This window comes from Desulfoscipio geothermicus DSM 3669 (assembly GCF_900115975.1).
GTDB classification, from domain to species: Bacteria; Bacillota; Desulfotomaculia; order Desulfotomaculales; family Desulfallaceae; genus Desulfoscipio; species Desulfoscipio geothermicus.
In genome coordinates this window covers 1-115,343 of record NZ_FOYM01000008.1, presented here as the reverse complement: position 1 = coordinate 115,343, position 115,343 = coordinate 1, and the positions used below count along the sequence as shown (strand labels likewise).

124 protein-coding genes, 1 other RNA gene, 1 pseudogene, 1 riboswitch and 1 other annotated feature (1 of these 128 running past the window's edge) are annotated in these 115,343 nt (G+C 53.3%); of the genes and pseudogenes, 122 read left to right on the top strand and 4 right to left on the bottom strand.

Annotated features, from left to right (window positions below; genetic code table 11):
• From BM299_RS06685 to acsA, 5 genes are all read left to right on the top strand, one after another.
• Positions 1-664: the 3' end of a RelA/SpoT family protein gene (locus BM299_RS06685; RefSeq protein ID WP_092482690.1), read on the top strand. The gene continues 1,532 nt to the left of window position 1, outside the view; the window shows 664 of its 2,196 coding nt (coding positions 1,533-2,196); its start codon lies beyond the left edge, outside the window; the stop codon is at positions 662-664.
• Between the two features lie 4 nt (positions 665-668).
• Positions 669-1,118 carry a D-aminoacyl-tRNA deacylase gene (gene dtd, locus BM299_RS06680; protein ID WP_092482689.1) on the top strand — a complete coding sequence of 150 codons (450 nt, stop codon included), beginning with the start codon at positions 669-671 and terminating at the stop codon, positions 1,116-1,118.
• Between the two features lie 13 nt (positions 1,119-1,131).
• Positions 1,132-1,746 carry an MBL fold metallo-hydrolase gene (locus BM299_RS06675; protein WP_092482688.1) on the top strand — a complete coding sequence of 205 codons (615 nt, stop codon included), beginning with the start codon at positions 1,132-1,134 and terminating at the stop codon, positions 1,744-1,746.
• A gap of 21 nt (positions 1,747-1,767) precedes the next feature.
• Positions 1,768-2,385: an MBL fold metallo-hydrolase gene (locus BM299_RS06670; RefSeq protein WP_207545138.1), complete on the top strand. Its 618-nt coding sequence runs from the start codon at positions 1,768-1,770 to the stop codon at positions 2,383-2,385.
• Positions 2,386-2,617: 232 nt separating this feature from the next.
• Complete coding sequence (gene acsA / locus BM299_RS06660) at positions 2,618-4,303, top strand: acetate--CoA ligase (RefSeq protein ID WP_092482686.1); 1,686 nt, start codon at positions 2,618-2,620, stop codon at positions 4,301-4,303.
• A gap of 174 nt (positions 4,304-4,477) precedes the next feature.
• Here acsA and BM299_RS06655 read toward each other — a convergent pair whose 3' ends face one another.
• Positions 4,478-4,693 (bottom strand): DUF896 domain-containing protein, encoded by a 216-nt coding sequence (locus BM299_RS06655; RefSeq protein ID WP_092482685.1) that lies wholly within the window; start codon positions 4,691-4,693, stop codon positions 4,478-4,480.
• Between the two features lie 224 nt (positions 4,694-4,917).
• Here BM299_RS06655 and hisS point away from each other — a divergent pair, with 224 nt between their 5' ends.
• The 29 genes from hisS (at position 4,918) to BM299_RS06515 (ending at position 32,154) form a co-directional block, all read left to right on the top strand.
• Positions 4,918-6,186, top strand: a complete 1,269-nt coding sequence (hisS, locus tag BM299_RS06650; RefSeq protein WP_092482684.1) for a histidine--tRNA ligase — start codon at positions 4,918-4,920, stop codon at positions 6,184-6,186.
• Between the two features lie 78 nt (positions 6,187-6,264).
• Positions 6,265-8,064, top strand: coding sequence for an aspartate--tRNA ligase (gene aspS / locus BM299_RS06645; RefSeq protein WP_092482683.1), 1,800 nt, complete (start codon positions 6,265-6,267; stop codon positions 8,062-8,064).
• Positions 8,065-8,176: 112 nt separating this feature from the next.
• A non-coding RNA gene (ssrS, locus tag BM299_RS06640) (6S RNA) lies at positions 8,177-8,359 on the top strand.
• 92 nt (positions 8,360-8,451) lie between these two features.
• Positions 8,452-9,189, top strand: coding sequence for a tRNA threonylcarbamoyladenosine dehydratase (locus tag BM299_RS06635; protein WP_092482682.1), 738 nt, complete (start codon positions 8,452-8,454; stop codon positions 9,187-9,189).
• A 140-nt stretch (positions 9,190-9,329) separates the two neighbouring features.
• Positions 9,330-9,659, top strand: coding sequence for a thioredoxin (trxA, locus tag BM299_RS06630; protein WP_092482681.1), 330 nt, complete (start codon positions 9,330-9,332; stop codon positions 9,657-9,659).
• 104 nt (positions 9,660-9,763) lie between these two features.
• Positions 9,764-11,074, top strand: a complete 1,311-nt coding sequence (locus BM299_RS06625; RefSeq protein WP_165608212.1) for a replication-associated recombination protein A — start codon at positions 9,764-9,766, stop codon at positions 11,072-11,074.
• A gap of 90 nt (positions 11,075-11,164) precedes the next feature.
• On the top strand, positions 11,165-11,611 hold the full coding sequence (locus BM299_RS06620; RefSeq protein WP_092482680.1) for an RrF2 family transcriptional regulator: 447 nt from the start codon (positions 11,165-11,167) through the stop codon (positions 11,609-11,611).
• A 40-nt stretch (positions 11,612-11,651) separates the two neighbouring features.
• On the top strand, positions 11,652-12,875 hold the full coding sequence (gene nifS / locus BM299_RS06615) for a cysteine desulfurase NifS (protein WP_092482679.1): 1,224 nt from the start codon (positions 11,652-11,654) through the stop codon (positions 12,873-12,875).
• 104 nt (positions 12,876-12,979) lie between these two features.
• Complete coding sequence (nifU, locus tag BM299_RS06610) at positions 12,980-13,351, top strand: Fe-S cluster assembly scaffold protein NifU (RefSeq protein WP_092482678.1); 372 nt, start codon at positions 12,980-12,982, stop codon at positions 13,349-13,351.
• Between the two features lie 47 nt (positions 13,352-13,398).
• Positions 13,399-14,472: a tRNA 2-thiouridine(34) synthase MnmA gene (mnmA, locus tag BM299_RS06605; RefSeq protein WP_092482708.1), complete on the top strand. Its 1,074-nt coding sequence runs from the start codon at positions 13,399-13,401 to the stop codon at positions 14,470-14,472.
• Positions 14,473-14,655: 183 nt separating this feature from the next.
• Positions 14,656-15,063 carry a pyridoxamine 5'-phosphate oxidase family protein gene (locus tag BM299_RS06600; protein WP_092482677.1) on the top strand — a complete coding sequence of 136 codons (408 nt, stop codon included), beginning with the start codon at positions 14,656-14,658 and terminating at the stop codon, positions 15,061-15,063.
• A gap of 158 nt (positions 15,064-15,221) precedes the next feature.
• Entirely contained in the window at positions 15,222-15,554 is a 333-nt protein-coding gene (locus BM299_RS20425; protein WP_092482676.1) for a 4Fe-4S binding protein, read from the top strand.
• An 80-nt stretch (positions 15,555-15,634) separates the two neighbouring features.
• On the top strand, positions 15,635-15,808 hold the full coding sequence (locus BM299_RS19250) for a YrzR-like zinc ribbon domain (protein WP_165608210.1): 174 nt from the start codon (positions 15,635-15,637) through the stop codon (positions 15,806-15,808).
• A 15-nt stretch (positions 15,809-15,823) separates the two neighbouring features.
• Positions 15,824-16,021 carry a hypothetical protein gene (locus BM299_RS06590; RefSeq protein ID WP_092482675.1) on the top strand — a complete coding sequence of 66 codons (198 nt, stop codon included), beginning with the start codon at positions 15,824-15,826 and terminating at the stop codon, positions 16,019-16,021.
• A gap of 98 nt (positions 16,022-16,119) precedes the next feature.
• Positions 16,120-17,163, top strand: a complete 1,044-nt coding sequence (locus BM299_RS06585; protein WP_092482674.1) for an AI-2E family transporter — start codon at positions 16,120-16,122, stop codon at positions 17,161-17,163.
• 58 nt (positions 17,164-17,221) lie between these two features.
• Positions 17,222-17,452: a binding site (T-box leader), on the top strand.
• 197 nt (positions 17,453-17,649) lie between these two features.
• On the top strand, positions 17,650-20,286 hold the full coding sequence (gene alaS, locus BM299_RS06580) for an alanine--tRNA ligase (RefSeq protein ID WP_092482707.1): 2,637 nt from the start codon (positions 17,650-17,652) through the stop codon (positions 20,284-20,286).
• A 115-nt stretch (positions 20,287-20,401) separates the two neighbouring features.
• The gene (locus BM299_RS06575; RefSeq protein ID WP_092482673.1) at positions 20,402-20,656 is read left to right on the top strand and encodes an IreB family regulatory phosphoprotein; all 255 of its coding nucleotides are present in this window, start codon (positions 20,402-20,404) and stop codon (positions 20,654-20,656) included.
• Between the two features lie 40 nt (positions 20,657-20,696).
• Positions 20,697-21,644 carry an aldo/keto reductase gene (locus BM299_RS06570; protein ID WP_092482672.1) on the top strand — a complete coding sequence of 316 codons (948 nt, stop codon included), beginning with the start codon at positions 20,697-20,699 and terminating at the stop codon, positions 21,642-21,644.
• A 1-nt stretch (position 21,645) separates the two neighbouring features.
• A complete protein-coding gene (gene ruvX, locus BM299_RS06565) occupies positions 21,646-22,074 on the top strand; it encodes a Holliday junction resolvase RuvX (RefSeq protein WP_092482671.1) in 429 nt (142 codons plus the stop codon).
• A 169-nt stretch (positions 22,075-22,243) separates the two neighbouring features.
• Positions 22,244-22,519, top strand: coding sequence for a DUF1292 domain-containing protein (locus tag BM299_RS06560; protein ID WP_342741320.1), 276 nt, complete (start codon positions 22,244-22,246; stop codon positions 22,517-22,519).
• An 83-nt stretch (positions 22,520-22,602) separates the two neighbouring features.
• Positions 22,603-24,330 carry a VanW family protein gene (locus BM299_RS06555; RefSeq protein ID WP_092482669.1) on the top strand — a complete coding sequence of 576 codons (1,728 nt, stop codon included), beginning with the start codon at positions 22,603-22,605 and terminating at the stop codon, positions 24,328-24,330.
• A complete protein-coding gene (gene mltG / locus BM299_RS06550; protein ID WP_245779676.1) occupies positions 24,330-25,388 on the top strand; it encodes an endolytic transglycosylase MltG in 1,059 nt (352 codons plus the stop codon). The genes BM299_RS06555 and mltG overlap by 1 nt, the downstream gene beginning before the upstream one ends.
• Positions 25,389-25,412: 24 nt before the next feature.
• The gene (locus BM299_RS06545) at positions 25,413-26,633 is read left to right on the top strand and encodes a peptidase U32 family protein (protein WP_092482668.1); all 1,221 of its coding nucleotides are present in this window, start codon (positions 25,413-25,415) and stop codon (positions 26,631-26,633) included.
• 62 nt (positions 26,634-26,695) lie between these two features.
• Positions 26,696-28,402 carry a peptidoglycan D,D-transpeptidase FtsI family protein gene (locus tag BM299_RS06540; RefSeq protein WP_165608209.1) on the top strand — a complete coding sequence of 569 codons (1,707 nt, stop codon included), beginning with the start codon at positions 26,696-26,698 and terminating at the stop codon, positions 28,400-28,402.
• Positions 28,403-28,571: 169 nt separating this feature from the next.
• Entirely contained in the window at positions 28,572-29,816 is a 1,245-nt protein-coding gene (kamA, locus tag BM299_RS06535; RefSeq protein WP_092482666.1) for a lysine 2,3-aminomutase, read from the top strand.
• A gap of 58 nt (positions 29,817-29,874) precedes the next feature.
• The gene (ablB, locus tag BM299_RS06530) at positions 29,875-30,729 is read left to right on the top strand and encodes a putative beta-lysine N-acetyltransferase (RefSeq protein ID WP_092482665.1); all 855 of its coding nucleotides are present in this window, start codon (positions 29,875-29,877) and stop codon (positions 30,727-30,729) included.
• Positions 30,730-30,913: 184 nt separating this feature from the next.
• Positions 30,914-31,681 (top strand): helix-turn-helix domain-containing protein, encoded by a 768-nt coding sequence (locus tag BM299_RS06525; protein ID WP_092482664.1) that lies wholly within the window; start codon positions 30,914-30,916, stop codon positions 31,679-31,681.
• Between the two features lie 71 nt (positions 31,682-31,752).
• Positions 31,753-31,923: a 4Fe-4S binding protein gene (locus tag BM299_RS06520; RefSeq protein WP_092482663.1), complete on the top strand. Its 171-nt coding sequence runs from the start codon at positions 31,753-31,755 to the stop codon at positions 31,921-31,923.
• Positions 31,924-31,953: 30 nt separating this feature from the next.
• Positions 31,954-32,154, top strand: a complete 201-nt coding sequence (locus BM299_RS06515; protein ID WP_092482662.1) for an FmdB family zinc ribbon protein — start codon at positions 31,954-31,956, stop codon at positions 32,152-32,154.
• Positions 32,155-32,290: 136 nt separating this feature from the next.
• Here the strand turns inward: BM299_RS06515 and BM299_RS06510 are convergent, their stop codons facing one another.
• Positions 32,291-32,521 (bottom strand): glutaredoxin domain-containing protein, encoded by a 231-nt coding sequence (locus BM299_RS06510; protein ID WP_165608208.1) that lies wholly within the window; start codon positions 32,519-32,521, stop codon positions 32,291-32,293.
• Between the two features lie 249 nt (positions 32,522-32,770).
• On the opposite strand from BM299_RS06510, the gene mobA reads away from it, so the two are divergent.
• From mobA to pilO, 30 genes are all read left to right on the top strand, one after another.
• The gene (gene mobA / locus BM299_RS06505) at positions 32,771-33,370 is read left to right on the top strand and encodes a molybdenum cofactor guanylyltransferase (protein ID WP_165608207.1); all 600 of its coding nucleotides are present in this window, start codon (positions 32,771-32,773) and stop codon (positions 33,368-33,370) included.
• 26 nt (positions 33,371-33,396) lie between these two features.
• Entirely contained in the window at positions 33,397-33,927 is a 531-nt protein-coding gene (locus tag BM299_RS06500; RefSeq protein WP_092482659.1) for a YqeG family HAD IIIA-type phosphatase, read from the top strand.
• The gene (locus BM299_RS06495) at positions 33,917-34,822 is read left to right on the top strand and encodes a shikimate dehydrogenase (RefSeq protein WP_245779675.1); all 906 of its coding nucleotides are present in this window, start codon (positions 33,917-33,919) and stop codon (positions 34,820-34,822) included. The genes BM299_RS06500 and BM299_RS06495 overlap by 11 nt, the downstream gene beginning before the upstream one ends.
• Before the next feature lie 76 nt (positions 34,823-34,898).
• Positions 34,899-36,059: a chorismate synthase gene (gene aroC, locus BM299_RS06490; RefSeq protein ID WP_092482657.1), complete on the top strand. Its 1,161-nt coding sequence runs from the start codon at positions 34,899-34,901 to the stop codon at positions 36,057-36,059.
• On the top strand, positions 36,059-36,580 hold the full coding sequence (locus BM299_RS06485) for a shikimate kinase (RefSeq protein ID WP_092482656.1): 522 nt from the start codon (positions 36,059-36,061) through the stop codon (positions 36,578-36,580). Before aroC ends, BM299_RS06485 begins: the two co-directional genes overlap by 1 nt.
• On the top strand, positions 36,577-37,674 hold the full coding sequence (aroB, locus tag BM299_RS06480) for a 3-dehydroquinate synthase (protein WP_092482655.1): 1,098 nt from the start codon (positions 36,577-36,579) through the stop codon (positions 37,672-37,674). The genes BM299_RS06485 and aroB overlap by 4 nt, the downstream gene beginning before the upstream one ends.
• 41 nt (positions 37,675-37,715) lie before the next feature.
• The gene (locus BM299_RS06475) at positions 37,716-39,398 is read left to right on the top strand and encodes a GspE/PulE family protein (protein ID WP_092482654.1); all 1,683 of its coding nucleotides are present in this window, start codon (positions 37,716-37,718) and stop codon (positions 39,396-39,398) included.
• Between the two features lie 27 nt (positions 39,399-39,425).
• Positions 39,426-40,532: a type IV pilus twitching motility protein PilT gene (locus BM299_RS06470; RefSeq protein WP_281246362.1), complete on the top strand. Its 1,107-nt coding sequence runs from the start codon at positions 39,426-39,428 to the stop codon at positions 40,530-40,532.
• 119 nt (positions 40,533-40,651) lie between these two features.
• Complete coding sequence (locus BM299_RS06465) at positions 40,652-41,863, top strand: type II secretion system F family protein (protein WP_092482653.1); 1,212 nt, start codon at positions 40,652-40,654, stop codon at positions 41,861-41,863.
• Positions 41,864-41,895: 32 nt separating this feature from the next.
• On the top strand, positions 41,896-42,351 hold the full coding sequence (locus tag BM299_RS19925) for a prepilin-type N-terminal cleavage/methylation domain-containing protein (RefSeq protein WP_425429474.1): 456 nt from the start codon (positions 41,896-41,898) through the stop codon (positions 42,349-42,351).
• Between the two features lie 113 nt (positions 42,352-42,464).
• On the top strand, positions 42,465-42,929 hold the full coding sequence (locus BM299_RS06455) for a type II secretion system protein (protein ID WP_092482651.1): 465 nt from the start codon (positions 42,465-42,467) through the stop codon (positions 42,927-42,929).
• 172 nt (positions 42,930-43,101) lie between these two features.
• The gene (locus BM299_RS06450; protein ID WP_092482650.1) at positions 43,102-43,566 is read left to right on the top strand and encodes a prepilin-type N-terminal cleavage/methylation domain-containing protein; all 465 of its coding nucleotides are present in this window, start codon (positions 43,102-43,104) and stop codon (positions 43,564-43,566) included.
• A 5-nt stretch (positions 43,567-43,571) separates the two neighbouring features.
• The gene (locus BM299_RS06445) at positions 43,572-44,096 is read left to right on the top strand and encodes a PilW family protein (RefSeq protein ID WP_092482649.1); all 525 of its coding nucleotides are present in this window, start codon (positions 43,572-43,574) and stop codon (positions 44,094-44,096) included.
• Positions 44,097-44,105: 9 nt separating this feature from the next.
• Positions 44,106-45,383: a hypothetical protein gene (locus BM299_RS06440; RefSeq protein ID WP_092482648.1), complete on the top strand. Its 1,278-nt coding sequence runs from the start codon at positions 44,106-44,108 to the stop codon at positions 45,381-45,383.
• A gap of 74 nt (positions 45,384-45,457) precedes the next feature.
• Positions 45,458-46,534: a type IV pilus assembly protein PilM gene (gene pilM / locus BM299_RS06435; RefSeq protein ID WP_092482647.1), complete on the top strand. Its 1,077-nt coding sequence runs from the start codon at positions 45,458-45,460 to the stop codon at positions 46,532-46,534.
• Complete coding sequence (locus tag BM299_RS06430) at positions 46,535-47,296, top strand: PilN domain-containing protein (RefSeq protein WP_092482646.1); 762 nt, start codon at positions 46,535-46,537, stop codon at positions 47,294-47,296.
• Positions 47,271-48,218: a type IV pilus inner membrane component PilO gene (locus BM299_RS06425; protein ID WP_092482645.1), complete on the top strand. Its 948-nt coding sequence runs from the start codon at positions 47,271-47,273 to the stop codon at positions 48,216-48,218. The genes BM299_RS06430 and BM299_RS06425 overlap by 26 nt, the downstream gene beginning before the upstream one ends.
• Before the next feature lie 86 nt (positions 48,219-48,304).
• On the top strand, positions 48,305-48,721 hold the full coding sequence (locus BM299_RS06420; protein WP_165608206.1) for a copper amine oxidase N-terminal domain-containing protein: 417 nt from the start codon (positions 48,305-48,307) through the stop codon (positions 48,719-48,721).
• 27 nt (positions 48,722-48,748) lie between these two features.
• Positions 48,749-49,879 carry an HD-GYP domain-containing protein gene (locus tag BM299_RS06415; protein WP_092482643.1) on the top strand — a complete coding sequence of 377 codons (1,131 nt, stop codon included), beginning with the start codon at positions 48,749-48,751 and terminating at the stop codon, positions 49,877-49,879.
• Between the two features lie 75 nt (positions 49,880-49,954).
• Positions 49,955-51,349, top strand: a complete 1,395-nt coding sequence (locus BM299_RS06410; RefSeq protein ID WP_092482642.1) for a TldD/PmbA family protein — start codon at positions 49,955-49,957, stop codon at positions 51,347-51,349.
• 418 nt (positions 51,350-51,767) lie between these two features.
• On the top strand, positions 51,768-52,889 hold the full coding sequence (locus BM299_RS06400) for a type IV pilus modification PilV family protein (protein ID WP_092482640.1): 1,122 nt from the start codon (positions 51,768-51,770) through the stop codon (positions 52,887-52,889).
• Between the two features lie 20 nt (positions 52,890-52,909).
• Positions 52,910-53,482 (top strand): type II secretion system protein, encoded by a 573-nt coding sequence (locus BM299_RS06395; protein ID WP_092482639.1) that lies wholly within the window; start codon positions 52,910-52,912, stop codon positions 53,480-53,482.
• Between the two features lie 11 nt (positions 53,483-53,493).
• Complete coding sequence (locus BM299_RS06390) at positions 53,494-54,093, top strand: pilus assembly PilX N-terminal domain-containing protein (RefSeq protein WP_092482638.1); 600 nt, start codon at positions 53,494-53,496, stop codon at positions 54,091-54,093.
• A 194-nt stretch (positions 54,094-54,287) separates the two neighbouring features.
• Positions 54,288-54,376, top strand: a riboswitch (cyclic di-GMP riboswitch).
• 96 nt (positions 54,377-54,472) lie between these two features.
• Positions 54,473-55,234: a prepilin peptidase gene (locus BM299_RS06385; RefSeq protein WP_207545137.1), complete on the top strand. Its 762-nt coding sequence runs from the start codon at positions 54,473-54,475 to the stop codon at positions 55,232-55,234.
• Between the two features lie 36 nt (positions 55,235-55,270).
• Positions 55,271-55,777 (top strand): competence type IV pilus major pilin ComGC, encoded by a 507-nt coding sequence (locus BM299_RS06380; protein ID WP_245779674.1) that lies wholly within the window; start codon positions 55,271-55,273, stop codon positions 55,775-55,777.
• A gap of 6 nt (positions 55,778-55,783) precedes the next feature.
• Entirely contained in the window at positions 55,784-57,466 is a 1,683-nt protein-coding gene (locus tag BM299_RS06375; protein ID WP_092482702.1) for an ATPase, T2SS/T4P/T4SS family, read from the top strand.
• Between the two features lie 22 nt (positions 57,467-57,488).
• A complete protein-coding gene (locus BM299_RS06370; RefSeq protein WP_092482637.1) occupies positions 57,489-58,709 on the top strand; it encodes a type II secretion system F family protein in 1,221 nt (406 codons plus the stop codon).
• 153 nt (positions 58,710-58,862) lie between these two features.
• Positions 58,863-59,876, top strand: a complete 1,014-nt coding sequence (gene pilM / locus BM299_RS06365) for a type IV pilus biogenesis protein PilM (RefSeq protein WP_092482636.1) — start codon at positions 58,863-58,865, stop codon at positions 59,874-59,876.
• A gap of 101 nt (positions 59,877-59,977) precedes the next feature.
• Complete coding sequence (locus tag BM299_RS06360) at positions 59,978-60,649, top strand: PilN domain-containing protein (RefSeq protein ID WP_092482635.1); 672 nt, start codon at positions 59,978-59,980, stop codon at positions 60,647-60,649.
• A complete protein-coding gene (pilO, locus tag BM299_RS06355) occupies positions 60,591-61,403 on the top strand; it encodes a type 4a pilus biogenesis protein PilO (protein WP_092482634.1) in 813 nt (270 codons plus the stop codon). Before BM299_RS06360 ends, pilO begins: the two co-directional genes overlap by 59 nt.
• Positions 61,404-61,465: 62 nt before the next feature.
• Here the strand turns inward: pilO and BM299_RS06350 are convergent, their stop codons facing one another.
• Complete coding sequence (locus tag BM299_RS06350; protein WP_092482633.1) at positions 61,466-61,729, bottom strand: DUF3243 domain-containing protein; 264 nt, start codon at positions 61,727-61,729, stop codon at positions 61,466-61,468.
• 264 nt (positions 61,730-61,993) lie between these two features.
• Here BM299_RS06350 and BM299_RS06345 point away from each other — a divergent pair, with 264 nt between their 5' ends.
• The 48 genes from BM299_RS06345 (at position 61,994) to BM299_RS06105 (ending at position 106,532) form a co-directional block, all read left to right on the top strand.
• Entirely contained in the window at positions 61,994-62,209 is a 216-nt protein-coding gene (locus BM299_RS06345; RefSeq protein WP_092482632.1) for a hypothetical protein, read from the top strand.
• A gap of 199 nt (positions 62,210-62,408) precedes the next feature.
• Positions 62,409-63,761 (top strand): TldD/PmbA family protein, encoded by a 1,353-nt coding sequence (locus tag BM299_RS06340; RefSeq protein ID WP_092482631.1) that lies wholly within the window; start codon positions 62,409-62,411, stop codon positions 63,759-63,761.
• A gap of 164 nt (positions 63,762-63,925) precedes the next feature.
• Positions 63,926-64,474 carry a Uma2 family endonuclease gene (locus tag BM299_RS06335; RefSeq protein WP_092482630.1) on the top strand — a complete coding sequence of 183 codons (549 nt, stop codon included), beginning with the start codon at positions 63,926-63,928 and terminating at the stop codon, positions 64,472-64,474.
• 137 nt (positions 64,475-64,611) lie between these two features.
• Positions 64,612-65,055: a type II 3-dehydroquinate dehydratase gene (gene aroQ / locus BM299_RS06330; RefSeq protein WP_092482629.1), complete on the top strand. Its 444-nt coding sequence runs from the start codon at positions 64,612-64,614 to the stop codon at positions 65,053-65,055.
• A 65-nt stretch (positions 65,056-65,120) separates the two neighbouring features.
• Positions 65,121-66,191, top strand: a complete 1,071-nt coding sequence (locus tag BM299_RS06325; protein WP_092482628.1) for a M24 family metallopeptidase — start codon at positions 65,121-65,123, stop codon at positions 66,189-66,191.
• Between the two features lie 158 nt (positions 66,192-66,349).
• Positions 66,350-66,907, top strand: a complete 558-nt coding sequence (gene efp / locus BM299_RS06320) for an elongation factor P (protein WP_092482627.1) — start codon at positions 66,350-66,352, stop codon at positions 66,905-66,907.
• 156 nt (positions 66,908-67,063) lie between these two features.
• A complete protein-coding gene (locus tag BM299_RS06315) occupies positions 67,064-67,510 on the top strand; it encodes a CD1247 N-terminal domain-containing protein (protein ID WP_092482626.1) in 447 nt (148 codons plus the stop codon).
• Between the two features lie 269 nt (positions 67,511-67,779).
• Positions 67,780-69,468 carry an FAD-dependent oxidoreductase gene (locus BM299_RS06310; RefSeq protein ID WP_092482625.1) on the top strand — a complete coding sequence of 563 codons (1,689 nt, stop codon included), beginning with the start codon at positions 67,780-67,782 and terminating at the stop codon, positions 69,466-69,468.
• A gap of 311 nt (positions 69,469-69,779) precedes the next feature.
• Positions 69,780-70,742: a stage III sporulation protein AA gene (gene spoIIIAA, locus BM299_RS06305; protein WP_092482701.1), complete on the top strand. Its 963-nt coding sequence runs from the start codon at positions 69,780-69,782 to the stop codon at positions 70,740-70,742.
• Positions 70,730-71,248: a stage III sporulation protein SpoIIIAB gene (gene spoIIIAB / locus BM299_RS06300; RefSeq protein ID WP_092482624.1), complete on the top strand. Its 519-nt coding sequence runs from the start codon at positions 70,730-70,732 to the stop codon at positions 71,246-71,248. Before spoIIIAA ends, spoIIIAB begins: the two co-directional genes overlap by 13 nt.
• Before the next feature lie 17 nt (positions 71,249-71,265).
• Positions 71,266-71,469, top strand: coding sequence for a stage III sporulation protein AC (gene spoIIIAC / locus BM299_RS06295; protein ID WP_092482623.1), 204 nt, complete (start codon positions 71,266-71,268; stop codon positions 71,467-71,469).
• An 11-nt stretch (positions 71,470-71,480) separates the two neighbouring features.
• Complete coding sequence (spoIIIAD, locus tag BM299_RS06290) at positions 71,481-71,867, top strand: stage III sporulation protein AD (RefSeq protein WP_092482622.1); 387 nt, start codon at positions 71,481-71,483, stop codon at positions 71,865-71,867.
• 24 nt (positions 71,868-71,891) lie between these two features.
• Positions 71,892-73,055 (top strand): stage III sporulation protein AE, encoded by a 1,164-nt coding sequence (gene spoIIIAE / locus BM299_RS06285; RefSeq protein WP_092482621.1) that lies wholly within the window; start codon positions 71,892-71,894, stop codon positions 73,053-73,055.
• Between the two features lie 15 nt (positions 73,056-73,070).
• Positions 73,071-73,706 (top strand): stage III sporulation protein AF, encoded by a 636-nt coding sequence (locus BM299_RS06280; RefSeq protein WP_092482620.1) that lies wholly within the window; start codon positions 73,071-73,073, stop codon positions 73,704-73,706.
• A gap of 21 nt (positions 73,707-73,727) precedes the next feature.
• On the top strand, positions 73,728-74,339 hold the full coding sequence (gene spoIIIAG, locus BM299_RS06275; protein ID WP_092482619.1) for a stage III sporulation protein AG: 612 nt from the start codon (positions 73,728-73,730) through the stop codon (positions 74,337-74,339).
• A gap of 1 nt (position 74,340) precedes the next feature.
• Complete coding sequence (locus BM299_RS06270; RefSeq protein WP_092482618.1) at positions 74,341-74,952, top strand: SpoIIIAH-like family protein; 612 nt, start codon at positions 74,341-74,343, stop codon at positions 74,950-74,952.
• A gap of 366 nt (positions 74,953-75,318) precedes the next feature.
• Complete coding sequence (gene accB / locus BM299_RS06265; protein ID WP_092482617.1) at positions 75,319-77,178, top strand: acetyl-CoA carboxylase biotin carboxyl carrier protein; 1,860 nt, start codon at positions 75,319-75,321, stop codon at positions 77,176-77,178.
• Between the two features lie 11 nt (positions 77,179-77,189).
• Complete coding sequence (accC, locus tag BM299_RS06260) at positions 77,190-78,539, top strand: acetyl-CoA carboxylase biotin carboxylase subunit (RefSeq protein WP_092482616.1); 1,350 nt, start codon at positions 77,190-77,192, stop codon at positions 78,537-78,539.
• Positions 78,540-78,620: 81 nt separating this feature from the next.
• Positions 78,621-79,001 (top strand): Asp23/Gls24 family envelope stress response protein, encoded by a 381-nt coding sequence (locus BM299_RS06255; RefSeq protein ID WP_207545139.1) that lies wholly within the window; start codon positions 78,621-78,623, stop codon positions 78,999-79,001.
• A 17-nt stretch (positions 79,002-79,018) separates the two neighbouring features.
• Positions 79,019-79,552 carry an alkaline shock response membrane anchor protein AmaP gene (gene amaP, locus BM299_RS06250; protein ID WP_092482614.1) on the top strand — a complete coding sequence of 178 codons (534 nt, stop codon included), beginning with the start codon at positions 79,019-79,021 and terminating at the stop codon, positions 79,550-79,552.
• Positions 79,553-79,566: 14 nt separating this feature from the next.
• Positions 79,567-79,785: a DUF2273 domain-containing protein gene (locus tag BM299_RS06245; RefSeq protein ID WP_092482613.1), complete on the top strand. Its 219-nt coding sequence runs from the start codon at positions 79,567-79,569 to the stop codon at positions 79,783-79,785.
• Between the two features lie 8 nt (positions 79,786-79,793).
• Positions 79,794-80,210: a transcription antitermination factor NusB gene (nusB, locus tag BM299_RS06240; protein WP_092482612.1), complete on the top strand. Its 417-nt coding sequence runs from the start codon at positions 79,794-79,796 to the stop codon at positions 80,208-80,210.
• A gap of 214 nt (positions 80,211-80,424) precedes the next feature.
• Positions 80,425-81,285, top strand: coding sequence for a sulfide/dihydroorotate dehydrogenase-like FAD/NAD-binding protein (locus BM299_RS06235; protein ID WP_092482611.1), 861 nt, complete (start codon positions 80,425-80,427; stop codon positions 81,283-81,285).
• Complete coding sequence (gene gltA, locus BM299_RS06230) at positions 81,285-82,697, top strand: NADPH-dependent glutamate synthase (RefSeq protein ID WP_092482610.1); 1,413 nt, start codon at positions 81,285-81,287, stop codon at positions 82,695-82,697. The genes BM299_RS06235 and gltA overlap by 1 nt, the downstream gene beginning before the upstream one ends.
• Before the next feature lie 113 nt (positions 82,698-82,810).
• A complete protein-coding gene (locus BM299_RS06225; protein ID WP_092482609.1) occupies positions 82,811-83,695 on the top strand; it encodes a bifunctional 5,10-methylenetetrahydrofolate dehydrogenase/5,10-methenyltetrahydrofolate cyclohydrolase in 885 nt (294 codons plus the stop codon).
• 250 nt (positions 83,696-83,945) lie between these two features.
• Positions 83,946-85,154 (top strand): exodeoxyribonuclease VII large subunit, encoded by a 1,209-nt coding sequence (gene xseA, locus BM299_RS06220; protein ID WP_092482608.1) that lies wholly within the window; start codon positions 83,946-83,948, stop codon positions 85,152-85,154.
• Positions 85,155-85,266: 112 nt separating this feature from the next.
• Positions 85,267-85,479 (top strand): exodeoxyribonuclease VII small subunit, encoded by a 213-nt coding sequence (xseB, locus tag BM299_RS06215; protein ID WP_425429473.1) that lies wholly within the window; start codon positions 85,267-85,269, stop codon positions 85,477-85,479.
• A 1-nt stretch (position 85,480) separates the two neighbouring features.
• Positions 85,481-86,371 carry a polyprenyl synthetase family protein gene (locus tag BM299_RS06210; RefSeq protein WP_092482606.1) on the top strand — a complete coding sequence of 297 codons (891 nt, stop codon included), beginning with the start codon at positions 85,481-85,483 and terminating at the stop codon, positions 86,369-86,371.
• 842 nt (positions 86,372-87,213) lie between these two features.
• Positions 87,214-87,780, top strand: a complete 567-nt coding sequence (locus BM299_RS06205; protein WP_092482605.1) for a hypothetical protein — start codon at positions 87,214-87,216, stop codon at positions 87,778-87,780.
• A 48-nt stretch (positions 87,781-87,828) separates the two neighbouring features.
• Positions 87,829-89,748: a 1-deoxy-D-xylulose-5-phosphate synthase gene (gene dxs, locus BM299_RS06200; protein WP_092482604.1), complete on the top strand. Its 1,920-nt coding sequence runs from the start codon at positions 87,829-87,831 to the stop codon at positions 89,746-89,748.
• A complete protein-coding gene (locus BM299_RS06195; protein ID WP_245779673.1) occupies positions 89,726-90,562 on the top strand; it encodes a TlyA family RNA methyltransferase in 837 nt (278 codons plus the stop codon). Before dxs ends, BM299_RS06195 begins: the two co-directional genes overlap by 23 nt.
• Before the next feature lie 12 nt (positions 90,563-90,574).
• The gene (locus BM299_RS06190) at positions 90,575-91,441 is read left to right on the top strand and encodes an NAD(+)/NADH kinase (RefSeq protein WP_092482603.1); all 867 of its coding nucleotides are present in this window, start codon (positions 90,575-90,577) and stop codon (positions 91,439-91,441) included.
• Complete coding sequence (gene mnmM, locus BM299_RS06185; RefSeq protein WP_092482602.1) at positions 91,434-92,051, top strand: tRNA 5-(aminomethyl)-2-thiouridylate-methyltransferase MnmM; 618 nt, start codon at positions 91,434-91,436, stop codon at positions 92,049-92,051. Before BM299_RS06190 ends, mnmM begins: the two co-directional genes overlap by 8 nt.
• Positions 92,032-92,487: an arginine repressor gene (gene argR, locus BM299_RS06180; protein ID WP_092482601.1), complete on the top strand. Its 456-nt coding sequence runs from the start codon at positions 92,032-92,034 to the stop codon at positions 92,485-92,487. Before mnmM ends, argR begins: the two co-directional genes overlap by 20 nt.
• Positions 92,488-92,494: 7 nt before the next feature.
• Positions 92,495-94,177, top strand: coding sequence for a DNA repair protein RecN (recN, locus tag BM299_RS06175; protein ID WP_092482600.1), 1,683 nt, complete (start codon positions 92,495-92,497; stop codon positions 94,175-94,177).
• Between the two features lie 312 nt (positions 94,178-94,489).
• A complete protein-coding gene (spoIVB, locus tag BM299_RS06165) occupies positions 94,490-95,827 on the top strand; it encodes a SpoIVB peptidase (RefSeq protein WP_092482598.1) in 1,338 nt (445 codons plus the stop codon).
• Positions 95,828-95,958: 131 nt separating this feature from the next.
• Positions 95,959-96,726 (top strand): sporulation transcription factor Spo0A, encoded by a 768-nt coding sequence (gene spo0A, locus BM299_RS06160; protein ID WP_092482597.1) that lies wholly within the window; start codon positions 95,959-95,961, stop codon positions 96,724-96,726.
• Between the two features lie 196 nt (positions 96,727-96,922).
• A complete protein-coding gene (gene steA, locus BM299_RS06155; RefSeq protein WP_092482596.1) occupies positions 96,923-98,044 on the top strand; it encodes a putative cytokinetic ring protein SteA in 1,122 nt (373 codons plus the stop codon).
• A gap of 11 nt (positions 98,045-98,055) precedes the next feature.
• Positions 98,056-98,937, top strand: a complete 882-nt coding sequence (locus BM299_RS06150) for a copper transporter (RefSeq protein WP_092482595.1) — start codon at positions 98,056-98,058, stop codon at positions 98,935-98,937.
• 1 nt (position 98,938) lies between these two features.
• Complete coding sequence (locus BM299_RS06145) at positions 98,939-99,616, top strand: glycosyltransferase family 2 protein (RefSeq protein WP_092482594.1); 678 nt, start codon at positions 98,939-98,941, stop codon at positions 99,614-99,616.
• 224 nt (positions 99,617-99,840) lie between these two features.
• Entirely contained in the window at positions 99,841-100,695 is an 855-nt protein-coding gene (locus BM299_RS06140) for an MraY family glycosyltransferase (protein WP_092482593.1), read from the top strand.
• Positions 100,696-100,742: 47 nt separating this feature from the next.
• Positions 100,743-101,426 carry a P-loop NTPase family protein gene (locus BM299_RS06135; RefSeq protein ID WP_092482592.1) on the top strand — a complete coding sequence of 228 codons (684 nt, stop codon included), beginning with the start codon at positions 100,743-100,745 and terminating at the stop codon, positions 101,424-101,426.
• Between the two features lie 51 nt (positions 101,427-101,477).
• Entirely contained in the window at positions 101,478-101,705 is a 228-nt protein-coding gene (locus BM299_RS06130; protein ID WP_207545135.1) for a 4Fe-4S binding protein, read from the top strand.
• Positions 101,698-102,762 (top strand): 3-methyl-2-oxobutanoate dehydrogenase subunit VorB, encoded by a 1,065-nt coding sequence (locus tag BM299_RS06125; protein WP_092482591.1) that lies wholly within the window; start codon positions 101,698-101,700, stop codon positions 102,760-102,762. Before BM299_RS06130 ends, BM299_RS06125 begins: the two co-directional genes overlap by 8 nt.
• Positions 102,762-103,511 carry a thiamine pyrophosphate-dependent enzyme gene (locus tag BM299_RS06120; RefSeq protein WP_207545134.1) on the top strand — a complete coding sequence of 250 codons (750 nt, stop codon included), beginning with the start codon at positions 102,762-102,764 and terminating at the stop codon, positions 103,509-103,511. Before BM299_RS06125 ends, BM299_RS06120 begins: the two co-directional genes overlap by 1 nt.
• Positions 103,511-104,071, top strand: a complete 561-nt coding sequence (locus BM299_RS06115; protein ID WP_092482589.1) for a 2-oxoacid:ferredoxin oxidoreductase subunit gamma family protein — start codon at positions 103,511-103,513, stop codon at positions 104,069-104,071. Before BM299_RS06120 ends, BM299_RS06115 begins: the two co-directional genes overlap by 1 nt.
• A gap of 191 nt (positions 104,072-104,262) precedes the next feature.
• Positions 104,263-105,399 carry a M20/M25/M40 family metallo-hydrolase gene (locus tag BM299_RS06110; RefSeq protein WP_092482588.1) on the top strand — a complete coding sequence of 379 codons (1,137 nt, stop codon included), beginning with the start codon at positions 104,263-104,265 and terminating at the stop codon, positions 105,397-105,399.
• A gap of 41 nt (positions 105,400-105,440) precedes the next feature.
• Complete coding sequence (locus tag BM299_RS06105; RefSeq protein ID WP_092482587.1) at positions 105,441-106,532, top strand: DUF3866 family protein; 1,092 nt, start codon at positions 105,441-105,443, stop codon at positions 106,530-106,532.
• Positions 106,533-106,627: 95 nt separating this feature from the next.
• Here BM299_RS06105 and BM299_RS19245 read toward each other — a convergent pair whose 3' ends face one another.
• On the bottom strand, positions 106,628-106,771 hold the full coding sequence (locus BM299_RS19245; protein WP_165608205.1) for a hypothetical protein: 144 nt from the start codon (positions 106,769-106,771) through the stop codon (positions 106,628-106,630).
• A gap of 74 nt (positions 106,772-106,845) precedes the next feature.
• Between BM299_RS19245 and BM299_RS06100 the strand changes: the two genes are divergently transcribed.
• From BM299_RS06100 to BM299_RS06055, 10 genes and pseudogenes are all read left to right on the top strand, one after another.
• Positions 106,846-107,514, top strand: a complete 669-nt coding sequence (locus tag BM299_RS06100; RefSeq protein ID WP_245779672.1) for a hypothetical protein — start codon at positions 106,846-106,848, stop codon at positions 107,512-107,514.
• 67 nt (positions 107,515-107,581) lie between these two features.
• Complete coding sequence (gene spoIIM / locus BM299_RS06095; RefSeq protein WP_092482586.1) at positions 107,582-108,214, top strand: stage II sporulation protein M; 633 nt, start codon at positions 107,582-107,584, stop codon at positions 108,212-108,214.
• Positions 108,215-108,235: 21 nt separating this feature from the next.
• Complete coding sequence (locus tag BM299_RS06090) at positions 108,236-108,433, top strand: hypothetical protein (RefSeq protein ID WP_092482585.1); 198 nt, start codon at positions 108,236-108,238, stop codon at positions 108,431-108,433.
• A 243-nt stretch (positions 108,434-108,676) separates the two neighbouring features.
• A complete protein-coding gene (gene xerD, locus BM299_RS06085) occupies positions 108,677-109,564 on the top strand; it encodes a site-specific tyrosine recombinase XerD (RefSeq protein ID WP_092482584.1) in 888 nt (295 codons plus the stop codon).
• Positions 109,565-109,624: 60 nt separating this feature from the next.
• A complete protein-coding gene (locus BM299_RS06080; protein ID WP_092482697.1) occupies positions 109,625-110,800 on the top strand; it encodes a phosphopentomutase in 1,176 nt (391 codons plus the stop codon).
• Positions 110,801-110,815: 15 nt separating this feature from the next.
• On the top strand, positions 110,816-112,132 hold the full coding sequence (locus BM299_RS06075; protein ID WP_092482583.1) for a pyrimidine-nucleoside phosphorylase: 1,317 nt from the start codon (positions 110,816-110,818) through the stop codon (positions 112,130-112,132).
• Positions 112,133-112,261: 129 nt separating this feature from the next.
• The gene (locus tag BM299_RS06070; RefSeq protein ID WP_092482582.1) at positions 112,262-113,446 is read left to right on the top strand and encodes a D-alanyl-D-alanine carboxypeptidase family protein; all 1,185 of its coding nucleotides are present in this window, start codon (positions 112,262-112,264) and stop codon (positions 113,444-113,446) included.
• Positions 113,447-114,194: 748 nt separating this feature from the next.
• Positions 114,195-114,596 carry a helix-turn-helix transcriptional regulator gene (locus tag BM299_RS06065; RefSeq protein ID WP_092482581.1) on the top strand — a complete coding sequence of 134 codons (402 nt, stop codon included), beginning with the start codon at positions 114,195-114,197 and terminating at the stop codon, positions 114,594-114,596.
• A 5-nt stretch (positions 114,597-114,601) separates the two neighbouring features.
• Positions 114,602-114,835: a hypothetical protein gene (locus BM299_RS19660; RefSeq protein ID WP_092482580.1), complete on the top strand. Its 234-nt coding sequence runs from the start codon at positions 114,602-114,604 to the stop codon at positions 114,833-114,835.
• Positions 114,836-115,138: 303 nt separating this feature from the next.
• A pseudogene (locus tag BM299_RS06055) lies at positions 115,139-115,343 on the top strand (IS4 family transposase); the annotation flags it as partial.

The following is a 115,343-nucleotide window of genomic DNA, read 5'->3' as shown; positions in this document are numbered from 1 at the left end:
CGGTCAGAAAATGAACCTGGCCGACCTGGATGATGTATATGCCGCTGTGGGCGACGGCACTTTTTCTGCCGCCGGCCTGGTGAACAAAATTCGGGAAAAAGCCATTCGGGAAGATAAAAAAGCGGCGACCAGCGAAAAAATCAAAGAATTGCTGCAGCAGGACCCCCGCCCGTTGCCTTCCTGGGGTAAGCCCACCCAGGGCATCCGGGTGCGGGGTATCGACAACCTGCTGATTAGGCTGGCCCATTGCTGTAACCCGGTGCCGGGGGATGAAATTGTGGGTTATGTTACCCGCGGCCGGGGGGTTTCCATTCACCGGGAAGATTGCCCTAACGTCGAATCCCTGTTGAACGACCCGGATCGTCTGGTGGAGGTGACGTGGGATAAGGATTTCCACTCACCCTTCCAGGTGCGCCTGGAGATAATTGGAGCTGACCGCGCCGGGTTGCTCGGCGACATTATGAATGTATTGATGGAAATGAAAATAAGCGCCAACTGGGTCAATGCCCGGGGACGCAAGGACAATACCGGCGTGGTGGAAATGATTCTGGAAATGAAAAATATGGAGCAATTTGATTATGTCATCAACCGGTTTAGCCGTATCAAAGGTGTATACAGTATAAACCGTACCGGTAAACCAATTACACAAGCAAGCGGGGGATGATGTTTTGCGGGCGGTTGTGCAAAGGGTGTCGGGCGGCGCCGTCAGCGCACCCGGTGAAGAAAGGCGTACTATCGGGCCGGGTTTGGTGGTGCTTTTGGGGGTAGGCAGGGAAGATGACGCTGCGGATGTCCGCTATCTGGCGGATAAAGTGGTCAACCTGCGTATTTTTGAAGATGCGGACGGTAAAATGAACCAATCGGTGGCCGATACCGGCGGCCAATTACTGGTGGTTTCCCAGTTCACCCTGTACGGCGACTGCCGGAAAGGCCGGCGTCCCGGCTTCAGCGACGCGGCGCCGCCGGAACAGGCCGTCAAACTTTACGAGGATTTTGTACGTGAAGTCAGGACCCGGGGATTGGAAGTCGTCACCGGTTATTTTCAAGCCCACATGCTGGTGGAAATCATGAATGACGGTCCGGTCACCATGCTGCTGGACAGCAGGAAACAGTTTTAAGGAGGGAAAACTATTGATATTCACGGGACTGGAAGTGGGCCCGCTGGGCACCAACTGCTACATTATCGGTTGCGCGGAAACCGGGTTCGGGGCGGTAATCGACCCCGGCGATGAAGACGCCCGTATTTTGGAACAGTTGCAACACCTGAAATTAAAATGCCAGTACATAATCCTCACCCACGGCCACGTGGACCATATCGGCGCGGTGGGTGAAGTTCATGCAGCCACCGGCGCCGCCGTTTGTATTCATCAGGCCGACGCGGAAAGACTGGTCAACCCGGCCCGGTATTCTTTGCTACCGGTTGATTCTGTAAAACCCAAAACCGCAGACCGACTGCTCAAGGACGGGGATAAAATCCAAGTGGGCAAGACAACGCTGGAAGTCATCCATACGCCCGGCCACACCCCCGGCGGTGTTTGCTTGAAAACGGAAGATATTTTGTTTACGGGGGACACCCTGTTTGCCGGTTCGGTGGGCCGCTCGGACTTGCCGGGCGGCAGCCACAACCAGTTGATAAACTCCATTAAAACCAAATTACTTGCTTTCCCCGACGCTACAAAGGTTTACCCGGGGCACGGCCCGGCATCAACCATCGGCGCGGAGAAAAAATTCAACCCGTTTTTGTAAGTCTATTTGGGAGGTGTAAACTTGATATTCGAGGGATTTGAAGTGGGCCCCATGGCTGCCAATTGCTATATTATCGGCTGTGAAAAAACCGCAGTGGGAGCGGTGGTGGACCCCGGCGCGGAAGGCGGGCGTATTCTCAAACAATTGGAAAGATTAAAACTGAAATGCAAGCATATAATCCTCACCCACGGGCACGTCGACCATATCAGTGCACTAAAAGAAGTGCGGGAAGCCACCGGCGCCGAGGTGATGATCCACAAAGACGACGCCGGCATGCTCACCAGCCCGGCGCAAAACCTGTCTCTGTTCATGGGTTCGATGCTGAAATTCAAGGAAGCTGATCGTTTACTGGAGGACGGGGAGAAAATAAAAGTAGGCAACGTAACATTGGAAGTCATCCATACCCCCGGGCACACCCCGGGAGGCATCTGCCTGAAGGTTGGTAACGACCTGATATCGGGGGATACCCTGTTTGCCGGTTCGGTGGGCCGTTCCGATTTTCCCGGGGGCGACCATAACGTGCTGATCAATTCTATTAAAACAAAACTACTTGCGTTTCCGGACGAAACAAAGGTCTATCCCGGCCATGGCCCGGCATCCACAATCGGCCAGGAGAAAAAAATCAATCCTTTTCTTTAATAGTATTGCGCCTCAAGACCTCAGGGCCGCAGGAGTATATTGGACGGGGACAAAAAGGGGACAGGCTCCTTTTTCGCATTTTGAAAAAGGTGCCTGTCCCCTTTTTGTCCCCTTTTACGGTCTGTTCCCTTTTCTGCTTATTTTTTTGTGCGCCCGGTTTTTTTAAAATTTTAAATTGCAGGAAAATTATAGTCATTTATAGTAATCTAGAATAAGGGAGGGGTGATATGAAATGGGTAACCAAAAGATAATCGGCGCTCTACCGGGCGAGCATAATTTGCAGGATTATGACAAGGCCTGTCGTGAGTTCAGCTTCGAAATGCTGGCCCGGGAATTTTACGGAAATGCGGGCAAAATCAATATTGTGCACCGGGTTATTGACCACAATATCGAACGTGGCCGGGGCGACCGGATGGCGCTTTATTATGACGCGGACGACCGGCAGGCGAGTTATACTTTCAATGAATTAAACGAACAGGTGAACCGCTTTGCTAACGTTCTGGATAAGTATGGTTTGCAAAAAGGGGACCGGTTGGCAATCTTCTTGCCCCGCAGCCCGGAATTGTATATCAGTTTTTTGGGGGCGGCTAAAAAAGGGGTTATCGTGGTGCCCATGTTTGAAGCATTCATGAAGGATGCCGTCAGGGAGCGGCTATTGAGCAGCGGCGCGCAAGCGCTGGTTACTAATGCCGAACTGCTGTCCCGGGTGCCGCGCCAGGAACTGCCCGACCTGCGGGCAGTATTAATAACGCAGGGTGCGGGGGATGCGCAGACCCTGGACTGGTACAGCGAGGTGGCCGGTGCCTCGCCCCGGACGGAATTTTGTTGGGTGAACAGGGAAGACCCGCTGTTTATTCTTTATGCCGCCGGAGCGGATGGACGTCCCAAGGGACTGGTGCATGTGCACGACATGATGCTGGGCTTGTGGGCAACGGCCGCTTGGGTACACGACCTTAAGGAAGATGACGTCTACTGGTGCACAGCCGACCCGGGTTGGATCACGGGTATCGCATACGGCTTTTGGGCCCCTTGGCTGCACGGGGTGCCGGTGCTGGTGAAAGGAGGGCGTTTCGATGCTGAGCAATGGTGCAGGGCCCTGGAAAAATACCGGGTCAGCGTCTGGTACAGCGCGCCCACCGCTTTTCGCATGATCATAGCTGCCGGCAAGGAGGTTTACGGCCGGTACGACCTTGGCAGGTTGCGGCATATTCTCAGCGTGGGCGAGCCGCTGACCGATGATGTAATGCAGTGGAGCCTGGAAACGCTTGGCGTGCCCATATACGATACCTGGTGGATGAGCGAAACGGGGATGAATATGATCTGCAACTTGCGTTGCCTCAACATCAAAATGGGCTCCATCGGCCGGCCCGTGCCCGGCATCCAGGCAGCCGTGGTAGATGACGAGGGCAACGAGCTGCCGCCCTACCGTATCGGCAACCTGGCCGTCCGTGCGGGGTGGCCCGCCATGGCCCGGGACGTCTGGGGGAACCGGGAAAAATACGAGGAGTATTTCCGGCTTAAACCCTGGTTCATATCCGGTGATGCCGCTTACATGGACGAGGACGGCTATTTTTACTTCCAGGGCCGGGTGGACGGAGTTATCAACACCGCCGGTGAGCGGGTCGGACCATGGGAAGTGGAAGAAAAACTACGGGAACATCCGGCTGTGCAAGACGCCGGGGTGGCCGGCAAGCCGGATAAAATCAGGGGGGAAATTATCAAGGCTTATGTGGTGCTGCAGCCCGGTTACGAATGGTCGCATGCTCTGGGCGAGGAACTGCGTAATTTCGTGAAAACAGGACTGGCGGCCCATGCCGCGCCCCGGGAGTTTGCGGTTAAGGAAAGCATCCCCAAAACTCCGGACGGTAAAGTGGACCGCAAGGTGCTCCGGGGTTGGGTCCTGGAACTGGGAAAATAAAATTGTCTCGTTGACATAAAGCAGCCCAAAAAGGGGACTGGAAAAAAAGGGGACTGGCTCCTTTTTCGCATTTTGAAAAAGGTGCCTGTCCCCTTTTTTTTCCTTGGCTCCTAAAAGGGGGACAGGCGCCGATTCACAAAACGAATCGGAGCCAGTCCCCTTTTTTATTCTTGTTTAATGGTGCGGTTTACAATCATGGCACCCGCAGTCGGTGTTATGCTTGCGGGTGTATCCGGCGCCATCCATAGCGTCAACCACCTGCTGCCGGATGCCGTCCAGGTACTGCCGGCGCAGCTTTTGCTGCTCGGCCTTTTCCTCATCGGTCAAACCTTCGTAACGCTGCTTGCGGGCCAGGTAATTGATTCTCTCCACCAGTGTTCTGGTTATCACATTTAACACCACCTTCACTACATTATAGCATTCATTGTTACAGAACACAAAAGCAGGAAACACCGGACCCGCAAATGTTGCCGCGGTTAACGGTAGTTGACAAAAACCACGATATTACATAAAATTGGGTTCAGGTATGCAAAAGCAGGCTGAAAGTCTGCCCTCCCGTTTCCGTTCTGCCGGTGCGGGAGTTTTCTGTTGTTTTAAAAGGAGGAAACTATAGTATGCTGACTACGCGGCCGCGGGGGACCGCCGATATTCTCCCGGGTCAGGTTGAAAAATGGCAGTATATAGAAGAAAAAATTGTCCGGATTTGCAGGGAATACGGCTACCGGGAAATCCGCACCCCGGTTTTTGAACACACTGAACTGTTTGTACGCGGAGTGGGCGAAGACACTGACATAGTGGAAAAGGAAATGTATACTTTCCGCGACAGGGGTGACCGGAGCATAACCTTACGTCCCGAAGGCACGGCATCCGCCGTGCGGGCCTACCTGGAAAACAAGCTTTATGCCGGGCCGCAGCCGGTCAAACTTTACTATATCGGTCCCATGTTCAGGTATGACCGGCCCCAGGCCGGCCGCTTACGGCAGTTCCACCAATTCGGGGTGGAAGTTTTCGGCTCTTATCACCCGGCGATTGATGCCGAGGTCATGGCTATGGCCATGGACTTTTACGGGCGGCTTGGTTTAAACGATCTGGAGCTGCATATCAACAGCGTTGGTTGCCCTAACTGCCGACCCGTGGTTCGTAAACGACTACAGGAATTTTTCCAGCCCGTATTGGCGGACCTGTGCCCCAATTGCCGGGGCAGGTTCGAGCGCAATCCTTTGCGGATACTGGACTGTAAATCCGATCGCTGCGCCGAATTGTCCCGGGAGGCGCCCACCACGGTAGACTGCCTCTGTCCGGATTGCGGGGAACACTTTGCGCAAGTGCAGCAGTTTTTACAGGATCTGGGCATTCCCTATGTTTTAAATAACCGTCTGGTGCGCGGCCTGGATTATTACACCCGGACAGCATTTGAAATAATGGCCCCCGATATCGGCGCGCAAAGCTCGGTGGGCGGTGGCGGGCGATATGACGGGCTGATAGAGGCATGCGGGGGACCGCCGACCCCCGGTATCGGGTATGCGCTGGGTCTGGAAAGGATTATCCTGGCTCTGGAAAACCGCGGGCTGGCGCCGGATGTTACCTCCGGCCCCGAGGTTTTTGTGGTTGTGCTCGGTGAACGGGCGGCCAGGGAAGGGTTTGCCCTGCTGGCCAAATTACGGCGTGCGGGAATAGCTGCCGACATGGATTACCAGGGGCGCAGTCTCAAAGCGCAGATGAAGTATGCCGGTAAGCTGGGGGTACGGTATACCGTGATTATCGGCGAGGAAGAGCTGCAGCGCAACATTGTTGTGCTGCGCGATATGGAATCGGGCAACCAGCGGGAAATCCCCGGCGCCCGGATCCTGCAGAATCTTGCTGAACCGGCCGCTGATCGATAGCCGGCCGGTATCGCGCCGAACCCGCGAGCGACGTTGTTTTTGGATTGCAGTAAGACGTACGGGAGGTATTACATAAAAATGTTTGAATCTATGCACGGATTAAGCCGTACTCACTATTGCGGTGAATTATCCGCCGGGGAAAACGGCCAAACGGTAACCCTCACGGGCTGGGTGGATACCCGCCGGGATCATGGCGGCCTGATATTTGTTGACCTGCGCGACCGTACCGGAATTGTGCAGGTAGTGTTCAGCCCTGACATTAATAAAGAATCCTTTGCCAAGGCCGAGGGAGTGCGCAGCGAATACGTGCTGGCAGTTGTCGGCAGGGTGTCGGTGCGACCCGAGGAATCTGTAAACCCCAATATTTCCACCGGTGAAATAGAAGTGCTGGTGGACGAACTGCGCATTTTAAATAAAGCCAAAACTCCGCCGTTTTATATTGAAGACGGGGTGGATGTGGATGAAAACCTGCGCCTGCGCTACCGGTACCTGGACCTGCGCCGCCCGGAGATGCAGCGCGCCATGATGATGCGCAATCGGGCCGCCAAGTCGGTACGTGATTTTCTGGATGAACACGGCTTTTGGGAAATAGAGACGCCCATGCTCACCCGCAGCACCCCCGAAGGGGCCCGGGATTACCTGGTGCCCAGCCGCTTGAACCCGGGGCGATTTTATGCCCTGCCCCAGTCCCCGCAATTATTCAAGCAAATTTTGATGGTGGCGGGCATGGACCGGTACTACCAGATTGTGCGGTGCTTTAGGGATGAGGATTTGCGGGCCGATCGGCAGCCTGAATTTACCCAGGTCGACCTGGAAATGTCCTTTGTTGACGTCGAGGATGTCCTGTCGCTGATGGAAAAAATGATTGCCCGGCTATGCCGGGACACTATAGGTATTGAAGTGACCACGCCTTTTCCGCGCCTGACCTATCGCGAAGCTATGGACCGTTACGGTTCGGACAAGCCCGACACCCGGTTCGGCATGGAACTGGTGGATATCACTGATGTGGCCGCCGGCTGCGGCTTTAAAGTTTTTACCTCAGCAGTGGAAAACGGCGGGCAGGTCAGGGGGATCAACGCCCGGGGCTGCGGCAGTTACAGCCGTAAAGATATCGATGAACTGACCAAATTTGCCGCCATTTACCGGGCCCGCGGGCTGGCTTACTTCATCGTCACCGCGGAAGGCGTAAAATCGCCCATTGCAAAATTCTTCAACGAGCAGGAAATCACGAGCATATTGGAACGGTTTAAAGCTGAAGAAGGGGATTTGCTGCTTTTTGTGGCTGACCAGCCCGACGTGGTGGCGGCATCGCTGGGAGCGCTGCGCCTGCATCTGGCGGAAAGGCTGAACTTAATCCCCGCCGATCAGTTTAATTTCCTGTGGGTCACGGATTTCCCCCTGTTGGAATACGACGGGGAAGAGCAGCGCTGGGTGGCCATGCACCACCCGTTTACCTCACCACGGGAAGAAGATTTGCCGTTCTTGCAGAGCGACCCGGGCAAAGTACGGGCGCGGGCTTACGATATGGTTTTGAACGGCATAGAAATCGGGGGCGGCAGCATCAGGATTCACCGCCGCGATGTGCAGGAAATGATGTTTGACGCCATTGGCCTCACCAAGGAAGAAGCCCGTGAAAAGTTTGGTTTTATGCTGGAAGCCTTTGAATACGGCACCCCGCCCCATGGCGGCATAGCCTTTGGCTTTGACCGTCTGGTTATGCTGCTTCTCGGCAGGAAGACCATTCGTGACGTAATTCCCTTCCCCAAAACGCAGAGTGCCGCCGATCTGATGACCATGGCTCCGGGTCCGGTGGATGAGCGCCAGTTAAAGGAATTATATATTAAAACCACTGTCAAAAAAACAACTGAGAAAAAATAAAAATAATGCATAAGTGTCTAAAAATAGCGAATAAATAATGTAAGAGACAACTAAGTATACCTACTTGCCACAATAGCGGGTGTTGTGTTAACATTAAGTTAACATTTAAAAAATCACCCTGCGGTGTGCGTGATCGCCTTGAAGTTTTGAGCCAACACCAATTTAAAGGGAGCCTGGCCTCTGGATGTAGATTGTATGACTTCCTGGGGAGTAAACGAGAAGCATTCAGGAGGGCACCCACCTGTTGAGAACAGGTTCAGAAAACTTTGGGGATTAACGGCACCTCGGGGGTTGTAAAAGATTTGATTTGAAAGTTTCCAGCGAGGCAAGTTGATTTAATTGCCTTTTTGGAAACTTTTCTGTTATTTACGCATGGAGTGTTGAGAAATGTCTCATAGGTTTGACCGCACGGAAATGCTTATAGGCCGCGCGGGATTGGAGAAACTGGCGGCCAGTAAAGTGGCAATTTTTGGCCTGGGCGGTGTGGGTTCCTTTGCTGCGGAGGCGTTATGCAGAGCCGGGGTGGGATATTTTTTGCTGGTCGATCATGATGTGGTGGACGTTACCAATATCAACCGGCAATTGCACGCGCTGACCGGCACAGTGGGAGAACCGAAAACCGGTTTGATGGCGGACCGGCTGCATCAAATAAATCCCGCTGTGACTGTGCAAGTCAGGCAGCAAAAATTTACGCCGGACAGAGCAGCGGAAATGCTGGACGGCCGGCAATTGAATTTTGTGGTTGATGCCATTGATGATGTGGAGAATAAGGCAGCCCTTATCGTTGCCTGTGTGCGGCGTCATTTGCCGGTAATATCCGCCATGGGTGCGGGGAATAAACTTGATCCCACTTCATTTAAGGTTGACAGTATCTGGAATACTGCGGTTTGTCCCCTGGCCAGGGTAATGCGGAAAAAGTTGCGCGATGCAGGCATTAGTGCGGAAGTACCCGTGGTATATTCCACGGCCCGCCCCATGCGCCCTGCGATGGGCAATACGCCGGCCGGCGGGCGGGGCGCACCGGGTAGTATTTCTTACGTGCCGCCGGTGGCCGGGTTGATCATGGCCGGCTTTGTAACGGACAGATTGTTGGGTTTAGGTGTTTTTTCTAAAAAGATGAATTGACTTTTATTTGCTATGTAGATATTATAGGTTATGGAGCATGCGGTATGCGTACATAAACTTCAAATTTACAAATAATATTTGTGTGTTTGTGAGGGTAATTCTAATAGATATAGAGTTATAAATTGAAAGGAGAGATGTTCGTGGCCAGTGAAAGGATTGTTGCCTTGGGGGGAGCAAATTTTAAGGAGTTTATTGACAATGCTACGATGCCCGTACTGGTGGATTTCTGGGCTGAGTGGTGCGGTCCCTGTAAGATGATCGCCCCCGTAATTGAAGAAGTGGCGGCGGAATATGAAGGCAAGGTGCAGGTGGCCAAGTTTAATGTGGACGAAGATAAAACCGTGCCTTCCAATTACAGTATTGTAAGCATTCCCACATTGATAGTTTTCAAGGACGGCAATGAAGTGGAAAGGATTATTGGATTTAAAACCAAAAAGGAATTGCAGGCCGTACTTGACAAGCATGTTTAGGATTTACCGCGGGACTTAATTTTAATATTCATGAAATGACAGCCAGGAACATTGTTCCTGGCTTTTTAAATAATAATGGGGCGGGTGAAATTAGCGTGGAAGATATGTTTCAGCAGGCGGCGCGTAAAAATATGCAACGCACGGCCCCGCTGGCCGTGCGCATGCGGCCCCGCACGCTGGAAGAATTTGAAGAACAGGTCAACCTGGTGGGGCCGGGGCGGCCGCTGAAGCAACTAATAAAAAACGACGGGCTGCAGTCCTTGATTTTCTTTGGTCCGCCGGGTACCGGCAAAACCACCCTGGCTCACATTATCGCCGGCATGACCAGTGCTCATTTTGAAAAAATAAACGCGGTAATGGCCGGGGTGGCGGATATCCGCAAGGTGGTGGACCAGGCCCGGGACCGGTTGGCCATGTACGGGCGGCGCACCGTGCTGTTTATAGACGAAATACATCGCTTCAACAAGTCCCAGCAGGATGCCCTGCTGCCCTACGTCGAGGACGGTACCGTCATTCTTATCGGGTCAACCACGGAAAATCCCATGTTTTCGGTAAACCGGCCGCTGCTTTCCCGTTCTTTGCTTTACCGGCTTGAGCCCCTGTCCGACCAGGCGCTGGCCAGGATAGTGCGCCGGGCGCTGGCGGACGAAGAGCGGGGCCTGGGGCGCTACCGGGTGGACCTGCGGGATGACGCTATACAAATAATAGTCGGCTTTGCCAACGGCGACGCCAGGGCGGCATTAAACGTTCTGGAGATGGCCGTGCTTACCACGCCGCCCGGTGAAGACGGCCGGCGCGCCATAACGCCGGAGGTGGTGCAGGGGGTATGCCAGAACCGGGTTATTCAGTTTGACAGGCTGGACGAGCATTATGATGTTATTTCCGCTTTTATCAAAAGCATACGCGGCTCTGACCCCCAGGCCACCCTGTACTGGCTGGCCCGGCTTCTGTACGCCGGCGACGACCCGGCTTTCATTGCCCGCCGGATAATGATCCATGCCGCGGAAGACGTCGGTCTGGCCGACCCCCAGGCCCTGGTGGTGGCGACGGCGGCGGCCCAGGCGGTGGAGCGGATCGGTATGCCCGAAGCGCGGATCATCCTGGCTGAAGCCGCGCTTTACATTGCCCTGGCGCCAAAAAGCAACGCCTCTTATCGCGGGATAGAAGCCGCGCTGGATGCGGTACGCCGGGAAAAGGCCGGGCCGGTGCCCATCCACCTGCGGGACACCAGTTATAGCGGGGCCAAGAAACTTGGGCACGGCAAGGGGTATCTATACCCGCACAATTACGACGACCACTGGGTCCGGCAGCAGTACCTGCCCGATAACCTGAAAGACGCAGAATTTTACCGGCCCTCGGAACAGGGGCGGGAGCAGGCTTTATGGGAGCGGTTGCAGGGATTGAAAAAGAAATAATCTATATTGACAAAATCCGATCGGAATGCTAAGATATCTTTGGGTTAATTCCTAGTTAAATACTGCGAATTGAATTTAGGGGGTGGGAAATTGCGCCTGTCCACGCGAGGGCATTACGGGCTGAAGGCCATGTTTGACCTGGCCCAGCATTACGGTTCTGAACCCATCCCGCTGAAAACGGTGGCCGAGCGGCAAAATATATCGGACAACTACCTGGAACAATTAATCGCCATTTTACGCAAAGCCGGCCTGGTAAAAAGCGTGCGTGGAGCCCAGGGTGGGTATATACTGGCCCGGGATCCGAGCAGCATAACAGTGGGTGATATCATCAGGGCCATGGAGGGCCCCATCGCGCCGGTGGATTGTGTCAGCGAGGTTGAACCTGCGGAATGCGATAATGCCGATTTCTGCATTACCCGGACAGTTTGGGCTCGGGTGAGGGACAGGTTGGCAGAGGTAATGGATTCCATCAGCCTGGCCGATATGTTGCGCGATGCCGAAAGCCTTTCAATGAGTAAAACTTTGCTGAATAAGTAAATTACCTAATAAATATGCCCCAAAAGGAGGATATTCAGCTGTGCGCAGAGTCTACTTCGACCATAGTGCCACGACGCCGGTGCGTCCGGAAGTTGCAGAAGAAATGCAAAAATACCTGACCGAATACTTTGGCAACCCCACCAGCCTGCATTACTTCGGGCGCCAGGTGCGCAAAGCGGTGGAGGAGGCCCGGGAAAAAGTGGCCAATGCCATCGGCGCCAGGCCCGAGGAAGTTGTTTTTACCAGCGGCGGAACCGAGTCGGATAACATGGCCATTCACGGCATAGCCATGATCAATAAAAACCGTGGCAATCACATTATTACTTCCGCCGTTGAACACCATGCCGTATTAAATACCGTTAAGGCGCTGGGCAAACAGGGCTTTACCGTCACCATCCTGCCGGTGGATAAATACGGCATGGTCAGTCTGGATGACTTGGCCAACGCCATTACGGATAAAACCATATTAATCAGCATCATGCACGCCAGTAACGAAGTGGGCACCATTCAGCCCATCAAGGATATGGCGGCCATGGCCCGGGAAAAAGGTATCTTTTTCCATACCGATGCTGTTCAGAGCATGGGTAAAATCCCTGTAAACGTGGACGAGTTGGGCGTAGACCTTTTAACCGTCAGCGGGCACAAGATTTACGGCCCCAAGGGGGTGGGCGCCCTGTATATTCGCAAGGGCACCCGCTGGAGACAAACCCTTTTTCACGGTGGCGCCCAGGAAAGGTTGCGCCGGGCCGGTACGGAAAATGTACCCGGCATCATCGGGCTGGGCAAAGCCTGCGAGCTGGCGGCACGGGACCTGGAGAAAGAGGCCGCTCACCTGGCCGGGCTGCGGGATAAATTGATCAAGGAAGTCATGGACAAAATTCCCCATGTGCAGTTGACGGGACACCCGACTATGCGCCTGCCCAACCACGCCAGTTTTTGCTTCGAATTCATCGAGGGCGAATCCATGCTGCTCAGCATGGATATGAAAGGCGTGGCGGCGTCCAGCGGGTCGGCCTGTACCTCGGGGTCGCTTGAGCCTTCGCATGTATTGTTGGCCATGGGGATCCCCCACGAGTTGGCCCACGGTTCCATTCGCATTACTTTGGGTCGTGACAACACCGAAGAAGACATTGATTACTTCATGGAAATCATGCCGCCCATTGTGGAGCGCTTGCGGGCCATGTCGCCGCTGGACCAGGAAACTGAATTCGCCGTGGAAAGCAGCTGCGCGGCCTGTAAGGTAAGCAGTTCTTGCCATAGGTAGCAGTCGCCGGTGATCTTTTGCCGGTCGTCAAAGAATCTGACCGGCGGTAATTATGAATAGCAGCGCTGCCTTGTGTAAAAAATACTTCGGGGAGGATGCGGGGTATGTATACCGAAAAAGTAATGGATCACTTTGAAAATCCGCGTAACGTGGGCGAAATTCCCGACGCCGACGGGGTAGGCCAGGTAGGCAATCCCACCTGCGGGGATATTATGAAGATATATTTAAAAATTGATGACGGTATAATTAAAGATATTAAATTTAAAACATTCGGCTGCGGGGCGGCCATTGCCACCAGCAGCATGGTTACGGAAATGGCCAAGGGCAAAACCATCGCTGAAGCCCTGCAGTTGAGCAACAAGGCGGTGGCCGAGGCGCTGGGCGGCCTGCCGCCCAAGAAAATGCACTGTTCCAACCTGGCGGCGGACGCTCTGCACGCGGCCATTCAGGATTACCAGAACAAACAAAATAAATAATCGGGTGGTATATCGTGGCAAACGATAATAAACTGGTTGTAGTGGCCATGAGCGGCGGCGTGGACAGTTCTGTCACCGCCGCCCTTTTACTTGAACAAGGGTATGACGTCATCGGGGTGACCATGCAAATCTGGGACCCCCGGGTAACCGAAGTGGCCGGGGATTACGTGGGATGTTGTTCTCTGTCCGCGGTGGACGATGCCCGGGCGGTGGCCAATAAACTGGATATCCCTTATTACGTGCTGAATTTTTACGATCTGTTCCGGGAAACGGTGGTAGATGATTTCTGCCGGGAATACATTCGCGGACGAACCCCCAATCCGTGTGTGGTATGCAACCGCGTCGTCAAATTCGAGGCGCTGCTCAGGAAAGCGTTGGGGCTGGGCGCCTACTACGTGGCCACGGGGCATTACGCGCGCATCGGCTACGAAGAGGAAAACGGCCGCTATACGGTAAGAAAAGCAGTTGACCCGCGCAAAGATCAAACTTATTTTTTGTATACCCTTACCCAGGGGCAGCTGGCGCACACCCTGATGCCTCTGGGGGAATACACCAAGGACGAAGTGCGGCGTATGGCTGCGGACCGCGGGCTGAAAACGGCCGAAAAACCAGAGAGCCAGGAAATATGTTTTGTGCCCGACAACAATTACCGCAATTTCCTGAGGGAAAATGTGGCTGATGAGATCAAGCCCGGCCCGTTCCTTGACCTGGAAGGCAACGAGGTGGGCCGGCACGAGGGGATTGCCTTTTACACTATCGGCCAGCGCCGGGGTCTGGGCCTGGCCCTGGGGGAAAGAGTATACGTGGTGGACATTGATCCCGAGCGCAACGCGGTCATAGTGGGCCCGGAAGAGGCCCTGAGCAGAACCGGCCTGGTGGCCGGGGACCTGAATTTAATTTTGGTGGATCACTTGACCGGCCCGGAGAGAGTCCAGGCCCAGATCAGGTACAACAGCCGGCCCGCACCGGCCACTATTACCCCGCTGCCCGGCGGTCGGGTGCGGGTGGACTTTGACGCGCCCCAGCGGGCCATAACGCCGGGTCAGGCCGTTGTCTTTTACCGGGACGATTACCTGCTGGGCGGCGGCACCATTGAAGGGTTCGCAACGAAAGAAGAGTGAACCGCCTCCCGGACAGGCCCGGGGCCGGGGGCTTCATCCCAGAAGTTTTTCATGCCATTAGGGTGTCCTACTCGATTATCCGGAAAAAATTTTTTCCGGTTCTTTTTTTTTTGAAGGATTTATAAGAATAGGTTGCGAATACCATATCTGAACATATGTTAAAAAAATTAAGGGGGTTATCAAATGCCAAAGCTTGCTGGTGATGTTAAGGAAACTTTTAGTAAAACAGCTATTTATGCTGTAGCAACCGCATCTAAAGATGGGGTGCCCAATGTGGTACCAATTCATTTTGTTAAAATTTACGACGAATCAAATGATATTATCTTGCTGGTAGATAATTTCATGAACAAAACGTTAAAAAACCTTGAAGACAACTCACGTATTGCCATAAGTGTTTGGGATCTTGACAAGAAACTGGCTTTCCAGATCAAGGGAGAAGCTACTATTGTAAAATCAGGTAAACCTTTTGATGATGCTTCAGACTGGGTCAAAAAGACCATGCCCGATTTAAAGCCTAAGTCTGCTATTCTTCTGAAAGTTACCAACGTATATAATTGTCAACCCGGTCCCGATCTTGGTAAAGAACTTTAAATGGCTGGAATATACAAAAGGGCTTAGTGATTAACACTTAGGCCCTTTCTTTTATTACTTCTTCATTTATTACAACGCCCCTTGATTGCTGAACTTGACAATGTAATCTTTAAATGTTATTGTAGTTATAGACATATGTTCAAAATGAGAAAGCATACATTAATAATCAAATATGTAACCAATGCGGGATGTGTTTTGAAGTATGTCCCAACGGTGCTATTATGGAAGTCAGCCAGCCTGAAGCTGTTTACAAAGTTGCTGTGGAGCCGGCTCAAAAAAGCATAAATAAAGGTATGAGCCTGGATCCCAAGCCTTCCTGGTTGACCAATACCCTTGCTGGTTTGTTCCCTATTGTTTTGGAAACGTTTTGTTTATTGATACAAAACAAGATTTCTAAAACTGGAGCAGCCCGAAACAATTTTTCATGTAAAAGGTCTTATAAAGGTACGGGCAGACAGCGGCGCGGGCGAAAAAAGAGTAGGTGCATGTGAGACAATAACATGATTATTGCATGTTAACAAAGGAAACTGGGCATAATCTTGACAGGAGATTTATTTGGGGAGGCGATAGGTTGCACTGCCCGGTATGCGGAGGCAAAGCCACCGGAAAGGTGGGCGTGGATCAATATTATTGTTGGGACTGTTGTGTTGAATACCGGTTGAACAAGGAAGGGGTCAGCATTTACGAGGTGGCCGAAGACGGCAGCCTGGTAGCCTTAGACCCCCATAACGAATTTCTCCTGTAATAGGAGGTGACATATTTGCAGCGAGGATTCTGGCGCGGGTTGATCACCGGCAGCATTGTGGGCACCGTTATGGCCATGATCAAGACCCCACAGCGCAAGACGGGTAACTTATTTGACATGAGCAAAGTCAGGCGGCGGTACCCCCGCCGGGCTACCAGTCGCATGATCAAAGATGTGTCGAAAACCGTGAACGATTTAATGAAAAGGAAGTAAAAGATTTCAGGAAGGAGTGGGGTGAAAATCCTCACTTTTTTCATTAAGGCACGCGCTAAGGGAACTGAATTAAGCGCGCCTTTCTTGGTGGTGAAATTTTGTCCTGGTGGCGTAAGAAAAAAAATTACCGCATCATGTTAACGATTGTACTGGCGGCTATGATGCTTTATTTTATTTACCTGATTCGAGGTATTTTTTTATCATTGTTGCTGGCGGTGGTGCTGGCCTACCTGCTGCACCCGCTGGTGCGCATGCTGGAAAGCCGGGGTTCATCTCGTACGGCGTCCATATTAATTGTATATGCCGTTGTGTTTATCCTGGCAGCGGGGCTGCTGCTTTATGGCATGCCCCATATAATCGCCCAGTTGAACACAATCCGGGATGTGATCCCCGAATACGCCGTCCAGGTGCAGGAATTCACCGACTCTCTCCAGCTTGAATATGCCCGGGCCGGTATTCCGGGCGCTATCCGCCAGATTATTGACGAGCGCATCACCTGGCTGGAGCAAATACTGGTACAGATGGCCGAACGGGTGGTGCAGAATATCCTGGGGCTGGCCGGGTATTTATTTAACATTATTCTGGCACCCATATTTGCCTATTACCTGCTCAAGGATATAGAAATTTTCACCGATCGCACGGTAATGTTCATTCCGGCCCGCTGGCGCGGCGATGTGCTGGAACTGGGCCGGCAGGTTAGCCGGGTAATTGACAGCTTTGTCCGTGGGTATCTGTTGGTCAGCGTGATTACGGGGCTTCTCACCGGTGTGGTGCTGGCGTTTTTAAAAGTGGAATTTGCCCTGATGCTGGGCATTTTTGCCGGCCTGACCAATTTAATCCCTTATTTCGGTCCGTTTATCGGGGCCGTGCCGGCGGTGGCCCTGGCCATGCTGGTGTCCAAGTGGCTGGTACTGAAGGTGATCATTGCTTTTATACTCATTCAGCAAGCGGAAGCCAGCATCATCTCGCCCAAAATACTGGGCGACAGGGTGGGGCTGCATCCCCTGGTTGTAATCCTGGCCGTACTGGCCGGCGGGCAGCTATTCGGCCTGGCCGGGCTTATTCTTGCTGTGCCGGTGGCTGCCATACTGCGGGTATTCATCTACTTTGCCGCGGCCAGGCTTCTGCCGGAATTTAACTGATAAATGGTTTGCTTGACATGTTTTGAGCAGATTTTGTATAATTATAGCGCAATTTTAATATCGTTAAATTATGGGAAAAAAGTAAGCCGGGTTTGGGAACACCAGAGAGGAAACGACAGGTGCGAGTTTCCGTTCCCTCCGGTTGAAGGCCGTTTCCCTTTATATGCGAAATTGAAAACCAGTAGATTTCGCCGCGCCGGCCGCGTTATAGGCCACTGAAGTGAACAATTTTCCGCCCGGCGGGAAATTGTTAAACAGGGTGGTACCGCGGAGCCTTTCCGTCCCTGGCAGGGGAAGAAAGGCTTTTTTAATTAGTCGTAGTTATTCACCAAAACATTTGACTGCTGTGGTATTGTCCATAAGCGAACGACTTGCGTAGTGCCGGTAACGTCCTTACATTAAAAAATTAAAATCGTGATTACACTTATAGTAATGCTAAATTTATATATAAATGTTCAATAGATTCAAGGGGGTATATACATTTTGATGACGGGCAAGGAAATAAGGGACAAGTACCTGAAATTTTTTGCAAGCAAGGGGCACAAGATTTTACCCAGCGCCTCGCTTATTCCCCACAATGACCCCAGTATCCTTTGGACGGCGGCGGGGATGGTTCCCTTTAAACCATACTTCACCGGGGCAGCCAAACCCGAAGTTACCCGGGTAACCACCTGCCAGAAATGCCTGCGCACTCCGGATATTGATTCCGTTGGGCGTACGGCCCGGCACCACACTTTTTTTGAAATGCTGGGCAATTTCTCCTTTGGCGACTACTTTAAAAACGAGGCCATTCCCTGGGCCTGGGAATTTGTCACCGAGTACCTGGGGCTGGAACCGGATAAGCTTTGGATTAGCATATATGAAGACGATGACGAAGCGTTTAATATATGGCATAACAAGGTAGGCATACCGGAAAACCGCATTGTGCGCATGGGTAAGGACACTAATTTCTGGGAAATCGGTGTCGGACCCTGCGGTCCTTGTTCGGAAATTTATTATGACCTGGGAGCCGGGAGGGGCTGCGGTTCGCCGGATTGTGCCGTGGGGTGCGACTGCGACCGTTATTTGGAAATCTGGAACCTGGTGTTTATCCAGTTTTTCCGTGATGAGGAGGGTAACTACAGTCCGCTGCAAAACAAGGGCATCGATACCGGCATGGGCCTGGAGCGGGTGGCCTCGGTGCTGCAAAATGTCAAAACCAATTTCGACACCGACCTGCTCCGGGACATCATGGACTTCACCGGGGATCTGACTGGCAAGCGCTACGGCAGCAGCGCCGAAGTGGACTTGGCCTTGAAGGTGATCGCCGATCACTCCCGGGCGGTTACCTTTGCCATCGCCGACGGCGCTTTTCCCTCCAACGAGGGCCGGGGTTACGTCCTGCGCCGCTTGCTGCGCCGGGCCGTGCGCTTCGGTCTGGTACTGGGCGTGGAGGAGCCGTTCCTGTATAAAGTGGCCGGGGCGGTCATTGACAAGATGGGCGATACTTATCCCGAGTTGGTTAAAAACAGCCGGCTGATAACAAGGGTTATCAGGACCGAGGAGGAAAGGTTCGGGGAAACGCTGGCCCAGGGTACCGATATACTGAACAAGCTGATTCAAGAAGCCAAAGAAGCCGGCATTAATTATATCGACGGCGGGCAGGCCTTCCGGCTTTATGACACCTATGGCTTCCCGGTGGAATTAACCCAGGAAATCGCCGCAGAAAACGGGCTGTCCGTTGATGAGGAAGGATTTACCAATGCCATGGAACAGCAGCGGCAACGGGCCCGCAGCGCGCGCCAGGAAACGGAGTACCTGTCCGAAAAGGCCGCCCGCTTGAAAAGCGTGCTGGATCAGGTGGGCGAAACGGTTTTCGTCGGTTATGAAACCCTGTCCGGCAAATCCCGGATCAAGGCCATTTTTGCCAATGACGAGGTGGTGGAGCAGGCCGAGGCCGGGCAGGATGTGGAACTGGTGCTGGACATCACTCCCTGTTATGCCGAATCCGGCGGCCAGGTCAGCGATCATGCCAAAATTATTGCTGAAAGCACCGAGGTGCTTATAGAAGAAGTTACCAGGCCGGTTGAGGGCCTGCACCTGCACCGGGGGCGGGTGACCGGCGGCGTCATCCGCGTTAACGACGCGGTGGAGGTGCAGGTGGACGCGCGACGGCGCATGAATATCGCCCGCAACCACTCGGCCACCCATCTGCTGCATAAATCGCTTAAGGAAGTGCTGGGCGACCATGTGAACCAGTCCGGTTCGCTGGTGACCCCGGACCGTTTGCGTTTTGACTTTACCCATTTTGCGGCCATCCAGCCGGATGAACTGGCCAGGGTGGAAAAAACGGTCAACGATGCCGTATTGAGCAACTTGCAGGTAGAGACCATGGAAACCACCCTGGATGAAGCCAGATCCATGGGAGCGATGGCTCTTTTCGACGAAAAATACGGTGACCGGGTGCGGGTAGTGAAAATGGGCGATTTCAGCCTGGAACTCTGCGGCGGCACGCATGTCAAGTCTACGGCGGAAGTGGGCATGTTCAAGCTGTTGGGCGAAAGCAGCGTGGGGTCCGGACTGCGCCGGGTGGAAGCGGTAACCGGCGAGGGGGCCATGGATTACCTGCGCGCCAAGGAAGAGCAACTCGACTTGATAGCCAGAACAGTTAGAGCCATGCCGCATGAGGTGGTACACCGGGTGGAAACGATGGCGCAGGAACTGCGCGCCCTGGAAAAGGAAGCGGAAGCGTTGCGGGCGCGTCTGGCCCGTTTCGAAGTGCAGAGCATGCTGGACGGCGCGCGGGAAATTGCCGGGATTAAAGTGCTGGCTGCCCGCACCAGCGCCACTGATATGGACAGCCTGCGGGCCATGCTGGACCTCCTGCGGGATAAGCTGGGCTCCGGGGTAATTATGCTGGGTACTGCAGCGGGCGGCAAGGTTAATTTGGTGGCCGGCGTAAGTAAGGACCTGGTGGGCAAGGGATTGCACGCCGGAAAACTAATTAAGGAAATAGCTCCCCTGGTTGGCGGCGGCGGGGGCGGCCGACCCGACATGGCCCAGGCCGGCGGTAAAGACCCGTCCAAACTGGACAACGCTCTGGAAAAAGTGTATGCCCTGGTAAGCAAGCAGGCGGGGCAGTAACCCAATGAAGCATCCTTTGATTTATTTCACTTCTCTTTATGGTGCAATGCGGTTATAATAGTAAGTATATCCTGCCGGCTTATGGTGCAGGTAAATACTTCGGGGAGGTATTTCCATGTCCAGGGAAATAACCGAGCATACTGTCATGTTCAAGGTACAGGCCGAAGAAAACAAGGCCCGGGAAATCCTGCTCCAGGTTTACGAAGCGCTAAAAGAAAAAGGCTACAACCCCATCAACCAGCTTGTGGGATATTTGCTTTCCGGCGATCCCGCCTATATTACCAGCCACAACAACGCCCGGAGCAAGATCCGCCAACTGGAAAGGGACGAACTGCTGGAAGAATTAGTTAAAAGATATCTGGCTTCGTAGACAATTTCGTAAACAATTTTGGAAAGAGAGTACAATTATATTGCAATACAGGGAACTGGGCAACACCGGTATTAAGGTTTCCCGGCTTTGCTTCGGAACGCTTACCATCGGCCCCTTACAGCGGGGGCTGCGGATAGCCGATGGGGCAAGGCTGATTCGTACGGCCCTGGAAATGGGTGTTAATTTTATCGACACCGCCGAAATTTACGGCTGCTATCCCTATATCAAAGAAGCCCTGGCCGGTTTTACAGAAAAAGTAATAGTTGCTTCCAAATCTTATGCCCATACCGGGGAAGAGATGGAACAAAGCCTGCGGCGCTGCATACAAGAATTGCACCGCGATTATATAGACATTTTTTTGTTACACGAGCAGGAATCAATCTTTACCATCAAAGGGCACTGGGAAGCGGTGGAGCACCTGGTGCGCGCCCGGGAGCGGGGGCTGGTAAGGGCCATAGGTATTTCCACCCACCATGTGGCAGGGGTCAGGGACGCCGCATCCGTACCGGAGATTGATGTGATCCACCCGATTATAAACAAGTCGGGCATCGGCATTCAGGGCGGCGGAGTGGATGAAATGTTGGAGGCCATCTCCTTTGCGGCGCTGATGGGCAAGGGACTGTACGGCATGAAATGCCTGGGCGGCGGGCACCTGATTCCCGAAATGGATGAAGCCATGGATTTTATACTGGCGGTGCCCGAACTGGCTGCCGTGGCCGTGGGAATGCAGTCCCGGGAGGAATTGATATATAATATAGCTAAATTTTCCGGCGCGGTGCCTGATATGAACCTGGCCGAACAATTGCGCGGCAAACCACGGCGGTTGCATGTGGAAGAATGGTGCCGCGGCTGCGGTCAGTGCGTGGAAAAATGCACTGCCGGCGCGCTGAATGTGTTAAACGGGCGGGTACAGGTCAACGAGCGTCTCTGCCGCCTGTGCAGTTACTGCGCCTCCGTTTGCCCCGAATTTTGTATCAAGGTGATTTGAATTGCGTATTATGGGTATAGATCTGGGCGAAAAAAATATCGGCATTGCTGTCAGCGATGAACTGGGCTGGACGGCCCAGGGTCTGGAAATCGTCAGGCGCCAGGGCAGTATTGAAAAAGACCTGGATAAAATTAAAGCGATCGCCCAACAATATCAAGTAGAAAAAATAGTGGTGGGACTGCCCCGCAACATGAACGGTACCACCGGCGCGCAAGGGCAAAAGGCGCTGAGCTTTGCCGATAAAATTCGCCGGCACCTGGATCTGCCGGTGGAAACCTGGGACGAACGGCTCAGTACCGTGGCCGCCGAGCGATTGCTCATCAATGCCGATGTGAGCCGGGCCAAGCGGCGCAAAGTTATCGACAAGCTGGCTGCCTCCGTGATTTTGCAGGGCTACCTGGATGCGCAGGCGAGGGTCGACAAGCAGTAAAAGAAGGCTATAAGTATGTGTTCGAAAAGGAGCACGTAGGTTGGTGCCAGGTGTTGAAAGTTGAAAAATCTTTGATTTTCAACTTTCAACACCTGGCACCAATCACTGAAGGGTTTTGTTGACAAGACCTCTGTTTTTTTTGTAGAATAACGCTAACTTACGAAAAGAGGTGAATTTTTTGCCTGAACAGGATGAAATAATTACGATTATCGACGAAGAAGGTCAGGAACACGATGTTAACATTTTCGACGTTCTGGAAGTGGACGGACAGCGGTACGCCATTGTAGTGCCGGTGGCGGAAAACGGCGAAGCGGAAGATGGCTTCGTACTGAAAGTTGAACAGGATGAAGACGGTGACGATATATTGGTGGAAATTGATGATGATGAATGGGAAAAAGTAAAAAATGCCTGCATGGAGGAGTATGAATTTGACATTGAAGAATAACCAACGCTGATTGCTAATATGTAAAGCTGGTCGATGAAACTTTCGATGCCAGCTTTATTTTATTTTAATGAGGGGGCTTACCGGTGCGTCGTATAACTATAATTTTAGTTATTACCGTTTTAATTATCGCCGGCGTTTTTTTAAATTTTTCAGGTGCTTCCTTTGCTATCAGCGAAAAAATAATCAACGGCGTGTACGTGGGACCGGTGGATTTAAGCGGCCTGTCCCGAGAGCAGGCCGGGGAAAAGTTAACCGCCCTGGCCGACAAACTGGCCGGCAGCAATATTGCCCTCAGGTACGGGGACCATGCTTGGACGGTGGATGCAGGGTCGCTGGGGGTACGCCTGGATACGGAAAAAACGTTGCAAAAGGCGCTGACGGTAGGCCATACCGGGTCCATTTTGCACCAGTGGCGTGAAAGGCGGCGGGTGAAGCGGGACGGCATCAATATCAAACCGGATGTGACAATTGACCGGTCCAGGCTGGAAAAAGGAATTACGGAACTGGCCGGGGAAATAATTATGGAACCGGTCAATGCAGGTTTCCAAATAATGCCGGATGACAGTGTCAAAATAGTTCCCGGCCGCATGGGCACGAAAGTGAACTTTGTCGTCCTGCATAAAAATATTGCTCAGGCGCTGACCGGCGGTGACATGCAAAACGCCGAGGTGGAACTGCCGTTGCTCTCGGTGCCGCCGCAGCGCACCACCGAGGATATTGCGGCCATGGGCATCAACGGGCTGGTGGCCCGGTATGCCACGCAATTTGACAGCGGGCAGGCAGGGCGTACTTATAATATCAAAGTGGCGGCGGCGGCGCTGGACGGGTTGTTGATTGCCCCCGGGGAAGAATTCTCCTTCAACCGGGTGGTGGGGCCGCGTAGTTCGGAGGCCGGCTACAAAAACGCCAATGTAATAGTCAATAATGAACTGGTGCAGGGGCTGGGCGGCGGGGTGTGCCAGGTTTCCTCCACCCTGTATAACGCAGTGCTTTTAGCCAATCTGAAGGTGACGGACCGGAGCAATCACTCGCTGCCCATAGGCTACGTGCCCATTGGCCGGGACGCCACGGTGGTTTACGATGCCATCGACTTCCGGTTTGTGAACAACCGGGATTATTACGTTTATATCAAGTCGCAGGTCACCGGCAATACCTTGAGCATTAAGATTTACGGCAATAAGGAAATCACGCCCCGGGTGGAAGTGGCCAGCTGGGTGACGGAAACCATTGAACCCGAGGTGATTTACGAGAAAGATCCGCACCTGGCCAGGGGGGAGCAGGTGGTCAAGCAACAGGGCAGCAAGGGTTACAAAGCGAAAGCGGTGCGGTATATCTGGCAAAACGACGAAAAAATTGCAGAAGCATTGCCCGCCAGCTATTACTGGCCGGTGAACCGCATAATCGCCGTCGGCACGGCCGAAGTTAAACCTTCGGTGGTAATACCGTCCGATGCGGAATTAAATCCGGATACGCTTCAACAGCCGGTGCAGGGTACCCCTGCAGGGCAGGCCGGCGACGATGCCGGGGCTGGGCCTGGCGAAGTTGGCAGCGATCAGCCGTTTTCACCTGAAGCAGGCGATGGCTTCGGGGGTGGGACCGGCGCAGAAACCGCTCAGTCGGAATCGCCGGGGACGGGCGGGGTGAACGGCGGGGAAGACAATCATGAAAATAACCCGCCGGTACAGGGTGCACCTAACGGCGGCGGCAATGCCGCACGGGGCGCTGAAAATACCGCCGGCGCGCCTGAAAATGAGCAGGCGGTGCCGCCCGGGGTAGGGCGGCAGCAAAGTGTGCAAACGGGTAACCGGTAATGAAAGGCAAAATAATGTATGCAAGAGGATTTTCCCGAAAAAGTAAAAAATTCAATGTGTTTTTCCGATTGAGCTTGTTGGCAGCTTTGTTTGTAATTTTTACCACCTTGGGCCTTTGGCTGGCGGTGCGAGTGTCGCTGATGCCGGTAAACGCCGCCAACGACGTAGAAGTGTCGGTAACCGTGCCGAAGAATGCCTCCACGGCCCGCGTCGCCGACTTGCTGGCGGAAAGGGGCATCATCCGCAGCGCCCTGGCATTTCGCCTGTACGCCAGGGTGAACGGCTTGGACGGCAACCTGAAACCCGGTTCTTATCAACTGAGTTCAGCCATGTCTGTTTCCGGTATCCTGCAGGAATTAATCAAGGGTCCGCCCGACCGGGTTAAAATAACGGTTCCAGAAGGCTATACCGTGGAACAGATCGCCGGTTTGCTGGAAGAAAAAGGGGTGGTAACCCGGAAAGAATTTTTGCAGGCCGTTTCCCGCCGGTGGGATTATTCCTTTTTGGATAGCGCTGCCGTCGGTCGGTGGGGTCTGGACGGCTACCTGTACCCCGATACCTATTACCTGGGTACCAATACCGGGGCGGAAAAGATAGTGGCTATGATGCTGCAGAAATTTGAACAGGTTATAACCGAGCATGATTACGCGCGGCGGGCCGCAGCCAGGGGATTAACCCTGCACGAGGCTGTGACCATAGCCTCCATGGTGGAGCGGGAAGCAAGGGTGGACTCGGAAAGGGCCCGCATCGCGGGGGTGATATTCAACCGCCTGCGGCTGGGCATGCCCCTGCAGATTGACGCCACGGTGCGTTACGCCCTCAGCAAACCGAAGGAAAAACTGTTATATAAAGACCTGGAAGTGGACTCGCCGTACAATACATACAAAACCAGCGGACTGCCTCCGGGCCCCATCGCAAATCCCGGCTGGCCGTCAATGCAAGCAGTCATAGCGCCCGAAGAAAACGATTACTTGTATTACGTGGCCAAACCCGACGGAACCCACGCCTTTGCCCGAACGCTGGCGGGGCATAATAGAAATATCGAGAAATACCGGTAGTAAACCCACAATGGGGGTGATAGCTTGCAAAAACCGGAAATCCTGGCGCCCGCGGGCAGCCCGGAAAAATTGGCGTATGCCATAGCCTACGGGGCGGATGCCGTATACCTGGGCGGCACCGGTTTCGGTCTGCGGGCGGCGGCGGCTGTCTTTGACCCGGAGGCCATAGCCCGGGCGGTGGAATATGCCCACCGCCGCGGCGTCAAGGTGTACGTAACCGTGAATATTTTTGCCCACAACCGCGATATCGAAGCCCTTCCCCGGTACATAAACCAGCTTGCCGGCATCGGCGTGGACGCGGTAATTGTCTCCGACCCGGGGGTGCTCACTCTGGTGAGGGAACTGGCGCCCGGCCTGAAGGTGCATATCAGCACCCAGGCCAACACCACCAACTGGCGCAGCGCCCGGCTGTGGGAGTCGCTGGGGGCCGGGCGCATTGTGCTGGCCCGGGAGTTGAGCCTGGAGGAAATACAAACTATCCGGCAGCGGACCGGTGTGGAACTGGAGGTTTTTGTGCACGGCGCCATGTGCGTTTCCTATTCGGGCCGCTGCCTGCTAAGCAATTATATGACCGGCCGGGACGCCAACCGGGGCGATTGCGCCCAGGCCTGTCGCTTGAAGTACCGGCTGGAGGAAGAAAAAAGACCGGGTGAATATTTTCCGGTGGGGGAGGACGAGAGGGGCACTTATATCCTCAGTTCCCGGGACCTGTGCTTGCTGGAATACCTGCCCGACCTTGTACGGGCCGGGGTGGTGGCATTAAAAATAGAGGGACGGGTGAAAAGCATTCATTACGTATCCACCATCACCCGGGTTTACCGGCAGGCGCTGGACGCTTACTGGGCCGACCCGGAGCGTTTCCGGGTCCTGCCGGAGTGGCTGGAGGAAATCAGCAAGGTGAGCAACCGGGAATATACCACCGGTTTCATCAGCGGCGTTCGTCCCGGCGAAACGCCGCCGGTTTATTCCATCTACCGGCGTAATTATACATTTGTCGGTGTGGTGCGGGGTTATGACCAACGGCTCGGCACGGTGGTGGTGGAACAGCGCAACCGGTTTGCCCGGGGCGAAGAATTGGAGATTTTGACACCCGGTGAAAAAACATATACTTTTACGGTTGAGAACCTGCTGGATGGGGAAGGTAACCCGGTGGAGGCGGCGCCGCACCCCCGGCAAACGGTATTGCTGCCCTGGCCCCGGCCGTTGCCGGAATACTCCCTGCTGCGCAGGTCCGACCATGTATAATACCCCTTGTCTTAGGGTCACCATATAAATGTATGGTGATTTCTGGAAAGGGGGTTTTTGTTTTGTTGTTAATCCGCCGGCGCCGCATGGTGGCTTCTTTTGGGTTTATCGTGGCGGCCTTTGTCGGCGTGCTGGCCCATATGTACAATATTCAACTGGTGCACGGCGATGCACTGGCCGTGCAGGCGTTGCACATGCGCTCGGAGGAAGTTGCCTTGGAAGAGTACGTGCGGGGTGAAATCACCGACCGGCATGGCGTCCCCCTGTCGGGGGGGCACTACACCAACCGGGTGGTGATTTTCCCGTCATTGATGAATAACCCGGACCATATAATAAAAAAGCTGGCAGCCCTTTTACGTATGGATACTGCAGATCTGGCCAAAAAAATGCGCCGGGGCGCTTTTTACATTGACCGATCGTTGACAAGTGCCGAATTGCGACAACTACAGGACGACAAACCGGCCGGGGTGTACCTGCTGCCGGTGTACCGGCGTTATGGCAGCAACCCGCTGGCCGTGCATGTCACCGGCTACCTGGGCAAGATTTCCAGTAAGCAGGAATACACGCGGCTAGAGAAACAAAGCAGCAAAAATTACCGCCTGGGCGATTGGGTGGGGCAGTCGGGCCTGGAATATTTTTATGAACCACAGCTAAAGGGCAGCCGTGCCGTGCGGTGGGCCCGGGTGCCGGTGGACGCCCGGGGCCGGGTTATAGAAGGCCCAGGTCTTTTGGTGGACAGCGCGGGCATCGACCCGGAGCGTCGCAATGTCGTTACCACCATCGACTCGCGTATACAGCGCATTGTAGAGCAGGTTATGGACCGGCAGATTGACAACGGAGCGGTGGTGGTAATGCAGGCGGGTTCGGGGGACATTTTAGCCATGGCCAGTCGCCCCGACTACCACCCGGACCCGCGGGAAATGGCTCAAAGCGTGCAAAAAGCAGCCGGGGAAATCTTTATTGACCACAGTACATCGCTGTATCAACCGGGATCGGTCTTCAAAACGGTGTTGGCGGCCGCCGCCCTGGAAGAAGGGCTGGTGCGGGAAGATACTATGTTTTATTGTGCCGGTGCCGGCGCGGAACCGGTACGCTGCTGGAATGAGGGCGGGCACGGGCACATCAGCTTTGCCGATGCCTTCGCTTTATCTTGCAATCCCGTCTTTGTGGAAATCGGGCGCCGGCTGGGTGCGGACAGCATCATTGAGTACGCCGGCAAACTGGGCTTGGATAACCAGCAAATCACCGGCTATCCGGTTAAAAAAGATACCAGACAGGATTTATCTTTAATTGGTAAACCATACAGCCTGGCCAACAGCAGTGTCGGGCAGGGACCGGTGCTGGTTACTCCGGTGCAGGTGACCGCCATGATGAATGCCTTAGCCTGCGGCGGTATTTACCATACCCCCCGCCTGGTGACCGGTCTCAGCGACGGTGCGGGCCATCTGGTCGAAAAGATTACCGGGTCGCTTCCCCGCAGGGCCATCGACCAGGATACGGCGGCGCGCTTGAACAGTTTGTTGCGCATGGTAACGATTTCCGGTGTGGGTCGAAAGGCCGGCGTACCGGAATGGGGCAGCGCGGGTAAGACCGGCTCGGCCCAGGTGGCTGGCGAGAATGGGCCGGTGAACGCCTGGTTTTCCGGTTACGTACCTGCTGAGAACCCCCGCTACGTGATCACCGTGCTGGTGTGCAGCGGGCGGAGCGGTGGTGATACCGCCGCTCCGGTATTCAGGGATATCGCGTCACGCATTATGAAAATACAATAAACCGGCTATACTTTGAGTAAAACTCAGGGTGTGCCGGTAATCTGCCATAAATTACAGTAATTAACCAATGAACATAATTGCCGGCATGTTTTGGGAGTTGCTTACAACAACTTTTGTGATTATAATAAGTTGTCGGAAGGAAAAATAATATAAAGTAGGAGGTCTAGGATTGCAAGAAGATTTTAATCGTGTCCCGTATTACCAGGACGTGCCGGCCAGTGACTGGAACGACTGGCGCTGGCAAATCAGGAACCGGATTACCAGTGTAGATAAGCTGCGGGAAGTGCTGGGCATCCAGGACGAGGAAGCGGGGGAAATAAGTCGCTGCCTGAAACATTTCCGCATGGCAATAACCCCTTATTACGCCAGCCTGATTGACTCTTCCAACAAAGATTGCCCGATCAAGCGCCAGGCCGTGCCAACCATAGATGAGCTCAACTTTGAAGAGGCCGATATGAGCGACCCGCTGCATGAAGACGTGGACTCACCGGTACCCGGCATTACGCACCGTTACCCCGACCGGGTGCTGCTGCTGGTCACGGATCAGTGTTCCATGTACTGCCGGCACTGTACCAGGCGCCGGATGGCGGGCGGAAAGGATCGCGCGCTGCCCCGGGCCCAGGTGGACCGGGCCATAGCGTACATTCAAAATAACAAAAAGGTTCGAGATGTGTTGATTTCGGGCGGCGACCCGCTGACTCTGTCTGACGAACATTTGGAATATATCATCCGGCGGCTCAGGGCCGTCAAGCATGTGGAAATTATCCGTATCGGCACCAGGACACCGGTGGTGCTGCCCCAGCGCATTACCCCGGAACTTTGCGCCATGTTGCAAAAATATCATCCGGTGTGGATCAATACCCATTTCAATCACCCCGCTGAAATTACCCTCGCGTCCAAAGCATCCTGTGAACGGCTGGCCGATGCCGGTATACCGCTGGGCAACCAGTCGGTATTACTGCGGGGAATCAATGACTGCACCAACATAATGAAAAAACTGTTGCACCAGTTAATGATGATGCGGGTGAGGCCGTATTACCTGTACCAGTGCGACCTTTCCCGCGGGATCGGGCATTTTCGCACATCAGTGGGCAAAGGCATAGAAATCATGGAAAACCTGCGGGGGCATACCACCGGGTTGGCGGTTCCCACTTACGTGGTGGACGCGCCGGGCGGCGGCGGCAAGATACCCGTCATGCCTCAGTATGCCATTTCCCGCTCGGACAATAAAGTCATTTTGCGCAACTTTGAAGGCAATGTATATTCATACACCGAGCCGGCAGGATATGACGCTGACTGCCACTGCGAAGACTGCAATAATAAAAAAGGGAAAAACAGCCCCGGCCCTGCGGGGTTAATGAAAGGCAATGAAGTGGCCCTGGAAATCCAACCATCCAGGAAAGCCGCCGGTTAAATTATTGGTCCGCCCGCCAGGGCGGATCTGCCATTAAAGGGAAAATAAGGAGGGAAAAATGTTTGCACCGCAAAAGCAAAATATAATTACCGAAGATACGCAAACCTTTAAAGTGAAGCTGTTGGTGGATGAATTCAGTAAGCGGGCCTGGGTAAAAAATTATGCTTACCATGACCCGGCTAAACTGGCCCGGTTTATTGCCGGCGCTTGTTCGAACCACGGGCTGGAAAAGATAATTTTCCCCGTTCGGGCAAAACACTATGATGAACTAAAAGGACAGGGGTTCTCCATGGAGGGCTGGATTGACGGGTATTTCAACGGACAAACCGCGTACTTTTTGACTTATTACCTGAAACCTGAACGTTCCATCAGCCCCCGCTTAACGGAATATATGGATCTAGTCAGACAAATTAGCGAGCGCTCCCATCGAAAACCGCATTTTTTACCATGCGAGCACCAAATTGTTACCCCCACTACCAGAGATATCCCGGCCCTTACATCTATTTTTAAAAAAGTATTTGCCACATACCCCAGCCCGGTGGATCAGCCGGATTACCTGGCCGCCGTGCTGGGTAAAACGGCGTTATTCAAGGCTGTGCGGCGCGGTCAGGACATCATCAGTGTGGCCGCAGCGGAAGTGGACTGGGCTTACCGCAACGCTGAACTCACCAATTGTGCCACCCTGCCGGCCAGCAGGGGCAGCGGCCTCATGAGCGGCATCATCGCCGCGCTGGAAAGTGAATGCCTGGCCCGGGGCATCAAGTGCCTGTACAGCCTGGCCCGGGCTTCCTCCTATGGGATGAACCTGGTGTTTCACCGGTTGGGTTACCGTTACCAGGGCACTTTGATAAACAACTGCCACATCAGCGGCGCCTACGAAGATATGAATATCTGGGTCAAATACGCCAGTTAAACGGTTGCAAAAAAGGGGACTGGCTCTTTTTTCGTTTTTTGAAAAAAGTGCCTGTCCCCTTTTTTGCCTTTTTCGCATTTTGAAAAAAGTACCAGTCCCTTTTTTCGCCCAGATTGACTAATTAGTAAAAATATCGTAACATTATAGTATTACTATTGTGCAATTATTGGGAGTGTTATTTAATATGATAGTTAGGGGAGAGCAGATTAGGGCGCTGCGGGAGGAGCGGGGCTATACCCTGCAGGATTTAGCAAAAAGGTCCAACTTGTCCCTTTCTTACCTCAGCGAAATTGAACGGGGTTCCAAAAGACCTTCCTTAAAAACCATAGATAAACTGGCAGCCGCGCTAAATGTGGCCAAAACCCAGCTTATCAAGGGAGATGTTACTGAAACCGGGCTTTCCATAGGGGATAAGATTCGCCTGCTTCGGGGGGACAAAAATTTATCATTACAGGATCTGGCCCAGCGGGCGGAAATATCCCTTTCTTATTTAAGTGAAATTGAAAGGGGTAGCGTATATCCTTCCCTGAATACTCTCAAGCGCATTGCCTTCGGACTGGAAGTATCGGTATCCTCAATAATGGGCCACGAAGGTTCGCTGGGCCATAAATTAAAAGCGTTGCGGGAGGAATACGGCTTAACCCAGGCCCAATTGGCCGGTCTGGCCGGGGTGACGGCGGGCTTAATTGGCCAGATAGAGCACGGCAAGGTACAGCCTTCCCTGAAAACACTGGAGAAAATTTCTGAAGTAATGGGTGTTTCCCCCTGCTATTTCATTATGGAGCCGGGCGCCGTGGACCAGATGCTCAGCCTGATGAACCCGGAATTGCGCGAATTGCTGATGCATCCCAATGTTCAGTCCGTTTTAAACCTGATTACCAACTTAAACGAAAAAGAACTGCAGTTTATCCTGAACTTTATCCAGCTGTTCAAGAAATCCGAGTTTAATTAAAATAATATTATTGCCAAAACACAAATCTATATATTATAATATAGCCATATAAAAATAAGGGGTATTTATATATGGCTGTAACAATTATTAAGGGTTTATGCATCGGCTGCGGAGTTTGTACACAAATGTGCCCGTCGGGGGCGCTTTCCGTGCAGGTAAAGACAGCTCACGTCAACGCGAAAATGTGTACTGAATGTGAGGAGTGTGTTTTTGCCTGCCCCAATGGAGCAATTACTTTATGATATTTCCCTGTCGGGAGGAGGTTTTACGCCATGCCTACTTACGATTTTCGCTGTGCAGATTGCGGACACAAATTTACCGTACTGGTAAGCATCAGCGAAAAGGACAAGGTTACCTGCCCCGCCTGCAGCAGTAAAGAAGTGCAGCAGCTTATCACTGGTTGCGCCGTGCGCACCGGCGGTGGCGCTTGCGATCTACCCGCTCCCGGCGGCGGGTATGCCGGCGGCGGCTGAGGCATTTAAAATAACAACGGCCGTGCGCCGGAGAAAAAAAGGGACTGGCTCCGTAAAGGGGACAGGCTCCGATTCGTTTTGTGAATCGGTACCTGTCCCCCTTTTACCGGTGCCTGTCCCCTTTTTTTACCCCTGCTCAGTGCAATATTCTTTCCAATTTGTCCTTGTCAAAACCCACTACATATTCATTGCCGACGACCACCGTGGGTACCGCCATCATGCCGGTACGGGAAACCATTTCCTGGCGCGCGCCCGCATCGGCGGCTACATTTAATTCCTGGAATAGTACGCCTTTTTGGGAAAGAAACTCTTTCACAGTGTTGCAGTGCGGTCATGTGGGTGTGGTATAAACCTTGACGGTATCCAAAAATTTAACCTCCTTTGCATTTTGTCTTTATTGTTCCCGACAGCATAAGCATATATTAAGAAAAACCAATGGGAATGATAATATGCATTTTATGGATAAAATTTACAAAGGAAAATGCTAAACTATATAGAATTTAACATTACAATTAAGGATTGGTTATACATTTTCCGGGTAGATAGTTGTTTTATAAAACCGCCTGGCGGTGCAAAATAGAATCAGGTTGTATTTGACGGGAGAGGAAACCGGGTGATGCGGAAAGTGGCTGGAGTATCCGGCATTATATTGGCCGGTGGTAAAAACGCGCGGATGGGTACTGACAAGGCCCTGCTGAAGGTGGGGCCGTATTTTATAATAGAGAGAATAGCCGGCGTTTTGTGTACCCTGGTGGATGAAATACTGGTGGTTACCGCCCGCCCGGAGCTTTACGCCCGGTACGGCGATAAGATGGTCAGTGACATTATGGGCGGGCACGGCCCGCTGGGCGGCATACACGCCGGGCTGGTCCATGCCGCCTACCCCCGGGCGCTGGTTACCGCATGTGACATGCCCTTTATCAGCGCAGGCCTGGGCGGCCTGCTCATCCGGGCCGCCGCGGGTTACGATGCGGCCGTCCCCCGCTACCGGGGGTATCTGGAACCGTTATGCGCTGTCTATACAAAGAATTGCATAGAAGTTATTGAACGACAGCTGGCCCGGGGGCAGAACAAAATAACCGGTTTTTACGACCGGGTTCGGGTCAGGTATGTGGAAGAGTCCGATTTACGGGCTGTTGAGCCAAATTTGGAGCAGGTGTTTTTCAACGTTAATACACCTGATGATATAAAAAAAGCGCAATTGATTGTGGAATAGAATTTTTAAGCAAACAGGGGGGCCCAATGCATCGTTTATTGTATCCCAGAATGTACGTCCCTTCCATACTTGAAATAAAGCCCGAAGAACTGCGGAAAAACGGCATTAAAGCCTTGCTGCTGGACCTGGACAACACGATTGTGCCCAGGGACCGGGATAAATTTTCCCCGGAAATAACAGCATGGCTTCAAGAGTTAAAAGAAACAGGCTTTCAACTGTGTATTGTCTCTAATAACAGCACCTCCCGGGTCAACAGTCTGGCCGCCCCCCTGCAGATACCCTGCGTAGTGCGGGCGGTAAAACCCCTGCGCCAGGCGTTTGTCCGCGCCCTGGACCTGCTGGGCGTCACCGCCGGGGAGACCGCTGTGGTGGGAGACCAGATTTTTACCGATATTCTCGGGGGGAACAGATTGGGCCTGTTTACCATACTGGTGGTTCCCATGGAAGGCAAAGAATTTTGGGCCACCAAGTTGATCAACCGGCGTTTGGAAAAGCCGGTGCTGGCCCGCATATCCCGGCGGGTGTCGCTCAAAGACAAAAAATACTATGTCCGCTAGGCCAGGCATGCTACGCCGGTCTGTTGAGGGGGGATGTATTATTATTGACGGCAAGACTGTGATTTACGGCATTATTGGTCACCCGGTCAGGCACAGTTTTTCGCCGGCTATGCACAATGCGGCCCTGCGCGAGGCGGGGTTGAACGGGGTGTATGTGCCCTTTGAACCGCCGCCGGAGCTTTTGCCGGAGGCCTTGGCGGGCATCCGGGCCCTGGGCATTGCCGGGTTGAACGTCACTGTGCCGTACAAGGAAGCGGTCATGCCCTACCTGGATGAACTGGCGGGGGACGCCGTTCTGTACGGGGCGGTCAATACAGTTGTTAACCACCGGGGCAGACTGGTTGGTCACAATACCGATGGTCCGGGCTTTATCAGGGCCTTGCGGGAGGACCACCGTTATAATCCGGCAAAAGGTTCTGCTTTGGTATTCGGGGCGGGAGGCTCGGCCCGGGCGGTTGCGGTTGCCCTGGCCCGCGCGGGGTGCCCCGAACTGGCCCTGGTCAACCGCCGGGTGGAAAGGGCGGAAGCGCTGGCCCGGGTTATATTCGAGGCGACAGGAATAAAAGTGCGCGTGTTCAAGTGGGATAGCGCAGGCAGTGATCTGGCGGATTTTGCCCGGCGGGCCGCGCTGCTGGTGAACTGCACCCCGGTGGGCATGGCGGGCAAGGCAGATGCTGATTTCCCGCTGCCGGAAGCGTTGCCCGGCAAGGGGCAGTTGGCCTACGACCTGGTGTATAATCCTCCCCTGACACCGTTTTTGAACCGGGCTGCCCGCAGTGGAGCCGAAATTGCCAACGGTATCGGCATGTTGCTGCACCAGGGCGCGCTATCCTTTGAGATTTGGACCGGCCGGGCCGCACCGCTGGAGGTTATGCGGCGGGAACTGTACAGGTAGGCTGATATAAAATAATCGGGTGCATCAACTTTCAACAAATCAACCTTTCAACACCCGGCACCAAAGGTGGGAGAGAATGCTGCGTTTTCTTACGGCCGGGGAATCTCACGGCCCGTCGCTGACGGCCATCGTGGACGGGATGCCGGCGGGATTGCCTCTTGAGGCCGGATATATAGACAAACAATTGGCCAGACGCCAGGGCGGGCACGGGCGGGGCGGCCGGATGAAGATTGAAACCGACCGCGTCTGTATAACTTCCGGGGTGCGGGGCGGCCTGACCCTGGGCAGCCCGGTAACCCTGGTGGTGGAAAACCGTGACTGGGAGAACTGGCACCGGGTAATGGCGCCGGGCCCGGAAGCCGACCTGGAAACCAGGGCTGTGACGCGGCCCCGGCCGGGGCACGCCGATCTGACCGGTGCTATCAAATACGGGCACCGGGACGTGCGCAACGTGCTGGAACGTTCCAGCGCCCGGGAAACCGCGGCCCGGGTGGCGGCAGGCACAGTGGCCCGCCGCCTGCTGGAAGAGGTGGGCGTTGCCATAGTGGGCTCCGTGGTGCGGATCGGCTCCATACAGGCGCAAGAACCCGCACTTACCGCCGCGGAACTGGCGGAAGCGGTGGGTAAATCTCCGGTATACTGCGCCGACCCCGCAGCAACGGAAAAAATGATCGGGGAAATCGACCGGGCCCGGGAAGAGGGGGACTCGCTGGGCGGTGTTTTTGAAATCAAAGTTTTCGGCCTGCCTCCGGGCCTGGGCAGTTACGTGCAGCGGGACCGCACGCTGGACGGCCGGCTGGCCGGAGCGCTGATGAGCATCCAGGCCATCAAAGGCGTTGAGGTGGGTGCCGGTTTTAATGCGGCTTGCTGCAGGGGGTCGGAGGTTCACGATGAATTGTATTACGCACCAGAGCGGGGCTTCTACAGAGCAACCAATAACGCCGGCGGTATCGAGGGGGGCATGTCCAACGGCGAGATGCTGCTGCTGCGGGCGGCCATGAAACCCATTCCCACCCTGTATAAACCCTTGCGCAGCGTGGATATTGCCACCAAGCAGCCCTTTGAGGCTTCGGTGGAACGTTCGGACACCTGCGCCGTGCCGGCAGCCTGCGTGGTAGGCGAGGCGGTGGCGGCATGGGAGCTGGCGGTGGCCCTGCTCGAGAAATTCGGCGGAGAAACACTGCGGGAAATCAAAACAAGGGTTGACCAATACCGTGAGTACCAGAAAGGATTCTAATGAAAAAAAACATTGTATTGATTGGCTTTATGGGCACCGGCAAATCCTCCCTGGGGCGGCAGCTGGCCCGGCGTCTTGGTTACCGGTTTGTTGATACAGACAGCGCCATTGAGGAAGTGACCGGCAAAACTGTAGAGCAAATATTCCGCCGGGACGGAGAAATTAGGTTTCGCTCCGAAGAAAACTTGCTGGCCCAGAAACTGGCCGGACAGTCCGGGTTGGTGATCGCCACGGGTGGCGGCATGGTGCTCAACCAGGAAAATGTAGAGCTTTTAAAACAAAACGGTGTGCTCATTAAATTGTGGGCCGAGCCGGAAGTCCTTCTGCAGCGGGTGAAAAGCAAAAAACGCCGGCCGCTGTTGCGCCGGGGCGATCTGCGGGAAAATGTTCTGCGACTGCTGCAGGAGCGCGATGGTTATTACGATGTGGCTGAATTTACAGTGGACACAGGCAAACTTTCCTTCGGCGAGGCAATAAACGAAATGTACCGTTATATTAAAAAAAAGGGATATCTACAATGAGAGATGTGCAAATCAACCTTGGCAACCGTTCTTACAGCATATTTATCGGGCAGGGGGTTTTAGACGCCGCGGGCACTTTGTTGACCGGCCTGCCGACCGGGCGCAAGGCGCTGCTGGTTACCAACCCAACCGTGGCGCGTCTTTACGCGGACCGTGTAACCGCCGCTTTAACGCGGGCGGGTATTGACGTTGTCCGGGCGCTAATCCCCGACGGTGAACAGTACAAAGCCCTGCAGAGCGCCGAAATGCTTTATGACCGGGCATTTGCCGCCGGGCTGGACCGGGGCTGCCCGGTGGTAGCGCTGGGCGGTGGCGTGGTGGGCGATCTGGCCGGTTTTGTGGCCGCCACGTATATGAGGGGCGTCCCTTTCGTGCAAATCCCCACTACACTGCTGGCCCAGGTGGACAGCAGCGTGGGGGGCAAGGTGGCGGTGAACCACCCCCGGGGGAAAAATATTATCGGTGCATTTTACCAACCCGTGCTGGTGCTTTCCGACACCGGTACCTTGCGCACGCTGGGGGCCGGGGAAGTGCGTTCCGGCCTGGCGGAGGTCATCAAGTACGGCATTATTAAGGATGCCGCTTTTTTTACCTGGCTGGAAAATAACCTCGATCACGTATTGGCGCTGGAACCTGCGGCACTGGCTCATGTCATTGAACAATCCTGCCTGAGCAAGGCCCGGGTGGTGGAGGAAGATGAAACCGAGCAGGGACAGCGGGCCATTTTGAACCTGGGCCACACGGTGGGGCACGCCATTGAGGCGCTGGCCGGATACGGCCGCTACAGCCACGGAGAGGCCGTGGCCATCGGCACTGCCGTAGCAGCCCGCCTGGCGGTGGACCTGGGATTGCTGCAGGAAAATGAAGAGCACAGGATAAGGAATTTGCTGGCTCGGGCCGGTCTACCTCTGGAAGTGCCCGGAGACATTTCCACCGACGCTGTCATGGCTGCCATGTACGGCGACAAAAAGACCAGGGCCGGGCAAATTACTTTTATTTTACCTGCGGCCATCGGCAGGGCGGTGATCCGTCCCGGCATGGCCGAGGAACCAATTGCCCGGGCTATTGACAACTGCCGGGCCGGCTCGGATTGAGGTTATAAATTACATATTCGCGGCGCGGGGGAGATGATCACTTGGCTGCAGTAAATTCCAAGAAATTGCTGGGAGATCAACTGATTGAAAAGGGCTTGATTACCCGGGAACAACTCTGGGAGGCCCTCAGAGTCCAGTCCAAGACCGGTGAAAAACTCGGCCAGGTACTGATTAAGCTTGGTTTTGTCCTGGAAGAAGATGTTATGGACGCCGTGGGCGCCCAGCGCGAAACCCTTGCTAACCTGGACCCCGACATGCTGCGCATGATTCCCGAACAACTGGTAAAAAGGTATAAAGCGATCCCCTTGCGCAAGGAAGGCAAAAAACTTGTTGTGGCTATGGCCGATCCGGCCAATGTGGTGGCGGTTGACGACCTGCGCCTGATCATGGGCATGGAAATCGAACCGGTGTGGGCGGATACAGTAGAAATAGAGGCGGTCATACAGAAGCATTTCGGCATTCCGGATATCGAAAAAGCCTTTGAAGACTTCGACGTGGGGATGGGGCAACCCGAAGACGAACTGGTTAGCCTGGAAGAAGAAAGTATGGCCAATGAGGCGCCCATTATTCGCCTGGTCAACTCAATAATCATCAAGGCTATTGAAGAGAAGGCCAGTGATATTCATATCGAGCCCCACGCGGCGGGCATCAGGGTGCGCTACCGCATTGACGGCGTGCTCCGGGAAGCCATGCAACTACCGCGGAAAATCAAGGCAGCGGTAATCTCCCGTATCAAGATTATGTCCGAAATGGATATCGCGGAAAAAAGGGTGCCCCAGGATGGGCGTATCAAGTTAAAATTCGGGCAGAAGGACTACGACCTGCGGGTTTCCACCCTGCCCACCGTTTATGGTGAAAAGGTGGTGACCCGGATTCTGGACAAAACCGGCATTGCCGGTTACCGCCTGGATCAACTCGGTTTCCTGGAGGAAAACCTGGTCAAGTTCCAGGAAGCGCTGCGCAACAGCTACGGTATGGTGCTGATCACCGGTCCCACCGGCAGCGGCAAAACCACCACCCTGTACGCCGTTATCAACCAGCTCAACGACGTGGAAAAAAACATCATTACCGTGGAAGACCCGGTGGAATACATGTTGGAGGGCATCAACCAGACCCAGGTGAATGTCAAGGCCGGCATGACCTTTGCCGCCGGCCTGCGTTCCATTCTGCGCCAGGACCCGGACATTATCATGGTGGGGGAAATCCGCGACCGGGAAACCGCTGAAATCGCCGTGCGGGCCGCCAACACCGGCCACCTGGTGCTGTCCACCCTGCACACCAATGATGCCCCGGGTGCCATCACCAGGCTGGTGGATATGGGCATCGAACCTTTTCTGGTGGCTTCGTCGGTGCTGGGTGTAGTAGCGCAGCGCCTGGTACGGATGATTTGCCCCCACTGCCGGGAGGCTTACAGCCTGCCGTCGGACGCGCCCGAGCGCAAATTTATGAATGCCGGATCCGGAGAGGAAATTACCCTGTACCGGGGTAAGGGATGTGAAAAATGCAGCGACGTGGGCTACCGGGGGCGGCTGCCTATTCACGAGGTGCTGCCGGTAACTTCCGGGCTGCGCCCCCTGATCGTGAGCAATGTTCCCACGGATAAATTACGGCGGCAGGCGCTGGCGGAAGGTATGATGTCGCTTAAACAGGATGGCATTATCAAGGCCAGGCGGGGCCTGACCACCATCCAGGAAGTAATGCGTGTGGCATACTCGGAATATTAAAAAATACCTAAAGGAGGCATTTAAAGGTTGCTGCACATTGATGAGTTGTTAACCCTGGCCAAGGAAAACGGGGTTTCCGATGTACATATTACTGTCAATTCCGCTCCCGCCTTTCGCCTGTACGGCTCTTTGATTCCACTGGATGATCAGGAGTGGGCGGGCAAAATAGGTCCGCTCCAGGGGGAAATAAAAAAACTAACACCCGGTGAAACCACCGCGCTGGCCCAACAAATCATGAACCCGGAACAGTACGAGCAATTCATGGAAACGGGCGACCTGGATTTTTCCTACGCCATTCCCGGTGTTTGCCGTTTCCGGGTCAACGCTTATAAACAGCAGGATAATGTCACCCTGGCCATCAGGCTGATCAATTCTCGCATCCTTTCCTTTCAAGAACTGGGTTTACCCGAGGTGTTAGGTTACCTGGCCGAAAGGCCACGGGGCTTGGTGCTGGTGACCGGGCCGACCGGCAGCGGGAAATCCACCACCCTGGCTTCCATGATTGACTTAATTAATAACAAGCACCGGCATCACATCATTACCCTGGAGGACCCCATTGAATTTGTTCATACACATAAGAAATGCATCATCAACCAGCGGGAAATCGGACAGGACAGCCGCTCATTCGCCCATGCCCTGCGGGCTGCCATGCGGGAAGACCCCGACGTAATCCTGGTGGGCGAAATGCGCGACCCCGAAACCATCGGCATCGCCATTACGGCTGCGGAAACCGGCCACCTGGTGTTTGGCACCCTGCACACCTCCAGCGCCGCCCAGACGGTGGACCGCATCATCGACGTGTTCCCGCCCCACCAGCAACAGCAGATCCGGGTGCAGTTGGCCAACACCATCCAGGGAGTGGTGGCCCAGCAGTTAATTCCCCGTATTGACAAGCCCGGGCGGGTGGTAGCCCTGGAAATTATGGTAGCCACCCCGGCCATCCGCAACCTGATCCGGGAAGGAAAAACCTACCAGGTAACTTCCCAGATCCAAACCGGTGCCAAATTCGGCATGATATCATTGGATATGTCCTTGCGCATGCTGTACATGAAGAAAATGATTTCCAGGGAAGAGGCGCTGAACCGCGCCGCGGACCCGGAAACCATGCAGAAGACCCTGGCGGGTGGCAAGTAATATTTGCCTGTCAATGAAGGAATTAGCTGAAGAATGTCGTATATGATTACCATTCCGGTTAAAAAAATTTCATTTTTGCTTAGTTATTTTTTAATTTACTTTTGGAAGGCGTGTCGCTGATGGCCCAAACTTTTGTATACCGGGCCAGAAACAGGCAGGGTAAAATCGTCCGGGGCAGCTTGACGGCGGAAAGCGCCGGTGCCGCTTCGGCCATACTCCGGGAAAAAAACCTTTTCGTGGTGGAAATAAAGCCGGGCAGGCCAGCGGTAGGGTTCAGTTTGCAGTTCCTGGAGGCGAAGGTGGGCACCAAGGACCTGGCGCTGTTCTGCCGGCAGTTCGCCACCATGATCAGCTGCGGGGTGCCCATCATCCAGTGCTTGAACATATTAATCCACCAGATCGACAACAAGAAACTGGTGGAAGCCGTCAAGGGTATGTTAGAAATGCTGGAAAAAGGCCAATCGCTGGCGGATGCGGCCCGGGCTTACCCGAAGGTGTTTCCCCGGATTTTTGTCAGCATGCTGGAGGCCGGGGAAATCAGCGGCGCCCTGGATCGCGTAATGGAAAGGCTGGCCGTCCACTTTGAAAAGGAACACGACCTGCGGGAGAAAGTCAAGTCGGCCATGACCTACCCGGCGGTGGTCGTGGTGGTGGCCGTACTGGCCGTGGCGGCGTTGATGGTGTTTGTGCTGCCCACATTTGTCAAAATGTTGACTGAATACAACGCTGAACTGCCGCTGATGACCAAAATAGTCATGGGGGCCAGCAATATCATGCGCGGCTACTGGTATGTATTCATGGTGCTGTTCCTGGCCGCCGGTTTTGCCTACCGGCGATTTACCGCCACCCGGCGGGGGCGGGTGCTGGTGGACCGGCTGTCTTTGCGGCTGCCGGTGTTCGGCGGGCTTATCAGGCGCATGATCATCTCCCGGTTCGCCCGGACGTTGAGCACTCTGCTGGCCAGCGGCGTTCCCCTGCTGCAGGCCTTTGATGTGGTGAAAAAAATAGCGGGCAACGTGCTGGTGGAAAACGCTATTGTAGAGGCGGCGGCCTGCGTCAAGGAAGGCCAGGGCATCGCCCAGCCTCTGCAGAAAACCGGTATCTTCCCGCCCATGGTCACCCGCATGATTTCCATCGGGGAGGAAACGGGCGCACTGGATACCATGCTGGAAAAAATCGCCCAATTTTACGACCGGGAAGTTGAGGACATAGTTTCCAGGCTGTCATCCATGATTGAACCGGTATTGATCGTGGGCATGGGAGGCGTGGTGGGATTCATAATCATGTCCATTATGTTGCCCATGTTCAGTATTATGAGTTCAGTTGAATGATTAATATATTGGCGAGGGAGGAGGTGAAAACAGTGAAAAAAGCCAAATTACCGGGCAACAACCGGGGTTTTACGTTGATTGAACTAATGGTTGTGGTAATCATCATCGGTATCCTGGCGGCCATTGCCATACCGCAGTTTACCAAGCAGTCTGGTAAAGCCAAAGAAAAAGCCGCTATGGGCGATCTAAAATCATTTAAAAATGCCATTGAGTTGTATTATACGGAAAATAGCAGTTATCCAGACACCGGTGATGGTGCCAATGGTGTAAAGGATGCTTTATTAGCAAACGGTGTCACGTGGCCCAAAGATGACCCATGGGGCGGTCAGTATAAGTATTACTACAAAGCTGGTGGAACTCCCGTTTATTATTTTATTTCTTCCAAATCGGAAATGGCTGACCAGGTAATTTATTGTTCGCAAACACAAGAACCGACAAAGGGAAGTGCACCTGATACAACTGGATACACAAGCAATCCTTCGTCTTAAAGTTTTAGTCCCTTGACAACGGCAGGTCATAATTTCTTGTATTATGGCCTGCCAAAGTATAATTTGGCATCCATATTCTTATACGCCAACTAACTCCCCTTTGGGTGGGTATTATGCTAAAAAAATTTATTTCCCGAAAAGGTTATACCCTGGTGGAACTGGCCGTAGTCATGCTGATTATTTCCCTGGTTGCCGCCGTTGCCGTGCCCAACCTGAACAAATCTTACGCCCGGCGCAGCCTGCAATCCGCCGCTCTGCAATTGCAGCAGGAAATCAGGACGCTGGGCCAGATTTCCATGCAAAGGGAAACCAGCGGGTATTACATAACCTTTGATTTAGACAATGACAGTTATACTATCCACGGCCCGGATGGTGCCAGAACAGTTGCCGTACCGGCAGGTGTGGACATAACTCATACAAACTTTAATAATCATGTTATTAACTTTTCGCTGCGGGGCACTCCCACCGCGGGCGGCCTTGTAACTTTGCAGAGCGATGTCACGGGCGATTTTAAATACGTTATCGTTACCCCCATTACCGGGCGCACCCGGGTCAGCGACACTCCGTCAAACAGTTGAAAACAACCACAGCTTTTTTGTTAGTGGCAGGGTGCTTTTTTTAAACGCGCAAGGTTTGAAAGAGCGGTTTATTATCTCAAATTATTCTGAATTCTGACTGCCGAATTCCAAATACCCAAATAGTAACGATTTGTTTAATGAACCGGATTTTAAATTGCTCGGAGGGCTTTTCTTGTTGGTTGGTAACAAGCGGGGTATGACCCTGGTGGAAGTGATGGTGGCCCTTTTTATTTTATCGGTTTGTGTCTTGCCTGTTTATTCCAGCCTATTGATGGGTAAAAAACAGGTGGAAAGCGCTGAAAAAAAAGCAGTGGCCCTGGAGATGGCCCAGGGCATTCTGGAAGAAGTTATGAGCCGGGACTATTCCGCCATCAATGACTTGCTGGTCATTAACAACCAGCTTAAAGCGGTGGACGCCGTTTACAACTATACGCAAGCCCTGGACCTACTCAGCCAGGGCAGGCAGAACGATTTGCTGCCCACTGCGGGCACCGCTTACAGCTATACCGTGGATGTGAGCAGCGATAACACCTACCCCAATACCATGAAAATCATCAGTGTTACTGTTTACTATACAGAAGCGGGGTCGAATGTGCAAAAAAGCGTGCAAATAACCGGGGCCAGGACCAAGAGGTGAATTACGTGCCGGATGTTGGCAAGTTGCGAAACGATAACGGTTTTACCCTGGTGGAGATGATGGTCGCCCTGGCCCTGCTGTCCGTTGTATTTACTGCGGTGAACAGCTTTTTTTTATCGAGTGTTACAGCCTGGCACCGCAGCCAGGACAAGGCCGAGGTCGAGGAAAACCTGCGTATCGGCATGAACCGCCTTTCCCGGGAATTGCGGCAGGCGGAAAGCATTGTTTCTTACGATAATACCAGCCAGCCCCGGGGCCGGCTCACCTTCCAAGCGGAAAGAAACAATGCCTTAAAAACCATCAGCTACTACTGCAGCTCAAGTGGCGACCCTGAAGCAGCTTACCAGCTGATCCGGGCGGTCAGCGGTGAGGGCAACAACCCCGTGGCCCGTTATGTAACCGGAATTTCCGTGAGCCCGGCAAATTGCGGGGCGCAAACTAAGCTGCTCACCGTCACCCTGGAAGGGGAAAAGGGAAAAAGCGGCGTGGTGCGGGTAAGCACCACCATCATGCTGCGCGGGGCAAATTGAGGGATTAATATGCGAAACGCCGGTGCAAAAAACAACGACGGCCAGGCGCTGGTGCTGACAATGATGGTACTGGCGGCGTTGTTTGTGCTGACCGCCTCGCTGGGCGTCATTACCAGCCATACCAGGGGCAATATCATCAGAGAGCAGAGTTTTACCCGGGCTTTGTACGCGGCCGAAATGGGCATGGAAAAAACGATGGCCAAAGTAATTAACGATGTCCAGTGGTTTAACGGTTTGAGCCAGGGAGTGGAAACCACTGTGCCGGTAACAATAGACCCACAATTGGCCGGTGAGTTAAGTTTCACGGTGACCGCGACAAAGCAGGGCCAGGCGACGGGGCAAATTTTCGGCACGCCGGTATTGCTGAAATCCGTGGGCCGGAGCCTGGACAGCCAGGGTAACCCGGCGGCGCAGAAAACACTGCAGTCCAACCTGCTGGTGTTCACCGCGGAAGATTACTTCAAGGGATTCAGCATTTTGCCGGAAGAACCCGTGCAAACAGAGATAAAAGGTAACGCCACCTTTGATACCCCGTTTATTTACAACGGTGATCTGATCCTGGGGGGAAGCGTGAGCGTTACCGGTACTAATCCGGTGTATACCACCGGCGGGCTGCAATTAAGCGGCAGCGCCTCCTGCGGTACAAGCATAACCAACTACCCGTATATCCCGCCTTTCCCCGACCTGGTGGCCGGCTATTACATGCAAAAAGCCGGCGATTACGGGATGGATCACGTTTATTCATCGGGCGCTTCCGGTACGAACTTTGTTTTTCCCAACAACAACATCGGGACAAATACTATCACCATTGCTCAAAACAAAAATAAGACGGAAGAAATAACAGTGTATGTATATAACGGCTTTTATTATGTGGATGGTAATGTAACTATTTCGGGCATGTACCAGGGAGATGCCGTAATCTTTGCCACCGGCAACATCAATGTTTCCAGTGACTTAACGCCCATCAATAACACGGGCCAGGTGGACCCCACGGCCGGCAGCCTGACTCTCATTGCCCCGGGCGATGTGGTGATTGAAAACAGTACGGTTTACGCCAACTTGATGGCCGGGGGGACATTTCAGGCCTGGGGCAACGCCTGGCTGTACGGGGCGGTCTGTGCCACCGGAGCCAATTTCGGCGGCGGGCAGGGCGGCGGAAGCCAGGGGGGAGGCGGCGGCAATTTTGACATGGAGTTTGAAAGCGACCTGGCCCCACAGGACAATTACGTCCCGGTAACCGCCAAAATAATCAACTGGCAGGAACTATATCCGGTTTTTGGTAACTGAAGCAACTCCAGCAATTAATATAACGTGTTGCCAGTTATTCAGTCGACTACTAATATCCGACGGGTGTTGTACTAATGAAAAAACTACTTAAAAAACTCATCCCCCGCAAAATTTCCTGCGCGGCCCTGGATATCGGCGAAAGGGAGATTAAATTTGTTTCCCTGGACCCGGACTTGTCAATGCCGGAACCCGTGACAGTGGCCCGTTACCCTACCCCGCCGGGTATATTCGGCGACATGCTCAACGAAGAGGCGCTGTCCGGCATTCTGGAAGAAATGGTGGGACAGCACGGGTTGGCGGGAACAGAGATTATTTCCGCCATCGGCGGGGATAAGGTTGTAACCCGGCATATCAGTCTGCCGCAGATGTCGCCCAGGGAATTAAACAAGGCGGTCCTGCTTGAAGCGGAAAAAGTGATGCCGGTTCCGCTGGACGAACTGGTGGTACAGCATATCGTGCTGGGGGAAGAAGAGGTGGAGGGAAACAAGCAACTGGAAATTCTTTTCGCCGCGGCGCCCCTGGCTTTAACCTACCAGTACCACGCTTTATTGCACCGCTTCGGCCTGATGCTGACGGCCCTGGATTTGCCCGCCATCGCCCTGTGGCGGCTGTACCGGCATGAAATCAGCGCTGCAGAGGACAGCGTAGCGGCCATCCTGGACATCGGGGCGGAACGGACCAACCTGGTGGTAACCCTGGCGGGTAAATTGAAATTCACCCGCACTTTGCCGGTGGGCGGCAACCTGTTAACCAGGTCGATGGCCGATATGTACGGGGTTGATTTTGCACAGGCGCAGACCATGAAAGAGGAAGACGCGCTTATTTTAAACGAGGACGAACTGGCAGGGGCGGACGCCGCCCAAATGCAGTTGGACCTTTCCCTGCGGGACGGCCTGGGCGAGCTGGTTAAGGAAATACGCCGCTCCCTGGAGTTTTATACCGCCATGGACAATACCCGGCCGGTGGATAAAATAATTCTTTGCGGCGGAACCTGCAAACTGCGTGGTTTTGACGTGTTCATGGGCGACGCCCTGAACCTGCCGGCCCAGGTAATACAAGCTTCCAGCATTAATTTTGCTGCAACCGGCGAGTATGCCTTTGACCCGTCCCTGGCGGTGGCCTACGGCCTCGCCCTGCGGGAGGTGCTTTGATTGTACGAGATAAACCTCTTGCCCCCCAAACTGCAGAGAAAACTAAACATTGATGTCAAAAAAACAGCCGTGTTTCTTGGCTTAACCTTTTTAATAACCGGGCTGGTGGGCGGCTACGGCGTGTTTCTTTTTCAGCTTTACGGCGCCCGCAGTGAAATCAACCGCATTGAAGCGCGCCTGCAGCAGATCGCGCCGCAGGTGGCCGAGGTCGAACAAATAAGAAAGGAACGACTGGCGGGGGAGAAGCAGGTCAAGGCATTTCAAACCATTATCGATAACCGGTTCACCTTCACCCCCATGCTGGAAGACATAGCCTATAACCTGCCGGTGGATACATGGCTTACCGGTATCACCGTGGAAAACCGGGAGGAATACGCGCCCCCGGGCGGGTTTGCCTCTCCGCCGGGTATGCTGGCCAAAACGGCGGAAGATTCGACCGGGGAGGCGCCAAAAACGCCGGCGGGCGCACCGGGGACCGGCAACGGGCAGAAACCATCCCAACCGGCTAACCGGCCGGTCCAAGGTCAGAAAGACACAACGGCGCCCCCACCCCCGCCCAACGTGCTGGTGCTGCAGGGCGTATCGTATACACCGGCTTCCGTGGGGGTGCTGGTACACAACCTGGCCCGGCTACCCTACTTTCAAAGCGTAAATGTGATCAAGGTGTACGAAAACACCGGGGACGAGGCGGGGCAGGCGTTCACTATCGAAGCGCAGTTGCGGGAGGTGCAACAAGATGTGGCAAAACCTGAGCTCCCGTGAAAAAGCCATGTTGATGGTTTTGGGGATTATCATTTTACTGGCGGGCTTCTATTATTTTTTGCTGAAGCCCCAGCTGGACGCCTATGCCTTGGTCACCGGGCAACTGGCGGTAAAACAGGCCGAACTGCAGAAGGCCGAGTTGACTTTGCGCGCCAAAAAGATGGAAACCAAGAAAGCCGCAGCTGTCAGGGAACAACTGGCCGATTACACCCCATTGTTTGATACCGAGTTCAGGCAGGGTTCGGCCATGGTTTTAATTGGCCTGAAAGCGGCCGACCTGCAGGTCACCGTCAGCAACCTGGAACCGGCCGGGATTGTTGACCGGGAAAGTTACCTGGTATTACCCGTGAAACTGGGACTGAAGGGAAACTACACAAATGTCCTGACGCTGTTGAATGAAATTGAAAAATTGCCCAACCTGGTGGAAATACGCACCATGGACATTAAAGCTGATGATGCGGGGAATGCCGCAGGGGAAAGCTCACCAACCGGCGGACTGCCCACACCGGGAAAAGTGCAGTGTGCGAGCGACCTGCTGATCTATTCGGACCCTACCCCCGAGGGACGGCTGTACCTGGCGCAGGAAAAAATCATGGCCTGGCGGGTTGGCAGGCCCGACCCCTTTGCCATCCCCGAGCGGGTAGCGCCCTATCCCGGCGCATCCCTGCCACCGGTGCCGGCAGGCGGCGGCCCGGAAACGACAGGCCCGGAAACCGTGCCGCTTCCGGCAGAAACTGTCCCCGGGGGAGTTACCGCCATGCCGCCCGGGTTCTGGGACAAGTTTTTTGAGGCTTTAATAGAAAGTAACAAGCCGGTGCCGGATATGATGACCGGTGAACCCGGGGTAATCGTTCCTTCGGAAACCGGGCAGGCTTTGCAGTCCGAAAGTGAACCAACCGTGCCGCCCGGAGAGGGCAGTTAAACCGGGGCTGGTGCGAAACGCAAATGGCGCGGACACCAATAATAAAGCTGCTTAATTATTTAACAATAAGTGACCGGGAGGCCGTTATGAAATCATTATTACCTGTTATAATGCTGGCGATGCTGTTTTGCATGCCCTCCGGGGCCATGGCGGCGGACTACGACTTGCTGGTCAACGGCGCCGGTCTGGGCACGGTGACATTTTCGGGTGGGGACCCCGGACAGGTTCCGGTGCCGGTTCGGCCGGTTTTGGAAGCCCTGGGCTGGCAGGTCGGCTTTGACAATCAGAGCAAGACGGTCTTACTGGGGCGGGGCACTGTTTTCATTAAACTTCCCCTGCACCAGCGCCGGTTTGAAATAAACGGCAGAGCCACCGCCATGCGTTTTCCCGCTGTGGCGGAGAATAATAAAAGCTACGTGCCGCTGGCTTTTTTCCAGCGGGCCGCCATATGCCGGGTGAACTGGGACGGCCAATCGCAGGCCTTGGATTTTAATGATAAATAATGTTCCCGATACAAGGAGAAGTTGGTCATGGCTAAGTCTGACAAGTCCAGGATTGACGAACTGGAAGCCCTGCTGAACATTACCTCGGTATTGCATTCCACCCTTGACCTGGAAGAGGCCATTACTATTGTTCTTGACCAGGTAATGAACCTTTTCGGCGCCGAGGCCGGCACACTTTGGCTTTTGACGGACGAGCGGGACGCCGTGATCCCCCTGGTGGCGCGGGGGCCCAAGGCTGACTCCCTGCGGGGCCTCAAACTGAAGCGCGGTGAAGGGCTGGCCGGGCAGGTTATCGAGACCAGGCAGCCGGTCCTGGTGGAGGACGTCACCAAGGATGCAAGGTGGGCCGGCAGGTTTGACAGCGATACCGGTTTTGTCACCCGTTCCATGCTGGTGGTCCCCCTGATCGCCAAGGAAGGCCGGGTAATGGGTTCGCTCCAGTTAATCAATAAAAAAACCGGGGAACTGTTCCATCAAAATGACCTGCGTTTGTGCATGGCCGTGGCCGACCAGGCCGGCACCATTATTCACAACAGCCGGCTTTATACATACCAGTCGAAATTGCTCCCGTCCGTCATCAAGTCCATCAATGCCGCGGTGGACGCCCGCACGCCCTACACCATAAACCATTCTTACAAGGTCAGCCGTTACAGCGTGCTGCTGGCCGAAAAGCTCGGCCTGGAAGGGGAAGACCTGGAGACTGTTGAAAGGGCGGCGCTGTTCCATGACATCGGCAAAATCAACCTGCCCGACAGAGTGCTCAACGCCCTGGGGCCGCTGGACGAAAAGGGCTGGCGCCTGATGAAGCGCCACCCGGCCATCGGAGCCAAAATCATTTATCAAATGGAGCCCAAGCCCATGTTGCGGCAGGTCTGGGCGGGCACCCTTTACCACCACGAGCGTTACGACGGTACCGGTTATCCCGCCGGGCTGAAAGGGGAAGATATACCGCGGGTGGCGCGAATTATCGCGGTGGCCGACGCATTTGACGCCATGACCTCGGAGCGGCCGTACCGGGTGGCTCTCAGTTTTCACCAGGCCGCGGAAGAACTCATAAAGCATGCCGGGACGCAATTCGACCCGGAACTGGCGCATATTTTCGCCCGGATTGTCCGCAGCGAGCCTGAGAAAATCAGAGATATTCTTTTGCATTTATAACATATTATAAAAACAAGCAAACTGGAAAATACTACTTTGGGGAAAGTGAAAAAGCATAATCAGGTGGTGTTGAAATTGGTAGAACAGGCATTGCTGAAAGAGGTTTTACAGGAAGCGCTGAAGAACGGCGGTGATTTTGCCGATATATTCGTAGAACACAAGAAAATAACCGGCATCGGCTGCGAGGGGGGCAAAATAGAACGCATCCACTCGGGCATTGAAGCGGGCGCCGGTATCCGGGTGGTTTCCGGCGATTCCACCGCGTACGCTTACACCAACGACCTGGGCCGGGACGGCCTGCTGGAAGCCGCGCGCATTGTCAGCCACGCCGGCGGCGGCAAAAACGACATCAACCTGGAATTGCGCCGCCTGCAGCCGCAGGTATTATTTGCCATCCGGCAGCGCCCGGATGCGGTGACTACCGAACAGAAAGTGCGGGCGGTAAAGGCGGCGGATGAAGCGGCCCGGTCGGTAGACCGGGAGAAAATCAAGCAGGTCATGGTGGGCTACGGCGACGTGGTGCAAAAGATTATCATCGCCAACAGCGAGGGCGACTACGTGGAGGATGAGCGGGTGCGCACCCGGCTGATGGTCCAGGCCGTGGCGGCCGAGGGTGAAGTGATCCAGACGGGATACGAAGCCGCGGGCAGTCACAGCGGCTTTGAACTGCTGGAGCGCGATAAGCCGGAGGAAATCGGAGCCGCCGCCGCCCGGCGGGCGGTGCGGATGCTGGCGGCCCGCCCGGCGCCGGCGGGCCGGATGCCGGTGGTGCTGGCCGGCGAGGCCGGCGGCACCATGGTGCACGAGGCCTGCGGTCACGGCCTGGAGGCCGACCTGGTGCAAAAGGGGCTGTCCGTTTATGCTGGAAAAAAAGGCCAGCAAGTGGCAGCGGAAAATGTCACTGTAATTGATGACGCCACCATGCAGGATCGTTACGGTTCCTACAGTTTCGACGACGAGGGCGTGCCCGCCCGCAAGGTGGTGCTGATAGAAAACGGCATTTTAAAGGATTACCTGTACGACCGGGTGACCGCCAAAAAAGAAGGGGTGGAACCCAACGGCCACGGGCGCCGGGAATCCTACCAGCACAAACCGATCCCCCGCATGGCCAACACTTACATCGCCCCGGGCAGGGACGACCCGCGGGAAATCATCCGCAGCGCGGGCAGCGGGCTGCTGGTCAAAAAAATGGGCGGCGGGCAGGTGAACACCACCACCGGCGACTTTGTATTTGACGTGGCCGAGGGCTACCTGATCAGGGACGGGCAAGTAGGCCCCATGGTGCGCGGCGCCACTTTAACCGGCAACGGCCCCGAAGTGCTGCGGGTGGTGGAGAAGGTGGGCTCGGACCTGGGGTTCACCATCGGCACCTGCGGCAAAGACGGCCAGGGCGTGCCGGTCAGCGACGCCCAGCCCACGCTTTTGATCCGGGCCCTAACCGTCGGCGGCACGGCACATGGAGAGGAATAGCGGCAGAAAAGGTGCCAGGTGTTGAAATGTTGAAAAATCTTCGATTTTCAACATTTCAACACCTGGCACCTATCAAGGCGGCGAAGGCTTTGAGGAACAGCGCAACTAGCGGTAAAAAAGTTTTTATTGCCAAGAAAGCATACGCGAAAAAGGTGCCTGTCCCCTTTTTCTTGATAAATGTCTTATGGATCACTTTATTATATATTTTTTAGTAATTTCATATATTGCCTGGCCTTTGATTCCTATCCTTCACCTGCATGCCCCCAAACTTGGACGAGTTGTTTTACTCGCATATTTTGCCTGTGTAATGCTGTTGTTGATTTCGTACAGGCATTAGTCAGGTAGCCAACTAGCCTGTACATTATATAAACAACATATCCAAGCCGTTTTAATACAAAAGCTGAAAGGAGATTAACCTTTGCACCCGGTTAAAAGTTACTTGAACAGCAAAGGCATGACGCTGGTGGAACTGATGATGGCCATAGCGGTATTGGGGCTGTTTTTAGTTACCTGCAGTCAAGTGTATAGTTTTGTCAGCAGGTATGACGCTGATACCTTGGACCGGGTGCGCATGGCGGAAATGGCCCGGGCCGAAATAGAAAAGATAAAGGGCGGCAACTATGCAACGGTAAGCGGTGATAAAGATTATACCACCGGAGAGGATGAAACTGTTTTATCTATACCGGAGCAAAAATATTATGTTGATTACGAGCCTCTGATAACTGGTGAGCCATATAATCCTGCTCCCGATACAATTTACAAGGTAATTGTGGGACCTGCCGGGTCATTGCCCGACCCCGGTGACCCGGACACTTACATTTTGGCAGGCTGGGAACCTCCCGAAGTAGAACCCGATATTGTTGTATTGAACCCGCTGGCACCTACGGACCCGTATAAACCGGGCAACTGGGTGGACGATGACGGCGACCCCTACAGTGAGCATAACTGGGGCGTAACGGATGACGGGATTTTCAGAAAACACAGGGGTGGTACCGGTAGCGGACTAGAAGACCAGACCAATTACCTGTATTATAAAAAAGAATTCAATATTTTTGATTTTACTACCTATTCAGTTTACCATAATATTTCCCAAAACAACACGGGTACCGGGCTGACCTTTAAAAACGGCACCGACAGGTATGTTTTTTATATGACCAACGGCGGGGAAAACAATAGAAATCACCATCCGGTAATATATTTGAATTTTGTAAAAAACGGCGTTAATCAAGATACCGATACATTTCCATATAACACAGGTTTGATTTTGAGGTCTGAAGACTTATACCCTGATGATAACGAAAAGTATTATTTGCGCGCTGTAGGCGCGGTGGACGGGACATTAACATTACAATTCGGTTATTTTGCTGATGGTGTTTTGCAGCAGCCCGATCCTGTTTTTGAGAAAGTATTTCCCGCGCCTTACTTTGACCCGAGTCTGGACTATTATTTGGGCTTGTATGACGAGACTGCCGGTTCAACCAACTCCACTTTTCAGATTCCCTCTGCTGCCGGCGGTGAGGATGATTGCAGTATGCACTGACGGAAAATGGAGCGATACAAATGATAAAACATTTGCAAAACTCCCGTGGTTTTACTCTTATAGAACTAATGCTGGTTACCGGCATCCTGGGGATTTTTTTCAGTATTATTTATAATTTTTTGGGCTTTAATTTTAAGTTTATGGACCGGCGTAATGACGAGCACGAATCATATCTACAGGCCAGGATTGCCATGAACCGGGTTGAAAATTTACTGCAGCAATACAATCATTTGCTGATCGACAGCGGCACAGTTATCGGCATCAGGGCCCTGGACGACCCCAATGATGAACCGGACCCCGAAAATCAATTTAAAGACCCGTTGATTAACTTTAATAAAAACACATCGGATGTCAGCGGTTATAAATATTATTATTTGTATGATGCGGCAAAACAAATCGGCCGGATAAAAAGCCGGGACGGGAATATTGTAGCCGGCGGCATCAAAGAATTTGTTATTTCACCGGACCCGGAAAACACAGCGGTCATAGACATAAAGATTTATGCCGTTAACACCGAAGAACCCGACGCCCCTGGACTGCTGCTGAATTCCAAACTGAGAACCGGCCGGCAGTTGGTGGATTTGGATTCTTGAGGGGGGTATCCATGATCGGCATGCTTAAAGATACCCGGGGCATTGCTTTGCTTACGTTAATGATCATTATGTCGGTAATTTTAATTATCTTATCGCTGTTGTTCAACATGGTCATTCAGGAGCGTTTGATGACCAACGACTATACCGATCGCAAACAGGCTTATTACATTGCCGAGGCCGCGGCTGACCAGGCAATCAACACATTTATCGAGTTCATCAACGATTTGCATGATGATAATACCTATGTGACCTTTACCACCTCCACGGAAAATATTAAAGTTAATATCAACAATCCCGGTGATTATGCAAACAGTTTCCAATATAAACTGGATAACGGCACTGACAGTGCCGGAAACCCCAGATACGACATGGAAAAAAAATTTAGAGATGCGCTGGGCACAAACGATATTTCCATTCAATACACTGGTTTTTCCGGGTGTGATAGTAACGGTTATCTGCATGATTATGATGATGAGTCGGCAAGAGCTTACGGTACCTTAACTATAAATATTGAAGCAACGTACAGGGGGGAAGTTTATCCATATCAATTGAGATTAAGGTTTTGCCGGCACGGGGCGGTTTATGAATACAAAGGAGAAGGGGAATGGTAAGATTATTGAATTGGATTTCAATTATTTAATTAATTGTCTTTAATATCTTCCTGGAAATCTAAAGTTTTTATGATAACAACCCGATTAGTTGTAGAAAGAATAATTATTTCAGATAATTATCAGCTATTAAGCCGGAAAGTATAGACAAAATCCAAAACTTAATTTACACTATATACCGTAAAATAAGTTAATAATACTATAAAAGGCAAACTTTCCCGAAAGGGAGGGACGCAAAGCCACGGGCCTGCAGGTAGTAATATACCATGGTAGCCGGGCTGCCTTAGGTAAATCCAATCAGCACTTTCCAAACCTAAGTAATGTATTTAGTGTTTGGATTTTTTTGTCTTTAATGCATTGATGGCATAACTGGAGAAAAACCATGATATATATGGATGATGTATTTGTTTTTGTTCTGGGGACGTGTATCGGCAGTTTTTTAAACGTCTGCATTTACCGGATTCCGGAAGGCAATTCGGTGGTAACCGGTTCCTCCTATTGTTATTCCTGCGGCCATAAATTAAGTTTTTTTGATATGGTGCCGGTGCTCAGTTATATATTCTTGCGCGGGCGCTGCCGCTACTGCGGCGCGGGGTTTTCGCCGCAGTACCCGCTGGTGGAGTTTGTTACCGGACTGCTGTACTTGCTGGTTTTTTATAAGTTTGGCTATGCCCCGGCGACATTGCTGTTTTGGGTATTTTTTTCAATATTGGCGGTGGTGTCCGTAATTGATTTACACCACCGGATTATTCCCGATGGTTTATTGATAACTGGAACAGTTTTGGGGTTACCTTTAGTACTCTGGCAATCAATTGATTATTTAATATCCGGCATCATTGGTTTCCTTACGGCCGGAATAATTATGTTTTTAATTGCAGTACTTTCCAAAGGAGGGATGGGCGGCGGCGACATCAAGTTGAGCGCGGTAATGGGGCTGTACCTGGGCTGGCAGGGAGTGCTGGTGGCGCTGTTCCTGGCATTTCTGGCCGGCGGGCTGGCCGGCGTGTTATTACTGGCCGCCGGGCGCAAGGGCCGCAAAGACGCGTTACCCTTCGGACCGTTCCTGGCGCTGGGCGGGGCGGTGGCGGCAATATGGGGGCGAGAGCTGCTGGCGTGGTACATGGCGGTGGTTGGTATGGGTTAGGTAGTGCGATTTTATAATATTGAGGAGGAGAATGTTTTGAGGAAGTATTTCAAGAATCGGAAGGGTTTCACCCTGGTTGAGTTGATGATGGTTATTGCGGTGATCGGTATTCTGGCGGCGGTGCTGGTGCCCAAAATGGGGTTTATGAAGGACAGCGCCAAAGAAACAGGCTTGGAAGCTAATGTACGCATGGTGGAAGCCACTGTTAATTCAATGATAGTAAAATATAATTCAAGTACAATATGGCATGCTAGCAACAATGGTTATTTGAATACCGATCTTAAAGCAAAACTAAATGGTAATTTAACCAACCCCTTTTCAAACAAAAAAGATGCAGTAATAGGAAATGGCAGTACCACCGGGCAGCCTGCGGTTGTTATTTTTAATGGAGCGTATTCAGCTTGGACCGGTACTTATTCAGGCGTAGCTGGGGCTACTGTTTGTGCCTTGAGTGAAGATAACGGTAAGATAAAAGCGGAGATTTTTTACATTGATAAAGACGGCAAAGCAGCTTCAAATCAATTTGTAAAAACTGTTGAATAAGGTATGATGTTGAAAACTAATCAACGTAAACGCCTTGGTGAAATTCTTGTGGCCGCCGGTGCGTTAACTGAAGAACAATTAAATGAGGCGCTGGCCCGGCAGCGCACCACCGGCCAGCGGCTGGGTGAAATACTGCTGGAGGACGGCTATATCACCCAGCAGGACCTGACCCGGGTGTTGGAGGAACAGCTGGGCATCGAGAGTATCAACCTCAAACAAACGGCGGTGGACCCCAAGACGGCCCGGTTGATTCCCGAGAACCTGGCCCGGCGGCATGTCGTCATCCCGGTGCAGGTGGCCCAGGGCCGCCTGCATCTGGCTATGCGGGACCCGCTGGACCAGGTGGCCATCCAGGACGTGCGCCTGCTGGTGCAGATGCCCGTTATTCCCCTTTTGGCCACCCGGGAAGATATCGTCGCCAGCATCGACCGGGTGTTCAGCCAGGCATCGGCGGCCAGGGCCGCCAGTGATTTTATCCAGGCCCAGGGCGGCGTGCCGGAAGGCCTGGACGATGCCGGCCTGGACATCAACGCCGCGCCCATTGTGCGCATGGTCAATTCCATCGTGGAAAACGCGGTGCGCAGCGGGGCCAGCGACGTGCACATTGAGCCCGAGCAAGACCGCATGCGGGTGCGCATCCGGGTGGACGGGGTTCTGCGGGAATCGCTGGCCACCGGCGTAAAAGTCCACGGGGCCGTCACCAGCCGGGTCAAGGTGATGGCCGGGTTGAATATTTCCGAACGGCGGGTGCCCCAGGACGGGCGCATCATGATTCAGGTGGATCACCGGGACATCGACCTGCGGGTGTCCACCATGCCCACCACCTACGGCGAAAAGATAGTCATGCGCATCCTGGACCGGGCCGGTTTTTTGGTGGAAAAAGAAAACCTGGGCTTGGGTTCCGGCGATATTGACAGGTTCAACCGGCTGGTCGGCAAACCCTACGGGATCATTCTGGTCACCGGCCCCACCGGCAGCGGCAAAACCACCACTTTGTATGCCATGCTGGCCGAGCTGAATGATGATGAAAAGAACATCATTACCCTGGAAGACCCGGTGGAATTGGACATGCGGGGCATCAACCAGACCCAGATCAATATCCGGGCGGGGCTGACCTTTGCCGCGGGACTGCGGGCCATTTTGCGCCAGGACCCGGATATAGTCATGGTGGGGGAAATCCGCGATTCCGAGACGGCGGAGATCGCGGCGCGGGCCGCTTTAACCGGCCACCTGGTGCTCAGCACCTTGCATACCAATGACGCGCCCGGGGCGGTGGCCCGGCTGGTCGATATGGGCGTGGAACCCTTCCTGCTCTCATCTTCCCTTGTCGGGGTGGTGGCCCAGCGCCTGGTGCGCAAAATATGCCCTGAATGCCGCGAGCGGTATGAAGCCGGGGAAAGGGAAAAAAACATCCTGCGCTGTGTCCCGGAAAAACCTTTGCTGCTCGCGCGGGGCAGGGGTTGTGACTACTGCCACCAAACCGGCTACAGGGGGCGGACCGGTATATTTGAAATCATGGAAGTCGACAAGGAACACCGTTTATTGATAGATAAGAAAGCTTCTGCGGAAGAGCTGCGGGATGTCGCTGTAAAACACGGCATGGTCCCGCTGTGGGAGGATGCCCGGCGGAAGGTTTTGGACGGGATAACCACCCTGGAGGAAATGCTCAGGGTAACCTATACGACTTAACTGACAGCAGGGAGGGACGGTTATGCCGGAATTCAGCTACCGGGCCGTGGATCCCCGGGGCGAAATGGTTGCCGGTTCTCTGAGCGGCGACAATGTACCGGCCGTACGGCAAACTTTGAAAAATGAAGGCTTGCTGCCTGTGGAAATAAAACAGAGTGGGGGTGGATTGGGAGCCCTTGCTTTGCCGTCTTTCAGGCTGAAAAGGGAAATCAGCGGCGAAGCCCTCAGTCAATTCTGCCGGCAATTATCGGTTATTGTCATGTCGGGGGTCAATGTGCTCAGGGGCCTGGAAATACTGGCACAGCAAACGCCGGATAAGCGGTTGGCGTCCGAGATAGACCGTATTTATCGGGAAGTGCAAAAGGGCCGCACCATCTCCGAAGTAATGGAGGACCGGGTTTCCCTGATGCCCCGGCTGCTCGCCGGCATGGTGGCCACCGGTGAGGCCAGCGGCACTCTGGATGCGGTGCTGCGCAGTATGTCTGTTTTTTACGAAAAGGAACACCGCATCAAGCAAAAAATCAGGACAGCTTCCATTTACCCCGCCATCATGGCTGTTATGGCGGTGGGTTTAATTGTTTTCTTCTTTAATTTTTTGCTGCCGCAGCTGGTGACGCTGATTACGGAAAGCGGCGGCCAACTGCCGCTGTTGACCAGAATTGTGATCGGCATATCGGAATTCAGCACCCGGTATTTTTTTCTGATTTTTACTATCCTGGGGGGGCTGGCAGTTTTTTTGGGCATGCATTTTCAAACACCCCGGGGCCGCCTGGCGCGGGATAGAATCATCCTGCGCATTCCCATGCTGGGCAAAACCCTGCGGTGCGTGGCCACCATGCGTTTTGCCCGCACCGCGCATATATTGATCAAGAGCGGCTTGCCCCTGCTGCAGGGGCTGGAATATATCAAACAAAACCTGAACAATGCCCTGGCGGAGCAGGCTGTGGACTATGCGGCCGAAGGCCTGCAAAGGGGAGAATCCCTGGCGGCCAACCTGGCCAGGGCCGGGTATTTCGACAACCTGGCCATTCAAATGTTTTCCATCGGGGAAGAAACCGGTGAACTGGAGAAAGTGCTGGAAGAAATGGCTGAATACTACGACCAGGAATCCGATGCCGGCTTCACCAAGCTGCTGGCCATGGTCGAACCCATGATGCTGGTGGTTATCGGCAGCATTGTCAGCACGATAATAATTTCCGTAATGCTGCCCATGCTGGACATGGTCAGCCACATCAAGCGTTAATTAGAAAATACACGTTATTAGCGAGTTAGAAGCAGGTTTTTAAAAGAATTATGTTGAAATTTATTGTAACCTGATTCACCCTAACTATACTATACATTCACGCCGCTGAAATTGCTCTTGTACATAATACTAAAATGGGATGTATAATATGCTATGTTGCTAAAAGCTGATTTATTTTCCACATTATTCATTGATATCCGCGGTGAAGTTGTCCGGGTGGTGCAGGGAAAAACCATGGACGAAAACTTGAACTTTACCGTGGATAAATTCGGCTCCGTGATTTTGCCGGGGCACCTCGGACCGCATGCGGACAGCCGGTTGATTGCCGAAAATGCGGCCAGGCTGGAGGATTTTCTGGCGGAAAGTGGAATGAAAGCCAAAAGAGTGATTGCGGGCCTCGGCCATACCGGGGTCATTACCCGGAATGTCAGGGTGCCGAAGATGTCGCCCGGGGACCTGGACAACATGATGAAACTGAATATCAATGATTACCTGCCTGTCAGCCCGGAAGATTACGCTTTTGATTACAAAGTTTTGGATGAAATTGAGGAAGACGGCAGCGAGTTTTTGGACTTGATGGTGGCGGCGGTAAGCCATGACCAGGCTGAACGATGCTATAGCTTGCTGGAGCAGGCGGGTTTGAGGCCGGTGGTGTTTGATGTGCTGCCCAATATGCTGCACAGGTTGTTCGGCCACCTGGCCAACCGGGATATCATGGTGCTGGACGGGGGCTCCGACGGCACCAGTCTGGCCGTATTTAAGGGGAAAACATTATTTGTTTACGCGGACATACCCTTTGCGGTAAAACCGGCCGGAGAAAACGACCTGTCCGTGCTGGCCGGGGAGATGCGCGGTTACCTGGATTATTTTTCTTCCCGTAACTTTGGCAAGACTGTGGATAATATTACTATCCTGGGCGAGCTGGCCGTGCTGCCGGGTATAGATGAAATGGAAGAGTTGATCGGGTCCATACCCATCACTGTTAGCTTGTCACAGGCGGGGGATTTCAGTTTTAAAGGTAAAGCGAATAATTTTCATGAACTGGCGGCGGTTTATGCCGGCAATTTGGGTTTGATGATGAGAGAGTGCAAATTCCGGCCGACCGCTTCCGTCCCGGTAAGCCCCGGCATGGAATTATCTTCCGGCTCAAGGGTTATGGGAGCTTAAACAGCGGGGTGGAAAGTTTGCATTAAAGGTATCTTACTTCCTCCGGAAGGTGAATATATGGTGGCTGTATGCCTGCTGCTGGAAATGCGCGAGGTGTACTATTGAAAGCGTATAATATATACAGTAAAGACTTAAACTTTATACCGCAAACAGTTATTGAACGTGCCCGGCGGCGCAGGCAATTCTTCGTGGCGGCGGTGGCGTTGTGGATTATGGGCGTTTTGCTGGGGACGATCTACTGGATCCCGGAAAATATGGCGGCCACCGCCCGCGCCGATATCAGGGAAGTAAATGAGTATATTGCCGAGTTGGAAAAAGCTGCGCCGGTATATGAAGAATTGGAAGAGGTTAGAAAAGAGTACCGGGACAAGCTGGCAGCATTGAATCATATTGAGGAAGAAGATAAAAATTTTGTAGCGCTGTTGGATCGCGTTTCCCTGGCTTTGCCGGCCGGAGTATACATATCTTCCTTGAAATACGTATCGGGAAAAACATTGGAACTGAGCGTAATAACCGATGACCCTGTGGATATTGCCCGGGTAGTGGTGGCACTGCGCAATACCGGGCTTTTTGAAGAGGTAACTTTGCAGGGCAAGGAAGTTCCCCTGATCAAAGTTGCAGAGCCGTTTACTTTTAATCTTACTTTACGTGGCGTCGTGCAGGCGGAACAGGAGGAGGAACCGTCAGGGGAGGTAGAAAGCGCAGGGGAGAAAAATGTTGCCGACAGTATTAAGGAAGAGGTTGAAAGCAAACTTAAACGTAAACTTGAGTAAGCGGGAAAAGGTGCTGGCCTGCATATTTGTCGTCTTGCTGTTGCTGTTCCTGTATTACCGTGAGGTTTATACAGTTCAAATGGAGGAAATAAATCAACTGTCCGCGGAACTGGCGTCCCGCCGGGAGGTATTGGACGAGTACAGGGCGCGGGGATACGACAATGTCGCGGCCTTGCTAAAAGAAAAAAATGAATTACAGGCCAAATTGGCCAATTTACATATGCAGGTTCCCGCGCAGCTGGGTGAGGCTTCGGTGCTGGTTGACATGTATCACCTGGTGCGGGAGAATAACCTGTATTCGGAAAAAATTGTCTTTGAAAAATATCAACAGGAAAACGGTTTCGGCAGGTTACCGGTTTCGCTGACCGTGGAGGGTTCATTAATTGATGTGTACCGCTTCCTGGAACAATTGGAAAATTACCACCGGCGGGTTCGGGTGGCCGCAGTTGAATTTACTCCCGCGGGTGGCAAATGGGTTACCTGCAATATTACAGCGGAGTTTTACGTTTTGGGAACACCCGGCCGGGAACCGGAAACTTACCCGTTTATGACCGGGAAATTCGGCACTCTTCCGGCCTACAACGTATTCATGCCTCCCCCGGGGGGAGAAACAACCGGCGGTGATAATGCCGGCGGTGTTGACGGTGACCAGGGTACGGGGCACCCGGTACAATCTTCTTCAGGCTATAAAAGTGGCAACATTGGCCAAATCGGGTTGCCCGCCGGGGCACCTCGGGATTTTTATCTTAAATGATCATATATTCGTAATTTCGAGAGCGCCCGGTGAATTCCGGGCGCTCCCGCGCATATGTCCGGTTACTGGTTAACTACCTTGGTCATCAAGCGGGCCAGGGTTTGACGCTCGTTGGCATCTGCCACCTGCCAGAGTTCCTTGATGGCCTGCTGCTCCGGGTTGGACGGGGGAACGTTCTGGGCCAGCAGGTCCCCCACCTGGTAGGCCAGGGACTGGATTTTATCGCGCCCGATACCCAGTTCTTCGGCAAATTCCATGGCGTTTTTCAGGTAGTTTTTCCAGGTTTCCCAGTCAGTGTTGGCGTTTTGCTTGAAATTAAAATCCATATTTTACACCACCTTGTTATAGTTTCAAGTGTATGGTCATGATTTATTTTTATTTTCCCCGGTAAAGATAAAGTTATGCGCGGCCATAAGTATATTTTTTCAAAAATAACCAGCATATGAAATTACAGCTATTTATTTTATGACACAATTCCCGGTATTGTGGCATATGGTGTTAAAGAGGCGCATATAATATAAATTTTTGTATTTTAAGCAGGAAAAAACATTTTCCGGTGAGGTGATACTTCCTGTAGGAGGTATTTATTAATGAGAATAGGTGATATTGTCACCAGAAAGGTTGCCGGCGGGGAGGCCCAGTTCTGTATCATCGGGTTCTATACCGACCAGCAAACCGGTGAAAAGGTGGCTATTGTGGCAATGTTGGACCCCAATTCAGTGTCCGAGGTATCAGTTCAGGAATTGGCGCCGGTATCAATCAAGGACTTGATTGCTTTGACTGCCAGTTCCTCTTTTCTTCATTAACTGCCTGTTTGCGGCAGTTTTTTGTTTACTTTTTTAAATTATGCCTTGCTATATATATGGCAAGGGCTAAGGGATAAATTATTAAAAAGCGCGCATTAAGGGAACTGATTTAAGCGCGCTTTTTATATTGGCATGAAAAGGAATAGTTTATTTTTCATTGAATTATACTAATTTAAGTGAAAGGAGAGAGGTTAAAACTATGGAATCCAAGTATCAGAAACACGCATCAGACGCGGTCCAGAAAGCGCTGCAACTGGGCGCCGGTATGGCCGAGGCATATATCAGCAACAGCAAGGAACTGAATATAGAAGTGCGCAACGGTGCGGTGGAAACCATGAAACTGGCCGAGGACCGGGGCATGGGCATCAGGATCATGGCGGACGGCAAAACGGGCTTTGCCTTTACCACCGACCTGGAGGATACCGCCGTGGAAGAGGCGGTTAGGCAAGCGCTGGCCAATGCTTCCTGCGCCGAGCCCGATCCACATCGCGTTTTACCCAAACCGGCGCCCGGTTACCCGGAGATGGATTTATATGACCCGGCCATCCGGGCCGCGGCCGTGGAAAATAAAATTGAAATGGCCCGCACTATGGAAAACGAGGCCCGGGCTTTCGACAACCGAATTAAAATTATTGAAAGTTCCACTTACCAGGACGGGGAAGCCGAGGTGACGCTGGTCAACTCCCACGGCCTGTCCCTGCACTACGGCGGGGCTTACTGCGGCATGTACATATCCCTGGTAGCCGGTGAGGGAGAAGACAGCCAGACCGGTTTTGCATTGAAATACAGCCTGCGATTTAACGATTTGGACCCCGCGCAGTTGGGTAAACAGGCGGCGGGCCGGGCGGTGCGCATGCTGGGGGCCAAGCCCGGCGCCACGCAGCAGGCGGCTGTAGTGCTGGAGCCCTACGTGGCCACGGGTTTTTTGGGCCTGCTGGCCCCCGCCCTGTCAGCCGAGGCGGTGCAAAAGGGGCGTTCCCTGTTCGCCGGCAAGGTGGGCCGGCAGGTTGCTTCCGAACAGGTTAACATCATTGATGACGGCACGCTGAAAAACGGTATTTCCTCTTCCCCCTTTGACGGCGAAGGTGTCCCCACGTCCAGAACGGTATTGATCCACGGTGGCAAGCTGCAGGGGTTTTTACACAATACTTACACCGCTGCCAAGGACGGCGTGCTGTCCACCGGTAACGGGGTGCGCGGTTCCTTCAAGGGGACGCCGGAGGTGGGCACCACCAACTTTTTCATTGAGCCGGGCGACAAGACGGCGGAACAAATTATCGGCGAAGTAGAAAGCGGGTTTTATGTAACCGAAGTGATGGGCCTGCATACCGCCAACCCCATTTCCGGCGACTTTTCCCTGGGCGCCGGCGGGTTGTGGATTGAAAACGGTCAAATCACCCGCCCGGTGCGGGGCATGGCCATCGCCGGCAACATCACTGAACTGCTGCGCAACGTGGATGCGGTGGGCAATGACCTGCAGTTTTTCGGCGGCAAGGGTGCCCCCACCATCCGTATCTCCCGCATGAGCATCAGCGGCGGGGGTCAGGCTTAAACTAATTTAAACTAACTCTTAAATTCTAATATGCAAATATTGTAGTTGGTTTAAACAAGTTAAAGTCTGACCCTGTTTAACCCCCTTGTTTACGGGGGTTATTTCTATTTAATCAAAAATTTGTTATAGTATTCATAACCATCAATAGAAAAGTGGGTGGCTATATGCAGATTGAACAAAACAAGTATTTCACTTATGAAGATTATCTGAAAATAAACGACGATAACCGGTATGAAATAATCGGTGGTGATTTAATATTGGTTCCGGCGCCTAAAACTATTCATCAACGAATAAGCGGGGAAATATTTGCAGCTATTAAAAATTTTATTCAGGAGAATAATTTGGGCGTTGTGTTTTACGCGCCGACCGACGTTGTGTTGACCCCGGAAGACAAACCTCAACCGGATATTTTATATATTTCAAAAGAACGGCTTGACATTATCAAAGAACAATACATTGACGGTGCTCCCGATTTGGTTGTAGAAGTACTTTCCCCGTCAACGGCAAGCCGCGACAAAGTGGAAAAAAGCAGGTTATATTACGCTCACGGCGTAAAAGAATACTGGATTGTTGACCCGGATAACGGGGTGGTTGAAGTATTAATCCCCGGCGCGAAATACTGGCAAATCGCCGGCGCATATAACCGCAAAGAAACATTATCATCCCCATTGTTATCCGGATTGGAAATAAACTTGCAAAAAATATTTACCTAAGTTAAGCTCATTCCGCCAATACGTATAGCTTGCATAAAACTGCCAAACACCACTGATTTCGATCTTTATACTTATCTTGCCTTTGCAACCCGGGGCTTTTGTGCTAAAATATTTCCAGTATTTTTAGGGGGACAGTTGTGAAAATATTAGTTTTAAACGGTCCGAATCTCAACCTGCTGGGTCGACGGGAGCCCGGCGTATACGGCACCGGAACGCTGGAGGAAATCAACGCGTCGATATCGTCCCTGGCCCAAAGGCTGGGGGTGGAAGTGGATTTTTACCAGTCCAATCATGAGGGCGAACTGGTGGACCGCCTGCAGTCCGCGTGGGGTGAATATGAGGCGGTGATTTTCAACCCCGGCGCGTACACCCATTACAGCTATGCCCTGCGGGATGCGGTGGCGGCCATAGGCGTGCCGGTGATTGAGGTGCATATTTCCAATATTCACGCCCGGGAGGATTTCCGGAGGCATTCGGTGATCGCCCCGGTGGCGGCGGGGCAGATTTCCGGTTTTGGCGCGGCGGGTTATCTGCTGGCCTTGCGGGCGGCGGTGGAAGTGGTGCAGTCGCGGCAGAGTTAAATGCAGTTTACGGTGTTTAACCGGACAAAAGTACGGGGCATTAATTTGCAGGGCGGGGAAACAATATGTTCAAACGCGTGTGGAAATTGGCCGGATCTCTTGAAGGCTCCGGGCTTGACGCAATACTGGTACTGCAGCCGGAAAACAGGCTGTATTTAAGCGGTTTTACCGGTAGTTCCGGCGCGCTGCTGGTGACCGGTGAGAAAGCATATTTAATAACTGATTTTCGTTACCTGGAACAGGCCAAGGAACAAAGCCCGCACCTGGAGATTGTCAGGATGCAGGAAACCCTGCCGGATACCCTGGCAGCTATGCAGGAGAAGACGGACTTGCGTTCCCTGGGCTTCGAGGCGGACTACATAAACTTTAAACTTTACCGTACTTTGCAGGAAAAATTGGCCGGGGTGGAACTACGCCCCGTTGAAGGAATAATTGAAAGGTTTCGCCTGGTCAAGGACAGTGCTGAACTGGCCGCCATACAAAGGTCCATGGCCCTGCTGGATGAGGGGTTTGCCCATATTTGCGGCTATATAAAACCCGGCATGAGTGAGAGTGAAATAGGTCTGGAATTGGAAATGTTTTTGCGCCGCCGGGGCGCGCAAGGTACGGCCTTTCCCTTTATCATCGCCTCGGGTCCCCGTGCGTCGCTGCCCCACGGGGTGGCATCGGAGCGGACCATCCGGCCGGGGGACGTCATCACCATGGACTTTGGGGTTGTTTTGGATTTTTACAATTCCGATATGACGCGGACGGTGGCTTTGGGGAAGCCGCCTGATAAAATAAAGGAAATTTACGATATTGTCCTTGAGGCACAGATGGCGGGCCTGGCGGCGGTCAAGGCCGGGGTCCCGGCCTGCGCGGTGGACAAGGCCGCCCGGGATGTGATTGAGTCGCGGGGGTACGGTGACTATTTCGGTCACAGTACCGGCCACGGGGTAGGATTGGCGGTCCACGAGGGACCGCGCCTTTCATCCAGGGACGATACCGTTTTGCAGGAGGGCATGGTGGTTACCGTCGAACCGGGTGTTTACCTGCCCGGCGTCGGCGGCGTGCGTATCGAGGACAGTGTGGTGGTTGAACGGGGCGGTTGCCGGTTGCTGACGCATTCGCCCAAGGATAAATTAATCCACCTTTAATTTATTTATAGTGTAAGATTTAAACTGTGGTGTTTTTGACCGCGGCTTGCCCCAAGGATAGTTTCAAAAGCCTTATATTGTGGAGGAAACTTTAAGGAAAAAAATACCACAGTTATGTGTTAACATAAATTCAGGTATTTTCGAGGAGGCGGGGTAATTTGATTTCAACCAATGATTTTCGCACCGGCCTGACCATTGAACTGGAGGGTGACGTATATCAGGTCGTGGATTTCCAGCATGTAAAGCCGGGCAAGGGCGCGGCTTTTGTGCGTTCCAAACTGAAAAACTTACGGACCGGCGCTGTCGTGGACAAAACCTTTAACGCCGGTGAAAAAATTCCCAGGGCGCGGATAGATCGCCGGGAATGCCAATACCTTTACAATGACGGCGCAGATTACCACTTTATGGATATGGAGTCTTACGACCAGTTCAGTATGAATAAAGAGCAGTTGGGGGACGCCGTGAAGTTCCTCAAGGAGAATATGACCATCACCCTGATGATGTTCCAGGGACGGTCCATCGGCGTGGATCTGCCCAATGTTGTGGAACTGGAAGTAATAGATACCGCGCCGGGTATCAAGGGTGATACGGCCTCCGGCGGGTCCAAGCCGGCCACCTTGGAAACGGGGTACGTGGTGCAGGTGCCGTTCTTCGTGAACACGGGGGATATATTGCAGATTGATACCCGCACCGGCCATTATATTAAGCGCGCTTAAAAAGATTAAGAAAGGGGACAGGCACCGATTCACAAAACGAATCGGAGCCAGTCCCCCTTTTACAGTGCCTGTCCCCTTTCTTAGGAAATATATGTTTAAAAACCCTCTGAACGAGTAATACTAGGCTTGTTACGTTACTACAAAGGGGGTTTTTTCATGTCTGATCTCAGATCGAAAGTAGCATATTTGCAGGGGCTTTCCAACGGTATGAACGTAGACGCGGAGAGTAAAGAGGGCAAGCTGCTTAACGGCATTATCAATGTACTGGAAGATATCGCCGACTCTTTTACGGAGCTGGAAAGTGCCCAGGAACAGTTGGAAGAATATGTTGAAACACTGGACGAAGATTTATACGCGCTGGAAAATGACATCCACGACGAGGAAATGGACGATTACGAAGAATACGTGGAAGTGGATTGCCCGCGCTGCGGGGAAACGGTTCTCTTTGACCCGGAGATCATTGAGGAAGATGATGTTATTGAAGTAACCTGTCCCAACTGCGACGAGGTTGTTTTTGTCAATGACGATGACTTTGAAACGGCTGATGAGCCGGAGACTCTGGATGGTACAGCCCCGGCTGCGATAGTGGAGGATGATATATAAGATTTTGCGGAGCGCCAAAAAAAGGGGACAGGCACCTTTTTCAAAATGTAAAAAAGGAGCCAGTCCCCTTTTTGCGGCAGTAACAGCTTACAGTTCATAATATTTATTTATATTAATTTAATCATTTAATTGTTTACAGGTCCTTGACTTATCCTGCCCGTCCAAATTAAAATAGTTCCAGGTTTTAAATGGATTAATGTTCAAAAATTGCACACGGGCGCGGTTATAATTCGCCCGGTAAAATTTCAACATCGGAAGGTGGGAGATAAATGAGCGCGCAGAAAATAGTAATCATCGGCGGCGTGGCTGCAGGCCCCAAGGCGGCGGCCAGGGCGCGTCGCGTGGCGCCGGATGCGGAAATCACCATTATTGAAAAAGGTAAACTTATTTCTTACGCGGGATGCGGTATGCCGTTTTACCTGTCCGGCGAGGTATCCAAGTTCGATCACCTGTTTGAAACCACTTACGGAGTGATCAGGAATGAGGAGTATTTCTGGCGTGAAAAGGGTTGCCGGGTATTAACCCAAACCGAAGCCAGGTCAATAGACCGGGAGAAAAAGGAAGTGCACGTGGAAAACCTGGTTACCGGTGAAAAATATGCTGTTCCTTACGACAAGTTGGTCATTGCCACCGGTGCGGACCCCTTTGTGCCGCCCATCGAGGGGTTGAATTTGAAGGGCGTATACAAGCTCAATCACCCGGACGACGCCCAGAAAATCAAGGAATATCTGGATAAAGGGGAGGGCGGCGAGGCCGTTATCGTGGGTGCCGGGTTCATCGGCCTGGAAACGGCGGATGCCCTGATGAAGCTGCACATGTTCTGTTCCGTGGTGGAGCTGCAGGATCAGATTTTGCCGGGCGTTCTGGATGCGGATATGGCCGAGGTGCTGGCTAAGAAGCTGACGGAACAGGGTATTGAGTTTTACCTGGGACAAAAGGTTCTGAAGCTGGAGGGGGATGAAGAGGGCAACGTCACCGCCGTTGTTACCGACCAGGGGACCATTGACGCCGAACTGGTCGTGGTGTCCGTGGGGGTGCGTCCCAACGTGGAACTGGCCCGGCAGGCCGGCCTGACCATTGGTGAAACCGGCGCCATTGCCGTAAACGAGCACCTGCAGACCAGCGACCCGGATATTTACGCCCTGGGCGATTGCGTGGAAAATACCCACCTGGTGAGCGGCAAAAAGGTTTACGTGCCTCTGGCCACCTATGCCAACCGGCAGGGGCGCGTGGTGGGCGACAACGTGGCCGGTGGCGATTCCGTTTTTCGCGGCATATTGGCCACCGGGGTGTTGCACTCCATGGGCTTCAACATCGGCCGCACCGGTTTGAGCGAAAAACAGGCCCGCGATCTGGGCTACAATGTGGTTACCAGCTTGTATCACGGCTTTGACCGTACTCACTACCACCCGGAGCACGGCATGGTGTTGATGAAACTGGTTACTGAAGAGGGCACGGGCAAAATCCTGGGCGCTCAGGCCCTGGGCCAAGGCGACGCCGTGAAACGCATCGACGTGACAGCTACCGCCATTACCATGGGCGCCACTGTGGAGCAGCTGGCTGAAGTGGACCTGGGCTATGCCCCGCCGTTCTCCACGCCCATTGACGTGAGCACGCATGCGGCCAATATTGTGCGCAACAAGGTGGCCGGGCTGGCCGAAACCATCACCCCCCGGGAATTGAAGCAGAAAATGGATCGCGGCGATGACATGGTGATCCTGGACGTGCGCACCGAGCCGCAGTTTAAGATGCGCCGCCTGAAGGATAACCGGGTAAAGCTGGTGGTGCTGGGCGACCTGCGCGAAAAGATTGACGAAGTTCCCAGGGACAAGGAAATCGTGGTTATCTGCGCTCTGGGTACCAGGAGTTACGAAGCGCTGCGCACCTTGAAGGGCGCGGGCTTCGAGGATGTGAAATACATGGAGGGCGGCCTGCAGGCCTGGCCGTACCAGTTGTAGTCGGTGGTTCGTAGTCGGTCGTCGGGTATCGTAAAAAGGGGGATTGACACCGTAAAAGGGGGACTGGCTCCGATTCGTTTTTTGAATCGGTGCCAGTCCCCCTTTTACGAAGCCATGGTAAAAAAAGGGGACAGGCACCATTTTCAAAAAACGAAAATGGAGCCAGTCCCCTTTTTTTGGGTATATTTTTCCAATGGGGTAAATAGATTATAAATAAACGGACTGGCTATAGGGTGAAAGGGGGGTGCGCTGTGGGCGGTTTTCCGGCGGTTAAAACAAAAACCACCCCCGCCGGTGCTTGGCGGGATATAATGACTTTTCTGCCGCCGAACCTGCAGGAAATAATCGGGCGCGTACCGTTGCGTTACCTGGCCGTGCTGGAGGAGATCAGGCTGCGGCGGGACAGGCCGCTCTTGCTGGGGGTGGGCGATCGCGATTATTTCGTGCGGCGCGACGGCGGATTTGAAGCCGGCTCGTCAAATGGATATCTGGTGTCTGCCGCGGACCTGGAAAAGGTGGTGCAAAACATAAGCGGTTATTCCATATATGCCTTGGAAGAGGAATTAAAAAACGGGTATGTGACCCTTCCCGGCGGCCACAGGGTGGGGCTGACCGGCAAGGCCGTGCTGGAAAACGGTCGGGTCAAAACTCTTAAACACCTGTCCGGCCTAAATATCCGCGTTTGCCGGGAGATAAAAGGTATAGCCGGTGAATTGATAAAACAGCTTATTGACCATAAAGCCAACAATATCTACCATACGGTAATTTTTTCGCCGCCCCGCTGCGGTAAAACGACCCTGCTCCGGGATTTGGTGCGACAAATCAGCAACGGCGTCCCGGCCCTGGGTTTTGCCGGTCGCACGGTGGGTATGGTGGATGAGCGTTCTGAAATTGCAGGCTGCCATCTGGGGGTGCCGCAAATGGACGTGGGGGTCAGGACGGATGTGCTGGACGGCTGCCCCAAAGACCAGGGTATGATGATGCTGCTGCGGGCCATGTCGCCCGATGTTATTGCCACCGATGAAATCGGCCGGATGGAGGACGTGCAGGCCCTGGAAGAGGTTTTTAACGCCGGGGTGCGCGTGGTGGTGACCATTCACGGTTCTTCGCTGCAGGAACTGGCCAACCGTCCGGCCCTTAGATACCTTTTGCAACTGAATGTCATCGACCGGTTTGTGCTCCTGGGGCGCTCCCGGGGTGTGGGCACGGTGGAAAAAATTTTTAGCGGGCATGATTTGCCCCACCTGGGGGTGAAAAAAACGTGCTCAAGTTAATTGGCGGGCTGTTGGTCATATCAGCCACCGGGCTGGCCGGTTGGCGGGTGGCCATGGGTTATGCCCGCCGCCCGGTGGAACTGCGGCAGTTTATGGCTGCGCTGCAAGTGCTGGAAACGGAAATCACCTACGTGGCCACACCGCTGCCGGATGCCTTCAGCCGGCTGGCGGAACAGGTTGACCAGCCGGCCGCCGCGTTTTTCCGGTATGTGGCCGTTGAATTGCAGTCCAGCCGGGGAATCTCGGCCCGGGAGGCCTGGAACCAGGCCCTGGCGGATTATTCACCCCGGAGCGCGCTGAGTCGCAGCGACGTGGGCATATTGCGCGGCCTGGGAAACAGCATCGGCCTTTCCGACCGGGAAGACCAGGGCAAGCATCTGCGCCTGGCCGAGGAGCAGTTGAAAATGGCCCTGGCTGCTGCCGAAGACCAGGCGGCCAAAAACGTCAAGTTGTGGAATTATTTAGGTTTACTGGGCGGCTTGTTGGTTGTTCTGGCGCTTTATTAAAAAAAGGAGGAGTGCTTATGGGTGCCAACATCGACTTGATTTTTAAGATAGCCGGCATTGGTATTTTGGTGGCTGTGGCCCACACGGTATTGAAAAATTCTGGCAAGGAGGATTACGGGTTTGCGGTGACCCTGACGGGTATTGCTGTGGTGCTGATCATGGTGATCCAGATGCTGGGCACCCTTTTTGAAGAGGTCAAGTCGGTATTTAAACTGTTTTAGGCGGTGGTGAGATGGATATTTTGCAGATTTCCGGTATCGCCCTGACCGGCGCGGTACTGGCCATGGTGTTGAAATATAAAACGCCGCCTATGGCCCTCATGCTCAGCATTGCTGTCGGCGTGGTCATCTTCCTGCTGGTGCTGGGCAAGATCGGCGCTGTTGTAGACATTTTAAAGCAGTTATCAGATCGGGCTGACATTAGTTCTATTTATATTGGCACTTTGCTGAAAATCATAGGTATCGCTTATATAGCTGATTTTATCGCACAGATATGCCGTGATGCAGACCAGGGCGCCTTTGCGGTTAAGGTGGAACTGGCCGCCAAGGTAATGGTGCTCATGCTGGCGGTGCCGATCGTGGTGGCGGTGCTGCAGGCACTGTTGCGGTTGATACCGTAAGGGGGGATCGACCTGAAGAAAAACATGGCAATTCTTTGGTTGTTGTTTCTATTAATGACTACCGTATTCCCCACTGCGGCCCGGGCGGCACCGGACGCCGGCAGCGTAATGGACGAGCAGATGAACAAGCTGGACATGGGACAAATTCAACAGTTTATCAACCGGATGGATTATGAGTTGCAAAGCGCGCTGCCGGAAACCGATTTCAAATCCCTGGTCAGGGGGCTGGCCACCGGGGACATTTCGTTGCAGCCGGCGGACATATTCAACCGGTGCGTGCAGTACATTTTCCGCGAGGTGGTGGCCAATTCGGCCTTGCTGGGCAAGCTGGTGGTACTGGCGGTGATCTGCGCGGTATTGCAGAATCTGGCCGGGGCTTTTGAAAAAAGCAGTACCGGGCAGCTTACCCACATGGTGGCTTACCTGGTGCTGATTACCATTGCCGTGGGATCTTTCGGCCTGGCCATCCAGCTGGGCCGCGAGGTTGTGGATAAAATGGTCACTTTGATGCAGGCCCTGCTGCCCCTGCTGCTGACGCTGCTGGTGGCCGTGGGGGGAATTACCTCGGCAGCGATATTCCATCCCTTAATTTTTATTACCATCACTGCGTCTGGCACGATTATTAAAAATATTATTCTACCGTTAATTTTCTTTGCGGCAATCCTGGAAATCGTTAGCGGATTGTCCAAGCACTTTCAGGTATCCAGGCTGGCCGGCCTGCTTAAAGGGGTGGCCATGGGTCTGATGGGTCTTTTGAGTACCATATTCCTGGGGGTAATGGCCATCCAAGGGGTGGCCGGAGCAGTGGGGGACAGCGTTACTTTCCGGACGGCCAAGTTTGCCACCGATACCTTTATTCCTGTGGTGGGCGGCGTGTTCAGCGACGCCCTGGAAGCGGTGATTCGCTCGTCCCTGCTGATGAAAAACGCGGTGGGCATTGCCGGGGTTTTATTGATCGCCATGATTGTCATCATCCCCCTGGTGAAAATTATTACCATTGCTTTTATATACAAGTTGGCCGGGGCGGTAATCCAGCCCGTGGGGGAGGAAAAAATCAGCGACTGCCTGAACGGGCTGGGTAACAGCCTGATTACCGTATTCGGTGCCGTGGCCATGGTGGGACTGTTGTTTTTCTTTGCTCTGGCTATTGTGGTGGGGCTGGGCAATATTACGGTGATGCTGCATTAGGAGGTCGTATATTGCATGGATGTACTGCGCGAATTGATACAAACCCTGGTGGTTATTGTAGTGCTGGCGGTATTCATGGAAATGCTGCTGCCACGGGGTGACATGCGCCGTTACGTCAAAATGGTGATGGGCCTGTTGGTTATTATCGCCGTAATGCAAACCGCCGCCGGAGTGGTGAACAGCGAATTGCTGCGGGAAGTGCCCCGGGTCACCGTTTCGGATAACGGTTCCCCGTCTCTGGAGGATATTATGGCCGCGGGCAAGCAGTTATCGGAATTAAGCCGGGACGAAGCGGCGCGCCGGTACAGCGAGGGAGTGGCCGGGCAGGTGCTATCGCTGGCCAAGCTGCACGCCGATGTTAATGCAGTGGATGCCCGGGTTAAAATCGGGCCGGAGAATAACAGTATTGATGAAATTACCATTGTTTTCAATACCGGCACTGCAAAGCAGGCGGAAACGACGGGTGCGGGCGGTACCGTGGCGGGTGTGCAGCCGGTGGTGATAAACGTAGGAGATGATGTGGGTGATGGAGCAAAAGGGGCTGCCGGGGTTCCCACACCGGAAGAAAGGAAAGCCGCTGCCGGTGTGGCCGGGGCGGTGGCCGAATTTTACAACTTGCCGTCCGGGCAGGTTAAAATTGAATTTCAATGATAATAAGTGCGAGGTGATTTTATGGCCGGGGAAGATAATAATTTGTTTAACCCCAGAAACAAGCAATTTTGGGTGTTGTTGATATTGTTCTTACTTGGTGTCATGCTGCTACTCCTGGGTAGTTGTACGGGCAACGGTGCGGTTTCCGGGCCGCAGCAGGCGCCGCCCGGCAATGAACCGGCGGCCGGGGCGGGTGAGGAAAAACCGGTCGGACAGTCGGTCATGACCAGGGAGGAACGGGAACTGGCCGCCGAATTGCAGCAAATGCTGGAACAGGTTGCCGGGGCCGGGCAAGTGCAGGTTACGGTGCAGCTGGCTACGTCCACCCACAGCGATTATGCCATCAACACCACTACGGGATTAAAGACTACGGAAGAACAGGACCAGGACGGCGGTTCCAGGCAAATAACTGAGAACACCGACTCCCGGACGGTAGTTATCGCCCGGGGCGGTCAGGGTTATGAAACACCGGTGGTGAAAAGGGAAGTGGCGCCAGATCTGGCCGGTGTACTGGTGGTGGCCGAGGGAGCCGGGATACCCCGGGTCAAGGCCGACCTGTTCCGGGCCGCCCAAGTGGCGCTGGGGGTTGAACCGCATAAAATCATTGTTTTACCCATGAAGAGGGGGGATTAAAATGATCAAGGTTATTAAAATAAATCGCAAAAAAATTGTGCTTGTGATACTGGTCCTGGCGGGAATTGTTTTTTGCGCGGTGGGGTTTAGCGGAGTCACTGAAAAGATAATCGGCCTGCAAGAGAAAAAGACCACCGCCGCTTCGGTCACAGTGACCGAGACGGACGGGGAAGGAGCCGGCCCCGTTGCTGATGCGGAAAAACACGAAGCTGACGCGCCCGAACCGGCTGCCGTGCAGGAGGGAGGTTACCGGGACAACACCGCCTATTTTGTGGAGACCCGCATGAACCGGGAACGCGCCAGGGGCATGGAAATGGAAACCATACGCGAGGTGATGGCGTCTGATACGGCGGATGAGGAAGTTCGCAAGGCGGCCCAGGAAAGGCTGCTGGAACTGAGCAGCATAATATCCCAGGAAATGGAGCTGGAAAACCTCATCCGGGCCCGGGGATACCAGGATGTCGCTGTCTTTCTCGACAATGAAACGGTTACCGTAATTGTGCAACCAGGCAAAGAAATGACGGCGGGTGCCGACAGCACTTCCATTACCGAACTGGTGGCCCGGGCCACCGGCGTACCGGAGGAAGGCGTGATCGTGATTACCAAGGAATAACGGATTAGAACACAGAACTCAGGACTCAGAATATAGAACTCATGCCAAGTAATGAAAACTTACTGCACCGTAAAAGAGGGACTGGCTCCGATTCGTTTTATGAATCGGTGCCTGTCCCTCTTTTACGGTGCCCAGGCTAAAAAGGGGACAGGCACTTTTTTCAAAAAGCGAAAAAAGAGCCAGTCCCCTTTTTTATCTGTATTCTGTATTCTAAATACATATTGTACAGTATACAGTGTTTTTTACCGATATATTGTATACTTGCCCGGAAATTATTTTATTTTACATTAGACAGTTATATAATAATCCTTGTGATATCAGGTTGTTAGCCAGTGACAGCCTGTCTTTTTTATGGAGGAGATTGCAATGGCTGGAGTAAAAATAACCGATACTACTCTGCGGGACGGGCATCAAAGCCTGTGGGCCACCAGAATGAGCACCCGTGATATGCTGCCCATTGTGGAAAAACTTGACGCGGTGGGCTACCATTCCCTGGAGGTCTGGGGTGGCGCCACCTTTGACGTATGCCTGCGCTACCTCAATGAAGATCCCTGGGAGAGGTTGCGCACGTTAAAACGACATATCAAACGGACACCGCTGCAAATGCTGTTGCGCGGGCAGTCCCTGGTGGGTTACCAGCATTACCCCGATGATGTGGTGGAGGCGTTCGTTAGCCATATGGTGGAAGGCGGTATCGACATCATCCGGGTTTTCGATGCCCTGAACGATATTCGCAATATGGAAACGGCGGTACGGGCGGGCAAAAAGGCGGGCGCCCACGTGCAGGCCGCCGTGGTATACACCGTCAGCCCGGTGCATACCACTGAACATTACCTGGAAACAGCCGTCAAGCTTGCGGAAATGGGAGCGGATTCCATCTGTGTCAAGGACATGGCCGGCTTGCTAACCCCCTATCACGCCTACGAACTGATCGGCCAGTTAAAGAAAAACCCAGGGTTACCGGTGCAACTACACAGTCATTACATAGGCGGGCTGGCCCTGGCCACGTATTTAAAGGCCGTGGAGGCGGGGGTGGATGTTATTGACACAGCTTCGGTGCCGCTGGCCTTCGGGGCGTCACAACCGCCGGTGGAAACGGTGGTCCGGGCGCTGCAGGGCACGCCGTACGACACCGGGCTGGACATGGGACAACTGTTTGAGATAGCGGACTATTTTGAGGGTCTGCGTGAGCAGCAGGGCCGGGAACGCGGTGTAACCCGCATTAGCGATATGCGTGTGTTTGAACACCAGGTGCCGGGGGGCATGATAACCAACCTGGTGTCGCAGCTAAAGGAGCAAAAGTCCGCTCATCTGCTGCCCGGGGTATTGCAGGAAATTCCGCGGGTGCGCCGGGAACTGGGTTACCCGCCCCTGGTTACACCCACCAGCCAGATTGTGGGGACCCAGGCCGTGCTTAATGTGCTTACCGGCGAGCGCTACAAGCTGGTGCCCGGCGAGGTGAAAGCCTACGTACAGGGCCTTTACGGTCGACCGCCGGCACCGCTGGATGAGGCGGTGGTCCGGCGGGTGCTGGGTGATAAAGAACCCGTGACTTGCCGCCCGGCGGACCTGCTGGAGCCGCAAATGGAAAAAATACGGCGGGAAACCACCGGGCTGGCCCGCTCGGAAGATGATGTTCTTTCCTACGCCATTTTTCCGCAAATTACTAAAAAATTCTTGGAAGCCGGCAAAAACGGTGCCGGCCATGCCGAACCGGCCGGCGGCAGAGGTACGACCGGGCCGGACAAGGAGGTAAACAGCATGGAATTACAGGAGATCAAGGAATTGATTAACTTGATTAATCAAACAGATATTGCCGAATTTTCGCTGAAAAACGATTCCATAAAGTTATCCATCAAAAAAGCGGGCGCAGCCGGCAGTGATGTATCAGCTGTGCAAGCTACGGAAAACGACGATGATGTTCCGGTAAAAACGGCTAACGCCGCGTCCGCGCAAAAGGCGTCTCCGGTTACAGGGGAAGCGGACGGCAAAACGGTGCAGTCACCCATGGTGGGCACCTTCTACCGCGCTCCGGCACCCGACGCCGCGCCGTTTGTGGAAGTGGGCTCCCGGGTGGAGAAGGGCCAAACCCTTTGCATCATCGAAGCCATGAAGTTGATGAATGAAATAGAGGCCGAGGTTTCCGGCACCGTGGTCGAAATCCTGGTGGAAAACGCTCAGCCCGTCGAGTACGGCCAGCCCCTGCTGGTTATCAGGGAAGATTAGGTGACTGAACTATGTTCGATAAAATTTTAATCGCCAACCGGGGTGAAATAGCGGTGCGGGTCATCAGGGCCTGCCGGGAAATGAACATTAAAAGCGTGGCGGTTTATTCCGAAGCCGACCGGGACAGCCTGCACGTACACCTGGCCGACGAGGCGGTGTGTATCGGACCGCCTCCCCCGGGACGCAGCTACCTGAATATCAGCAACATTATCAGTGCCGCTCAGGTAACGGGTGCCGATGCCATCCATCCCGGATACGGTTTTCTTTCGGAAAACGCCCGGTTTGCCGAAATGTGCGCCGCCAATGAAATCGTTTTTATCGGCCCGCCGCCGGAGGCCATGCGCCTAATGGGCAACAAAGTGCGGGCCCGGGAAACCATGCAACAGGTGGGGGTCTCCGTGGTGCCCGGGTCCCGGGGACTGGTGCAGGATACCGACCAGGCCCTGCGGATAGCGGAAGACATCGGTTACCCGGTATTGATCAAGGCTTCCTCCGGGGGCGGCGGCAAGGGGATGCGGGTGGCCCAGTGCGGCGAGGAAGTGGTGAGGGGCATTTTGACCGCCCGCTCCGAGGCTGCGGCCGCGTTTGGCAACGGCGACATATACCTGGAAAAATACGTGGAAGAGCCCCGGCATATCGAAATACAAATCCTGGCCGACAACTACGGCAATATCATACACCTTGGTGAAAGGGATTGTTCCATTCAGCGGCGCAATCAAAAAATAATTGAGGAATCGCCTTCCACGGCGGTTAATGAAGAGTTGCGCCGGCGTTTGGGCGAAGCAGCGATTGAGGCGGCCCGGGCGGTCAATTACCGCAGCGCCGGCACGGTGGAATTTTTGCTGGACCGGCACGGCAACTTTTATTTTATAGAAATGAATACCCGCATCCAGGTGGAACATCCCGTTACCGAAATGGTGACGGGCATTGACCTGGTCAAGTCTCAAATTGCCATTGCCGCCGGGCGGGAACTGAACCTGCGCCAGGAGGATGTGCAATTTTCCGGTTGGGCCATCGAATGCCGGATCAACGCCGAGGACCCGGATCGCAACTTTATCCCCTGCCCGGGCAAAATCACGGGTTACCTGCCTCCCGGCGGGGCGGGCGTACGCCTGGACAGCGCGGTTTTTGCCGGCTGGGAAGTGCCGCCGCACTACGATTCCATGCTGGGCAAACTTATCGTCTGGGGCAGGGACCGGGATGAGGCCGTGGCCAGAATGCAGCGGGCCCTGGATGAGCTGGAGATAAAAGGTGTCAAGACCATTGTTCCCTTCCACCGGCGCATACTGCGCAACGCCTTTTTCCGCCGCGGAGAAACGTATACCAACTTTATTCAACGCCGCATATTGTCGCATGACTGATTGCAGTATTTTTCCTCCTTTGGTATAATAACTTAAATCGTGCTAGGGGGGTACACCAAAGTGGAGCAGCAGGAAACGGTCATGCGCGAAGACAAGAACAATCTTGGTTCTATCCGTATAGCTGATGATGTTGTGCGCGTTATTGCAGGGTTGGCCGCCACCGAAGTGGCCGGCGTGGCCGGCATGAGCGGCGGCGTGGTCGGCGGCATTACAGAGAAGTTGGGACGAAAAAACCTTTCCAAGGGCGTTAAGGTGGAAGTAGGGGAAAAAGAAGCGGCGGTTGACCTGTATATCATAGTGGAGTACGGTGCCCGTATACCGGAAGTGGCCGCCAAAATCCAGGACGACGTCAAGAACGCCATTGAAAGAATGACCGGCCTGAAGGTTGTGGAAGTTAACGTCAATGTCCAGGGAGTATCATTTGGCAACGAATTTAACGAAGAGGACAACCGAGTAAAATAAACCGGGAGGATTACTTGATGGGGCCCTTTGACCGGGGAATTCTGGCAATCTACACGTTTACCTTGACCCTGCTTTTCCTGGCCCTGGCGGCTTACCTGGCCGGCTGGCCGGAGCCCGTGCAGGAATTGTGGCAAGAAATGCAGTTGCCCGGGCAGGAGGAAATTACCTGGGCTTTGTTGGGAGTGTATGTGCTGATGGGTGTTCGTTTGCTTTGGAGTGGCTTCAAGGGCGAGCGGAAAAAACAGGCCATAGTACATGAGGGGAACCTCGGGCAGGTGCGCGTTTCCCTGCCGGCGGTTGAATCGCTGTCGGAAAAGGTGGTCTCCGCCGTGCAAGGGGTCAAGGAGGTCCGGGCCAGAGTGGAGGCGGTGCCGCAGGGCATCGCTGTTAATTTGCGCATCGTCACCACGCCTGATATAAATATTCCCCGGGTTGCGGAAGACATGCAGCGGCAAGTCAAGGAAAGCATATACGATATAGTGGGTATTTCCGTGCACGAGGTGCGTGTCACAGTGGAGAGCTTTTTTGCCCGCAAGCCCAGGGTGGAATAGGGAGTGGACTGCTTATGGACAATCACCTTCTCCGGGAATGGATAATGATGCACCGGGGTAAGATATTGGGTACCCTGGTTGGTCTGGCTGTCAGCCTTTCCGTTATCTATTGGGGTGTTTTAAAAACGCTGTTCATAGCCGTATGTGTCGGTTTGGGCTACTTGGGCGGTAAACAGCTGGACGACCGGGTTGATATAAAAGACAAACTATTACGCTTGCTGGGAGAAAGGTGACGTGGAACATGGGCAGAAGACAGGCCAGGGAAGCGGCCATGCAGGTTTTGTACCAGGTGGAAGTTGGCCGGGTAAACGTGGAAGAGGCGTGCGGTTATGTGCAGGAGAACCTGGCCCTGGCGGACCGGGATATGGAATACACCCGCTATTTGGTGCACGGGACGATTGACAACCTGCCGGAACTGGATAAAACCATCGCTGAGTATAGCCGGGATTGGCATTTCAGCCGCCTGGCGGCGGTGGACAAGAGTATTCTCCGCATGGCGCTGTTTGAAATGCTGTACGCCGAGGATATACCCGAAAGCGTGGCGATAAATGAAGCTGTGGAATTGACCAAAGTTTTCAGCGGCAAAGAATCCGGCAAGTTTATCAACGGCATTTTGGGCGCCATATTAAAAAAAGAAGTTATAAAAAAAAGGAAATAGCCAGAACAAAAAGGGGGACAGGCACCGATTTACAAAACGAATCGGAGCCAGTCCCCTTTTACGGTCTGTCCCCTTTTCGTTCGGTCCCTATTTTATTTTTCTTATTTTTTTCAAAATTTCGTTCATTGTTTAAAAAAATAGCAGGAATCACACCGTTAGCCACGAAATATTTAGTTAGATTTTTGATTAGTAACGAGGGAGGGGTATTAGGCTAATGTTCAAGATCTTAGAAAAACAAGTGTTTTCGCCAATAATTAAGCAATTTATCATTGAAGCGCCCAAGGTAGCCAAAAGCTGCAAGGCCGGACAATTTATCATTCTGCGCATCCATGAAGAGGGAGAGAGAATCCCTCTGACCATTGCGGATTACGACCGGGAGAAGGGCACCATTACCATCGTGTTCCAGGAAGTGGGTAAAAGCACCACGCAACTGGGCCAGATGGAAGCCGGAGATTATATCAAGGACTTCGTGGGCCCCCTGGGAGAACCTTCGCACATTGAGAAGTTTGACGGACCGGTGGTTGTTGTTGGCGGCGGCGTAGGTATCGCGCCGGTGCATCCCATTGCCCGGGATCTGAAAAAGGCGGGCAACCATGTCATCGGCATTATCGGCGCCCGCAGCGGAGATCTGCTTTTCTGGGAAGACAAGATGCGGGAAGCATGTTCCGAACTTTTAGTCACCACCGACGACGGCAGTTACGTGCGCAAGGGGTTTGTGACCGATGTGCTGAAAGAGGTTATTGAAGATAAAGGCAAGGAAAACATCCCCATGGTTCTGGCCATCGGTCCCCAGCCCATGATGCGGGCGGTGTGCAACCTGACCAAGGAATACGGGGTTAAGACCATTGTCAGCCTGAACGCATTGATGGTTGACGGCACCGGCATGTGCGGTTGCTGCCGGGTTTCCGTGGCCGGCACCACCAAGTTTGTGTGCGTGGACGGACCTGAATTTGACGGGCACGAAGTGGACTGGCTGGAGTTGGGCCGCCGCGGCGCTATCTTCAAGCCCGAAGAACAAAAAGCCATGGAGCATCACCAGTGCAAGTGCGGATCCGGATGCGGAGGTGCTAAGTAATGACTGATGTTAAAAAACCGAAAAAAGAAATCAAGCCGACCAAGAACCCGATGCCGGCCCAGGACCCCGTTGTGCGGGCCAAAAACTTCAGTGAAGTTGCCCTGGGTTACTCCGAAGCGGCTGTCATAGACGAGGCCAAGCGCTGCCTGCAGTGCAAAAAGGAACCTTGCCGCCAGGGCTGCCCGGTGGAAGTGGATATCCCGGCCTTTATTAAACTGGTTGCCGAGGGCGATTTTGCCGGCGCCATTGCCAAAATCAAGGAAAAAAATGCCTTGCCGGCTGTTTGCGGCCGGGTATGCCCCCAGGAGAACCAGTGTGAAAAATACTGCACCCTGGGCAAAAAACACGAGCCCGTGGGCATTGGCCGGATTGAGCGTTTCTGTGCCGACTGGGAATTGGCTCACGGTGTAAAGGTTCCGGAAGTGGCGCCTTCCACCGGAAAAAAAGTTGCCGTTGTCGGCTCCGGCCCGGCCGGATTGACCTGTGCCGCCGACCTGGCCAAGTTGGGGCATAAAGTAACTGTTTTTGAGGCGCTGCACGTAGCCGGCGGCGTGCTGATGTACGGCATCCCCGAGTTCCGTTTGCCCAAGGCGGTTGTGCAGGCCGAGGTTGAAAACCTCAAGAAACTGGGCGTGGAAATAGAAGTCAACTCCGTGGTGGGCAAATTTACCACCGTGGATGAACTAATGGAAGAAGGGGGCTTCGACGCGGTATTTATCGGCACCGGCGCCGGACTTCCCTACTTCATGAACATCCCCGGCGAGAACTCCTGCGGCGTGTATTCCGCCAACGAATTTTTAACGAGGACCAACCTGATGAAGGGGTACCGGTTCCCCGATTGGGATACTCCTATCAAGGTAGGCAAGAAAGTGGCCGTGCTGGGCGGCGGCAACGTGGCCATGGACGGTGCCCGCACCGCGCTGCGCCTGGGTGCCGAAGAATCCTGGATTGTTTACCGGCGTTCGCACGAGGAATTGCCGGCCCGGAAGGAAGAGGTGGAGCACGCCGAGGAAGAGGGTGTCAAGTTTGCCTTCCTGACCAGTCCGGTGGAAATTCTCAGTAATGAAGACGGTTGGGTCACCGGTATGAAATGCATCAGGTACGAGTTGGGCGAGCCCGACGCCTCCGGACGGCGCCGCCCGGTGCCCATTGAAGGTTCCGAATACGTCATGGACGTGGACACCGTAGTGGTGGCCATCGGCCAGGGCCCGAACCCGCTGGTACCCAGGACCACCAAGGGCCTGGAACTCACCAAAAGGGGCAACATAGTGGCCGATGAAAACGGCGCCACTTCCAAGCCGGGCATTTTTGCCGGCGGCGACGTGGTCACCGGCGCGGCCACCGTTATTCTGGCCATGGGGGCCGGCAGGACTGCGGCCAAGGCTATACACGAGTACCTGGGCAACAAGTAGTACTGGTGATTGACATATATTGACCTGCTTGCTATCCGCGTCAAAGTGCGGACAGCAAGCAGTATAATTTCATTATTTTTGTAAGAAGATTAAAAAAATAAGGAGGATAAGGTATGGCGGCAAAAGTTATTTCCGGTGTTGAAGTGGCCAAGCAAATCAGGGCGGAAATTAAAGCCGAGGTTGAGGATTTAAAGGCGAAGCACGGGTCAGTGCCCGGCCTGGTAACTATTCTGGTGGGTGAAAACCCTGCTTCCGTGAGTTACGTAACTGCCAAGCAAAAAACCGCCAAGGAACTGGGCTATTATTCCATTCAGGACAACCAACCTGCGGATATTACCGAAGAGCAGCTGCTGGCGCTTATCGACAAGTATAATAACGATCCGCAAATCCACGGCATTTTGGTGCAGTTGCCGCTGCCCAAGCACGTGGACGAAACCAAGGTGCTTTACGCCATCAATCCTGACAAGGACGTGGACGCTTTCCACCCGGTGAACGTGGGTAAACTGGTCATTGGTGAAGCGGTATTCAAGCCCTGCACTCCCGCCGGTATTCAGGAATTGTTGATCAGGGGCGGCGTGGAAACCAAGGGAGCGCACGTTGTCGTGGTCGGTCGGAGTAATATCGTGGGCAAGCCCATTGCCAACATGATGTTGCAGAAAGCGGTCGGAGCCAATTCCACGGTTACCATAGTGCACACAGGCACCAAAGACGTTGCGTATTTCACCAAGCAGGCTGACATCCTCATCGTAGCCGCCGGCAAGCCCAACGCCGTTACTGCCGACATGGTCAAGGATGGCGTGGCCGTTATTGACGTGGGCGTCAACAGGATCGGCGTTACCCCGGAAGGCAAAGCCAAATTGGCCGGCGACGTGGATTTTGAAGCCGTTAAAGAAAAGGCCAGCCTGATCACCCCGGTGCCCGGCGGCGTAGGACCTATGACCATCACCATGCTGATGAAAAACACCCTGGAATCTTTCAAGTACAGCCTGAATAAGTAATTTCCGGGCAGAAGAATAAATTTTTCATCCCCCAAGTTATGTGGAATGATCTTTTACTTGGGGGAATTTTATTTGTTATAATGGTGTTCATACAGCATGTTGCTCCAAAGCGCAAAAAGGGGACCGGCTCCTTTTTTGCTTTTTGCGGTAAAAGGGGACTGGCTCGATTCGTTTTGTGAATCGGTGCCTTTCACCCTTTTACCGGTGCCTGTCCCCTTTTTGCAAAGCGTCTGGAGGTATAGAGGTATATATGAAAACGATAACGGTGCAGGAACTGACAAGGTATGTCAAAAATATACTGGAGAATGATCATCTTTTAACCAACTTGTGGGTCAAGGGGGAGATATCCAATTTTAAAAAAGCTTCCTCCGGACACATTTACTTTACTTTAAAAGACAGTTATTCCTGTGTTCGGGTGGTGATGTTCCGCTCCCGGGCCAGGTTTTTGAAATGCAATCTGGATAACGGCGTGGCCGTAAGGGTCAGGGGATATGTAACCGTTTACGAGCGGGACGGGCAGTACCAGTTATATGCCGAAGAAGTGGAGCCCGACGGAACGGGCGCCCTGTTTGTCGCCCTGGAAAAATTAAAGCAAAAACTGGCTGCTGAAGGGTTGTTCGACTCCGCCAATAAAAAGAAATTGCCAGCCTTTCCCCGCTGTGTCGGCATAGTTACGTCACCCACCGGTGCGGCGGTAAGGGACATGTTGAATATACTAAAACGCCGCTGGCCGCTGATTAAGATCATTTTGGCGCCGGTGGCGGTGCAGGGGGAGTCCGCCCCCGGGGAAGTGGCCAGGGCCGTCAGCAAATTCAATGAATTAAACAACGTGGATGTAATCATCGTCGGGCGGGGCGGCGGTTCCCTGGAAGAACTCTGGGCCTTTAATACGGAAATAGTGGCCAGGACTATAGCTGGGTCCGCGATACCGGTCATTTCGGCGGTGGGTCATGAAACTGATTTTTCCATTGCCGACCTGGTGGCGGACCTCAGGGCGCCCACACCGTCGGCGGCGGCGGAAATGGTGGTACCGGATTGCCGGGAAATAAAAAGAATGATTGATACGCACCGGGTCCGGTTGACCCGCTGTGTGAGGCAGCAGATCAGCGGGTACCGGCAGCGGTTGCAACGCTGCGCCGAGAGCCGGGTGCTGGCCAGGCCGGTAGCCTGTATCTGCGATCAGCGGCGCCAGACCGTGGATTTATTGGAAAAACAACTGTACCAGGGGGCCCGGAGTCTGGCGAACAACCAGGGCCACCGGCTGGCCCTGCTGGCGGGCCGGCTGGACGCCCTCAGTCCGCTGTCCACCCTGTCCCGGGGATACAGTTACACTACCGGACCCGGCGGCGCGGTGCTGCGCGATGCCGGGCAGGTCAGCGCCGGTGACCCCATTTCCGTGCATTTATACCGGGGTCTTCTTAAATGCTCGGTGCGGGAAGTGATGCCGGAAAGGGAATAAGTAGGTCTTAAAAAGGTGGCTTCTCGCAGTTGATTAATATATAATTTAGATAATAAATGAGTATATTTAGGTAAATTGGAGGTTAAAACAGTAAATAATGAGTAGTAAGGAAATGTCTTTTGAAGAGGCGCTGGCCCGGCTTGAGTCACTGGTCAACAAGCTGGAAGAGGGCAATCTGTCTCTGGAAGAGTCGCTGGAACTCTTCGCCGAGGGCATAAAATTAACCAAACAGTGTAATAAACAACTGGAAGAGGCGGAAAAGCAAATATGCATGTTGATGGAAGACAAAAACGGCAATTCGGTTATCAGGGAAGAGGAACTTTAGCATGAACTTCAAGGAGGAACTGGCCGGACAGGCCCAAAAAATAAACCGGGCCCTGGATAAATACCTGCCAAAGGCGGATTGTTACCCGCCTTTGATTCACGAGGCCATGCGCTACAGCGTATTTGTCGGCGGCAAGCGGCTGCGGCCCGCCTTGGTGCTGGCCGGCGCCCGGGCGGTGGGGGGCGGCGAGGAAGCAGCAATGCCGGCAGCCTGCGCCCTGGAATTATTGCATACTTATTCCCTGGTCCATGACGATCTGCCCGCCATGGATAACGACGACCTGCGCCGCGGCAAGCCCACCAGCCACAAGGTGTACGGCGAGGCCGTGGCCATCCTGGTCGGTGATGCGCTGCTTACCTTATCCTTCGCGTTGCTGGCCGACCTGCCCAAATCCGGGTTGGTTCCACCGGAACGGGCGGTGCAGGTGATAGCCGAGGTGGCGGGGGCGGCCGGGACCATGGGGCTGATCGGCGGGCAGGTGGTGGATACGCTGTCCAGCGCCGCTGCCATAGATGCCCCAACCCTGGATTATATTCACACCCGCAAAACAGGCGCGTTGTACAAAGCTGCGGTGCGGGCCGGGGCCATCCTGTCCGGCGCATCCGCCGACCAACTGGCAAGCCTTACCACGTACGCCGAAAACCTCGGCCTGGCTTTTCAAATAATCGACGACATTCTCGACATTCAGGGAGACGAGCAAAAATTGGGCAAGCCGGTGGGCAGTGACGCCAAAAATCAAAAAGCCACCTACCCGGCCCTGTACGGTTTGGAGGCAGCCAGAGAAAATGCTCGGCTGGCGGCGGACCGCGCCCTGGCCGCCCTGGCATCTTTCGGCGAAGAAGCGGATTTTTTACGGGAACTGGTGCGCTTCGTAATCAGCAGGGATTATTAAGTTGGATAACCTTCCTAAAAGGCATCGTACTTGCACGAGGCTGAGCGTGGGGTCGTAAAACAGTGCCCCGGCTGTAAAAAAAACCGGGCGGGCCATAATTGGTGATAAATAAGCGGAATAGATGTTTGCCGTTCGGGCAAACACCATGATATAATTATGGACTGATGGTGATTTATATTCCTTAAATATGAACAAGTGACGCAGTATCCTAGTCAGGAACCCTTTTTTGAAGGCGGGCCTAAAAATCCGTCAAGGGCACATCAATGAAGTTCCTGGTGCTGGCTGCTGACGCCCAGTCGGGGGTCGGTACTGGGAGTTAAGGGGGCGGGGCGACCCGCAAGGGCATGTGGGCGTTGACCCTGCCCCCGTGGAGACCCAAGTGCGTGGTGTCTGTTAACGGCAGTCATTATGGCTTGGGAATAAACCTGTACGTGGGGAAAGCTGCGTGCAGTGTAGCCTGCCTTGAGTGGTGCCGGTGGAGGCCGATGATGCGTACACTGATGTATGGGCCCATACTCAGTGTACGTAGGTTTAAACCGTCATTGCAAAAGAGGCTAGGAAAAGGTACTCCTGTCAGAGGAAAACTCCTAGGCTGTCCGGAATTACGGGACAATGCGGGGATTGCAGTGTGGACTAAGTGGTAATCCAGCCCCGGACACGGCAACATTCCGGATTTTCGTTTAAAGGGAAACCGCCGGTATGGCGACAGCCGGTACGAAATTGGGAAAACCTGCTGGACCTAAGCCACAACGTTTACCCGCATTGTTGTCACTTGTTCGGTATATATACAGGACCGGTTCTTTCAAACCGCGCCATTTACGCGACCTGGAGTGAAAACAATTTTGAAAAACAATAAGTCCACTGTTTCCGGCAAATACATATTTTTTGTCGGTTTGCTTTCCTTTATATTTGCCGCTTCCTTTTTTTTATTGTCCGAATTTTTATCCAGAACCATCAACAGCCTGCTATTATCTTTTATATTTCTATCTTTAATTATACTTTTCGGCATCATTTCCGATATAATAGGCACATCGGTGGCGGCAGCCAGTGAGGTGCCTTTTCACGCCAAGGCTTCCAAACGGGTGCCCGGTGCTAGGGAAGGAGTGTTTCTAATCCGTAACGCTGATCGGGTGGCCAATGTTGCCAATGATGTCATCGGCGACATAGCCGGCACTGTCAGCGGCGCGCTGGGCATCGCCCTGGTGCTCCGGATCATGAGCTTATGGGAAGATGCCAACCGGTTTATACTGAATATGCTAATAACGGCGCTAATTGCGGCCTTTACTGTAGGGGGTAAGGCTTACGGCAAAAAAATCGCCTTGAGCCGGTCCAATGATGTTATTTTCTTGGTGGGCCGGATAATGGCCATGATCAGCAGTATAACCGGCATTAACTTCGTAAAAAAATAAAACTAATCTATGCATAAAAGCTGTTTATAAAAGATTGAAGGTGAAACCTTGGGCAAGTACTTGCAACAGGTAAATTCTCCCGGCGACATCAGGGCCCTCACAGTGGCCCAACTGGAGCAACTGGCCGGTGAAATCAGGGAGGAAATAATCGTCACGGTGGCGCGCAACGGCGGGCATCTGGCACCCAATTTGGGCGTGGTGGAATTGACCCTGGCATTGCACAAAATTTTTCAGACGCCCCGGAATAAAATCATTTGGGATGTCGGTCACCAGAGTTACGTGCATAAATTGATCACCGGACGGCGGGAGCGGTTTGATACTTTGCGCTGCCACGGCGGCCTGAGCGGGTTTCCGCGCCCGGATGAAAGCGAGCACGACGCTTTTGGAACAGGGCACAGCAGCACTTCCATTTCCGCCGCCCTGGGCATAGCGCTGGCCAGGGATATGAAAGGCGAAGAATATTCCGTGGTGGCGGTTATCGGCGACGGGGCGATGACCGGGGGCATGGCCTTTGAGGCGCTGAACCACGCCGGACATCTACAGAAAGACATCATTGTAGTATTGAACGACAACGAAATGAGCATCGCTCCCAATGTAGGTGCCATGGCCGGGTATTTGAACAGGATTCGGACCGACCCCAAATATTCACGGGGCAAGGATGAGATCGAACAAATCCTGCGCCGGATTCCTTCCATTGGTTCCAAGGTGCTCAAAGTAGCCGAGCGTTTAAAGGATAGCTTTAAATACCTGGTGGTACCGGGGATGATTTTCGAAGAACTGGGTTTCACCTATCTGGGACCAATTGACGGGCATAATATATCCGCCATGCTTAACACCTTTGAACAGGCCAAATCCCTGGGCGGGCCGGTGCTGGTACATGTAATCACCCAAAAAGGACACGGGTACGCACCGGCGGTGGAAAAGGCGGATAAGTTCCACGGCATCGGGCCATTTGACATTAGCTCGGGGGATTGCCTGAAAAAAAGCGATATCAGTACCTACACGGAAATATTCGGACGTACGCTGGTGCAACTGGCCGAACAGGACCCGTGTATCGTGGCCATTACCGCCGCCATGTGCAGCGGCACCGGCTTGACCGAATTCGCCGGTAAGTTTCCCCGCCGGTTTTTTGATGTGGGCATTGCGGAACAACATGCCGTAACCCTGGCGGCGGGCCTGGCCATCTCGGGTTTGAAACCTGTGGTGGCCATATATTCCACGTTTTTACAACGGGCTTACGACCAGATATTGCACGATGTCTGCCTGCAGAACCTGCCGGTGGTTTTTGCCATTGACCGGGCCGGAATTGTGGGGGACGACGGACCCACGCACCACGGCCTGTTCGACTATTCTTTCCTGCGTAATATACCAAACATGACCATAATGGCACCGGCTGACGAAAACGAGCTCCAACACATGCTGAACACCGCGCTGCAAGTAAACGGCCCGTGCGCCCTGCGCTACCCACGGGGCACCGGCCTGGGCGTGGCCCTGGACCGCCAGTACCGGGATATACCCGTGGGCAAAGCGGAGGTGCTGAGCGAGGGCAAGGATATCACCCTGCTGGCGGTGGGCAACATGGTACCGGTGGCTCGCCGGGCAGCGGCCATGCTTAAAGAACAGGGCGTGCTGGCCACGGTGATCAACGCCAGGTTTGTCAAGCCCCTGGACGCCGCATGCATTGCCGAACATGCCAAACGCACCGGACGTTTAATCACCATTGAAGAAAACGTCCTGGCCGGCGGGTTTGGTTCAGCAGTCCTGGAGTTGTTGGAATCCCGGGGGCTGCATGATATCCAGGTGAAGTGCCTGGGCATTGCGGATACATTTGTGGAACACGGTAGCCAAGCGCTGCTGCGTGAAAAATACGGCCTGACCGCGCAAGGGCTGGTTGAAGCGGCCCGGGAAATGGTCAAAACGCGCGCGGCCAAAGGCAGGAAATTGGTTGGCCTGGGCGGAGGTTCATGAAGACGTGGCTGCTGAGAAAAGAAGAATTGACCTGCTGCTGGTTGAGAAAGGCTACTTTACCAGCCGGGAAAAGGCCCGGGCCGCCATTATGGCCGGGGACGTTCTGGTCAACGGCACAAAGGTAAATAAACCCGGTCACAATGTAGATATTGCCGACACTGAGATTACTATCCGGGAAAAAATGCCCTATGTCAGCCGGGGCGGCTTTAAACTGGCCCGGGCGCTGCAAGTTTTTTCCATTAATTTGCGGGGGAAGGTGGTGCTGGACATCGGTGCATCCACCGGAGGCTTTACAGACTGCGCACTGCAGAACGGCGCCGCCGCGGTTTACGCAGTGGACGTTGGTTACGGGCAAATGGCCTGGTCTTTGCGCAACGACCCGCGGGTGAAGGTGCTGGAACGGACCAATGTCCGCTACATGGAAAAGGACGTGTTTACTTCGGGCATCCCGGATTTTGTGACCATTGACGTATCTTTTATTTCCCTCACCCTGGTGCTGCCCCGGGTGAGTTACCTGCTGGACGAGTTTGAAGGGGTGGCCCTGGTTAAGCCCCAATTTGAAGCGGGGCGCGAGCACGTTGGCAAAAAAGGCGTGGTCAAGGACGCCGGGGTGCACCGGAGCGTGCTGCAAAAAGTGTCTACGGCGGCTATAGATAACGGCATTGCGGTATTGGGGCTGGATTACTCGCCGGTCAAGGGCCCGGAGGGCAACATTGAATACCTACTGTATTTCCAAAAACCCGCCGGCAGTGTTCAGGGTTTGCCCGAACTGGTCGATCAGGTTGTCCGGGAAGCGCACCGGAACCTGGGGTAGGAGGTTTATCTTTTGAAGGTTATCGGCCTGTTATCCAACCTGGGAAAAGATAAAATAGCACCCTTGGTCAACGACATTAATGCTTGGCTGGACGACAGGGGCGTTACCCTTATCCTGGACGACGAAACCGCGGGCAAGATCGACAGGCAGTCAACCGGCTGTACCCGCCGGGAAATGGTTAAGAAGGTGGAATGCCTGATAGTGCTGGGCGGAGACGGTTCACTGCTCAGCAGCGCACGACTGGCGGCTCCGGTGGGCGTGCCCGTTTTCGGCGTAAATCTGGGGCGCCTGGGGTTTCTTACCGAGGTGGACATCCCCCACCTTTACGGGGCCCTGGAACAACTGCTAACGGGCAAGTATACTATTGTAGAGCGCATGATGCTGGAAGCCTGCGTTATCAGGGGTGGGCAAACCTACGCGCCGGTAAGCGGCCTGAATGACGCTGTAATTACCAAGGGCGGGTTTGCCAGGCTTATCATATTTGACGCCGTGGTAGACGGGCAGCACTTCAACAGTTACCACGCAGACGGGGTGATTATTGCCACCCCCACCGGTTCCACGGCTTACTCCCTATCGGCGGGTGGGCCGCTGGTGGCGCCCGATCTGGACCTGATGCTGGTGACTCCCATATGCCCGCATGCTCTGTGGGCCAGGCCCCTGGTCATTTCAGCGGATAGCCAGGTACGGATCACCCTGCTTTCCGACCAGGGCGAGGTGATGCTAACCATGGACGGGCAGCACGGGATGCCCCTGCAGTACGGTGATACCGTCAGGATCAGGAAGGCGGATCACCGGGCTAAATTTATCAAACTAAATAACCGAACATTTTTTGATATATTGCGGGATAAATTAAAAGAAGGTGACGGAATTAATGTATGACGGATTACCCGTTCGTTTCGCGGGTATACGTGGCAATGCCGCCCTTCTGGCGCAAAAGTTCATCGGCGAAATTTTACATGAGGGGTGTGTGGCGGTTGATGCCACGGCGGGTAACGGTTACGACACTCTTTTTTTAGCCGGCGCGGTAGGGGATAGCGGCAAAGTATTCGCTTTTGACATTCAGCGCGGGGCGCTGGATGCCACCGCCGGGCGTTTGAAACAGGCCGGCAGGGAAAAAAATGTTGTGTTGGTTAACGCCGGTCATGAAGAAATGGGCCGCTACATAACTCATCCCGTGGATGGGTTTATGTTTAATTTGGGTTATTTACCCGGCGGCGACCATAATAAAACAACCAGGCCGGATACCACGATAAAGGCGCTGCATACTGCTTTAAATCTATTAAAACCGGGGGGAAGAGTAAGTATTGTGGTATATACCGCTCACCAGGGTGCTGAAGATGAAAGTGACGCTGTAGATCAACTGGCAAAAAATTTGGACCCGGGGGTTTTTGGGGTGCTCAGGATTACTTTTGCCAACCGGTCGTCTTCTGCCCCCTTTTTAATTTTTATAGAAAGGGTGAACGAGGAAAATGAAAGCCTGGCGCCATAAAAAAATCCTTGAGACCATCAAAGATCAGGAAATCAGCACCCAGGAGGAACTGGTGAGTGCGTTGCAAAAAGCCGGGTTTTCAGTTACTCAGGCAACAATTTCCAGGGATATCAAGGAACTTGGTTTGATAAAGGTACCCGGAAAATCCGGGGTTTCCCGTTACACCGTTCCCGGTGAGCCGCTGAATCCCAGAAATGAAGACCGCATGAAAAGGCTGTTTAAAGACTCGGTAGTATCCCTGGATAGCAGCGAAAACCTGATCATCATCAAAACATTACCCGGGGAGGCCCAGGGGGTGGCTTCCACCATCGACCATGCCGGGTGGCCGGAAATAATCGGTACCGTGGCCGGGGATGACACTATACTGGTGGTGATCAAGCCTAAAAAAATGACACATACCATTTTAAAAAAGTTCGTCGCCCTGACCGGGAGGTGAAACGCTGGTGTTGATTTCGCTTTATATAAAGGATTTTGGGTTAATTGATGTTATAGAGATGGAATTTGGCGCCGGGTTAAACGTACTGACGGGTGAAACGGGCGCTGGTAAATCCATTGTTTTGGAAGCGCTCCAGGTGGCGCTGGGGGGGCGAGCGCAAACCGGTTCGGTGCGCAGCGGACGGGACCGGGCACTGGTTCAGGCAACCTTTGACATCAGCCGGATGGAAACCGTACGGGCCAGGATGCTGAAAGCAGGTTTGGAACCCGATGAAGCTGACCCGGGGACGTTGATATTGAGCCGGGAAATAAACCGCCAGGGTCGCAATACCTGTCGCGTTAACGGACGCATAGTCAACCTGAGCAGCTATAAACAAATTGCCGGTTCTTTGGTTGATTTGCACGGCCAGCATGATCAGCAGTCCCTGATGCAGTCGGACAAGCAAATGCTCTTGCTGGACAGATACGGCGGCCCGGATTTGCTTGAATTATTAAGACAAACCGGCCGGGTTTTCCGGGAATGGCGCAAGAACGTGCAATTGCGGGAGCAAATAATCTCCGGCGGTCGGGAGAGGCAGCAGCGCATGGACATGATCAAATACCAGATGGATGAAATTGATGCCGCCAACCTGACCGGGGAAGATGAAGAGGCTTTGATTAAAAGGCGCGATTTGCTGGCCAACGCCGAAAAAATCGGCCTGCTGGCCGAGCAGGTGCTGAACCGCATTTACAAGGGGACCGGACACTACCCCGCAGCGGTTGATTTGTTGGGTGAAGCCAAAAACGACCTGGATGAACTGTGCCGCTACCTGCCGGACTGCAGAACCTGCCTGGATAATGTTTATTCCGCGCTGTGCCTGGTTGAAGAAGCTGCCCGCGAACTGGCGGCGCAGCGGGAAAACGTGGACATTAACCCGCAAGAACTGGATTACATAGAGGATCGGCTGGCTACAATAGAGCGCCTGAAAAGGAAATACGGCGCGAGCGTGGCGGAAATACTGGCTTACCGCCGAAACATTGCCGCGGAACTGGAGGAACTGCAGTTACTGGAAACCGATGTAGAGGGACTGGAAGAACTGGTACATAAAAGCGAGCGGGAATATTTCAATCTGGCCAAACAACTTGAAGAAGGTAGGCATAATGCGGCAGGTAGCTTGGAAAAGGCTATCGAAAACGAACTGCAAGACCTGGAAATGGGCAGCGTGCATTTTGCTGTTCAGGTTGATGCCGCCGACCCGGGTGCCCGAGGTATCAACAAAGTGGAGTTTCTCATATCCCCCAATCTGGGTGAGCCGCTGCGTCCCCTGGCCAAAATCGCCTCGGGCGGGGAATTGTCCCGGGTGATGTTGGCTTTAAAGTCTATCCTGGCCACCACCGATGACGTCGGCACCCTGGTTTTTGACGAAGTGGACGCCGGTATTGGTGGTCGCACGCTGCAGGCCGTGGCGGAAAAGCTGGAGCAACTGGGCCGGGAAAGGCAAATACTCTGTGTAACCCACGCCACAGCCGTGGCCGCGGTAGCCGTAACCCATTATCTGATTAAAAAATCAACCGATGGGGGCAGAACGGTCACCACAGTGCACCGCCTGGAAGGCGAGGAGCGCATCAACGAACTTAGCCGTATGTTGGGCGGGGACAGCCAGTCGGAGCCTCTGGTGCGGCACGTGCGCAAACTGCTTGGTGAGTCTTGACCGGTATACTAATAAAAAACACGGGCTCTTTATGGTTAAAATTTTTTCAAAAAATTTTGCCGACCGCAAAACTGCGGTCTTTTTTTATGCCTTTTTTCAGCTATCAATATGTTACAAACAATGAACACACCGCGTCCCAACTGACCATGCCAATGTACGGTACTACAGGGCGGAATAAATCGGCTGCCGCGAGGCCAATTTAATATTAAAAAAAGCGGAAGAAATACTTTTATTAAGCGCCATGCCAGCAAGCCTGTAATTTTTTTATTTATGAAGGTTTGACTATCATGAAAAAAAGGGAGGTGTGCCTTTTTGAGTCGCAGCAAGAAAAACAGCTTAATGGGCAAAGTATTTATTGTAGTATTTGCACTTGTAATGTCTTTAATGACTCTAAATTCCTATTGGCACAATTTTCTTCCGGACCGGCAGTACGTCAAGGTAGGCGATAAAATTGTCCATGGCATGGAATTGCCCGGACTTATTTTGGAAAACAGCAGCCTGGATTTGCATTCTGCCGGTGGCATTTTTTCCGTTGACGGAAATCAATATCATGAATTTACTTACCACCCCAGCGATGTGATGCCGGTGGCAATGGAACCGGGGGAACTGGAAATGCAGGTTAAACTTTTCGGTCTTGTGCCTATCCATCGGATGATGGTCAATGTAGTGGTGCCGGAAAAGGTTATACCGGGTGGCCAATCGGTGGGTATTTTACTGCATGCCGAAGGGGTAATGGTGGTCGGTGAGGCTGGTGTTGAGCACAATGGCGATAAGAAATTTCCCGCCCGGGAAGCCGGCATTGTGGTTGGCGACCTGATACTGCGGGTGAACAATAAAAAAGTTACCAGTGAGGCCCAGTTGCAGGAAGTCATAGATCATTATGGCAGGCAGGAAAAAGATGTTAATTTATTAGTCAAACATGGAAAAAAAACCAGACTGGCCAGTATAACCCCTATTTTATGTGAAAAAACCGGTCGCTACCGCATCGGGTTGTTTGTCAAAGACAGTACCGCAGGCGTAGGCACATTGACCTTTTACGAGCCCGGGTCCAGGACTTACGGGGCGCTTGGACATATTATAGCTGATTTTGACAGCGGCAGCAGCGTTAATTCTGTTGACGGTAAAATAGTGGAAGCTGCGATAAAGGGCTTGCATCCCGGCAGAAAGGGACAACCCGGGGAAAAAATGGGTGTATTCAAGGGAGAAAGTGATATAATCGGCAACATAGAAAAAAATACCGAATGCGGTATTTTCGGCAAGCTGGAAAAAGGCATTTCCAATCCATACTATAATAAACCCATTCCGGTAGCCATGCGCTATCAAATAGAGAAAGGACCGGCAGAAATTTTCACTGTCCTGGATAAAAACAAAATTGAAAAGTTCAATATTCAAATTATAGATGTCTTTCCAGCAGGAAAGCAGGGTAAAGGAATGGTAATAAAGGTTACAGACCAAGAATTGATCCGACGTACCGGAGGAATAATTCAGGGGATGAGCGGCAGCCCGATTATCCAAAACGGGCGGCTGGTCGGAGCGGTAACTCATGTATTTATCAATGATCCCACCAGGGGCTATGGTGTCCTGGCAGAAAACATGTTAAAGCAAGTAAATTTGTTAAATGAGAAGAATATCCAAAGTAAAGTGGGATAAATGTAAATTACGCCCAATAAAAAAGTAAAAATTTAACAAAAAAGTTAAAATAAAATAAAGGTATTCCCTCCTCTACGTCGAAAGAAATTATTTATAGAAAATTAGAAGCATTTTAGGAGGCGGGAATTTTAATGAGAAAGGTAATTAAAATTATAATTGCAGATGATAACAAAGAATTTTGCGAATTGTTAAGAGAATTTCTGCAGCAACAGGAAGATTTTGAATTGGCCGGCATTGCGCAAAACGGCCTGGAAGCGCTGGAACTGGTCCAAGAAGAAAAACCGGACGTGCTTGTTTTGGATGTAATTATGCCGCATTTGGACGGTATTGGAGTACTGGAAAAAATAAATGACGGTAATATTAAACAAGCCCCCAAGGTTATCATGCTGACAGCTTTTGGCCAGGAGAGCATTACTCAACGGGCCATGGAACTTGGTGCTGATTATTATATTTTAAAGCCATTTGATTTCTCCGTGCTCTCCACCAGGATCAGACAGCTGGCGGGCGGTATGCGAAATTCCCAGTATATTGCGGTAGCCAAACCGAAAAATCTTGACGTTGCTGTTACAAATATTATTCACGAGATGGGCGTGCCGGCTCATATAAAAGGATACCATTACTTGCGGGATGCCATTTTGCAAGTGATAGATGATGTCAATTTACTGGGGGCGGTAACCAAGGAACTATATCCCATGATTGCTCATAAGTACCAAACCACACCCAGCCGGGTGGAAAGGGCTATCCGGCACGCCATTGAATTGGCCTGGGATCGGGGTAATATTGAAATGATGACCAAGTTTTTTGGCTATACAATAAATTTGCAGCGTGGCAAACCCACCAACAGTGAATTTATCGCCATGGTGGCGGACAAGCTGCGCATCGAGGCCAAGGTAAGTTGAAAAACAGGCACCGGTATAAAAAGGGGACAGGCACCTTTTTCACATTTTGAAAAAGGTGCCAGTCCCCTTTTTTTTCCCGAGCCAGTCCCCTTTTTTTATTTTTTATAGTCATATTCGCGCATCATAATATATAACCTAATCTTGACGTAAATAAGCAAAAACTGTAAAATGTTAAAGTTAAGGTGGGTGAAATTAAGTGGCTGTTAAAGGAACGGTACGGCTGGATAAAAAAACAAAACATCTGGTAAAGCGACTACAGCCCGGTGATATTGCCGTTATAGATCATGGTGATCTTGATGAAGTGGCTGCCAATGCGCTGGTGGAAGCGCATGTACGGGCGGTTATCAATGTGCAGGAATCAATGAGCGAAGTTTACCCTAATTGCGGCCCGCTTAGGCTGGTAGAATCCGGGGTCAAATTAGTAGACTGCCCGGGCAGTAATCTATTCGAACTGTTAACGGAAGGTGAAGAAATAGAAATAAAAAACGGTCAGATTATCCGTGCCGGTCGGGTGCTGGCCAGCGGAAAGGAATTAAATGCCCAAATCATTATACATAAAATGGAAAAAACTAAGGGCAACTTGGAAAATGTACTGTCCCATTTTGTCCAAAATACCATGGATTATGCCCAACATGAAATTGGGTTGATTTGCGGCGAATATAAAGTGCCGGAAATAAAAACTGATTTTAAAGGTAAGCATGTGCTGATTGTCGTGCGCGGCAAAAATTACAAGGATGATTTGAAAGCCATAAAATCGTATATTAATGAAATAAGCCCCGTCCTGGTTGGAGTGGACGGCGGGGCCGACGCCCTGATGGAGTTCGGGCTCAAGCCTGATATTATTGTAGGTGACATGGACAGTGTCAGTGATAAAACGTTGTTTTGCGGCGCTGAACTGGTAGTGCACGCATACCCCAACGGGAAAGCGCCGGGCATGGCCCGGGTGCGCGAACTTGGGCTGGAAGCGGTTACTTACGCCGCGCCGGGTACCAGTGAGGATATTGCCATGCTTATGGCTTACGAGTACGGTGCCGAGTTGATTGTGGCGGTGGGCACCCACTCCAACATGATTGATTTTTTGGAGAAAGGACGCAAGGGAATGGCCAGTACCTTTCTGGTCCGGGCCAAGGTCGGGTCAATCCTGGTCGATGCCAAGGGGGTAAGTAAACTATACAAAAGCAGGCTGCGTGCAAAACACCTGGCGCCCATATTTATTGCCGCGTTACTGCCCGTGGCGGCTGTGATGGTTATTTCCCCCTCCACCCGGGAGTTGCTGCGCCTGCTGTTCATCCAATTTCGATTACTGGTGGGAATTTAGGTGATTATTATATGATCGTAGATTACAAATATCATATAGCCTCCCTGGTGGCCGTGTTTTTGGCCCTGGGGATCGGTATCCTGATCGGCAGCACCCTGCTGGGTAACGATGCGCTGATTGATTACCAGAAGCAGGTTACGGACCGTCTGGAAAACCAATTGCAATCTTTGCGGGAAACCAATGAAGCCATCCAGGCGCGGGCCAATACGTTGGAAATTGATGCCAACATGCATAAACAATTTGAAAAACAGGTGCTGCCGGTGTTGATGGCGGGTAAGCTGGCGGAAAAGAAATTTGCGCTTGTTGAGTTGAACAGTTATGGTTTTCCGCCCGAACTTACCGAAGCCATTGCCAGCGCCGGGGGACAGGTCAGTTCCATAACTTCAGTCAGTACCCTTTATGATGATAAGCAGGCGCTGGAAAAGTTGCAGCAGGAACTGGGCTGGGAGGCGGCTTCCGGCGAAAAACTGATCGGCAGGTTGGCCACGGAAATAGCCGACGGCATTGTAACCGGAGAAAACCCGGCAGTGGTTAATTCTCTGGCAGAAAATGAAATCATCAAAACCAGCGGCGAATACGGTATTCCCGTGGATGGCGTAATTATTGTCGGTGGCAGTTACCGAGAAAACAAGCGCAATATACAAATTGATATTGCATTTATAAATTATTTTCAAGATTTAAATATACCCGTGGTCGGTGTAGAAGAAACCGATGTCGCATATTCAACCATGAAAGAATACCAGCGGAAACATGTCAGTACGGTGGATAATATTGACACTGCGCCGGGCCAGTTGGCCCTGGTGCTGGCATTGAGCGGTAAGCCCGGGCATTATGGTGTAAAGTCCACCGCCCAGACCCTGCTGCCCGAACTGGAAAAACGGGAGGTCAAGTGACATGGCCCGTGAACGTGTAGTAGCGTTGATTCCGGCCTATAATGAAGAGCGGTATATACATGACACTGTGTCATCACTGGTCGAGATTAATGAAATTGCGGAAATTGTGGTGGTAGATGACGCTTCCACCGACCGTACGGCTGAACTGGCGGCCAGGGCCGGGGCCAGGGTGGTTGGTCTGCCCTGCAACGGTGGCAAAGGGGCGGCCCTGAACAGGGGCGTTGCCGAAATATCGGCGGACGTGGTTGTGCTGCTGGACGGGGACCTGGGCGCATCGGCCGGAGAAGCTCGCCTGTTGCTGGAACCGATACTGAACGGCCGGGCCGACATGACCGTGGCCGGTTTCCCACCCGCTCGCCGCAAGGGAGGCTTCGGCCTGGTCAAGGGGCTGGCGCGCCGGGGTATTAAAATGCACACCGGCCTGGAGATGAAATCACCCCTGTCCGGTCAGCGGGCCATGACCCGCCCGGTGTTGGATAAACTGCTCCCCTTTGATTCGGGATACGGTGTGGAAGTGGGGCTGACCATCAAAGCGGCCCGGGCGGGTTTCAAGGTGCTGGAAGTACCGGTACAAATGACCCACGCGGAAACCGGGCGCGATTTAAAAGGCTTTTTACACCGGGGCAGGCAATTCTGGCACATCACCCGGGTACTCGCCAGGGCAGCGGTGGTAAAATAGGGCAAGGGATCTGCTTGTAGTACCGACCCCCATGCCGCCTGGCGCGGCACAAGCAGAGGATGAAAAAAGTTGGTCCTTTTGCTCCTCAAAGCCTTCGCTCCCTTGATAGGTGCCAGGTGTTGAAAGTTGAAAATCTTTGATTTTCAACTTTCAACACCTGGCACCAGAACTGGCACGTGCTCCTTTTCGAACACTCACTCAAACTGTTTCGAGGTGAAGTCAGGTTGAACTGGCAACCGGAAATAACCTATTTACCGGTAGTATTCATACTTGCATTTGTTGTAACCATTATAACCAGAGATAAAATAATGACCGTAATTGCCGGCAGCGGATTTACCCGTCCTAATTACAAAGGCGAAAATATTCCCCTGGCAGCGGGGGTCGTTTTTTTTATTACCGCGCTGGCTGTATCCACCCCCTTGTTTTTTATTTGGCCGGCCAGTATACGTAATCCGGCTTTAATATTTTTGTTTGCCATGGCCGGCGCCACTTGCCTGGGGCTGATGGACGATTTCTGGGGTTCCCGGGAAGCGTCGGGTCTGGCCGGCCACTTTAAAGCCCTGTGCAAGGGAAATTTGACCACCGGTGCCGTTAAGGCGCTGGCCGGTGGTATGCTGGCACTCATCGTGGGAGCGCAGCTTCACCCCGGCAACGTCTGGAGGATAATGGACAGCGCGCTGATTATCGCCCTGTCTGTGAATATGGTCAACCTGTTCGACCTGCGCCCGGGCCGGGCCGGTAAAGTCTACATACTGCTTTACTTTATTTTGTTGCCTGCAAACCTGGGGGAGCCGGAGGCGATCATGTCCACTATGGTCTTGGGCAGCCTGGGGGCTTTTTTAAGTGCCGACCTCAAAGCCCGGGCCATGATGGGCGATGCCGGAGCCAATACATTGGGAGTGGCAATAGGCATAACCGCCGCCGCAATACTGGATGGATACTGCCGTGCGGGGTACTTGGCAGCGCTGGTATTGCTGCACCTGATTACCGAAAAGTATTCCCTGACCCGGATTATTGCGGGAAATAGCCTGTTGAATTACCTGGATATGTTGGGCCGGGAGAAGGAACCCCCAAAATAATGTCGAATACTCAAGGATATGTTAATTAGGAGTGGTTATGTATTTTAATGATTAATAATGTCAGAAGGATAACCATATTTACCGGGAACCTTGGCAGCGGTAAAACTGAACTGGCCATTAACTTTGCTTTATGGCTCAAGAAAAAACATCAACGGGTCGGTATTGTGGATTTGGATATTATAAATCCCTATTTTCGCACCAGGATCATGAAAGATTACCTGGAAAAAATGGGTTTACGTGTAATATGCCCGCCGGGTAAACTGGCGGGCGCTGATGTGCCCGCCCTGTCGCCTGCTATTCTGGGTGTTCTGGAAGACGAACAGGGTATGGGCGTTTTTGATGTGGGGGGCGATGATATAGGTGCCACCGCCCTTGGGCGTTTTAAACCATACTTACCCGAGGGAGCGTACCACATGTATTTTGTGGCCAATGCCTGCCGGCCTTTTACCGGTAAACCGGCAGGTATTGTCAAGATGTTAAGGTCCGTAGAAAAAGCGTCACGCCTAAAGGTTACCGCGCTGGTCAGCAATACCAACCTGGGCTTGGCAACGGACCCGGACACGGTGATGGCCGGCCATGCAGTAGTGGAGGAAGCGGCGCGCCAGTTACAACTACCCGTGGCGTTTATGGCGGTAAAAAGTGATCTGGCGCCGGAAATGACCCGGCGCGTGCCGCAAGTTCCGGTTTTCCCCGTTGACTTGCGCATGCTGCCGCCCTGGTTGCGGGAATAGTTGAAAATTACTATAATTTACTGCATTTTTTGTCAAAGGGAGGGATTTTATTTGGCTCAAGTACAAATAACATTTCGGGAAGATCGTTGCAAGGGATGCCAGTTATGTGCTGCGGTATGTCCTAAAAAACTGATTAAAATGGCCGATCACATCAACGTCATGGGGTTTCACCCGGCCACCGTTGAAGAACAGGAGAAATGTACCGGGTGCGCCCTGTGCGCCCGCATGTGTCCCGATTTGGTGATAGAAGTGGCAAAGGAGGAGAGAAAAGTTGGCTAAAGTTTTGATGAAAGGCAATGAAGCCCTCGGTGAAGGAGCCGTGCGGGCAGGTTGCCGTTATTTTTTCGGCTACCCCATCACTCCACAGAGCGAATTACCCCACTACCTGGCCAAACGCATGCCGGAAGTGGGTGGATTATACCTGCAGTCGGAAAGTGAAACTGCAGCGGCCAACATGGTCTTTGGCGCCGCCGGCGCCGGCGCCCGGGTGATGACTTCCTCGTCCGGTCCCGGCATCAGCCTGATGCAGGAAGGGATTTCCTATATCGCCGGTGCCGAACTGCCGTGCGTAATCGTTAACATGATCCGGGGCGGCCCCGGGTTGGGGAATATTGCGCCCGCCCAGTCCGATTACTTCCAGGCGGTCAAGGGTGGCGGACACGGTGACTACAGGCTGATATGCCTGGCACCGGCATCGGTGCAGGAAATTATCGACCTGATGCAGGACGCCTTCGATCTGGCGGACAAGTACAGAAACCCGGTGATGCTGTTGGCTGACGGTGTATTGGGCCAGATGATGGAGCCGGTGGAACTGGGTGAAGAAAAGATCGCGGAGGCTCCCGAAAAGCCCTGGGCGGCCACCGGCCGTAAAAAAGGCGGTCCCAAGCGATTAATCAATTCGTTGTACATTGTGCCGGAAGAATGTGAAAAACATAATATCAAACTGGCCCAAAAATATGATACCATTCGCCGGAACGAACAGCGTTGGGAAGAATACCGGGTGGACGATGCCACGATGATCCTGGTGGCCTTCGGCACCTGCGCCAGGATATGCAAAGCGGTTGTGGACAGCGCCCGTAATGAAGGAATGGCCGTGGGCTTGATCAGGCCCATCACTGTCTGGCCCTATCCCACGGACGTTATAACCCGGGTGCGGGAAAAAGCGGAGCAGTTCCTGGTGGTGGAAATGAACATGGGCCAGATGATTGAAGATGTTAAACTGGCGGTGGAAGGTATGAGGCCGGTACATTTTTACGGTCGTTCCGGCGGCATGATGCCTGTGGCCAGGGACGTCTTCGGGGAAGTTAAAAAGCTTTACAACGGGGGTGCTGCATAATGAAAAAAGTATTTACCAGGCCGAAAGCGCTGGCGGATATCCCCTTCCATTACTGTCCGGGCTGCACCCACGGGATCGTTCACCGGTTGGTGGCCGAGGTCATAGACGAAATGGGCATGTACGAGCGCGCGCTGGGCGTTGCGCCGGTGGGTTGCTCCGTTTTTATTTATAATTACCTGGATATTGACATGTACCAGGCCGCCCACGGCAGGGCTCCCGCCGTGGGCACGGGCATCAAGCGGGTGCTGCCCGACCGGCTGGTATTTACCTACCAGGGCGACGGGGATGCTGCGGCCATCGGCACCGGCGAACTGGTGCACGCTGCGGCCCGGGGCGAAAAAATAACGGTTATTTTCATCAACAATGCCGTTTACGCCATGACCGGCGGCCAAATGGCCCCAACCACCCTGCTGGGCCAGAAAACCACCACCACACCCTTCGGGCGCGAGGGCGAGATCAACGGTTTACCGGTAAAAGTGTGCGAGATGCTAGCCCCGCTGGACGGCAGCGCCTACCTGGCCCGGGTTTCCGTGCATAACCCCAAAAATGTCAACGCTGCCAAAAAGGCTATCCGCAAGGCCTTTGAAGTGCAGATGCGCGGAGACGGGTTTACCATGGTGGAAGTGCTGAGTTCCTGCCCCACCAACTGGGGGCTGTCCCCGCTGGAAGCACTTAAGTGGCTGGAAGAGAAGATGATTCCATACTACCCACTGGGTGAATATAAAACACCGGCGGAGGTGAACGGGTAATGTTCGAAGGTATATTAATTGCAGGTTTCGGCGGGCAGGGAGTCTTGTCCACCGGTCAATTACTGGCCTACGCCGGAATGATGGAAGACAAACACGTGGCCTGGATTCCTTCTTACGGGCCGGAAATGCGCGGGGGTACGGCCAACTGCGGAATCACCATATCCGACCAGCCCATCAGCTCGCCGGTGGTGAGCGAACCCACCGTGCTCATCGCCATGAATCGCCCTTCGCTGGAGAAATTTGAACCTGCCGTGGTACCGGGCGGGTTGATCTTGGTGAACAGTTCATTAATTAATATCAAAACCAAACGCACCGACGTGCGCACTGTATATATGCCAGCCAATGACCTTGCCGAAGAACTCGGCAACAGCAAGGTAGCCAACAATATCATCCTGGGGGCCTTGCTGGAATTAACGGGTGTGGTATCCGCCGACGCCGTGTTGGAATCACTGAAAAAAGTGCTGCCTCCGAAGCGCCATAACTTGATACCCGTTAACGCCGAGGCCCTGGAAAAAGGCCGGGAACTGGCCTGTAAGTTTAAAGAGAAAAAAAGTTCATGAATTATTAATAAAGACGTTTACTGCCGCACAAACGGGTACCGGTAACGGGATTGCGGCAGGGACTGACGAACCGTAAATTAAAGGGATTTTTCGTGATAATGATAAACTAGCCGCCGGAAGCCCGTGTTTTACAGCCGGGCCTCCGGCGGTTATTATATTAATAGCATTAAAATAGAAAAGGTGGTGTACCATTGATAAACAGGGAACGATTGGTGGCCGAATTTATTGAACTGGTGCAGGTGGACAGCGAAAGCGGCCGGGAAGGCCGTATGGCCGAACTGTTAAAGCAAAAACTCCAGGATCTGGGGTTTGAAGTCTGCATAGACGACGCCGCGCCAAAAGCGGGCTCGGAAACCGGCAATATCATCGCCCGGTTACGCGGCAATGCCGAAGCGCCTTCCTTATTGTTTTGCGCACACATGGATACCGTGGCTCCGGGTTGCGGCATCAGGCCTATAGTAGAAAACGGAGTTATACGTTCCGCCGGGGATACAATATTGGGCTCGGACGACAAAGCGGGCATTGCCGCTATTATAGAAGCGGTGCGGGCTGTGCGGGAAAATGATATATCGCACGGCGATCTGGAGCTGGTTTTCACCGTATGTGAGGAAGTTGGGCTGGCCGGGGCAAAGGCCCTGGATTTTTCCCGCCTTACGGCCCGTATGGGATTTATTCTGGACAGCGATGGTCCGCCGGGAAGCATCATAAACCGCGGCCCATCCCATGACCGGATCACCGCCGAGGTGCTGGGCCGGGCCGCCCATGCCGGGATTAACCCGGAAGACGGGGTAAACGCTATACAGGTGGCAGCCCGGGCCATTGCCGGTATGCAGCTGGGACGCATTGACGAGGAAACCACGGCCAATATCGGGGTTGTTTCCGGTGGCGCGGCCACCAACATCGTGCCGGATAAGGTTACGTTAAAAGGCGAAACCAGAAGCCTGAGAGAAGAAAAACGCAGCAAACAAACCAGGGCCATATGCGAGGCGCTGGAAAAGGCCGCCCGTGATTCCGGGGCCAAAGTGCGAATTAACGTGGAGTCCGAGTATCCGGCCATGCATGTTCCGGAGGATGCAGCTGTGGTGCAACTGGCCCGCAAGGCGGCCCTGGATATCGGGCTGATGCCTCAAGTCAAGAGCACCGGTGGCGGCAGCGATACACACATATTTAACGGAAACGGCATTGCGGCAGTGAACCTGGGCATAGCCATGAAAAAGGTGCATACCACAGATGAGTATATTGCCGTAGATGATTTAACCAGGAACGCCGAATATGTGCTGGCCATTATCCGGGCGGCGACAACGGGCGTTTCCGGGCGACCAAGTTAACTAAGTTTTTTTTAAACAAAAAAAGTTGGGAGTTTTGGGGCTTGATTAGAACAAGACAGGGTAAAGTTACAGCTATCAAAGCCAGCCGGCCCGGGATTACTGAAATTATGGTGGAAATACCGGGTGAGGGCATACAAAAAGCCTATAATTACGATCTGTTGACCGGGTCGGTTGAAGAAGGCCACACGGTAATTCTCAATACCACTGCCGTGGCAAAAAAACTGGGAACCGGCGGGGCGCATTTCGTTATGGCCAATGTATCCGCCCCTACAAGGGATGCCCGGGAAGCGGGCCACATCATGAAACTGCGCTACAGCCCGTGCCAGGTAAAGGTGCTGGCGGCGGAAGAGCAGGACAGCCCGCACTCAGCAGCAATTAAAAATACCGAATCCCTGGCGGGGACACCGGTGGTGGTGGGTGCGCTGCACAGCATGCTGGCCCCGGCGGCGGCGGGTATCAAAGCCGCCACCGCGGGCCGGGCCCGGGTGGTTTATGTGATGACGGACGGGGCGGCGCTGCCGCTTATGCTGAGCAACCTGGCACATAACCTACGTGAAAGCGGTCTCATTGACGCAATGATAACCTGCGGCCACGCTTTTGGGGGCGATTGGGAAACGGTGAATATTTACACCGCTTTGCTCACGGCTAAAGCGGTGGCCCGGGCCGATGTCATCGTGGTGGCCATGGGGCCGGGCATTGTGGGGACTGCTTCCAGGTTCGGGTTTACCGGAGTGGAGCAGGGGGAAATCATCAACGCGGTGAATATCCTGGGCGGCCGGCCAGTGGCCATCCCCCGCATAAGTTTTGCCGACCCGCGGGAGAGACACCGGGGCATCAGCCACCACACCGTCACCGCCCTGGGCAAAATCGCTCTGACCACCTGTACCGTGGTGCTGCCCGAATTGCCGGATGCGGATCAGACCGGGCTGCTGCGGGAGCAGATCGCCCGGGCCTGGCCGGAGGATAAACACCGGGTAGTGGCGGCTGATGGCGGCCCGGCACTGGAGGAGCTTGAACGGCGTGGCATCGAGGTAACTTCCATGGGACGGGGACCGGCAGATGACCCGGCCTTTTTCCTGGCTGCCGGTGCCGCCGGCATTTACGCCGCTGGGCTGGCTTTGCCTGGAGAATAATCGGTAGAGGGTTGCATTTGGGGTAAACTCACCCCTTAGCACCCCTTTGTAATGGTTCAGCGTAATGAGAATTTCGCTATATTAGAATAATATAGTTAGTTTAAATAAGTTAAAGTCTGACCCGCGATGATGTATTCGTGCAGGGTGACGGTTGAGCGGGACCAGGATTGCATTAGTTGCCTTAACTCGCTTACTTTGCCGAAATAGCAAATACTGTTTCGGGATATGAGAAAACGCATGTACATCCCTCCTTGTGCCGGATTATACCAATCTATATGCCGGTAAAAAAGTAATTATGCTGGAGGTATTTAAGGTGAAGATACCTACCGTAAAATTATCCGTCAATGCCAGCGGAGCCGCTGTCGCCGCCCAGGCGGGCGATGTGGTGGTGATTGTCGACGTGATTGACATGTCCACAACGCTGGAGGCCGCCCTGGACGCCGGCGCCCTTGCCGTATTCGGGGCCGCTCCTGACAGCGCCCGGCCGCCGGTGGTTACTAACCCCGAAAACATTGGCTTGCTGGCCGGTAAACAGGCGGTGGATAACAACACCGGGGTGGTGTTGGTGGCCGAGCCCCGGGTGGGCACGGACGAGGAAAGGCTGCAAAACATCACCCGTGTAACGGCCGGGCTGGCAAGGGCCGCTGCCGAAATCAATGCGGTGCTGCCCAACCTGGGTGCCGAGACATCCAAGCTTTGCGATTTGCGGGGCAAGGTGGTTATCGCGGCAACGGCAACCGGCGGGGTGGCCTTTGATGCCGCAGTATCCGGCGGAGCACCGGCGGTATTTACCGGCACAGTGGCCAGGACCATGCAAAAGAAGGGGCCTGCCCCGGCCCGCTCGGCGGCCAAGCGGGCTGTCCGGGCGGCCCGGGCGCTTGACGCCGGCATTACCGTGGTGGCGGCCAGCGGCAATTCAATGGAGGATATCCTGGCGGCTGAATATATAACACGTACAATTATTGAAGAATATTTACTGTAAAGTCATATTCGGTACTGCGCCGCTCATATAAATAGGCATGGACAGGTTATCTTAAAGGAGCGGTGGTATGGGATATGTGCGCCGGTTATGGACTGCGTCCCTCCGCCGGAGCTGGCCGCTTTACCTGATAGTTATCGGCATCTTTAGCCTGGGCATACTGCTGGGTTCCCTGGGCGTCAGTACCTTGCAGGCTGAACAATCACTGGAACTGCACCGGTATTTGCAGGCATTTTTGACCCAGGCCGCGGAAATAGAAGTGGACCGGGCCCAGGTGGCCAGGGGGGCGCTGTATGACAATTTGCTGGTGGGCGTGCTCATGTACATCCTGGGCTTGACTATTATCTGCCTGCCGCTGGTGTTGGCGATAATTTTTATCCGAGGTTTTATCCTGGGGTTTACCGTCAGTTTTCTGACCACGGACCCGGACCTGCAGGGCTTGGTGGTAATTTTTGTTTCCATGTTGCCACAAAATATATTTTTCATCCCCGCGCTGATCATTGGAGGTACGGCTTCGCTGTCGTTTTCCCTTTTGTTGATTAAACGATTCTTTAACTCACAAACCCGGGTCTGGCCCGATTTCCTCGGTTACACCATTATTATGGCCGGCTGTATCGCGGCGTTTGCCGCCGCAGCCTTGACCGAAGGGTATATAACGCCAGAGTTAACCAGGTTATCCGCTTCGCTTTTTGCGGGCTGGTAGTTGAAAGGAGGCGCGGGTAAAATGTTTTTTGTGGTAATTTCCCGGGTTAAAGACAAGGTTCTGCTGTTTATGCGCCTGGTGCTGGTGGTGTGTATTTTATTCATCCTGGTGGCGCAGCTTTACGGCATGTTTAAAACCGGCGGCTTCGTCCGCAGCTGGTTTGATGACGAACAACCCGTCAAAGATTCTGTACCCGTGGAAGAGCATTTGTTACAATAAATAGCCTATTAGTATTTACCCCGCTGTTGCTTTTTATTGTTAAAAAATGTATATCTAGGAGAGGGCGCAGGGAAAATGGGGCCTTGCATAAGGGGACTGGCACCGGTAAAAGGGGAAAAAAAGGGGACAGGCACCTTTTCTTTCAAAATCGGCGCCTGTTCCCTTTTAGTTTTTTGTATGCAGCAAAAGGAATTATTTGCTTGACGTTGAAAAAAACAGTATAAAAAACGGTGGTGGTAAAATATGGAAAAGAAAATTTTAAATTTTTTAAACTACCTGACCGTGGAAAGAGGGCTGGCTGAAAACACCATCATTTCATACGCCTTGGACCTGAAACAGTTCACTGCCTTTTGTGCTGACCGAAAGGTGTTGCACTGCAGCCAGATTGACCGAAATATAATATTGACCTATCTACTGGAACTGAAAAAGCGAGGTCTCTCAGCAGCGACTATATCCCGGCACATGGCAGCCCTGAAAGTTTTCTGCCGGTTTCTGCTGGACGAGCAGGTGTTGCCGGGTGATCCCACCGCCAACCTTGAATCACCGGGGATAAAGAAAAAATTGCCGGATGTGTTGAGCCAGGAGGAAGTGGAAAAATTGCTGGAACAGCCCCGCTCCGGCAACCCGGCGGGATTGCGGGACAAAGCCATGCTGGAATTGATGTACGCCACCGGGATGCGGGTTTCCGAGTTGCTGTCACTGGACCGCGAACATGTGGATTGTGAGCGGGGATTTGTGCGCTGTTTGGGTAAAGGTGCCCGGGAGCGCATCATCCCCATGGGCTCGGTGGCCGGGAAGTTTCTCACGGAATACCTGCGGCGGGGCAGGGCCAAAATAACTTCAAACCGGCAGGAAGAAGCACTTTTTCTGAATATACGCGGCAAGCGGCTGACCAGGCAGGGGTTCTGGAAAATAATTAAAAAATACGCCTTAAAGGCAGGTATCACCGGGGAAATAACCCCCCATACCCTGCGCCATTCCTTTGCCACCCACCTGTTGGAAAACGGCGCCGACCTGCGCTCCGTCCAGGAAATGCTCGGTCACGCCGACATTGCCACCACTCAAATCTACACCCACTTGACCGATACCCGGTTAAGGGAAGCGTATAAGAAGCATCACCCCCGGGCTTAATTGAGTGGTTGACGGTTAGTCTTTGGTAATTAAAATTGATATTTGGAGTTGGTTGGTGTGTTGCAAAAAGATAAAAAGGTAGTTATTATCGTGCTGGACAGCGCCGGTATCGGCGCACTGCCGGATGCGGCAAAATACGGGGACAGCGGCAGTAACACCCTGGGGAATACGGCGCGGGCGGTGGGCGGTTTAAAACTGCCCCATTTGGGCCAAATGGGACTGGGCCGGCTGGCCGATATTACAGGTGTGCCCCCGGTGGACAATCCCACGGCTTGTTACGGTAAAATGGCCGAACTTTCGCCGGGTAAAGACACCACCACCGGGCACTGGGAAATAGCCGGCATAATACTGGACCGGCCCTTCCCCGTGTATCCGCAGGGATTTCCCCCGGAAATAATCGAGCCCTTTAAAAAACGCATCGGCAGGGACATCCTGGGTAACAGGGCCGCTTCGGGAACAGCCATCATCGAGGAACTGGGCGAAAAACACATGCAAACCGGGCGACCTATTGTATACACTTCCGCGGACAGCGTATTTCAAATTGCCGCGCATGAAGAAGTCATTCCCGTAGAGGAACTGTACCGCATGTGCAAAATAGCCAGGGAGTTGCTTACGGGTGAACACGCGGTGGGCCGAGTGATCGCCCGGCCGTTTGCGGGCTCTCCGGGCGCTTTTAAGCGTACCGCCAACCGGCATGACTTTTCCCTGGCCCCGCCACGGCCCACAGTCCTGGAACTGCTGCAGAAAAACGGCCGGGAAGTGGCGGCGGTGGGTAAAATAAATGATATTTTTGCCGGCCGGGGGATTACCAAATCAATACATACCACTGGAAATATGGATGGTGTGGACAAAACGCTGCAGCTGATGCGGCAAAAAGTGCCCGGGCTTATTTTTACCAACCTGGTTGATTTTGACCAGCAATACGGGCACCGCAACGACCCCCGGGGGTACGCCGCTGCGCTGGAGGAATTTGACCGGCGTCTGCCGGAAATCACTAACGCCTTGGGTCCCGAAGACGTGCTGTTCATTACGGCCGATCACGGGTGTGATCCCACCACCCCCAGCACCGACCATTCACGGGAATTCGTACCGCTGCTGGTCTACGGCCGGGGCCTGAAAAAGGGAGCGGACCTGGGGACCCGTGCCAGCTTTAGCGACGTGGCGGCCACGGTGGCCGATCTGTTCGGCCTGGTTTTTCCCGCCGGCAAGGCGTTTACCGGTGCTATTACATCTTGAGGGAGCTGTGCAGCCATGCATATGTATGATGTAATTTTGAAAAAAAGAAATGGTGCCACTTTATCCCGGGAAGAAATTGAATATTTTGTCCATGGTTATACAGCGGGAAAAATACCGGACTATCAGGTATCCGCCCTGCTCATGGCCATCTATTTCAAGGGTATGAATGAGCGGGAAACCGCTGATTTGACCATGGCGATCGTCAATTCCGGAGATAAAATAGATTTAAGCCCCATTCCGGGTACCAAGGTGGACAAACATAGTACCGGCGGCGTGGGGGACAAAACCACCCTGGTGCTGGCCCCGCTGGTGGCTGCCGCGGGGGTGCCGGTGGCCAAGTTGAGCGGCCGGGGGCTTGGGCATACCGGTGGCACCATTGATAAATTAGAGTCCGTTCCCGGGTTTAATGTAAATATTGACCCCGCCGGCTTTATCGCACAGGTCAGGGAAACGGGCATTGCGCTGGCGGCCCAGACCGGCAGGCTTTGCCCGGCGGACAAAAAGCTGTATGGCCTGCGGGATGTAACGGCCACAGTGGATAGCATTCCGTTGATAGCCTCCAGCGTCACTTCCAAGAAAATTGCCTCGGGAGCGGATGCCATAGTGCTGGATGTAAAATGCGGCAACGGCGCATTCATGCAAACCAGGGAGCAGGCTGTCGCCCTGGCAAGGGCCATGGTGGACATCGGTAAAATGGTGCGCCGGCGCATGGTCGCGGTGGTCACCGATATGAACCAGCCCCTGGGCCGGACCGTGGGCAATGCCCTGGAAGTGCGCGAGGCGATGGAAACATTGCAAGGGGGCGGCCCGGAAGACCTCAAGGAACTGTGCCTGACTCTGGGGGCGCACATGCTGGTGCTGGGTGACCGGGAAAAGGATTATGCCATAGCCAGGCGAAGGTTGGAACAACTGCTGGCGAGCGGCGGGGCCCGGGAAAAGTTCAGGGAACTGGTACGGGCGCAGGGCGGCGACGTTTCAGTAATTGAAAACCCCCAAAAACTACCCGTGGCGAGCTTGCGACATTCGGTGCCCGCGCCGGTGGACGGTTACATATCCGGCATGAACACCATGGCGATCGGCCGGGCCGCCATGTTGCTGGGCGCGGGCCGGGCGGCCGCCGGCGATGAAATCGACCACGCCGCCGGCATCGTACTTAACAAAAAGCCGGGCGAATATGTGAGGCGGGGTGAATCCCTGGCCGTGTTGCATACCAACCGCGAACAGGTTCTGGCGGAAGTGGCGGAACTGGTGGCCGAGGCCTTTGCCCTGGCCGGTGAGACTCCGGCGCAAAGGCCGCTGATACTGGAAACCATCAACGAAGCCATTGGATGAATAAAACCCGCATTAAATTTTCAATAAATTCACATTAAAGAACCTTCCCCAATGTGATTCACTTCCCCTGTATAACTTTCTTTAACCTCCACATAATATTTTGAGCAATAAAATTTGGGGGGAAGTGTAATGAGAAGAAGATATATTTCTGCGATTTTGTTACTGCTTTTGATGGTTATCCCGGCAAGCACGGGAACAGCGTTTGCGGCGCCCGAAAAGCCGGCGGCCGATAAAGAGGTGGCGGCCGAGGCACTGGAAACTACAGCCGAATCGGCGGTGCTCATGGATTATGCCACCGGGCGGATACTCTGGTCCAAGGAGCCGGATAAAGAACTGCCGATGGCCAGTGTGACCAAAATCATGACCCTATTGTTGGCGGTGGAAGCCCTGGACCAGGGCAAGATCAGCCTTGATGATCGGGTTAATGTATCGGAAAACGCTTGGGGCATGGGGGGGTCGCAGATTTATCTCGAACCCGGTGAGGAGATGAGCATGAAAGATATGCTGATCTCCGTGGCCGTGGGGTCGGCCAACGATGCCAGCGTTGCCGTGGCTGAACATATAGCGGGTTCGGAAGAAGCGTTTGTGGAAATGATGAACAAACGGGCCCAAGATCTGGGCTGCAAGCATACACGATTTGCCAATCCCACCGGTCTGCCGGCGGAAAACCATTATACTTCGGCTTACGACATGGCCGTTATTTTACGCGAATCTCTGAATTACCCGCATTTCCGCAAAATATCGTCCATTTACAGATATGACATACGGGGCGGCGATTTCGTTCTGTGGAACACAAACAAATTGCTCAAGTGGTACCGGGGAGTAGACGCCGGAAAAACCGGCTGGACCAACGAAGCCAAATACTGCCTGGCGGCTACGGCCAAACGGGACGGCCTGCGCCTGATTTCTGTGGTGCTGGGGACACCCGAACCCCGCAGTCATTTTCGGGAAACCATAAAAATATTCAATTACGGATTTGCCCGTTTCGAGGCGGTTAATTACGCCCAAAAGGGTGAAAGGGTGAAAACCGTAAAAGTGGGCAAGGGAAATGTTGAAACAATTGGCGTAGCGGCCGGTGCAGATATCGCCATGGCCGTGCCCAGGGGCCTTAAGGACAAATACCGGGGTAAGATTATTTTACCCGAAGAGGTTACGGCCCCGGTACAAAAAGGGCAAAAATTGGGCGAATTTGTGTTGCTCGAAGGCGAGCGGGAAGTGCAGAGGGTCCCGCTGGTAGCCCAGAACCAGGTGAGCAAGGCCTCAGTTTTCCGGCAAATGTACCGGGTATTGGACCGGGTTTTTGCCGTAAAGTAAAATCTACAAACTTATGGGACAAGGAACGGTTCTCTGGGACAAGGGACGGTTCCTTGTCCTATTTTAAGGGATGTAAATAAATATCTATTTATTTAGCGGATGATTATAGATTATCATATCGGGCTTTCCTGCGAAGGAAAACATGCTGCCCGGCTTATACAAAGAGCTTTGTGGAAACGTCGGCTATTTTCCGGGCCAACCAGGCCAATTATTAGAACTGATAAACTGATAAACTGATAACGGTCCACAGTTTATTATCCATGCCTTTGAAGATGCTTGTTCGGAATATGGCACAGAACACGAGCGTATTCCACCCAAGACACCGAACAAAAACGCCCAACAACCAACGCCGCCTGCATGGCAGCTTATATGATTTATCGCCACTGGAATTTATCAATCAATTAGCAGCAGGCAGAGTGAAACCATTTATCGTCAAAGTTTAATCAAGCATGTTTTTGGTGAGTCCCAGAGGGTAACCCATTGAGTTAAGCACCAGGCGGCGGTCCTTCATGGGAAGTTCAAGCGTTAATTTAATAAAAATCTATGAAATAAGACGATTTTGGGATAAAGACTCTAATAATAGGGGGTTGGACCGCTTTAACAGATAAATTAGCAGTTCCTTTTTGAACAGGCAAGAAAAAATTTTGGTGACGAGCCAGTAATATCTTGCTATTACTCCCGGCATATGATAATATTCCATAAAGACATTAATTATATATAGACATTTTACATATAGGGGGAATGTATCTTGTGCCGTGAACACGGTGGTCATCACCATAAGGGCAGTTGTCGCTGCGGCGGCGTACAAACCGGACGCTTTTTGCAGCCCTGCCTGCTGCTGCTTCTCCACCGGCATTCGACCCACGGATATGAACTGATGCAAAGCCTGGACGAATTCGGGTTTATGGACAGTGAAATCGACCCGGGCACGGTATACCGGCACCTGAGAAAACTGGAAGAGGAGGGGTTGGTCAATTCGAGCTGGGACACGGAAAAAGGGGGTCCCGCCAAGCGGTTGTACAAATTAACGGCCGAAGGAGAGGAATTACTACACGCCTGGGCCGTTACTATAAAATCCAATATACAGCGGCTGGAAAAATTTCTGACCAAGTATCACGCTCAATTCAATACTCTTGAGGAAAGGGGGTAAACAAGATGTGTCAATGCCAGGGACGCGGACACGGGCCAGGTCACGGACCGGGACAACGGCATCCGCACGACCGTGGTCATCACGGAGGATGCGGGTGCGGCGGTCACGGCGGTGAATTTCAGCGCCGGTTTTACGGCAAGGAAGAGAAACTGGGCAAATTGGAAAAGTACCTGAGTGATCTTAAAAAGGAAGTTAAAGCGGTTGAGGAACTGATTAAGGAAATAAAGGAAGAGGGTTAAAAACCTCTTCCTTCTTCTTAAGCTACTGGTTATTTAAGTTAGGGTAGGGGGTGGCATTAGAGTTTCATTGAAATATTTTGAGTTATTTATTTTTTTGCTCTTCTAGCTTTTCCAAAACGACTTCATCCAGTTCATTTAGAGTTAACTTGCCGCCCATGCACTAATGTAATATATTCAACTTTCGCACTAGAAAAATGCCCTCAAACCCTTGGTAAATCTGAAATCTAACAACAAAAACACCCCTCAATCTGGTAAAATAGAAGTGACAAAAACCCATTATACCAAGGAAAGAAGGGTGTTCTTGTGACTTCTATTTTATCAGAAAATACGGCTGCTGAAAATAAGTCAGCCAATTACGTTGCGAACTTTTTCAAGGAACATAAGATCGGCCAAGCACTAAAGCAGTCGAACTTTTTCAAACAGAAAGGCTTTCCTTGCAAAGATCTGCTACAGTTTCTCGTCACGCTGGTCTTTATGGGCAAAAACCTGTGGCGCTACCTGGATACCG

What these genes read in the sequence shown, in the direction of transcription:
- BM299_RS06500 (WP_092482659.1), top strand. Translation starts at nt 33,397, where the DNA reads ATGCATCGTTTATTGTATCCCAGAATGTACGTCCCTTCCATACTTGAA.
- BM299_RS06385 (WP_207545137.1), top strand. Translation starts at nt 54,473, where the DNA reads ATGATATATATGGATGATGTATTTGTTTTTGTTCTGGGGACGTGTATC.
- accC (WP_092482616.1), top strand. Translation starts at nt 77,190, where the DNA reads ATGTTCGATAAAATTTTAATCGCCAACCGGGGTGAAATAGCGGTGCGG.
- BM299_RS06575 (WP_092482673.1), top strand. Translation starts at nt 20,402, where the DNA reads ATGTCCAGGGAAATAACCGAGCATACTGTCATGTTCAAGGTACAGGCC.
- mobA (WP_165608207.1), top strand. Translation starts at nt 32,771, where the DNA reads ATGCGGAAAGTGGCTGGAGTATCCGGCATTATATTGGCCGGTGGTAAA.
- mnmM (WP_092482602.1), top strand. Translation starts at nt 91,434, where the DNA reads ATGTATGACGGATTACCCGTTCGTTTCGCGGGTATACGTGGCAATGCC.
- BM299_RS06425 (WP_092482645.1), top strand. Translation starts at nt 47,271, where the DNA reads ATGTGGCAAAACCTGAGCTCCCGTGAAAAAGCCATGTTGATGGTTTTG.
- BM299_RS06375 (WP_092482702.1), top strand. Translation starts at nt 55,784, where the DNA reads ATGTTGAAAACTAATCAACGTAAACGCCTTGGTGAAATTCTTGTGGCC.
- spoIIM (WP_092482586.1), top strand. Translation starts at nt 107,582, where the DNA reads ATGGGATATGTGCGCCGGTTATGGACTGCGTCCCTCCGCCGGAGCTGG.
- nifU (WP_092482678.1), top strand. Translation starts at nt 12,980, where the DNA reads ATGTATACCGAAAAAGTAATGGATCACTTTGAAAATCCGCGTAACGTG.
- acsA (WP_092482686.1), top strand. Translation starts at nt 2,618, where the DNA reads ATGGGTAACCAAAAGATAATCGGCGCTCTACCGGGCGAGCATAATTTG.
- nusB (WP_092482612.1), top strand. Translation starts at nt 79,794, where the DNA reads ATGGGCAGAAGACAGGCCAGGGAAGCGGCCATGCAGGTTTTGTACCAG.
- BM299_RS06150 (WP_092482595.1), top strand. Translation starts at nt 98,056, where the DNA reads ATGATCGTAGATTACAAATATCATATAGCCTCCCTGGTGGCCGTGTTT.
- alaS (WP_092482707.1), top strand. Translation starts at nt 17,650, where the DNA reads ATGACGGGCAAGGAAATAAGGGACAAGTACCTGAAATTTTTTGCAAGC.
- BM299_RS06225 (WP_092482609.1), top strand. Translation starts at nt 82,811, where the DNA reads ATGGCGGCAAAAGTTATTTCCGGTGTTGAAGTGGCCAAGCAAATCAGG.
- BM299_RS06495 (WP_245779675.1), top strand. Translation starts at nt 33,917, where the DNA reads ATGTCCGCTAGGCCAGGCATGCTACGCCGGTCTGTTGAGGGGGGATGT.
- mnmA (WP_092482708.1), top strand. Translation starts at nt 13,399, where the DNA reads ATGAGCGGCGGCGTGGACAGTTCTGTCACCGCCGCCCTTTTACTTGAA.
- BM299_RS06345 (WP_092482632.1), top strand. Translation starts at nt 61,994, where the DNA reads ATGAGAATAGGTGATATTGTCACCAGAAAGGTTGCCGGCGGGGAGGCC.
- BM299_RS06625 (WP_165608212.1), top strand. Translation starts at nt 9,764, where the DNA reads ATGTTTCAGCAGGCGGCGCGTAAAAATATGCAACGCACGGCCCCGCTG.
- BM299_RS06280 (WP_092482620.1), top strand. Translation starts at nt 73,071, where the DNA reads ATGGATGTACTGCGCGAATTGATACAAACCCTGGTGGTTATTGTAGTG.
- BM299_RS06635 (WP_092482682.1), top strand. Translation starts at nt 8,452, where the DNA reads ATGTCTCATAGGTTTGACCGCACGGAAATGCTTATAGGCCGCGCGGGA.
- pilO (WP_092482634.1), top strand. Translation starts at nt 60,591, where the DNA reads ATGTTGCCGACAGTATTAAGGAAGAGGTTGAAAGCAAACTTAAACGTA.
- pilM (WP_092482636.1), top strand. Translation starts at nt 58,863, where the DNA reads ATGTTGCTAAAAGCTGATTTATTTTCCACATTATTCATTGATATCCGC.
- BM299_RS06485 (WP_092482656.1), top strand. Translation starts at nt 36,059, where the DNA reads ATGAAAAAAAACATTGTATTGATTGGCTTTATGGGCACCGGCAAATCC.
- BM299_RS06465 (WP_092482653.1), top strand. Translation starts at nt 40,652, where the DNA reads ATGGCCCAAACTTTTGTATACCGGGCCAGAAACAGGCAGGGTAAAATC.
- mltG (WP_245779676.1), top strand. Translation starts at nt 24,330, where the DNA reads ATGAAAGGCAAAATAATGTATGCAAGAGGATTTTCCCGAAAAAGTAAA.
- BM299_RS19245 (WP_165608205.1), bottom strand. Translation starts at nt 106,771, where the DNA reads ATGCGTTTTCTCATATCCCGAAACAGTATTTGCTATTTCGGCAAAGTA.
- spoIIIAE (WP_092482621.1), top strand. Translation starts at nt 71,892, where the DNA reads ATGGCAATTCTTTGGTTGTTGTTTCTATTAATGACTACCGTATTCCCC.
- BM299_RS06455 (WP_092482651.1), top strand. Translation starts at nt 42,465, where the DNA reads ATGCTAAAAAAATTTATTTCCCGAAAAGGTTATACCCTGGTGGAACTG.
- hisS (WP_092482684.1), top strand. Translation starts at nt 4,918, where the DNA reads ATGCTGACTACGCGGCCGCGGGGGACCGCCGATATTCTCCCGGGTCAG.
- xerD (WP_092482584.1), top strand. Translation starts at nt 108,677, where the DNA reads ATGGAAAAGAAAATTTTAAATTTTTTAAACTACCTGACCGTGGAAAGA.
- BM299_RS06420 (WP_165608206.1), top strand. Translation starts at nt 48,305, where the DNA reads ATGAAATCATTATTACCTGTTATAATGCTGGCGATGCTGTTTTGCATG.
- aroB (WP_092482655.1), top strand. Translation starts at nt 36,577, where the DNA reads ATGAGAGATGTGCAAATCAACCTTGGCAACCGTTCTTACAGCATATTT.
- BM299_RS06350 (WP_092482633.1), bottom strand. Translation starts at nt 61,729, where the DNA reads ATGGATTTTAATTTCAAGCAAAACGCCAACACTGACTGGGAAACCTGG.
- spoIIIAG (WP_092482619.1), top strand. Translation starts at nt 73,728, where the DNA reads ATGGCCGGGGAAGATAATAATTTGTTTAACCCCAGAAACAAGCAATTT.
- spoIIIAA (WP_092482701.1), top strand. Translation starts at nt 69,780, where the DNA reads ATGACTTTTCTGCCGCCGAACCTGCAGGAAATAATCGGGCGCGTACCG.
- BM299_RS06340 (WP_092482631.1), top strand. Translation starts at nt 62,409, where the DNA reads ATGGAATCCAAGTATCAGAAACACGCATCAGACGCGGTCCAGAAAGCG.
- BM299_RS06245 (WP_092482613.1), top strand. Translation starts at nt 79,567, where the DNA reads ATGGACAATCACCTTCTCCGGGAATGGATAATGATGCACCGGGGTAAG.
- BM299_RS06395 (WP_092482639.1), top strand. Translation starts at nt 52,910, where the DNA reads ATGATAAAACATTTGCAAAACTCCCGTGGTTTTACTCTTATAGAACTA.
- BM299_RS06070 (WP_092482582.1), top strand. Translation starts at nt 112,262, where the DNA reads ATGAGAAGAAGATATATTTCTGCGATTTTGTTACTGCTTTTGATGGTT.
- BM299_RS06600 (WP_092482677.1), top strand. Translation starts at nt 14,656, where the DNA reads ATGCCAAAGCTTGCTGGTGATGTTAAGGAAACTTTTAGTAAAACAGCT.
- BM299_RS06120 (WP_207545134.1), top strand. Translation starts at nt 102,762, where the DNA reads ATGAAAAAAGTATTTACCAGGCCGAAAGCGCTGGCGGATATCCCCTTC.
- BM299_RS06515 (WP_092482662.1), top strand. Translation starts at nt 31,954, where the DNA reads ATGCCTACTTACGATTTTCGCTGTGCAGATTGCGGACACAAATTTACC.
- gltA (WP_092482610.1), top strand. Translation starts at nt 81,285, where the DNA reads ATGACTGATGTTAAAAAACCGAAAAAAGAAATCAAGCCGACCAAGAAC.
- BM299_RS06135 (WP_092482592.1), top strand. Translation starts at nt 100,743, where the DNA reads ATGATTAATAATGTCAGAAGGATAACCATATTTACCGGGAACCTTGGC.
- BM299_RS06335 (WP_092482630.1), top strand. Translation starts at nt 63,926, where the DNA reads ATGCAGATTGAACAAAACAAGTATTTCACTTATGAAGATTATCTGAAA.
- BM299_RS06210 (WP_092482606.1), top strand. Translation starts at nt 85,481, where the DNA reads ATGAACTTCAAGGAGGAACTGGCCGGACAGGCCCAAAAAATAAACCGG.
- BM299_RS06440 (WP_092482648.1), top strand. Translation starts at nt 44,106, where the DNA reads ATGCGAAACGCCGGTGCAAAAAACAACGACGGCCAGGCGCTGGTGCTG.
- BM299_RS06525 (WP_092482664.1), top strand. Translation starts at nt 30,914, where the DNA reads ATGATAGTTAGGGGAGAGCAGATTAGGGCGCTGCGGGAGGAGCGGGGC.
- BM299_RS06520 (WP_092482663.1), top strand. Translation starts at nt 31,753, where the DNA reads ATGGCTGTAACAATTATTAAGGGTTTATGCATCGGCTGCGGAGTTTGT.
- pilM (WP_092482647.1), top strand. Translation starts at nt 45,458, where the DNA reads ATGAAAAAACTACTTAAAAAACTCATCCCCCGCAAAATTTCCTGCGCG.
- BM299_RS19660 (WP_092482580.1), top strand. Translation starts at nt 114,602, where the DNA reads ATGTGTCAATGCCAGGGACGCGGACACGGGCCAGGTCACGGACCGGGA.
- spoIIIAC (WP_092482623.1), top strand. Translation starts at nt 71,266, where the DNA reads ATGGGTGCCAACATCGACTTGATTTTTAAGATAGCCGGCATTGGTATT.
- amaP (WP_092482614.1), top strand. Translation starts at nt 79,019, where the DNA reads ATGGGGCCCTTTGACCGGGGAATTCTGGCAATCTACACGTTTACCTTG.
- BM299_RS06270 (WP_092482618.1), top strand. Translation starts at nt 74,341, where the DNA reads ATGATCAAGGTTATTAAAATAAATCGCAAAAAAATTGTGCTTGTGATA.
- ablB (WP_092482665.1), top strand. Translation starts at nt 29,875, where the DNA reads ATGTTTGCACCGCAAAAGCAAAATATAATTACCGAAGATACGCAAACC.
- argR (WP_092482601.1), top strand. Translation starts at nt 92,032, where the DNA reads ATGAAAGCCTGGCGCCATAAAAAAATCCTTGAGACCATCAAAGATCAG.
- BM299_RS06315 (WP_092482626.1), top strand. Translation starts at nt 67,064, where the DNA reads ATGTCTGATCTCAGATCGAAAGTAGCATATTTGCAGGGGCTTTCCAAC.
- accB (WP_092482617.1), top strand. Translation starts at nt 75,319, where the DNA reads ATGGCTGGAGTAAAAATAACCGATACTACTCTGCGGGACGGGCATCAA.
- spoIIIAD (WP_092482622.1), top strand. Translation starts at nt 71,481, where the DNA reads ATGGATATTTTGCAGATTTCCGGTATCGCCCTGACCGGCGCGGTACTG.
- BM299_RS06255 (WP_207545139.1), top strand. Translation starts at nt 78,621, where the DNA reads ATGCGCGAAGACAAGAACAATCTTGGTTCTATCCGTATAGCTGATGAT.
- BM299_RS06235 (WP_092482611.1), top strand. Translation starts at nt 80,425, where the DNA reads ATGTTCAAGATCTTAGAAAAACAAGTGTTTTCGCCAATAATTAAGCAA.
- spo0A (WP_092482597.1), top strand. Translation starts at nt 95,959, where the DNA reads ATGAGAAAGGTAATTAAAATTATAATTGCAGATGATAACAAAGAATTT.
- xseB (WP_425429473.1), top strand. Translation starts at nt 85,267, where the DNA reads ATGTCTTTTGAAGAGGCGCTGGCCCGGCTTGAGTCACTGGTCAACAAG.
- BM299_RS06370 (WP_092482637.1), top strand. Translation starts at nt 57,489, where the DNA reads ATGCCGGAATTCAGCTACCGGGCCGTGGATCCCCGGGGCGAAATGGTT.
- BM299_RS06145 (WP_092482594.1), top strand. Translation starts at nt 98,939, where the DNA reads ATGGCCCGTGAACGTGTAGTAGCGTTGATTCCGGCCTATAATGAAGAG.
- BM299_RS06075 (WP_092482583.1), top strand. Translation starts at nt 110,816, where the DNA reads ATGCATATGTATGATGTAATTTTGAAAAAAAGAAATGGTGCCACTTTA.
- xseA (WP_092482608.1), top strand. Translation starts at nt 83,946, where the DNA reads ATGAAAACGATAACGGTGCAGGAACTGACAAGGTATGTCAAAAATATA.
- BM299_RS06090 (WP_092482585.1), top strand. Translation starts at nt 108,236, where the DNA reads ATGTTTTTTGTGGTAATTTCCCGGGTTAAAGACAAGGTTCTGCTGTTT.
- BM299_RS06415 (WP_092482643.1), top strand. Translation starts at nt 48,749, where the DNA reads ATGGCTAAGTCTGACAAGTCCAGGATTGACGAACTGGAAGCCCTGCTG.
- aspS (WP_092482683.1), top strand. Translation starts at nt 6,265, where the DNA reads ATGTTTGAATCTATGCACGGATTAAGCCGTACTCACTATTGCGGTGAA.
- aroC (WP_092482657.1), top strand. Translation starts at nt 34,899, where the DNA reads ATGCTGCGTTTTCTTACGGCCGGGGAATCTCACGGCCCGTCGCTGACG.
- BM299_RS06325 (WP_092482628.1), top strand. Translation starts at nt 65,121, where the DNA reads ATGTTCAAACGCGTGTGGAAATTGGCCGGATCTCTTGAAGGCTCCGGG.
- BM299_RS06390 (WP_092482638.1), top strand. Translation starts at nt 53,494, where the DNA reads ATGATCGGCATGCTTAAAGATACCCGGGGCATTGCTTTGCTTACGTTA.
- BM299_RS06115 (WP_092482589.1), top strand. Translation starts at nt 103,511, where the DNA reads ATGTTCGAAGGTATATTAATTGCAGGTTTCGGCGGGCAGGGAGTCTTG.
- BM299_RS06310 (WP_092482625.1), top strand. Translation starts at nt 67,780, where the DNA reads ATGAGCGCGCAGAAAATAGTAATCATCGGCGGCGTGGCTGCAGGCCCC.